Source organism: Thioalkalivibrio sp. HL-Eb18 (assembly GCF_000364985.1).
Lineage (GTDB): Bacteria > Pseudomonadota > Gammaproteobacteria > Ectothiorhodospirales > Ectothiorhodospiraceae > Thioalkalivibrio.
The window spans coordinates 1-113,153 of sequence record NZ_KB822965.1; the positions used below are offsets into that span (position 1 = coordinate 1).

The following is a 113,153-nucleotide window of genomic DNA, read 5'->3' on the forward strand; positions in this document are numbered from 1 at the left end:
TCCCTAGCAGGTCATCCGGCGGCAGGATGGCGGTGCCATGACGACCGCCAGCCCGAATCAAGGCACCCCCTATGTGGGGCGCTTTGCCCCCACCCCCTCCGGCCCGCTGCATGCGGGTTCCCTGTTCGCCGCCGTCATCTCGTGGCTGGATGCCCGCAGCCACCATGGCCGCTGGCATCTGCGTATCGACGACGTCGACAGCCCGCGCGTACAGCCGGGGGCGGAATCCGCGATCCTTTCAGCACTCGAGACCTTCGCCCTGTACTGGGACGGCCCGGTCACCCGCCAGAGCAATCGCACCGCGACATACCAGGCCGCGCTCGAGCATTTGCTGGAGCGGGACCTTGCCTTTGGCTGTTCCTGCACCCGGCGCGACCTTGCCCATAACGGCAAACCGGGCTGGGAAGGCCCAATCTACCCCGGCACCTGCCGCCATGGCCCGCCCGCCGGGCGCCCACCACGCGCCATTCGCGCCCGTGCCTTGCAGCCGCACTGGCTCGTGGAGGATCGTTTCCTGGGCTCCGTCGCCTTCGACCTGGAGGCCCTGGGCAGCGACTTCGTGATCCGCCGCGCCGATGGCCTGTTTGCCTACCAGCTGGCCACGGTCGTGGATGATATCGAACTGGGCGTAACCGACGTCGTGCGCGGGGTCGACCTCCTCGGGTCGACCCCGCGTCAGATGCAGCTCTACCGCTCTCTGGACGCCCACCTGCCGCGCTACGCGCATCACCCCGTGGTGGTCGCCGGACGCGGCCACAAACTTTCGAAGGCAACGGGCGCCAAGGAACTGCACGAGGACAAAGCCCGTGCCCAGGTCGCCTCCGTTCTGGACTGCATCGGACTGCCGCCCAGCGATCGCGACCGTCCCGACCACCCGGCCACACAACTGGCCGAGGCCCTGGATCAACTGGCCGGACACCCTCTGGCCACGCGCCTGCCACTTGCCACGGAAGTGCCCACCCGCGATCACGCAGGGTAGACTGCCGCCATGCTGCCCGCCCCCATTACAGCAACCGCGCCACCCCATGTGACCAGCGGCGCGCGGCTTCACACCCCCCGGAGGCGCTGACAGTGGGTGCCTCACGCGCGATCCTGATCGCCCTGCTTGGGGCACTGCTGTTCCTCAGCCCGCTGGTGATCTGGGTCGCGCACCTGACGCCGGCCTGGTGGTGGCCGTTCGCCGGCTGGGCCGCATTCATCGTCCTGGTCGCCGTCGCCTTTGCCGGAGGCCGCCGTGACCCTTAGCCTGGGCCTGATCTATGCAGTCGGCGTTGCCTACCTGGCCCTGCTTTTCGGGATCGCCTTCCTGGCCGACCGGGTCCCGCGCATCGGGCGTATCGCAGCTAATAGCTGGGTGTTCAGCCTGTCGCTCGGCGTCTATGCGACATCCTGGACCTTCTACGGCAACCTCGGCTTTCTCGCGGACCATGGCTACCTGTACCTGACGATCTACCTGGGTGTGACGCTCGCCTTCGCCGCTACCCCGTGGCTGCTGCGCCCGATCCTGCGCCTGACGCGCGAGCAGCAGCTCACCTCGCTGGCGGACCTGTTTGCGTTTCGCTATCGCAGCCGCTGGACCGGCCCGATCGTCGCGCTGTTCATGCTGGCCGGGGTACTCCCGTACATCGCACTGCAGATCAAGGCGGTCGCCGAATCCGCGGGCGTGCTGACGGCCGAGACGCCGCCGCACCTGCTGGCCCTGACCTTCAGCGCCACCATCGCGTTGTTCGCGATCCTGTTCGGTGCCCGCCATATCGCGCCGCGCGAGAAACACGCCGGACTGGTACTGGCCATCGCGTTCGAGTCCATCGTGAAGCTGCTGGCGATCCTCGGCATCACCGCAGTCGCTCTTTACGCAGTCTTCGGCGGGTTCTCCGGCCTGGACACCTGGCTGACCGAGAATCCAGAGGCCGTGGATGCGCTGTATGCGCCGGTGCGCGAGGGCGGCTGGTTCGCGATGATGGTCCTGGCGTTTGCCGCCGCCTTCCTGCTGCCGCGCCAGTTCCACATGCTCTTTACCGAGAACATCAACCCGGCGGCGCTCAACCGGGCTGCCTGGGCCTTTCCCGCCTTCCTGCTCTTGCTGAACCTGCCGATGCCGGTGCTCTACTGGGCCGGCGAGGCGGCGGGCCTCGGCATCGACACCAACTACTACGCGATCGGTATCGCCGGTATGCTCGACTCGCCGTCGCTGGCCCTGCTGGTGTTCATTGGCGGGCTCTCCGCCGCCAGCGCGATGATGATCGTGACCACGCTGGCCCTGGCCCACATGGGGACCAACTACCTCTCGCCACTGACGCGCCTGCACGACGAGGACAGCGCCGCCGCCAACCTCTATTCCCGGCTCCTGTGGGGGCGCCGCCTGTGGATCGTGTTCATCATCGGTCTGGGTTATGCGTTCTACGGCTTGCTGCAGGTGGTCGAGGGCCTGGCCCAGCTGGGCCTGATTTCGTTCGCGGCCGTGGCCCAGCTGCTGCCGGGGCTGATCGGGCTGATGCTGTGGAAACAGGCCAACCGCGTCGGCTTCCTGCTGGGGCTGGGCGCGGGCATCACCGGCTGGCTGTTGACGCTGGTGCTGCCGCTGATGGCCAAGGCAGGGATCATTGCTGGCTACCCGGACCCACAGGCAATGCTTCGGGCCGAGGCCCTGGACCCATGGACCTTTGCCCTGATGTGCAGCCTTGGCATCAATGCCGTGCTGTTTGTGCTCGGATCACTGCTGACCCGCCCCAACCGCGAGGAGACCGAGGCCGGGCGCGCCTGCTGCCCCAACGAATCGGCCGGGACCGGCGGCGGCCTGCCGCTGGCCGGCGATGTCACCGAGATGGAGACCGCACTGGCCGCCACGCTCGGTGCCAGCGCCGCCCGTCACGAGGTCCAGCGTGCACTAGACGACCTCGGCCTGCCGCGCCACACCCGCTCGCGCGGCGACCTGCGCACACTGCGCGAGCGCATCGAGCGCAACCTGTCAGGCCTGCTGGGCCCGGTGCTCGCCCGCATGATTGTGGACCAGCACCTGCGTCTCGACGCCGCCGGGCGCCACACCCTGAGCGAAAGCCTGCGCCGGGTGGAGGAGCAGCTCGAGACCCGAGCCCTGCCCCTGTCGGGTCTGGCGGCCGAGCTGGACGCCCTGCGCCGCTTCCACCGGCAAATCCTGCACGAACTGCCGCTGGGGGTCGCAAGCCTTGGCACCACCGGCGAGATCACCGGCTGGAACCAGGCCCTGGCCAAACTCACCGCGATCAGCACCGAACAGGCCGTCGGATGCAATCTGCAGCAGCTCGAAAGCCCCTGGGCGGGGCTGCTGACCGCCTTTATCGAAAGCCCGGATCGCCAGTGGTACAAACTCAATGTCGACCTGCCCGATGGCAACCGTCGGCTGAATCTCCACAAATCCGCACTCCAGGACGAACATGGCCGGCTGGAGGGCCGCATCGTCCTGATCGAGGACATCACCGAACGCGCCCAGCTGGAATCCGAGATCGCCCACGGCGACCGCCTCGCCTCGATCGGACGCTTCGCGGCCGGGGTCGCACACGAGATCGGCAACCCCCTGACGGGCATCGCCTCGCTGGCGCAAAACCTCCCACTGGAGCAAGACCCCGAGGAGGTTCGGGGCACCGCCGAGGACATCCTCGCGCAGACACGCCGGATCAACGCCATCGTGCAGTCACTGGTCACCTTCGCCCATGCCGACGAAGGTCCCTCCGCCGGGCATTTCGAGACCATCGCGCTGGATGCCATCGTCCAAGAGGCGATCCGCCTCACCCGCCTCGCCGGACGCAAGGACCTGCGCTTTGATCTGGACGGCCTCGAAGGCCACTACCTGCGCGGCTCGCACGCGACCCTGCTGCAGGTATTCATCAACCTGCTGACCAACGCCGAACAGGCCTCGCCCGAGAATGCGACGGTATCGATCAGCGCGAGCGCTCGCGGTCGCAATATCCACCTGATCATCGACGACCGCGGGCCAGGGATCGAGGAATCCAGCCTGGAGCGGCTGTTCGAGCCGTTCTTTACCACCAAGCCCGCGGGCCACGGCACCGGACTCGGTCTGCCAGTGGCCTACAGCATTGTGCGCGACCACGGTGGTACCCTGATGGCCGCGAACCGCCCGGAGGGCGGGGCGCGCTTTATCCTGATCCTGCCGCGACACAAACCCGATGGCGACCACGCATGACGCGCATCCTTCTGGTTGACGACGAAGCCCCGATCCGCCGTGCCGTGCGCCGGTTCCTGGAGCATCACGGTTTCCAGGTACGTCTGGCCGAAGACCTCGCCAGCGCCCGTGCCGCCCTGCGGGAGGAATTGCCGGATCTGATGCTGGTGGATCTGCGCCTGCCCGACGGCGAGGGCATCGAACTACTGGCCGAGGCCGGTCATACGCCCACCGTGATCATGACCAGTTACGCCTCGGTCCCATCGGCCGTCACCGCGATGAAGGAAGGCGCGGCTGACTATATCGCCAAGCCATTCGATCACGATGCCCTGTTGCTCACTCTTCGCGCCGCACTGCGGGCCGGGACCCCCGCCGCAACAACGGCGGGGAACGACCGCGATCCCGACGCTGATGGCCTGGGCCTGATAGGCGACAGCGTGGCCATGCAGCGCCTGCGCGATCAGATCCACCGGGTCGCGACCACCCAGTCCACCGTACTGCTGCGTGGCGAGTCGGGCACCGGCAAGGAGCTGGCGGCACGGGCCCTGCATCGGCTCAGCTCGCGCGCAACCGGGCCGTTTATTGCGGTCAACTGCGCAACCATCCCCGAAGGTCTGGTCGAGGCCGAGCTGTTCGGCCATGCCCAAGGCGCCTATACCGGCGCCGTCAAGGCGCGCACCGGCCTGATCCAGGCCGCTCACGGCGGCACGCTGTTCCTGGACGAGATCGGCGAACTGGCCCCGGCCGCGCAGGCGCGGCTGCTGCGCGTGCTGCAGGACGGCGAGATCCGCCCGGTGGGCGCCAACGAAAACCTGAAGGTCGATGTCCGCCTGCTGGCGGCCACGCATCGCGACCTGGAGGCGATGATCGGCGAGCAGGCCTTTCGTGCCGACCTGTACTACCGCTTGCGCGTACTGGAGCTGTCGATCCCGCCGCTGCGCGAGCGGCGCGAGGATATCCCGGCACTGGCCCGGCATTTCCTCGCCGATCTGGCAGGGAACGGCGGACCACCCGCCGAACTTACCCCAGCCGCGCAGAAATCCCTCGAGACCCACGACTGGCCAGGCAACGTGCGCGAACTGGCCAATGCCCTGGAACGCGGCTGGGTGCTGAGCCCGGACGGCCGGATCGAGCCCGACCACGGGCAACGGCGACGCGCCCCCTGAAGGATCGAGCCTCAATGACTACTTCCGCCGCTTCGTGCAGCAGAATCAGGATCAGATGACCGAGACCGAGCTTGCCCGCGCCCTGGGCATCAGCCGCAAAACGCTGTGGGAACGGCGGCAGCGCGAGAATCTGCCCCGCCCCTGAGCCGCCTGACCGGTTCGAGGAGAGACGCTTTGAGCAACCGGCGCCGCGTGTTCATTGCGCTTTGGCCTGACGAAGCCACGCGGGAAATGCTGGATGAAGAGGCGAAACGCCTGGGCGGCCCCGGCCGGCCCATACCCAAGGCCCATCTGCATCTGACCCTGGCCTTTGCCGGCACCATCCCCGCCACCCAGGTCGACTGCATCGCCCGGGAGATCGGCATGCTGGAGCAGGAGGCCTTCCCGCTCACGCTGGACCGGCTGGGCATTTCGAGCGGGCGCGCGTCAGCTGGATCGGGCCCTCCGAGACACCGGCCGCGCTCGACACGCTCGCGGCCCGGGCGCGCGACCTCGCCCGGGCCTGTGGCGTCACGCCGGAGGATCACCCGTTCCTGCCGCACGTCACCCTGCGCCGCTTCGCGCGTCCGCCCGAAAGCGACCGGCCCGAACACCCGATCCACTGGAACGCGGCGGAGGTCGCGCTGATCGAATCCGGCCAGGATGGCAACCCCGGCCTCTACCAGGTTCTCGCGCGGGTTCGGTTCAGTTCTTGAGCGTGACCGGAGAGGTGAACATCAACAGGCCATAGTCCGCCTCGTACTGCTCCTTGAACTGTCTGGCAATGCGGTCGCACAGGTCCGGGGAACCGACCACCTCCAGCTTGATGTTCCCGCCCTGGCGCCAGTTGCCCCGGCGCTTGCCATGCTTGCCCCAGCCACGGGTGTCGGACACGGTGTAGCCGGCCGCGCCCTGGCGGCGAACCTCGTCGATCAGGATGTCCTCGAGGATGGCCTCGGCCACCACCGTCAACAGCAACATCTCGTCCGATTGCATTGCCCTAGCCTCCCAACGAGTAGAGCCACTGGGTCATCCAGAAATACAGCGGGACGCCCAGGAAAATATTGAACGGGAAGGTAACCCCCAGCGAGGCCCCGATCGACAGCGCGGGGTTAGCCTTGGGGACCGCGATCCGCATGGCCGCGGGTGCGGCGATGTAGGACGCACTCGCGTACAGGGTGGCCAGCAGCAGCGTACCGCCCAGGCTCATGCCCAGGCCCCAGCCCAGCAGGATCCCGAGGATCGCCGAGACCACCGGCATCACGATCGCGAACACTACCAGGAACAGCCCGTACTGGCGCACCTCGGCGATCCGGCTCGAGGCGACCAGCCCCATCTCCAGCAGGAACAGGGCCAGCACGCCCTTGAACAGATCGAAGAACATCGGCTCCAGTGGGTCCATCAGTTCGGGACCGGCCACGAATCCGATCACCAGCCCACCGGCGAGCAGGAAGATGCTCTTGCCGAAAAAGACCTCGTGCATGGTCTTGCCCCATTGCACCGGTCCCTTCGTGCCCATGCGCGCCAGCAGGATGCCGATCACCAGCGCCGGCATCTCCAGCAGCACCAGGAAGACCACCATGTGGCCCTCGTAGTCGATCCCGCGGGCCGCGAGAAAGGCGACCGCCACCGAGAACGTCACCACACTGACCGACCCGTAGTGCGCGGCGATGGAGGCCGAATCCGCGCGCGGCATATGCCCCAGCCAGCGCAGCACCGGGAACGCCAGCAGCGGGATCAGGGCCCCGACCATCAGCACCGCAAGGCCGGGCAGAATCAGCGGCACCAGCTCGCTTTCCGCCAGCTTCACGCCACCATGCAAGCCGATGGCCAGCAGGAGGTAAATCGACAGTGCCTCGTAGATCGCCATCGGGATCTTGAGGTCCGACTTGGCCAGCCCGGCAATCGCCCCGAGCAGGAAGAACAGAACTACCGGATCAAAAGCCATTTCAACCCGTCTCCGTCACTGCACTGCAGCACCCGAAATATCGTAGGGCAAACTCGAATCGATGTGCACCGATCCGCCGCTGCTACTGCCAGAAAAACCAGACGGCTGCAGTGATGGGCTACGCTCGTATTCAAGTGCTTTGTTCCCGAGCAGTCGGAGGCTGGCCGATGACACGCATCCTGATCCTGCAGGGCCACCCGGACCCGGCCGAAGGCCACTTCGACCATGCGCTGGCCGACGCCTACCGCGAGGGCGCCGAGCGTGCAGGTCTCGCAGTGGACACGTTCCCGATTGCCCAGCGGGACTTCCCATTGCTGCGCAGCCAGGCCGAGTTCCTGGACGAGACCGTACCCCCGGCGATCCTCGAAGCACAGGAGCTGATCGAGGTCGCCAACCACCTGGTGCTGATCTACCCCCTGTGGATGGGCGACATGCCCGCGCTGGTCAAGGGCTTTCTGGAGCAGGTCTTTCGGCCATCCTTTGTGGGCGACGGCGACATGAATCAGTTGCGCCATACCCGCCTCAAGGGCCGCTCGGTACGTATCGTCGTCACCATGGGCATGCCGGCCCCGATCTACCGCTGGTTCTATCGCGCGCACAGTCTGAAGAGCCTGGAACGCAACGTCTTCCGCTTCTGCGGTTTGGGCCCCGTGCGCCACACGCTGATCGGGCAGTCCGGGGGCAATGCCGCTAGCCGCGAACGCTGGCTGGAAACAATGAGGGAGCTGGGAGGTCAGGCGAAGTAGCGCGACCATCGGTACACTCCCCCGGATCCCCAGCCGACGGACGCGTGTGAACCACAACGACCACCCCCTGAGCGAAGTACCGGACCACGCCCGCAAGGGGTTCTGGTCCATGACCGTGGTCCTGTTCGGATTCACCTTTTTCACCTCGACCCTCTGGGCCGGCGGCTCGCTCGGCACCGCCTTCAGCTTCGGTGAGCTGATGCTGGTAATTGCGCTGGGCAATCTCCTGCTCGGAGCCTATGCCGCCACCCTCGCCTACATCGGCTGCCGAAGCGGGCTGCACACGGTGCTGATGGGACGCTTCTGCTTCGGCGAATGGGGCAGCAAGCTCTCCGACGTGATCCTCGCATTCACCCAGATCGGCTGGTACGCCTGGGGTACCGCGACCGTCGCGATCATCCTGGTGGAGACCACGGCCCTGCCGGACGCCATGGAAGTCGGGCTGATGGTGCTGTTCGGCTTTGCCTTCTGCATCACCGCGATGATCGGCTACCGCGGCCTCGACTGGCTCTCCCGCGTTGCCGTTCCGGTGATGCTGCTGTTTATCCTGTTCACGCTGTTCATTGGCGTCGGCGAGGTCGGCGGCCCCGGCGGTCTGCTGGGACAGGACCCGGCAACAGAGATGGGCTTTGGTGCCGCGCTCACCATCGTGATCGGGACGTTTGTGGGCGGTGCGACGCTGGCGACCAACTGGACCCGCTTCGCCCGCACACCGCGCATTGCGGTGATCGCCACCCTGGCGGCCTTCGTCTTGGGAAATGGGTTGATGGTACTGACCGGCGCGCTGGGTGCGCTGATCTATCACGAGGCGGACATCGTCCACGTGATGCTGGCGCAGGGGTTCGTGACCTTCACCCTGCTGATGCTGCTGCTCAACATCTGGAGCACCCAGGACAACACGATCTACAACTTCGGCGTGGCCGGCTGCAATCTGCTGCGCACCCAGCGCAGGCGTCTGGTGACGGTACTCGGGGCCGCTATCGGCACGACACTGGCGGTGGCCGGGATGTATGACTACCTGGTGCCGTTCCTGATCCTGCTCGGGACCTTCATCCCGCCGCTGGGCGGCGTAATCATGGCCGACTACTGGCTGCGCCACCGGGGGCAGTATCCACAACTGGCCGAGACCCGGCTCCCGAGCTTTCACTGGCCGGGGCTGCTGGCCTACGCCGCCGGCTCGGCGTCGGCATACTACTCGCCCGTCGTGCCGCCCCTGGTCGGCGTGGTGGCCGCCACCATGGCCTATGCGGTCTTGATGAACCCGGCCCTGCCCGCCGCGCTACGTGCACGGCGGGCAGGAAGCCGTTAGAGAGACCGATCAGAGATCGGGCGTGGGCGGGGTCGGTGGCTCCGGGAGATCGGACGGGTCCGGCAGCGGGCCATCCCCCGGCTCGGGCGGGCTCGGCGGGCCCGACGTCCGCGGCGGCTCCGGCAGGTCCGGGCTGCTGCCCCCGCGCTGCTGCCCCGGAGGCGTCCCACCATGGCCGGGCGGCGGGTTGCCTCCGGCCGGCGTATCGCCACTGGCCCCGGGCGCACCACCCGGCGGTCCACCGGGTCCTGGTTGTGCCTGAGCGGTCCCCACCGCAAACAACGCGCCCAGTGCCGCCGCCATTACCCAACGTTTCGTCGACATCATGTCACCTACTCCTTGCGTGGGTTCCTGCCCGTGAGTCCGTTTGCCAGGCCGGGGCGTTCCGGTCCACCCGAAAAACTGCCGACCACCTCACGTTTCGACCCGTGTAAAGAGCCCCGAGGATGCAATCCGGGATGATCGCTTACCAAGCGTGCAGGAACCGCTCGGTACGCTGACGACTTCGATATCCTGCAGGGCAGATCATTCGACAGGAGATGCTGACTGATGCAGCGCTTCGAATCCCGCAACGTCTTTGGTCGTCCACTGGAACCCTGTGGCACCGATCCCGTCACCGGTTTCTATCGCGATGGTGACTGCGCCACCGGCCATGACGACCAGGGCATTCACACCGTCTGCGCCGAACTGACCGAGGAATTCCTGGAGTTCTCGCGCGCGAAAGGGAACGACCTCAGCACACCCAACCCGGCATTCGGATTCCCGGGCCTGAAGGCCGGGGACCGCTGGTGCCTTTGTGCCGGGCGCTGGCTGGAGGCCTACAAGGCCGGCTGTGCGCCCGGGGTGTTCCTGCGCGCTACGCACGAAGAGACGCTGGCGATCATCCCACGCGATATCCTGGCCGAACACGCGCGCGACACCGCCGACTAGGCGGTCTGTTTTATCCGACCACCCGCCGCGCGCGGACCTCGCCGATGTAAGCGGCCTTCCAGCCCTCGTAGTCGGCCACCAGTTGTTCGACGTCCGCCGCATCAAACGGCCGCAGCCCGCTCAGCACCAGATGCTTGCTGCCTTCGGCCACCACGGCCTGGTCGATCACCAGCTCGTAGTCGAGGCGGATTTCCCCGCGCTTGCCATGGACGGTCATCACCGCATCCTTGAGCCGCGGCTCGGGAACACCCGCCGTCGCGGCCAGTGGCTCCGGCAAGCGGAACCCCATGCGCTCGTACATCACCAGCGGGCGTTTGGGGTTCACCATCACCCCGTGCTCCTCCATCAGCGGCACGAGCACATGCGGGAAGTTCTGCCCGGAGAAACTGACGTAGCTGCGGATCAGCGACTCGATCACATCCGGATCATTGATCACACGGCCGGAACGCTCGACCTCGATCACGCTCTTGCCGCCGTCCGCCGTAATGGCAAAGGCATCACCCGGGTTGTCCGGGAAGATCAACGGCACATGCCCGCCCACCATGCTGGTGAAACGGAAATGCATGTTCGCGCTCGCGCCGAACGTATCCAGCACCAGGGCAAACAGCAGATCACCCGGCACACAGAAGCGCCGATTGTCGGCGTCATGGATCGGGTTGAAATCGCCCGCCAGCGTCTTGGCGAAGTCGCTGCCCTGTTCGGGAGTGACCACCAACTGGCCATCCCGGAGTTCGTAGAAATCCTTCAGAAAAGGGGTATGGCTCACGCGGTCTCCCCGGCTGTTGTCGTCTTGTTATCGGGCCTTTCCCTGCTTGATGGGACAGACCCCGTCGCGTTTGCACCACTATAGCCCGAAATGCCCCTCGATGGCCCGAATAAAGGCATCCCCGTAGCGCTCGAGCTTGTGCTGCCCCACCCCGGTAATCCCGGACATCTCTTCCGGCGTACGCGGGGCACTGGCGACCATTTCCAGCAAAGTCGCGTCGGAGAAAATCACATAGGGTGGGACCCCCTGTTCACGCGCCAGATCGGTGCGCAGGGCTCGCAGGCGCTCCCAAAGACCCCGGTCCTCCGGGTCCATGGCCGACACACTGCGGGCGGTATCCCGCCGCGCCGGGCGGGCTGTGCGTGGTGGGCGCGCCTGTTCCTCGCGCAGATGGATGGATTCCTCCCCGCGCAATACGCCGCGGCAGGAGGGATCCAGTTTGAGCCCTCCATGGCCCTCGTCGTCCAGCCGTAGCAGGCCTCGGGCCAGCAACTGGCGCACCACCCCACGCCACTGCATCTTGTCCAGTTCCGCGCCGATGCCGTAGGTGCTGAGCCGATCGTGCCCCAGCCGCTGCAGGCGCTCGCTCGACGAACCTCGTAGCACATCGATCACATGCCCGGCCCCGAAACGCTCACCGGTGCGGTAGATGCAGGACAGAAGCTTCTGCACCGGCACACTGGCATCCCAGGTCGCGGGCGGATCCGTGCAGTTGTCGCAGGTCCCGCAGGGTTCCGGCATGTGTTCGTCGAAGTACGCCAGCAGGGCCTGACGGCGGCAGCTCGTGATCTCGCAGAACCCGAGCATCGCGTCCAGTTTCTGCTGCTCGATGCGCTGGCGCTCCGGGCCGGCCTGAGAGCCCTCCAGCATCTGACGAAGCTTCACCACGTCCTGCAGGCCGTAGACCATCCAGGCATTGGCCGGCAGCCCGTCGCGCCCCGCGCGCCCGGTCTCCTGGTAGTAACCCTCCAGGCTCTTGGGCAGGTTCATATGCGCGACAAACCGCACATTGGGCTTGTCGATCCCCATGCCGAACGCGATCGTCGCCACCATGACCACGCCTTCCTCACGCAGGAAGCGGGTCTGGTTCTCCGCGCGCGTGCGGGCGGAGAGGCCCGCGTGATAGGGCAGCGCGGGAACCCCCTGCTCGGCCAGCCACTCGGCTACCGCGTCGACCTTCTTGCGCGACAGGCAATAGACGATCCCCGCCTCGCCCGAATGCTCCTCGCGGATAAAGCGCAGCAGCCGGTCGCGCGGGGCACCCCCGCGCCCGCCATCGGCCTGGGCCACGCGATAGCGGATATTGGGACGGTCAAACGAACTGATGAACGCGCGGGCCTGTTCCAGCCGCAGCCGTTCGCGGATCTCCTGGCGGGTCGGCCCGTCGGCCGTGGCGGTCAGCGCCATGCGCGGGACATCCGGGAAGTGTTCGGCCAGCACCGCGAGCTGGCCGTACTCCGGCCGGAAGTCGTGGCCCCACTGGGAAACGCAGTGCGCCTCGTCGATCGCGAACAGGGCCAGCTCGATCCCCTGCAGACGCTCCAGCATGCCCGAGGCAAACAGCCGTTCCGGGGACAGGTACAGGAGATCCAGCTCGCCCGCATGGAGTGCGGCCAGCACGCCGCGCGCGGTCTCGGCGTTCTGACCAGAATCCAGGCTGGCCGCGGCCACCCCGTTCTGGCGCAAGGCCGCCACCTGGTCCTGCATCAGCGCAATCAGCGGGGAGATCACGACCGCACAGCCCGGCCGTGCAAGCGCCGGAATCTGGTAGCACAGCGACTTGCCGCCGCCGGTGGGCATCAGCACTACGGCATCGCCGCCGGCGGTCACATGCTCGATGACCGCCTGCTGCTGGCCGCGAAAATCGGAATAGCCGAAGGTCTCGCGCAGGATGTCCAGCGGCGCGGTGGCCGGTGCGCTTCCCTGCGCGTGCCCGGCGGCGAGACGTGTCGGTTCCAAGGGTAACTCCAAGGTTCAATGCATAACGCAGCCTGCCGAAACCCCCCGGAGCCTGCAAGCCTGGCACCGGGCAAGCCACACCGAGAAGGACAATTCGCCGAACGCTGGTCACGTTCTCGCACGGGCGTGTAGATTCATTACAATCGTCCACCTCGCAGGATGCCGAGCGTCACCCGCCAATCGCCTCCCCACCGCAGGACCCGAACCCATGCCCGACCCAGCCCACGAGCAGGTGCACGCCGCGGTGCGCGACTACCTCGATACCTGGTTGCGCCGCCGTGATACTGACAGGCTACTGGCGCTCCATTCAGCCGAAGTCTGCGGTTTTGGCACCGGGGTCGACGAGGCCGCATTCTCCCCCGAGGACGTCGTGCGAATCGTCCGGCGCGACATCGAGCAGGCCCCGGAACCATTCGACTATGCGATTCATCGGGAACACATCACTTTTCCGCACCCGGACGTCGCACTCGCGATGATCGCCTTTGACATGAAGACCCGCATTCACGACCAGTCCGTTCACCTCCATCACCTGCGTGGCACGCTGGTCTTTCGGCGGGAAGGCAGCGCCTGGCGCCTGGCTCACCTGCATGGGTCGTTCCCCACCACCATCCACGGTGAAGGCGAGCCCTATCCCATCAAGGAACTGGAGGACCGCGCACAGGTACTGGAACGCATGGTCCGCGACCGCACGCAGGACCTGGAAAACGTCCAGCGACACCTGGAACACCTGGCGACCACGGATCCCCTCACAGGGCTGCACAACCGAATGAAGGGAAACCACGCCCTTGAGGACGAACTTGAACGCGCACGGCGGCAATCGAGCCCGCTGGCCACCATCATGGTGGATCTCGATCACTTCAAGGCCATTAACGACCACCAGGGCCACGCGCAAGGTGATCACGTACTACGGGCTGTTGGACAACTGCTGCATGAACGTCTTCGCGAGACGGATACGGCGGCGCGATGGGGTGGCGAGGAATTTCTGATCCTCTGTCCCCATACCACCGCCGGACAAGCTTCCAGCCTCGCCGAGACCCTGCGCCAGTCGATCGAGCAGCACGATTTCGGGACCGATCCGCCGCTCACCGCGAGCTTCGGCGTCGCCGCCCTCGAACCGGGCGATACGGCCGAGGGCCTGATCGCGCGCGCCGACCGGGCGCTCTACGCGGCCAAACGCGCCAGCCGCAACTGTGTCGAGCACGCCTGAATGCGCGGCCACGCGAGCCATCCGGACGCCCCAACCCCCGGGGCGGTGAACTGGCGCATCCTCAAGAGCCTGCTGCCCTATCTGGCCGAGTTTCGTGGACGGCTGATCCTCGCGCTCGTGCTGATGGGCCTGGCCAAACTGGCCACGGTCGCCATCCCCCTGGCACTGAAATACATCGTTGAGCATTTCGAGGATGCTGGCACCGAGGCGCTGGTGGCCGTACCGGTGGCCTTGGTGATCGGCTACGGGTTACTGCGTTTTGGCAGTACGCTGTTCGGCGAACTGCGCGACGCGGTATTCGTGCGCGTAGCCGAGCGTGCAATGCGCCGCGCCTCGCTGCGCGTCTTCCAGCACCTGCACCGGCTGGAACTGGGTTTTCATCTGGCCCGCGAGACCGGCGGCCTGGCGCGCGACATCGAGCGCGGCACCAGCGGCATGAGCTTCCTGCTGCGCTTTACCGTATTCAACATCCTGCCGACCCTGATCGAGATCGCGCTGGTCGCGGTGATCCTGCTGATCGCCGTGGGGCCGGTGTTCATGGTCACGGTGCTGGTGGCGGTCGCGGTCTACATCGCCTTCTCGATCTGGATCACCGAATGGCGCACGCGCTTCGTGCGCGAGGCCAACCTCCGCGACAACGAGTCCAACACCCGCGCGATCGACAGCCTGCTGAACTACGAAACCGTCAAGTACTTCGGCAACGAGTCCTTCGAGGCCGAACGCTACGACCGCGGGCTCGCGGCCTGGGAACAGGCACGCACCAAGAATGTCCTCACGCTCGTGCTGCTGAACTCCGGACAGGCGCTGATCATCGCCGCCGCGATCACCGTGATCATGCTGCTGGCCACGCGTCAGGTGGCTGCCGGCGAGATGTCACTGGGGGATCTGGTGATGGTCAATGCCTACATGATTCAGCTGTTCATGCCGCTGAACTTCCTCGGCTTCGTCTATCGCGAGATCCGCCAGTCGCTGGCCAACATCGAGCGTTTGTTCGGCCTGCTGGAAAAGCCCGTGCAGGTGGAGGACCGCCCGGATGCCCCCGATCTCGAAGTCCGGGCGGGCACGGTGCGCTTCGAACATGTGGATTTCGGCTACCACGGCAACCGGCGCATCCTCGACGACGTCTCGCTGGAGATCCCGGCCGGGCACAAGCTGGCCGTGGTCGGCCCCAGCGGGGCCGGCAAATCCACTCTGGCGCGGTTGCTGTTTCGGTTCTACGACGTGGACGGCGGGCGCATCACCATTGACGGTCAGGATATACGCGAGGTCACGCAGGCCAGCCTGCGCCGCGCCATCGGCGTGGTGCCGCAGGATACCGTGCTGTTCAACGACAGCATCCGCTACAACGTCGCCTACGGCCAGCCAGGCGCGGACGAGCAAGCCATTCGCCGCGCGGTGCGCCTCGCCCACCTCGACGACTTCATCGCGCAGCTGCCAGACGGGCTGGATACGATTGTGGGGGAACGGGGGCTGAAGGTCTCCGGCGGGGAAAAACAGCGGATCGCGATCGCCCGCATGCTGCTGAAGGATCCACCGATCCTGGTCTTCGACGAGGCGACTTCGTCGCTGGATTCAGGATCGGAGAAGGCGATCCTGCGGGCGCTGAACGAGATCTCGGTGCGCCGGACCACGCTGGTCATTGCCCATCGGCTGTCCACTGTGATGGACGCCGAACAGATCGTGGTGATGGAGCACGGCCGGGTGGTCGAGCGCGGCACGCATCGCGAGCTGCTGGCAAAGGGTGGCGCCTATGCGCGCCTATGGCACCATCAGCAGGAAGAGGCCGAGCACACCCTCGAAGGCGACGGGTAACTCAGTCGTCGACGTCGGCCTCTTCCATCCAGGCGAGCTGGATCGCCTCGAGGATGCGCTCGCCGGAACGGTTCGGGTCATCGTCGAACTCCGGCAGCTCCATGACCCACTGTCGCAGGTCCATGAAGTTGACGTTGCGCGGGTCCACGTCCGGGTGTTCATCCGCCAGCTGGATCGCGATTTCCTGCGTATCGGTCCATTTCATCGTGCTGTCCTCAGTGGTTCTCGGAGACCTGGTTAATCGTATACTTCGGCAGCTCCACCACCAGATCGGCATCGGCCACGATCGCCTGGCAGGAGAGCCGGGAATCCGGTTCCAGCCCCCAGGCCTTGTCGAGCATGTCTTCCTCGTCCTCGGTCGGCTCCTCGAGGCTGTCAAAGCCCTCGCGCACGTAGACGTGGCAGGTCGTGCAAGCGCAGGACTTCTCGCAGGCATGTTCGATCTCAATGCCGTTCTTCAGCGCGAGATCGCAGATGCTGACACCCGGCTCGGCCTCGATGGAGGCCCCCTCCGGGCAGATTTCCTCGTGGGGCAGAAAGATTACCTGGGGCATATGGTCAGTTCCCTGCGTCGTATTCGCTAACGTTGTGTCCGGCGAGCGCGCGCCGGATGCTGTCATTCATGCGCCGCGCGACAAAGGCCTCGGAGGCCTGCTCCACGCGCTTGCGCGCAGCCTCGATGGCGTCGGGATCGGCACCCTTCTCGCGTTCGGCGCGCAGGGCGTCGCGCGCCTGTTCGATGGTCCGGCGCTCCTCGGCCTCGAGGTAACGATCGCCGTCCGTCTCCAGCGCGGCATCCAGTGCCTCCAGCACGCGGTCCGCCTCGACCTGCTCCTCGCGCAGGCGCCGCGCCTCCATGTCCTCGCGCGCGGAGGAGGCGGAATCGCGCAGCATCTGCTCGATCTCGCTGTCGGTCAGGCCGTAGCTCGGCTTGACCTCGATATGCGCCTCCACGCCCTGGGTCTGCTCGCGTGCGGTCACGTTCAGCAGCCCATCGGCATCGACCTGGAAGGTCACGCGGATGCGCGCGGCCCCGGCGACCATCGGCGGGATACCGGACAGGGTGAAACGCGCCAGCGAGCGGTTGGCATCGACCACATCGCGCTCGCCCTGCACCACGTGCAGCGACATCGCGGTCTGGCCGTCCTTGAAGGTGGTGAAGTCCTGCGCGCGGGTGGCCGGGATCGTGGTGTTGCGGGGGATGATGAACTCGACCAGCCCGCCCATCGTCTCCAGACCCAGCGACAGCGGGATCACGTCCAGCAGCAGGAGCTCGGTATCCGGCTTGTTGCCCGCCAGGATGTCCGCCTGCTGGGCCGCCCCGATGGCGACCACGCGATCGGGGTCGATCCCTGCATGCGGCGCACGACCAAAGAACTGCTCCACCGCCTCGCGAACCGCCGGCATGCGCGTGGAGCCCCCGACCAGCACGACCTCGTCGATGGCATCGAGCGCGAGATCGGCATCCTCCAGCACCTGCTGGCAGGCCGTCATAGTGCGCTCCAGCAGGGGCTTGGCCAAGTCCACCAGTGTCGCGCGGTCGAGATCCGCAGTGAAGCTCGAACCATTGGCCCGCACGACCTCGACCCGGGTGCTGTCGGCATCGGTCAAGGCCTCCTTGGCCTTGCGTGCGGACAACAGCACGCGGCGCAGACGCTGCGGGTCGGTTTCGCCGGTCATCCCGGCCTGATTCAGCAGCCAGTCCGCAATTGCACGGTCAATGTCGTCGCCGCCGAGAGCCGAATCGCCCCCGGTCGCCAGCACCTCGAACACCCCGCGGCGCAGCTGCAGGATGGAGATATCGAAGGTCCCGCCACCGAGGTCATAGACCGCAATGGTGCTCTCTTCGGCCTGGTCCAGCCCGTAGGCGACCGCTGCGGCGGTCGGCTCGCTGATCAGGCGCAGGACGTTCAGGCCCGCCAGTTGCGCTGCATCGCGCGTGGCCTGGCGCTGGGGGTCATCGAAGTACGCGGGCACGGTAATGACCACGCCCTCCAGCTCGTCACCGAGTGTCGCTTCGGCACGTTCGCGCAGGGTATTGAGGATGTCGGCCGAGACCTCCACCGCCGTCTTGTCCCCGACGGCCGTCTCGATCCGCGGAACGCTGGAGTCCCCGGTCTTCAGCCGAAATGGCAACTCGCCGGACAGCGTGGCCACATCCGCCGCGCCCCGGCCGATCAGGCGCTTGACCGAGGCAATGGTGTTGTGCGGATCGTCCGCCGCATGCTCGGCCGCCTCGTACCCGACGCTGACCGCATCCGCACCGTAGTGCACGACCGAAGGCAGGATATGGCGGCCCTGCTCGTCCGGCAGGGTGTCGGCCACACCACTGCGCACGGTGGCGACCAGCGAATGCGTGGTGCCCAGGTCGATCCCGGCCGCCAGGTGCCGCCGGTGCGGGGCGGAGTCGGCTCCGGGTTCGGTGATCTGCAGTAACGCCATGGAAAATCGGCTCCTTTGGAGGCCGCGGCTGGTTATGGACTAGCCGCGCGCCAGGTTCTGTCGGGTTCGTTTCAGCTCGGTCAGCAGGCGGTCGAAAAAGCGCAGTTCCAGCACGCGATCCTTGGCTTGTGCCCCGGGCGATGCTGGATCGGCCAGGGCCTCGGCGACCTTCGAGCGCGCTTCATCGCGTGCCTTTTCCAGCTCCATGCCCACCGCGTCCAGTTCCTCGCGGTCGCCGGCGGATTCGGCCTCCTCCAGGCGTTCACGCCACTCGATCTGGGCCTCGATGAACTCGATGTTCTGGCTGGTATCGCGTTCGGGGTCGAACGCAATACCATTGCGCTCCAGCAAGGCCACCGCACGGCGGTAGTCATCGTCGAGGATGGCATAGGCCTCGTTGACATCAGCCGCCATGGCGGCGGCCATGCGCCGCGCCTGGTCGCCCTGGCGGACAAAGCGGTCGGGGTGCAACTCGGCCTGCAGGCGCTTGAAGCGCTCGGCCAGCTGCTGACGGTCGATCTCGAAGGCGACCGGCAAGTCGAACTGCTCGAAGGGATCGGTCATGACGTCCTGCTGTCCTCGCAACGAGAGACTGGCAACGGGGCGGCGGTCACCCAACGCAAAACGGGGTGGGACAGTGGCTGCCAGGCAACCACCATGCACCACCCCGGATGCGAGCATCACTCAGATGCTGAAGCTTTCACCGCAGCCGCACCGGGCCTTCTCGTTCGGATTGTTGAACCTGAAGCCCTCGTTCAGGCCTTCCTTGCCAAAGTCCAGCTCGGTGCCATCCAGATAGACCAGCGATTTCGGGTTGACCACCAGCTTCACGCCACGATCCTCGAACACCGTGTCGGTGTCCTCGATATCGTCCGCGAACTCGACCACATAGGCCATGCCCGAGCAGCCGGTCGTCCTGACCCCGAGGCGCACGCCCAGGCCCTTGCCCCGCTGGGCAAGAAAGCTCTGGATGCGCTCGGCCGCCGGTTCGGTGAGTGTAATCGCCATAGGCACCTCAGGCGGTCTTCTGCTCGGCCTGCTCGCCCTGACCGTGCCGTTCCTGATAGTTGGAGATGGCCGCCTTGATCGCGTCCTCGGCCAGCACGGAGCAGTGGATTTTCACCGGCGGCAGGGCCAGCTCTTCGGCGATCTGGGTGTTCTTGATCTGGCTCGCCTCGTCCAGGGTCTTGCCACGCACCCACTCGGTGAGCAGCGAGCTGGAGGCGATGGCCGAGCCACAGCCGTAGGTCTTGAACTTGGCGTCTTCGATCACGCCGTCGTCGTTGACCTTGATCTGCAGCTTCATCACGTCGCCGCAGGCCGGGGCGCCGACCATGCCGGTGCCGACGGACTCGTCGTTTTTGTCGAAGCTGCCGACGTTGCGCGGATTTTCGTAGTGGTCCAGAACCTTGTCACTGTAAGCCATGACCGTTCTCCTGTTGCGTAGTACGCGTTTGCGTTAATGGAGTCGAGCGGGCCCTTAGTGGGCCGCCCACTCGACGGTGCTCAGATCGATGCCGTCCTGGTACATCTCCCACAGCGGGGAGAGCTCGCGCAGTTTGGCCACCGCGGCGCGCACGATCTCGACCGTGTGATCGACCTCTTCCACCGTCGTGTAGCGACCGATGGAGAAGCGGATCGAGCTGTGTGCCAGCTCGTCGTCACGGCCCAGCGCGCGCAGCACGTAGGACGGCTCGAGGCTCGCCGAGGTACAGGCGGAACCGGAGGACACGGCGATGTCACGCAGCGCCATGATCAGGCTCTCGCCCTCGACGAAGTTGAACGAGACATTCAGGTTGTGCGCGACCCGCTGTTCGGCGTCGCCGTTCAGGTAGACCTCTTCCATACCGTCGAGGCCCGCCCACAGACGGTCGCGCAGCATGCGGATGCGCTCGAGTTCGGTGCCCATTTCCTCTCCGGCGACGCGGAAGGCCTCGCCCATACCGACAATCTGATGGGTCGCCAGGGTACCGGAACGCATGCCGCGCTCGTGGCCACCGCCGTGCATCTGCGCCTCAATGCGCACCCGGGGCTTGCGGCGCACATACAGCGCACCGATACCCTTCGGGCCGTAGACCTTGTGCGCGGAAAAGCTCATCAGGTCGACCGGGAGTTTGGACAGATCGAGCGCAACCTTGCCGGCGGACTGAGCGGCGTCCACGTGGAACACGATTCCGCGCTCGCGGCACAGGTTGCCGATTGCCTCGATGTCCTGGATGACGCCGATCTCGTTGTTCACGTGCATCACGGAGACGACAATCGTGTCATCGCGAATCGCATCCCGCAGCTCATCCATGTCCACCAGGCCGTTGTCCTTCACGCCCAGGTAGGTCACTTCGAAACCTTCGCGCTCCAGCTGGCGTGCGGTATCCAGCACGGCCTTGTGTTCGGTCTTGACCGTGATGATGTGCTTGCCCTTGCGCTGGTAGAAATGCGCGGCACCCTTGATCGCCAGGTTGTCGGACTCGGTGGCGCCGGAGGTCCAGATGATCTCCTTCGGGTCGGCGCCAACCAGCGCGGCAACCTGTTCGCGGGCATTCTCCACAGCCTTTTCCGCACCCCAGCCGAAGCTGTGGCTGCGCGAAGCCGGGTTGCCAAACAGGCCGTCCTTGGTCAGGCAGCCCGTCATCTTCTCGGCCACACGCTCGTCGACCGGCGTGGTCGCGGAGTAGTCCAGGTAGATGGGCAGTTTCAGGTCACTCATTTCGTGTTCACTCCTTTCGCGACCGCCTCAGGCGGTCGCATTGCTCGATTTCGTTGCACCGCCCTTGAGGGCGTCGCCGTGCATGACCACTTTCTTCACGCCGTCCTGTGCCATCTGCGCCTGATGCCGTTCCAGCACGTCCGCCAGCGTCCGACTGCTGAGAAAGTCGTAGAGCTGCTGGCTGAGATCCGTCCACAGGTCGTGCGTCAGACAGCGTGACTCGGAATTGCAGTTAGCCTTGCCGCCGCAGCGCGTGACATCCACGGGCTCGTCCACCGCGACAATGATATCGGCCACCGAGATACCCTCGGGCTCCCGACTCAGCGCATAGCCACCACCCGGGCCGCGACTGCTGTTCACCAGGCCCTGCCGACGCAACCTGGAAAACAGCTGCTCCAGATAGGACAATGACAGTTTCTGGCGTCGCGCCACCTCGGCCAGCGATACCGGGCCGTTCTCGGTGTGCATCGCCACGTCCAGCATGGCGGTGACGGCGTAGCGTCCTTTGGTCGTCAGTTTCATGGCTGTGTTTGTTTCCTGCTCATTTGCCGCGCAGCTTAGAATACCCGACCAAAACGATCAAGTATTCCCCTGCTGTTTACGTTCTTGTTGGCTTTCCGCAGGCCGGGGCACTTCACATTCGTCCGGCTCCAGCCCCTCCAGATCGCAGGGCTCGATCGGCCTCGAGTCCGCATCGCCCACCACCTCACCGGGGTCGATCCCCGCACGCTTCAGGGCCTGGCAGGCCTTGTCCATGCGCTCGTCCAGTTCGTGCACCCGATGCACGATCCGGTGAATCGCGTTGGCCACCGGGTCGGGCATGTCGCGGGCCACGCCATAGGCGTCGAAGCCCATGCGGTCGGCCATCTGCTGAAACCGCGGGTCCGGCTCCGGCCGCGGACCGATGACCCGCGCCGGGATTCCCACCGCGGTCGCATCCGCGGGGACATCCTTCAGCACCACGGCATTCGAACCGATGCGCGCACGGTCACCCACGTGGATCGGGCCGAGCAGTTTGGCCCCCGCACCGATGACCACCTCGTTGCCCAGCGTCGGGTGGCGCTTGCCGCCCTCCCAACTGGTGCCACCCAGGGTCACCTGGTGGTAGATCGTGCAATCGTCGCCGACCTCAGCAGTTTCGCCGATCACCACGCCCATGCCGTGGTCGATAAAGAAGCGCCGCCCGATCTTCGCGCCCGGGTGGATCTCGATCCCGGTTACCCAGCGGCTGAAGTTGGCGATCACCCGCCCCAGCCAGCGCATACGATGGTTCCACAGCCAGTGCGCCAGCCGGTGATACCAGAGCGCATGCAGACCGGGATACGCCGTCAACACTTCGAAGGCGTTGCGGGCGGCGGGGTCGCGTGCGAACACGCAGCGGATATCCTCGCGCATCCTGTCAAACATGGTCCGGCCTCATTCCTGAGTCATTTACTAAGGTATCACTTCCGCGCGCGGCCCGCCTCAGCGGCCACGCTCCGTGTGCGTCAATATGCCGCGCAGCATGCGCACCTCGCTGGCACTGAGCCCCGCGCGCATATAGAGGTGGCGCAGACGCCGCATCAGATGACGCGGGTTCTCGGGATCCAGCACTTCGATGGTCGTCAGCGCCTTTTCAAAATGGCTGAACAGGCCCTCCATCTCCGCCTGGCTCGCCAGCGGGTCGCGCGCATCATCCGGTTCGGCTGCCGTTCTGGCCGACTCTCCGGCCAGGGCGGCCATGCGCAAGGCATAGGTCATCACCTGCACGCTGCCAGCGAGATTCAGGGAGCTGAAATTCGGGACAGTCGGGATCTGTACAAAGGCGTTGCAGTGATCCAGCTCGGCGTTGGTCAGCCCGCTGTGCTCGCGCCCGAACACCAGCGCGACCGGCCCCTCGGCCGCTTGCGTCAGCACCTGTTCGGCCGCGATGTCCGGACCCAGCACGGGCACCGAGTGCGTGCGCAACCGGGCGCTGGTGCCAATGACCCACACACAGTCCGAGACCGCAGCCGCCAGGTCGTCCACTACCCGTGCCCCCGCCAGCAGGTCATCGGCCCCGGAGGCCAGCGCCGTGGCATCCGCATGCGGGAACCGCTCTGGCGCTACCAGCACCAGATCGGTGATCCCCATGGCCTTCATCGCGCGTGCAGCGGAGCCGATGTTGCCCGGATGCGTCGTGCCCACCAGCACGACCCGCACCCGGCCCAGGCATTGCTCCATATGCGGAACCCCCTTCGTTCAAGGCGTCGGATTGTACACACCGGTGCCTGCGACTTCCCAAAAAAGAGCCGCTTGTGTATTGTTCGCGGCCTTTCCGCGGCACGTGCGCGCGCCCGCTGGACACCCCTCAGGACACCAGGAGACACCCCATGCACCCCATGCTGAACACGGCGGTATCGGCGGCTCGCGAGGCCGGACGCATCACCACCCGCGCCTGGGGAAGACCGGATCGTATGAACACGCGCGAGAAGGCCCGCAACGACTGGGTGTCGGATGTCGACCTCTCCGCCGAGCAGGCGATCGTGCAGGCCCTGCGCCGCGCCTACCCCGATCACACCATCATGGCGGAAGAAGGCGGACAGCAGGACGGGGCTGACGGCGAATACGTCTGGATCATCGACCCGCTGGACGGCACCACCAACTACCTGCGCGAGATCCCCCAGTACGGCATTTCCATCGCACTCAAGCACAAGGGACGACTGGAACAGGCAGTGGTCTACGACCCGCTGAAGGAAGAGCTGTTCACCGCGACGCGGGGTGCCGGGGCATTTCTCAACAGCCGTCGCATCCGCGTCTCCGACCGCAAGGACCTCAACGGCGCCCTGCTGGGCACGGGCATCCCCTTCCGCGAAGGCCAGGATCTGGAGCGTTACCTCAGCAGCCTGCGCCACCTGGTGCCGGGTACCGCCGGTGTGCGCCGTCCTGGCTCCGCCGCGCTGGATCTGGCCTGGGTTGCCTGCGGGCGTTTCGATGGCTTCTGGGAAATGGGCCTCCAGCCCTGGGATATCGCGGCGGGCCTGCTGCTGGTGCAGGAGGCGGGTGGCGTGGTCAGTGACTGGGCCGGCAACCCGGATGTGCTGCGCCGCGGTGATGTCGTCGCCGGCAACCCGAAGGTGCTCAAGGCCATGCTCCAGCGCCTGCACCAGGCCGAAAAAGAACGCGCCGCCCAAGCGAGCGACTGAGCCCCCCCCTCGACCGCCCTGCCGGGCTAACACCCAGGTAGCCCCCCCGGCCACCTTCCGCGCCGTTGAGGCTGAGCCTGGTTCATTCTCTGGCGTTTACCGTGGCTTCGTCCGACCGCCTACCTTATTGTGGCTGGTCCCAGGTCATCATCCGGTGTTTACGTGCCTTCGGCCCGCATACTGCCAAGCGCTGTCTCGGCAGCGCACCCCGAGGTACTTTCTTGCTTGCCCAAGAAAGTACCCGTCGAGGCGCACCCGGATTCCGCCCGGGGACCTTGCTCCAGGGCCCTCGGGCCGGCGGCGCTGAAACTCGCTGCGCTACGCTCCGCTCAAACAGTCAGCGCCCCCGTTTCTATTTTGAATCGTCCGTCCCGAGGACCCTTCCGCAAGGGGCTTCATACGGGGGGATAAGGTCAAGACAACGGCGGTTCTGACGTTCGTGCCAATGGATGGAGGCAAGGTGTCCCGACATCCTGGGCACGCTCGGCCTGCGGCCATGGCGTGCCGCGCCCGCCAGCGGGCGCCGGAGCCCACCGTAGGATGCGGATGAGCGTAGCGAATCGCATCAGGGTTGCCCCGACGCTGGGATGGTGCGTTTCGCTGCGCTCAACGGCACCCTACAGCACAGGGCTTACCTCTGATGCTGGAACACCGCCTGTTTTGACCTTCCCTCCCGATATGAGCCCCTTGTGGAGGGCGTGACAGGCCGGCCGATTCAAAATAGAAACGGGGCGCTGACTGTTTGAGCGAAGCGTAGCGCAGCGAGTTTCAGCGCCGCCGGCCTGGCGCGGCCGGAGCAAGGTTCCTGGGCGAATCCCGGGCGTGTTTCTTGGTTACTTCTTTGCACGAGCAAAGAAGCCCGTTCTTGATCAACAACGGGCGGGGCGCGCTGCCGAAACAGCGCATGGCAGGCGGCGGACAGAAGCCACCGTAAACACCAGAGGATGAACCAGACCCAGCCTCCACGGCGCCGGACAGGTGCGCCGCACGCCGGGCGCTGGCGATCAGTCGCGTTCCTGGAACCAGAGGATCAGCCGCGCGTGATGTTTCGGCTGTCCCTCGACGCCGAGCCCCGGGCGCAGGTCATACTCCTCGAACGCGGTCTTGAGCGCGTCGCTCTCCTCCAGCCAGCCCTCGGTCATCCGCAGGATCAGCGTGGTTGGCGACGGCCGATGCACCGCCGGATGGAAGCGCTGCGAGATCATCCCGGGCAGCGGGGGTTCCGGCTCGGAGCGAAAACCGTCGTCGTCGCGGAAACGCTCCCAGGCCGTCTCCAGCAAGGCGATCGCGGCGTCGCGATCACCACTGTCGCGTACCGAATCCCAGTCACGAAGCCCTTGGGCAACATAGGCGTAGTCGTTCAGCGTCGCACCGCCGGCATCGTCGCTCGGCAGGCCCATCAGCGTCGGCAAGTCGTCGGGCGACTCGGCCACCTCCAGCAACCACGAGCGCACGGCCTCTCCGGCCTCCTCGAAGCGCTCGTCGTGGTCGGCTGCAAGCGACAGCGCGGAAAGCAGCAGCCCATGCGCCCCGGTCAGGACCTTTTCGTCGCGCGGCAGACCGCGCTCCTCGCGAGCCTGGATCAGGGCCTCGCGGCCACTGTCCACCTGCTCCCGCACCGCCTCCTCGTCGAGCTCGAAGCGCTCGGCCAATTGCGTGATGGAATCGCCTCCACGTGGCAGGTATCCGAGGTCGAACACCGAGGGCCCTTCCATCCCGAAATAGGCCCGCACCAGTTCCGGGTGCTCGTGCTCCGCCAACGCAGCGTCGAGGTCCTCCTCAGGCCACAGGTACGCACCGCCCTCGCGCCCCTGCTCGTCGATGGCCGAGAGACTGGCCGCGAATCCACGAAAGCCCTCGGGACCGACGTCGGCCTGTTCGCCCAGATCATCCTCGCGCAGGGCCATGTCGCGCTTCACGAAATCGAGGTTCTCCAGGCCGATATCGACCCAGTCATCGCGATCGAAGTGCTTGCCCGCCTTGAGGTAAATCCATGCCAGCTGGGCCTGGTCCTCCAGCATCACTTCGAAATGCGGCTCGTCCCAGTCCGGCGATTCGGAATAACGAAAGAACCCGCCACCCAGGACGTCACGCAGCCCGGACCCGCTCATCTCGTCCAGCGTGATCTCGAGAAATTCCGGGACCCAGTCCGGTGCCTTGCCAGCCTGTTCGGCCTCGAGCATCGCGCGCAGCCACGGCGAATGCGGGAACTTGGTCGAACTCCCGAACCCGCCCTGGAGGTCATCGGCCTCGCGTTCCATTGCGTTCCAGAGGACCTGCGGCAGACGCGCCGCCCGACTGTCCGACATGGGCTCTTCGCCCTTGCGCAGTTGTTCGGAGAGCTCGTCACTGCCGCGGCGAGCGAGCTCCAGAAGCCTGTCGTAGTCTGCCTCGAGGCGATCGGTAATGCCGTCCAGGAACTCCGCGAACTGATCACGCGGGGCATACACCACGCCTGTGAGCGCGTACCCCTCGGGCGTGACCACCACGTTCAGCGGCCAGCCGGTTGCCCCGGCGGTCGCGCGCTGAAACTCGAGCAGATAGGTATCGAGCGCGCCGTTCACCTCGCGATCGACCTTGACCGGGATGAAATGCTCGTTCAGGCGCTCGGCAATGCCATCGTCCTGGAAACTCTCCTCCTGCATGACATGGCAGTAATAGCAGGAGTAGTACCCACTCGAGATCAATAGCGGGCGCTGTTCCTCACGGGCTTTCTCCAGCAGCGCAGGATCCCAGGCACGCCACTGTACCGGGTCGTCGACATGCAACCGGAGGTACGGGGAAATACTCTCTGCCATTTCGGGATTGGCCTGCACCGGCATGGCCACAGCCAAGGACAGGGCTGTAATCACGCCCAGCATGGAACTGGCCCGAATGACCGGATGTCGCGCTCTGTGTCCGTCCTGCGGCATGGTTCGCCTCCATATGGGATCCTTTGCCCTATTAGGGGACTAAAGCTCGGTCGGGTTCATTCCAACGGGGATACACCATGAAAGCCTGGTGACCAATCTCAGGGGGCGTTCGGAACCGGGGTTGACGGCAACCATGCGTACGGCCGATGCTCGGCCTGAACACGCAGTACATGATCCGTACAGAAGCTGTACAATTAACCTATGGCCAGCGCGACACAATTGGGCACGTCCGAACAGGAAGGTCTCTATCCCATCCGCCATGTATGCGCGGAGACCGGGATCAATGACGTCACCCTGCGCGCGTGGGAGCGTCGCTACGGGCTGATCCGCCCGATGCGCACCCCCAAGGGCCATCGGCTGTACAGTGCAGACGACATTGCACGTATCAAGCGCATCCTGGAACTGCTCGACCAGGGGATACCGGTCTCCCAGGTCCATCGAGTTCTGGCCAGCGAGAACGCGATCACCGAAATACCCCCCTCATCGCATACCGAGGCCGAGGCGCCCGCCGACCGCAATCGCACGGGCACCAGCAAACCCGGCATCGCGCCCCACACGCTCGACCCGCTGGCCGAGGCGCTCTACGCCTCCGTTGCGGAACTGGACGTTGGTCAGCTGGAAAGGACCTACGCGCGGCTGGTCATGCGCCACGGCTGGAATGGCGTGCATGAAAGCGCCTTTCTCGAGGTCTATCGGCGCCTGCGGGAAGAATCGCGGCACTCGCCCGAAGGCGAGGTTCGCCTGGCGGTTTTCGCGGCCTGGGCGACCGCGGCCTTTTCCGACCAGCTGCGCGCCGCGATCCGGGCCTGCGAGGGCCCCTCGATCCCGTGCCTGGTACTGGGGGGCGGGCACCAGCAAGTGGGCGGGATGTTACTGCAGCTGGCCTGCGCCCGACGGGGCCTGAAGACCCTTCCGCTGTTCGACGCCACCAGCCCCCAGGCCCTAGAGGCACTGGTGCAGCGTCTGTCGGCCCCTGCGGTGATCATCCATGGATCCTCGCAGCTGATGCGTTCGCCCGAACTGCCGCGCGTCGAGGCCATCCTGAGTCGTCCCGGTCCGCGCTGCTATCTGGCGGGTTCCGCCGCGCTGGAACTCGCCCAGATGGATCATCAGCGCGAGATCGAAGTGCTGCCCGGCGCGCCGCTCGAAGCGGCCGAACTCCTCAGCCGACAGCTGCCTCACTGAGCCGGTCCACCACGGCTCGTGGACTCCGGCCAACCTCCGACCGCAAACGACCACCCGACGAGATTACTGGTGGTCCTAGGTGACCAGCTCGCCCAGCCACACCCCGCTCTGGAGGCCTTGCACCCGTCCCGTGACGCCCTGTGGATGGCCGAGGTGCCGGGCGAATCGCTGCATGTCCCGTCACACACCGCCCGTACGGTGCTGTTCCTCTCGGCGATGCGACACTTCGCCCGGCGCCAGCGCGAGGACGGGTGGACGCTGCACTACCATGCCCTGGGCGAACACAGGCACCACACGCTCGAGTCCGTCCTGGAGGCCGATCTGCGCCGCCTGCGTCCGTGCGAGGTTCAGGTCCTGCAACCTGGCGAAATCCGCGTACAGCGCGGACTGGAGGCGGCCTGCCGCAGCGCCGGGGTCACGCTCACCGTCCTGTCCGACCCGCTGTTCCTGGTATCGCTCGAGGCATTCTCCGAGTGGGCCGGGGCCCGTAAGCAACCGCGGATGGAGCATTTCTACCGCGACCAGCGCCGCCGCCTTGATGTGCTGATGGAGGACGGCGAACCCGCCGGCGGCCAGTGGAACTTCGACGCCGAGAACCGGCGGCATTTCGGCCGCGAAGGCCCCGGCCGGCTGCCAACGCCAAAAGCCTTCCCGCCCGACGCCCTCACGCGCAAGGTGATCCAGACCATCGCCGAGCAGCTGCCCGACCTCCCCGGCCGCTGCGAGGACTTCGACTGGCCGGTCACGCCCGCACAGGCGCGCGAAGCACTGGACGATTTCATTGCCCACCGGCTGCCATACTTCGGTCGGTACCAGGACGCCATGTGGGGCGGCGAGCCCTGGCTGTACCACGCCCGCCTGTCCGCCGCACTGAATCTGCACCTGCTCGGCCCGCGCGAGGTAATCGCTGCGGCGGAAGGCGCCTGGCACAGTGGCCATACCCCGCTGGCCGCTGCGGAAGGCTTTGTCCGTCAGATCCTGGGCTGGCGCGAGTATGTGCGCGGCCTGTATTTCCATTTCGGCGAGCGCTGGCACGAGTGGAACGCGCTCGAAGCCGGGGAGCCCCTGCCGGCGCTGTACTGGGATGCCAACACCGAGATGCACTGCCTGCACGAAGCCATCGGGCAGACCCTGCGTCTTGGCTATGCCCACCACATCCAGCGCCTGATGGTCACCGGCCTGTTCGCGCAGCTGCTGGGGGTACAACCGGCCGCCATTCACGGGTGGTATCTGGGCATCTACGTCGATGCGGTGGAATGGGTGGAGATGCCGAACGTAATCGGCATGTCGCAGCACGCCGATGACGGCCGCATGGCCTCCAAGCCCTATGTCGCCACCGGGCGCTACATCCAGCGCATGAGCAACTACTGCACGCAGTGTCGCTATCACCCGACCGAGGCGCTGGGCGACGACGCCTGTCCATTCACAACCCTCTACTGGGACTTCCTCGATCGCCACCGCGATCGCTTCGCGAATCATCCGCGCACCGCGCTGCAGTGGAAGCACGTCGAGAAGATGGACACCGAACGCCTTCAGGCCATTCGCACACAGGCCGCCGCGATCCGCGAACGGCTGCGCCAGGGGGAGCGACTCTGATGCCCGGACCCACCCTCGTCTGGCTGCGCCAGGACCTGCGCCTGGCCGACCAGCCCGCGCTGCATGCCGCCGTCGAGCGCGGCGGGGCCGTGATCCCGGTTTTCATTCATGCCCCGGACGAGGACCTGCAGTGGCCCCCCGGGGCCGCCTCCAACTGGTGGCTGCACCACAGCCTGCAGTCGCTCAACGAGGCGCTGAACAAGGCCGGCAGCCCTCTGGTCGTGCGCGCCGGCCCGAGCCTCGACACCCTGCGCGAGCTGGTCGCCGAGACCGGGGCCAAGGCCGTGTACTGGAACCGCGTCTACGAACCCGCTCGCGTCCTGCGTGACCAGGGCATCAAGGCCGGGCTGCGCGCCGACGGACTGGAGGTTCGCAGCTTCAACGCGGCCTTGTTGATCGAGCCCTGGGATGTCGAGACCGGCCAGGGCGGCCCGTACAGGGTCTTCACCCCGTTCTGGCGCGCCTGCCTGCAGCGCGGGATCGAACAGAACCCGCTCCCCGCCCCTTCCCGCCTGCCGGCGCCCGGGAAACCACCGCGTTCCTTGATGCTCGACGACCTGGAACTGTTGCCACCAATCGACTGGGCCGGCGGCCTGCGCGCCACCTGGACGCCCGGCGAGCGTGGCGCCCGGGACCGCCTGGAGCGGTTCCTCGAGCAGGCGATCGCAGGCTATGCCGACAGCCGCGACCGTCCCGACCAGGACGGCACCTCGCGGCTGTCACCGCATCTGCATTTTGGCGAGGTCTCGCCGCGCCAGGTGCTGCGCGCACTGCGCGATGCCGGCGTCAGCCTGGATCACAAGGGACCCGAGTCCTTCGTGCGTGAACTCGGCTGGCGCGATTTTGCGCACCATGTGCTCTATCACTTCCCGCACACGACGGAACAGCCCCTGAACCCGCGCTTCGAAGATTTCCCCTGGCGCGAATCGGAGGCCGACCTCGCCGCGTGGCAGCAGGGCCGCACCGGCATCCCGATCGTGGACGCAGCGATGCGCCAGCTGTGGGAAACCGGCTGGATGCACAACCGCCTGCGCATGGTCGTGGGCTCGTTTCTGACCAAGAACCTGCGCCTGCACTGGGGACACGGCGCCCGATGGTTCTGGGACACCCTGGTCGACGCCGATCTCGCCTCCAACACCCTGGGCTGGCAGTGGGCCGGCGGTTGCGGCGCCGACGCGGCACCCTATTTCCGGATCTTCAACCCGCAACGCCAGGGGGAACAATACGACCCGGACGGGCGATTCGTGCGAAGCTTTCTGCCGGTGCTCAAGAAGACCGAAACACGGTATATTCACGCCCCGGGCGCCGGCGGCACCCCGGGCTATCCCGACCCGATCGTCGATCTGAAAGCCAGCCGCCAGGCCGCACTCGAGGCCTTCGAGGCCATCAAGAAGACTTCACCCAATTAAAGAACATCATCCAGCAAGGCCCAGACATGACCTTTTCCGAACGCAACCTGCACTACCCCAAAGGCGTCAGCTACAACTTCAGCCGCCACGACAAGACCACCCCGGTACGCGTGACCCACGAGGGCAAGCGCTACGTAGGGCAGATCCTGAATTCCAAAGCCCCCTACCGCATCCGCGTGACTGAGGAGATCGTCGCACCCGGCTCCGCGCGCTTCATCCCGGTACGCGAGATCCAGGTGCAAAACCTCGATGGTGTCGAGTACCTGCACAACGGCTACCACGGGCACTAGGGAGACGCGAGGGCGGCCATCGCGGCCGCCCCTCGGAGCAGGCAAAGGCATGGCGGCTCATGCACACACGGGTCCCCATGCCCTAAACTTGAGACATAGTCACCCAGAAACCGGCTCCGGGTCGGCAAGGAGTACGCCATGAAATACCGGCTGATCGGCATGATCGGTCCTGTCCTGCTGGCCTTCCTGCTCACGGGTCCGGTGGCGGCAGAAAAGCCCTCAGACGAGCGTGCACTCGCAGGCGCCGAACACGGCCAGATCCTCTGGGACATCACCATTGGCGACCCCGAACGTCTGATTGCCCGGCTGAGCGTCATCGAGGAGACCTACGAGGACATGGTGCGCCAGGGCCTGGAACCGAACATGGTGTTCGCGTTTCGCGGCGGTGCCGCCGCATTGATCGCGCGCGACACCAACCACCTGGAGATCGAGGACGTCTCGGCAGTACGCCACATCCATGACCGCCTGGCCGACATCCAGGAGCTGGATGGCGTCCATATGGAGGCCTGCTACATCGCCACCCGTCGCTTTGATCTGGGCCAGGAGGACCTGATCCCGGGCGTCCATCTGGTGGGCAACACCTTCCTGTCCATCATGGGCTATGAGCGGCAGGGATACACCACCATCCGGATCGACTGACCCGGCCCCTCAAATCCCGTTACAATCCAGGTGATATCGTCTCGCGGCCAGACAGCGCGGGCAAGACACGCAATAACCACCCGGGCACCGGCAACAGCGGCGACGTCGTCTGTTGGCATGCACCCGGCGTTTGTGATAGGGGGGATGGTTGGCTCATCTGGAGATCACGACCTTCGGCACAGTCGGCGTGCGGGTCGAGGGACGAGATGTGCCCGCCCTGTCCGGCACCAAGTTGGGGCTGCTGCTGACCTACCTGGCGGCCGAATGTCCACGGCGCGTTCCACGCCAGGAGCTGGCGCACCTGTTCTGGCCCGAGCTGGACAGCGACAGCGCACGTGTCAACCTGCGCCAGGGCCTCTTTCAGCTGCGGCGCCAACTCCCGGACCTGCCCACCGCCCTGCTTGAAGCCACACCGCGCTACGTCCACTTTCAGCTTCAGCCCGGCACCGAGATCGATTTCCTCGCCCTGCACCGCCTGCGGGCCGACCGCAGCCACCTGAGCTGCAACGAACTGGCCGCACATACCCTCGCGAGCATCCGCCACTACCATGGGCCCTTTCTTGATCCCGTGCGCGCACTCCAGGATCTCCCCGAGCTCGCCGCCTGGGCACAGACACAGCGCGACCACTACTGGTCCCAGCTGCTCCTTCTGATCGAGGAAAATCTCGACGTTCTCTGTCATTCCTCAGACGCCGAGGCCCTGCTCACCGAGCTCCAGCGCCTGGTGGCGATGGAGCCCCACGAAGAGGCTCTGCACCGTCTGGTCATGCTGACCCTGGCCGGCATGGGTAACCGCGAGCGGGCGCTGGAACACTTTGGCCGCCTGGAGCGCCAGGCGGTCGATGGCCCTGGTCAGTTACTGGTGCGAACCCGCGACGAAATCCTGGTCCCAACACCAAAGGCACCGGCCACGGTGTCTCCGACTGCCACACCCGAGACAGCCTCCCTGCGTGCCGAGCGCCGCCGGGTCACCGTCGTGGCCTGCCTTGTCCAGGCGGACTCCGACCTTGACGTAGAGCTGCAGCATGAACGCATGCAACACACGCTGGAGCAACTGGACCTGGTCTTGCTGAACCATCGGGGCCATGTCGTTCGGGCCCCTGGCTGCGGCCTCCTCGCCTATTTTGGCTATCCTGCAGGACGCGAGCAGGCCACTGTCGATGCCGTCCACGCCGCCTGGCAAGTCCTGCAGACAGCACCAAGCGACTGTCAGCTGCGCATAAGCGTCGATACCGACCTCATCGTAACAGGGGTCGACCCGGACACCCCCGACCCCGCTGGCCAGCTCAGCCAGCGCGCGCAGGCTCTGGCGCGTTCGACCGACACGGGAACGCTCGTGGTCTCTCCATCCGTGCACCAGCGCGTCTCGGGATATTTTCTCTTCAGCCCTCACGCGGGCACGGGAGCACCCGAAGGAAGCCAGCGCGTCACGGGCGACCCCGGCCCCCTGGATCGTGTCGATGCCCAGCACGCCCGAGGTGGCCTCACCCCCCTGGCGGGACGCACAGAGGAGCTTGAGCGCCTGCACCAAATCTGGCGCCAGACACTCAAACATCACAAGCCGCACTTTGTACTGATCCAGGGTGAAGCCGGACTGTTCTGGTCAAGTGAGAACGGACACCCATTCTAAGCAACAGCCTTTTCCCACTCCCGGGGGGTAAGTTGGCCCAGGGCCGTGTGGGGTCGGACGCTGTTGTACTGCATTTCGATGTACTCCACGACATCCAGTCGGGCGGCCTCGCGGGTACGGTAGGTCCGGGCGTCGGTCCACTCGCTTTTCAGTGCGCCGAAGAAGCGCTCCATCACCGCGTTGTCCCAGCAGTTGCCCTTGCGGCTCATGGAGGGCACGAAGCCCAACGCATCCAGCCGTTCCTGGTAGCGCGTGGCGGCATACTGGCTACCCTGATCCGAGTGATGGATGAGCCCCGGCGCCGGTCGCCGGTGCCGGACCGCCATCTCCAGCGCCTCCAGGGTCAGCTCCACCGGCATGCCGTCGGCCAGGGCATAACCGATGACCTGGTGGTCATACAGGTCCAGGATCGCCGCCAGATAGACCCAGCCTTCGAAGGTCCACAGCGCCGTGATATCGGCCACCCAGATCTCGTTGGGCCCTTCAGCCCGGAACTGGCGCCGCAGCACGTTCGGGGCCACCGGTAAGCGGTGCTGACTGTCGGTCGTCGAGATCCACCGCCGACGGCGCTGCTGACACTCGAGACCGGCTTCCCGCATCAGGCTCCGAGCCCGGTGCCGTCCCACGGCAAAGTCCCGTTGGCGCAGCTCATATGCCATCCGGCGGCTCCCCGCTCGGTGGCGTAAGTGCTGGTCCACCGAACGCACATGCCACAGCAGCTCGGCATGGATCGGATCAGCCGCATCCTCGCGCTGGCGCCATTGGTAGAATCCACTCCGGGAGACCCGCAGGGTCCGGCACAGCAGGGTCACCGCATGGTTCGCCTTCTCCGCCTCAATGAACCGATATCTCAGTCCGACTCGTTGGCGAAGAAGGCCGCCGCCTTTTTTAAGATGGCCCGCTCTTCCCGCAGCCGCCGATTCTCCTCGCGCAGCCGCCGCAACTCCTGTTCCTGACCGTTCGAGGCCGGCTCAGTAACGGCTTCGCCGGCCGCCTTGCGCCGCGCCTCACGCTGCCAGCGGGACAGCATGCTCCGGTTGATCCCGAGCCGCCGGGCCGCCTCCGTGCAGCCATAGCCCTGGCTCTCGACCATCGCAATCGCGTTGGCCTTGAACTCCCGGCTGTATCGCGCTCGTCTCTGCTTGCTCACATTCACCTCCAGTTACCCATCTAGTGTGGCTTAACTGGGGTGTCCGCTGTCATTGGACCACTTCAGACTGGGCAAGAGCCGCCTCGCACGACACCTCGACGAGCGCATCCGCGGCCAGGCGCGCTCGCGCTTCCTGCTGAAGTGCCGCGAGGACCGCTCGCGGCACTTGTTGGCGCCCGTGCGTCAGGCGTTCGCCACCTGGCTTGGACTCGGCAGCATGAATGCCAGCCGCCAGCGGCGACTGGCACGGGTCCTCGGCACCGCTCGCTCACTCGATGCGGACATCGCCGACGCCCTGGCGCACTGGCTCACACACCCGGACAGCAACGGGCTCGAAGCGCTGGCCGCGCAGGGACTCGACCGGGATCACATCATTGATGTCCTCGTCGAGCTCGCCCGGCGCCGAGCCCGCCGAGGCCCCCTCCTGCTGATCTGTGACGACCTGCACTGGATGGATTCCGGCACGGCCGAATTCCTTCGACGCCTGTATCAGCGCCTGCATGACCGCCCGTTGCTGACCCTGCTCACGGCCCGCATGAGCTTTCGCTCCAACTGGCGCGATGTCCCGCTTGAGCATCTGCGACTGCACGCCCTGCCCGACCAGGCTGCACATGAACTCATCGAGCGTTGCGACACCCGGCATCGCCTGACGAAACACCTGCGCGCGCAACTCATCGAACGCGGCGAGGGCGTCCCGCTTTTTCTCGAGGAGCTGACGCGCTACACCCTCGAAGCCGCGCGCACGGGGACCCTCCCCGACACCTTGCCGCCCGGGCTGGCCAATCTGCTGGTGGCACGCCTGGAACAAACCGGGACCGCGCGGGATTTGGCCCACGCCGCCGCCGTAATCGGACGCGATTTTGATACACGCATCCTGAGTCACCTCCTGGAGCAGCCAGCCGACACGATCCGCCGCCAGCTCAGCCGCCTCACGGGCCGCGGGTTCGTCGAGCCGGTCGGCGTCCTGGACGGTGTGCGCTACCGTTTCCGTCACGCCCTATTCCAGCAGGCTGCCTACGAATCCATGCTGGTGGCCGAACGAACGCGTCTTCACGGCCGCCTGGCGGATCTCCTGCGTGACGATCAAGGCACGAGCAATATCGACTGGGGCCAGGTGGCCAGCCATCTTTATCACGCCGGACGTGTGGACGAGGCCGTGCCCGCCTGGCTCGAGGCGGGAGAGGCGGCGTTCGCCCGGGGCATGCTGCTGGAGGCATCACACTACTTCGAAGATGCCCTCAGCTGTCTCGATCGCGAGCTAGGCGACCGGGAACCCTCGGAAGAACGCGACGCGCAGACGCAGCGAGCTCTGGGCGGACTGGGTGCCTCAAACCTCGCCCTGTTGGGGTACGGCTCCCGCACGGTCCACGCGATCTTCGAACGCACCTTGGGCATCACCGCGCCTCAGCGAGATGCGGTGCAGTACTTCCGTGTGCTCTGGGGCCTTTGGCACGGCGCCGGATCCTGGCACGGCTTTGATGAAGCCCACCGACTGGCCAACGACATGGAACAGGTCGCAGAGCAGTCGAACGACCGCCTGCTACGAATCGCCGCACACTATGTACAAGGCAACACGCACTTCTGGAGTGGCCAGCTACCGCTGGCGCTGGAACACCAGACCCAGGCGGTCGCCTTGTACCGCGAAGACGACCACCCGCACCTGGTCGCGCGCCACACCGAAAACCCCGCGATCAGTGCGCGCGGCTTCATGGCCTGGACGCTCATCTTCTTCGGCAACCACGCCCGCGCGTGGGCTGAAATGGATGCGGCCTGCGCCGAGGCCGCAGCACTGGAGCACCGCCCCACCGAGGCCTTTGTCTACGCCTTTCGGGCGGCGCTTGGCTTCTTCGCCGACGATCCTGACGAGGCCATGACCTCCGCCCGCCGCGCGCTCGCGATTGCCGAGGACTATGACTATCCGCTCTGGCGGGCCTCCGGCCTGGCGCTGCAGCACTGGGCCCTGGCTCGCCAGGGCGAAACCTCGGCCGTGGCACCACTCCGGGAACAGGCAGACGCATTGCGCCACATCATGGATGGCGTCAGCACCATCTTTCAGCTCTTCCTGCTCGATGCACTGCATGCAACGGGCGCCAAACCCTCGGAACGCCTGGAGATCGCCACCGATGCGCTGGCCAACTGCCTGAAACGAGGCGACCACGGCTTCGAGCCCGCAATCCGGCGACTGCGTGCCCATGCGCTGCTGGAACACAGCGACGGCACCGACAACGAGGGTTGGCAGGAGCTGGAGCGGGCACGCCGTCTGGCCCACGACCACGGCAACCCGAATATCGAACGATTAACCCTGCTCGACTATGCCCGCTTTGCTCGCGATGACGTCTGGCGCCAGTGGAGCGAACGCGAACTCCTGCGCATCAACCACTGCATCATCCCCCGACGACACCCATCCGAGCAGGCGCTGCAGCAGAACCCGCGGCTCGCCTGAAGCGATCCCGGGCCAGCACGGGTAGCGTCCTGCACAAAAGAAAAGGCCCGAACCTTTCGGTTCGGGCCTTTTCGGAATAATGGCGTCCCCACGGGGATTCGAACCCCGGTCGCCGCCGTGAAAGGGCGGTGTCCTAGGCCTCTAGACGATGGGGACGTAGAGGCAACGTCTTGTTGCTAGTTTGGCGGGCCCTGGGGCCGGCCGCTTCTGTGACCTCCGGCGGTCTCACGATAAATGATCGTGGTTACAACACCGGTAAACACCAGAAGAAATCCGATCGGAACCGCCGCAATCAGGGGCTTGGACCAGGTTTGCTCCCCGGTGAACATCAGCCCGAAACCGCCGAACAGTCCAACCACTGCGATCACCAGACCCACCCAGATGGATATAACCCCAAAACGATGCATCGGTGAACTCGCTTACACCCGAATTTGGTGGAGCCAGGCGGGATCGAACCGCCGACCTCCTGCATGCCATGCAGGCGCTCTCCCAGCTGAGCTATGGCCCCGTGTCAGGCGAGCGCGTACTGTAGCCAGCACCCCCTGGAGTGTCAACCCGCTTCCGCCGAAATTTTCTTCAACGCCCGCTCGATTCGAGCCAGTGATCGCTCACGCCCAATCAGCACCAGGGTGTCGTCGATCGGCGGCGATACCGTACTGCCGGTCAGGGCCACACGCAGCGGCTGCGCGACCTTGCCCAGCTTGAGATCCAGCCGCTCGCCGGTGTGCACCACGACCTCGTGCAGCGGCTCCTTCTCCCAGGCACCCAGCGCACTGAAACCGTCATGCAGCGTCTGCAGCACCGGGAGGGCCTCGGCGGTGAGCTGCTTGCGCGCGGCCTTCTCGTCGTAGTCCTCGAACTCGCGGTAGAAGTACACGCTGTTCTCGGCCATCTCGCGCAGGGTGCGCGCTCGCTCACGCTGAGCGATCACCACGTCGCGCATCGCCGGGCCATTGGCCGGATCGATGCCCAGCTGACCCAGGTGCCAGCCGAACTCCAGCGCCACATGATCCGGGTCCAGCGTCTTGATGTAATGCTGGTTCAACCACAACAGCTTGTCCGGGTTGATCGCCGAGGCGGACTGATTCACGTCCTCGATATCGAACAGGCGCACCAGTTCGTCCACCGAGAAGATCTCCTGATCGCCATGCGCCCAGCCCAGACGGACGAGATAGTTCAGCAGTGCCTCTGGCAGGTAGCCCTCGTCGCGGTACTGCATCACCGAAACCGCGCCGTGGCGCTTGGACAGCTTGGCCCCGTCCGGGCCCATGATCATCGGCAGGTGGCCGTAGCGTGGCGGCTCGACACCCAGCGCCTTCAGGATATTGATCTGGCGCGGGGTGTTGTTCAGGTGGTCATCGCCGCGGACCACGTGGGTGATCCCCATGTCCATGTCATCGACCACGACCGTCAGGTTGTAGGTCGGCGAGCCGTCGGAGCGCGCGATGATCAGGTCGTCCAGTTCGCGGTTCTGGAAGGCGACCTTGCCGCGCACCATGTCGTCGACAACCGTCACACCCTCGTCCGGGGTGCGAAAACGGATCACCGGCTCCACCCCCTCGCGCGGTTCGGTGCGGGTGCGGCAGCGTCCGTCGTAGCGTGGCTTTTCCTTGCGCGCCTTCTGCTCCTCGCGCATCGCATCCAGCTCTTCCTTGGTGCAGTAGCAGCGATAGGCGTGGCCCGTCGCCATCAACTGGTCGATCACTTCCTTGTACCGGTCGAAGCGTTCCGTCTGGTAGAACGGCCCGTGATCGTAGGTCAGCCCCAACCAGTTCATGCCCTCGAGGATCGCGTTCACCGACTCCGCGGTACTGCGCTCCAGGTCGGTATCCTCGATACGCAGCACGAACTCACCACCGTGGTGACGCGCATACAGCCAGGAGAACAGCGCGGTGCGGGCACCACCGATATGCAGATAGCCGGTTGGACTGGGGGCAAAGCGGGTACGAAAGCTCATGGGTCAGACACTCGATTCCGGTGATCGGGAAAGGCGCACAGGGTAGCAGAAGCGCCATGTCACGAGCGCACGGAGCGCCTGAAATAAAGGCCGGGGACAAGCCCCGGCCTGCAGGGATCCCCGCAAGGGGGGACTGACTCGTCTACGGCAGCGCGGGGATATCGAAGCGCGGCATCTCGCCGGTCAGTGCATGCATGAAGGCCTCGATGTCCGCGACCTCGTCATCGCTGAACTCCATGCCCAGCATCTCCTGCCCCATGATGCGGATCGCTTCGTCCAGCGTGGCGGTCTCGCCGTTGTTCATGTAGGGGTAGGTCAGCGCGACGTTGCGCAGGGTCGGGGTCTTGAAGGCGAACTTGTCGGCCTCATCACCCGTGACCAGATAACGACCCTTGTCTTCCGAGCCCGGCACCTGGATGCGGTGGAAGTTGCTGTCGGTCAGCGCCGGCCCGCTGTGGCAGGCCACGCAGCCGTTATCCGCGAACAGCTTCATCCCGCGCATCTGCTGGTCGCTCATCGCGCCCTCGTCCCCCGCCAGCCAGCGATCCAGCGGCGAGTTCGGGGTGTTCAGCGTGCGCTGGAAGGTCGCCAGCGCCTTCGCCACGTGGTCGGTGTTGATCACGTTGTCGCCGTCATAGTCGGGATAGGCCGCCTCGAACTTCTCCTGGTACTCGTTGAACTCCTCCAGGCGCGCGATCGCCTCCTCCAGCGGCATCGCCATCTCGATCGCGTCCTGGATCGGGCCCAGGGCCTGGCCTTCCAGATCGTCCTCGCGGCCATCCCAGAACTGGGCCGTGAAGAAGCCGGAATTCAGCACGGTCGGGGTATTGCGCTCGCCAACCTGGCCGTCATGGCCCACCGCGCGCGGGATGCGGTCCGCCCAGCCCAGCGCCGGGTTGTGGCAGGTCGCGCAGGAGATCACGCCGGAGCTGGAGATGCGCGGCTCGAAGAACAGCATCTTGCCCAGCTCGATCTTCTCCTTGGTCATCGAGTTGTCCGCCGGGATCGGCGGCAGCGCCGGCAGCGGCTCGAACACGTCGCGGTATTCGGAATAGTCGGTATCGGCCACGGCCGGGGCTGCGGCCCCGAACGCGACGGCTGCACAAGCCGCCAGCGCCGTCATGCGGAATCCGGAAAGCGTTTTCATACAGGTCTCCCTTGAGTAACAGATGAGTAACAGACATCTGAGAAGCGGATATCGGCGCGAACCGAAATAGACTCGGTCCAAACCACTTAAAACCCACCCTACAGACGCGGAAACCTGGTCGCGATCAAAATCCGCCCCGGAGATGATCTGCATCAATTATCAGCCTCCAGGGGAGCCGGGTTCGCCCCCACTACACCGTTTCCCGGGATACCCGGACAAACTTGACCCCCTCTTTTCCCTCCATTACGGTTCGCCCCTCTCTAGGTGCCCCGGCGCTCAGCCGCCGGGGATAATCGGGAAGCCGGTGCGCGAATCGACATTCGCAAGGCCGGCACTGCCCCCGCAACGGTAGGCGGAGACGGGCGGATCCAATGCCACTGCGGCGCATCCCCGGGATGCCCGCGGGAAGGCGATCCGCCCTGGATGCATCGCGCATCCACTTCGCGAGTCCGGAGACCGGCCTGGACGACACCCGACGCCGCGGTGGGCGGCCGAGCGGGCCAGACCGGCGTGCTCGCATCGCCCGGCCTCCCCTGCTCCCTGTCCAGCTTCCGGCGTCGTTTCATCCACGGCGTGCGGGGTCGCGCGTCCAAGGGAGCAACCCAACAATGAACCATACCCATCTCCGACCGGGACAGCATGCCGTCCCGGCCCTGGCCACCCTGTGCCTGATGACGGCCGCGGGCATCGCGCCGGCACAAGCCGGCTTCGAATTCGGCGACGCGGAAGACGGCCTGCAGGTCACCCTGGATCCGCTGATCCAGGGCCGCTACAGCTACGAACGAGACCCGGATGGCTCCAGCAGCGAATTCGACTTCCGTCGTGCCTGGCTGGACACCTCGGGCACCCTGTTCCACCCCGATCTGAGCTTCCGCCTGCAGCCGGATTTCAGCAGCGGCGAGCTGTCCATGCGCGACATCTGGTTGCAGTACGCACTGGGTGAACACCTGGGCCTGCGGGCTGGCCAGTTTACGGTCCCCTTCGGCCTGTCGCGGGATATCGGCGGACCCAACCGCCTGTTCACCGAACTGAGCATCGCCGGCAACCAGTTCGAGGTTCCGGCCGGCCGCGACACCGGTATCGCCCTGCTGGGCGGCGCCGGCGACAACCGGGCATGGGCCATCGGCGTGTTTGACGGTCGCGGGCGTCTGGATCAGCGCGACGATCGCCCCTCCACATCCGGCCACCTGTTCAGCGCGCGCGGCGCGTGGGCCCCGGTCGGCGCAGTCCCACGTGACAACACCACGTTAGGCCAGGCCGTGGAGCGCACCGTCGCCCTGGGCGCCGGCGTACAGGCCGCCAGCCGCAACCACCTGCGCGACTGGAGCCGCGGCATCGAAGACACGGTGGCCAACCAACGCGCCGACTGGATCACCGCCACCGCCGACGCGGTGGTCAAGTTCGCCCATACCTCGCTGTCGCTGGCGGCCTTCCGCCGCGATGTCTCCCCCGACCGCACCGCGAGCTACCACGACCTGGGGGCCGAACTGGAACTGGCGCAGTCGCTGCCGGTGGAGGGACTGGAGTTCGCCGCGCGCCACGCCGTATTGCGCCACGACGCAGGCGACGATCTTGGCACTGACGAGCGCTGGCAGCGTGAATGGGGTGCCGGCCTCAACTGGTATCACCGTGGCCAGCGGCACAAGACCCAACTGATGTGGCTGGACCGCGACACCGACACCTCGGACTGGGAGCTGCACCTGCAGCACCAGTTCCGCTTCTGAGAAATGACCGGGAGAATCGACATGAACTGGATGCAACCGATCCACCACCCGTTGAGAACCACCCTCTTTGCGATCCTGTTGCTGGCTGCCACCGGCAGCCCGGCCACCGCGGAGGTCACTGTCACAATGCCGGGCCCCTGGGGCGACTATGACGAGACCCTGGACGATCCGGCCAAAGTGGATGCGACCGAGGCCTTCCAGCGCTTCCGTCAGCAGAGCATGCAGGGCACCTCGGCCACCTACCGCAGCATCGAGCAGATCCTGCGTTATGACGCACCATTCGCCGAACGTCTGCCCGGTCTGGCCGAGGAACTGGCGCGCCGCGCCGACGACATCGAAACCTGGTTCGCACGCGAGACACCAGCGCGGGACGGCGAACCCGGGGCCCTGCCCGCGGCCTGGGAGGACCCGGAGTTCTCCGAGTACAAGGCAGCCTACCGCGAGGCCGCCGAACGACTGCAGCGCAAGGTGGAGTCGGCCGACGACCTGGAGAACGAAGACTTCCAGCTTCGCGCCACCGAGGCCCTGAACGGCGTGCGCCACCATTGTCTGGCCTGCCACGACAACTACCGCCGCCGCTAAACCGGCCGGGAACCAAGGGGCCGCCGCATGGCGGCCCCTTGCCATGACCCTGATCGGGAAGAAACCGCCTTCGCCTGCAAGCAGACTCCTACAGGTTCCTGGCGATGTGGGAGCCTGCTTGCAGGCGAAAAGCCCCGTGTCCCACAACACCCACCGGCGTTATCCCTGCCTGCGGAAGATCAGGGGCGCCACCGCTTAGTCCCCGTCCATGCCGCGGTAACGGCGCACGTGCGACGGGTCGTACAGCGCACTGTCGCGAAAATCCCCCGGGTCCAGCGCCGGCCCCACCAGGATCAGCGCCGAGCGCCGCGTGGTCAGGGCCTGCGCCCGTTCCGCGATAGTCCCCAGCGAACCGCGCACCACGGTCTCGTCCGGCCAGCTGGCGCGAAACACGATCGCCACCGGGCAATCGCAGCCATAGTGCGGCCGCAGGTCTTCGACCACGGTCTCGATATTGTGCAGCGACAGGTGGATCGCCAGGGTCGCCCCGGTGGCGGCAAAGCTCGCCAGCCGTTCGCGCTCCGGCATGGAGGACGCCCGCCCCGGCGTGCGCGTCAGCACCAACGACTGCGCCACCTCCGGCACCGTCAGTTCCCGCCCCAGGGTCGCCGCGGCGGCAGAGAACGCCGGCACTCCAGGCGTGATGCTGTAGTCGATCCCGGCCGCCTCCAGCCGGCGGATCTGCTCGCCCAGCGCGCTGTAGACCGAAAGATCGCCGGAGTGCAGGCGCGCCACGTCCTGGCCCGCCGCGTGGGCGCGTTCGATCTCCTCCATGATCGCGTCCAGCGTCAGTGGCGCGGTGTTGACCACGCGCGCCCCCTCCGGGGCATGTTCCAGCACCACCTCCGGCACCAGCGAACCGGCATACAGGCATACCGGGCAGGCCGCGATACGATCGCGCCCGCGCAAAGTCAGCAGATCGGCCGCACCGGGCCCCGCTCCGACAAAATGAACCGTCATCAAAACTCCTCGAAATTCCCGTCTGTCCCGTTCACCGTCCGCACGGCCACCGCGCAGCTCGCCCGTGCCGAGAGCCGCCGCGGCAGCAGCAGGCGCGCCCCGTCGCCGGCCACCGCCAGCGCCGCCGCCTCCGCCACCGAACCGACCCCGGCGGCGGCACGCGAGCGCGAGGAGTCCGTGGACAGGGCAGCGTCGCGCGCGGCCAGCGCGGCCGCCGACGCGAACACCGGCTCCAGCTCCAGGTCGCGCGCGGCCGTCCACAGCGCCGGGCTGTCGCCCTTGTGCCCCGGGGCCGCCAGCTGCCGGGTCTCGATCGCCTCGCCGCCCCCCGCCCGCAACACGGCGTGCGCCTCGGCCAGCACCTCGCGGACCAGTGCCTCCAACTCGCCGGCCGTGCAGGCCGAGGCGAAGCCGACGCCGGGGGTCACCCGGACACGCGCCCCGCTCGGCGTTTCCCTCAGCCCCGGCGCAGGGACCACAGGGTCACCGGCCGCAGCGGCTTCCAGCCGGCCATGCCGCCCAGCGGCTCCGAGCGACTGACGTTGATCCGCGTGAGCTCGCCGCCGTGGCGCTCGTGCGCCGCCGCCAGCACCGCATCACCCTCCACCGTCACGCTGCTGGCGACCAGCCGCCCCCCCGGGCGCAAACGCTCCACGCAGTGTTCCACCAGCCCGGGCGTCGTCAGCCCACCACCGATGAAGATCGCGTCGGGTGGCGGCAGGTATTCCAGCGCCTCCGGCGCCCGCCCGTGGATGGGACGCAGCGCCGGCACTCCCAGCGTGCTCGCGTTGCGCGCGATGCGTTCCAGGCGCTCCGCGCGCGGCTCGATGGCCACGGCGGTGTTGGCCGGATCCGCCAGCATCCACTCGATGCCGATGGCACCGGAGCCGGCGCCCACGTCCCACAGCCGCTCGCCGCGACCGGGCGCCAGCAGGGCCAGCGCCACCGCCCGCACCTCGCGCTTGGTGATCTGACCGTCCTGCTCGAACTGCGCCTCCGGCCGGCCGGCACTGGCCGCCAGCACCTGCGCCGCCGGATCGGCCCGGCATTCCAGCGCCACGGTGTTCAGCGCCTCGATCGCGACCTCAGGCCAGGCCCCGGCCCGCGCGCGGACGGCCGCCTCGCGGTCCGCACCCAGGGACTGCAGTACGGTCAGGGTGGAATCGCCGAAGCCGAGCCCGGTCAGCCAGTGCGCCAGTTCCGCCGGGGTATCCCCGTCGCGGCTCAGGACCAGCAGTCGCGCGCCGTCATGCAGCCAGGGCCGCAGCGCCTCCATCGGCCGGCCGTGCACCGACAGGCAGCGGGTCTGCTGCAGCGGCCAGCCCATGCGCGCAGCAGCCAGACTGAACGCCGAGGGCGCCGGCCAGACGCAGGTCTGCGCGACCGGAAAACGCCGCATCAGGGTCGCGCCCACCCCGAACCAGAAGGGGTCGCCGCTGGCGAGTACGCACAGCGGCTGCCCGGCGCGCGCCTCGATCCAGTCCAGCGCAGTCTCCAGCGGCGACGGCCACACCAGGCGCTCCTGCCCCGGCCGCGCCGGCAGCATCTCCAGATGCCGCGCGCCGCCGATCACCGTCGCCGCCGTGTCCAGCGCCATGCGGGCATCGGGGGCCAGCCCGGCGAGCCCCTCCGCGCCCACACCGACGATGTTCAGCCATGGCGCTCGCTCCTCGTTCGTGGCTAGACTGGTCATCCTCATGAGCTCCCGTTCATCCTCCGATACCGGCCCCGGGGCGGCGCGCACACGGCAGATCCTGCTGCTGGGCGGCACCACCGAGGCCGCGGCGCTGGAACCGCTGCTGGACGGCCACCCGCGGCTGCACGCCACCGTGTCGCTGGCCGGACGCACGCGCAGGCCCGCGCCCTCGCGACTGCCTCGGCGCACCGGCGGGTTCGGCGGCGCCGAGGGCCTTGCCGCCTGGCTGCACGAACACGCGGTCGACGCCCTGGTGGACGCGACCCACCCCTTCGCACGGCAGATCTCGGCCAACGCCGTCACGGCCGCACGCAACACCGGCATCCCGCTGGCCCGCCTGACCCGACCGTCGTGGGAGGCCGGACCGGAGGACCGCTGGATCCGCGTGCCCGACCTCGCGGCCGCCGCCCGCGCCCTTCCGGAACTCGGCCGACGCGTGCTGCTGACCACCGGCCGCCAGCACCTGGAGGCCTTCGAGGCCGCGCCCGAACTGGACTACGTGATCCGCACCATCGACCCGCCCGAACCGCCGCCGGCGCTGCCGCGGGTCACCTGGATCCACGCCCGGGGTCCGTTCACGGCCGAAGACGAGGCGCGCCTTTTGCGGGAAAACACGATTGACGTGCTGGTGACCAAGGACAGCGGCGGCGATGCCACAGCCGCCAAGCTGCAGGCGGCCCGCGAACGGGGTATGCCGGTTGTGATGGTGGAGCGCCCGCCGGACGCCCCCGGGGTACCGCGATTCCACGCCCCGCAGGCGGTACTCGGCTGGCTGGAGGATCTCCCGGACGCGCACGGCTAACGCGGCTCCCGCCTCATTCCGCGGACTCGACATAACGCGGGGTGTACACGTGGCGCCGGCCGGAGGGGCGCTCCAGCACCCGGGTGGAGGCGGCGCCCACGATCACCAGCGTGCTCATGTTGGCCGCCGTCGGGTCCACCTCGCCGAGGGTGGAGATCTGCACGTCTTCGCGTTTGCCGCGTCCCACCGCGGTGGCCAGCACGACCAGAGTGTCCGGACCCTGGGCCTCGCGCACGATGCCCAGGGCCTCCCCCAGCTGCCATGGTCGCGCGCGCGAGATCGGGTTATAGAACGCCATGGCGAAGTCGGCCTCGGCCGCCAGCCGCACCCGGCGCTGGATCAGCGACCACGGTTTGAGGTTGTCCGACAGCGAAATCACGCAGAAATCGTTGCCCAGCGGCGCACCCAGCCGCGCGGCGGCGGCCTGCATCGCCGAGATCCCGGGAGTCACGTCCACCTCGACTCCCGCCCAGCGTTGTGCCTGCGCCCCTTCCAGCGCCTCGAAGATCGCCGCCGCCATGGCGAATACACCCGGGTCGCCCCCCGAGACCACGACCACGTCCCGCCCCTCGGCGGCCATGTCCAGGGCGTGCATCGCACGCGCCAGTTCCTCGCGGTTATCCGAGGCGTGAACACGGTGATGAGGGCCCGCAATCCGTTCCAGGTACGGCCCGTACCCCACCAGATCGGTGGCCGCTTCGAGACGGGCAGCGACCTCCGGTGTGATCCATTCCGGCCCCGCCGGACCCACCCCGACCACACTCAACCGACCGACCACCGGACCGCCATCCCCGCTCATCGCCGAACCCCGCGCCCGGGGATCACGATCATCGAGAAATAGGGCACCCGTTCCGGGATCTCGGACAGCGGCTGGACCCGCTCCTCGGCGGTGCTCGCGCGTTCCACGTACCAGGCGCGCTCACTCAGCCCCAGCTCCTGCAGGACACCGACCACCGCATCGCGATGGGTCCCCACTTTCATGATGACCGCTGCATCCGTCCCCTGCAGGGCCTGGCGCAGATCGTCGATCGGCATCGTGCCAGGGATTACCGTCAGCAGGTCATCGCGCATGGTCAGCGGCGTCGACAATTGCGCAGCCGAGGCCATCATCGAGGTCACGCCAGGGACCACGTGGGTGGAAAACCGGTCCTTCAGCCGCAGGTAGACGTGCATGAAGGAGCCGTAGAAGAACGGGTCGCCCTCGTTCAGCACCACGACCGAGCGCCCGGCTTCCAGTTCGGCCGCCAGCTGCTCGGCACAGGCGTCGAAGAACTGTTCGATGCGGCGGCGGTATTCCTCGGAGCCGTGCGGAATCTCGTTGGTCACCGGGTACTCCAGCGGCATCTCGCACTGGCCGGTACCCAGGTGGGCATCCACGATCGCACGCGCCTGACCGCGCCCGCCACGGCGGCAGAAGTAGGCCACTACCGGACTCTGTGCGATCAGACGCGCGGCCTTCAACGTCAGCAGCTCGGGATCGCCAGGCCCGGTGCCGACTCCATACAGGCAGCCCGCCTCCGGGGATCCATTCACAGGGGGAGAAGTCGTCATATCCGGTCACTCGCAAAGGCATTGATGGCCGCCGCGGCCATGGCGCTGCCACCGCGGCGTCCGAAGATGGTCAGGTACTCGAGGTCCAGCGGGCTGGCGGCCAGCGCCTCCTTGCTCTCCACCGCACCGACAAAGCCCACCGGGATACCAAGTACCGCGGCCGGACGTGGCGCGCCCTGGTGCAGCATCTCCAGCAGGTGAAAAAGGGCCGTGGGTGCATTCCCGATCGCCACCACCGCACCCTCCATATGCGGTCGCCACCATTCCAGGGCGGCCGCCGATCGCGTGGTACCCAGACGTTCGGCGGCCGCCGCCACACCCTCCTCCCGCAGGCTGCAGATCACCGGGTTGTCCGCCGGTAGCCGGGTCCGAGTGATCCCGTGCGCCACCATGTTGCTGTCGCACAGGATCGGCGCGCCGGCGGCCAGCGCATCAGTGGCCGCCCGGGCCACGCCGGCCGAAAACCCGACGTCCCGTGGCAGGTCGGTCATGCCGCAGGCGTGGATCATGCGCACCACCGCGGGCACCAGCTCCTGCGGAAAGCGGTCCAGTTCCGCCTCGGATCGGATAATCGCAAACGACTCCCGATAGATGGCCGCCCCGTCGCGGATATAGTCGGGTACGGCCCCGGCCGTATCGCTCTGCGTCATGCTGGATCTCCGTTGTTCATCATCGCGTTCATACGTCTCGTCAGCGCTGTTCCCTCCAACCGTTGCAGGGCCTCGAGCCCCGACTCATGCCGGCCACCCTGTTCGCGGGCGATGGCATCGAGGGCCGCCAGGGCCGGCTCGACCTGCCCCGGCTCCAGCCTCGTCAGGACGGTCTCCCATCGCGCGGGGGCGCGTTGCAGCGACAGCTCATAGCAGCCCTCCCACCCCGTGAGCAGGACCTGCGCATTCGCGGGACGCCCACAGTGCTTGTCGCAGCCACTCACATGCACTTGCCCGTCCCCCGCAAGCAACCCGCAGGCAGCGACCCCGGCCCTCTCGGCATCCGCCCGCGTGGCGGTACTGCCCGCGGAGCAACCCATCTGCCCGATACAGGCACTCACCGCCAGGCGCGGGTCGTCCGGATCGGTCACGCCACCCCACTCGGCGACACGGTCCGGCTCCACAGGAGGTACCCCGGTCAGAAGCAGGCTGCGCCACGGTGTCAGGCGCAGGCGTCCGTCGTGCGCCCGAATATGCTCGGCCAGCCCCTGCAGCGCCTCGGCGCGCAGGGCACCGAACGGAAACGCGATCCCGAAGGCGCGCCCGTTCAGGCACGTCCCCATCCCGGCATCCGCGTATTCGGGGATCCGCGCCGCGACCCAGTCCCCGCCCGGGAGCACCCGCTCCAGCCCGGGCGGCGTCAACGCCTCCGGGCCCCATCGGGCTACGGCACCCGCGAGCCGTCCCGGCGGATCCACATCGCCCTCGCGCAACGCAACGAAGCGTTCGAGCACCGCGAGGGCGACGTCCACCACACTCCCCGCGCGTGTCCAGCCCAGCACCGTGGCCGTGCGACTGGACGCCCCCACGGCCACGCGAAACCACACCCCGCCCAGCGCCGTACAGGCCTCCAGTCGCAAGTCCGCCGGCACCCCATCCAGCGGCAAACCGCCGCCCGCCTCCACCACCACCCCCACTTTCGGGGGCAATGCCCGCAGGCGCGGGTGCTCCCCCAGTGCTCGCACCAGATCCCGCGCGACCGGCTGCACATCCATGGTCGCCTCCGGGTCGATATCCGTCACCGGGGCCGCCAGGACATTGCGCACCGCTTCCGCCGCAGGGTCGCGATCTGCCAACCCCGCCCCCTCCAGCTCGGCGCGCGCCGGCTCCAGCCCCGCCGCGTCCAAACCACGCAGCTGCAGATTGCCGCGGCTGGTCAGCTCGAGGACACCGGACCCAAAGCGCCGCGCCACCTCCGCAATGGTCTCCGCCTGCCCCGCATCCAGCCCCCCGATCGGGTGACGCACCCGCATCAACAGACCGTCCCCGGTGGCCATCGGCGCGGCCACCCCCGGACAGGCCCGGCGCACCCGCGAATGATCGGCACTCATCGCTGCACCCCGCCCCCACTCATGTCCGGATCCGCACGCCGCGGGCCACCAGGGCCCAGGCCAGCACGCCAACGACGAGGGTTGCCCCTGCGAGGACCCAGAAGGTCGCGGCCCAGGCAAAGGAGCCGGTCCCCAGCAGGCCGTAGCGAAAGCCCTCGATCATGTAATAAAGCGGGTTGAGTACGGCCAGGGACTGCCAGGGCTCGGGCATCCGTTCTACCGGGTAGAACAGGCCGCCCAGGTAGATCAGCGGGGTCAGCACGAACGTGGCCACCACGGAGGTATGGTCGAAGCTGCGCGCATACAGGCCGTTCAGGAGCCCGGCCAGGGCGAACAGCAAGGCGCTGATCAGCGCGATCCCCAGCGTGGCCGCCAGGTGGTGCAACTGGAGATTGGTAAACGGAATCGCGACCAGCGCGACCAGCGCCCCGGCCAGCAGGCCCCGGATCACACCACCGGTGGCGAAGCCGGCCACAATCAGCCAGGCGGGCAGCGGCGCGACCAGCAGCTCCTCGATATGTCGCTGCAGCCGCGCCCCGTAGAACGCCAGTGTCACATTGCTGTAGGCATTGGTGGCCACCGCCAGGATGATCAGGCCGGGCAGGATAAAATCAGCGTAATCGACACCCCGCATGGTGCCGAGCTCGCGCCCGATCAGGTGACCGAAGATCACCAGGAACAGGACCGTCGTCACCACCGATGGCAGGAGGTTCTGCACCCAGGCGCGCAGGAAACGCCGCACCTGTTTGACCACCATCCCGCGATAGGCAAATCCGTACGCCGCGAGCCTCATGTCTCCCTCCCCGGCGGGGCGGCAGCGCGTTCCGCGATGCGCTGCAGGAACAGCGACTCGAGCCGGTTGCGCTTGTTGCGGACTCCCGCGACACGCACCCCGCTTGCGCCCAGGCGGTCGAACAGGTCATTCACCTCCATGCCCTGCGGCAGGTCGACCTCCAGGGTCCAGCGATCACTCAAATGAATCGCCAACCCGTCCAGCGCCGGGGCCGCGTCCAGCGGCATGCTCAGTTCCAGCACCAGGGTCTGCACGTTCAGCCCGTGCAGCAGTTCGCCCGTATCACCGCGCGCGACGATCTCGCCTTGATCGAGGATCGCCAGGGTGTCGCACAGGGTCTCTGCCTCCTCCAGGTAGTGGGTGGTCAGCAGGATCGTCACGCCGTCCGCGTTCAAGCCACGCAACAGCTCCCAGGTGGCATGGCGCCCCTCCAGGTCCACCCCCGCCGTCGGCTCGTCCAGGAGCAGGACGCGGGGGCGGTGCACCAGGGCCCGGGCAATCATCAGCCGCCGCTTCATGCCACCCGACAGGCCCCAGGCTGACTGTTCGCGCCGGTCCAGCAACCCCGCCTGTTCCAGCACCTCGCCGGTTCGCTCGCGCGCCCGCCTTGGGGACAGCCCGTAGTAAGCCGCCTGGGCCTCGACGATCTCGCCCACCGGTTCGAAGCTGTTGAAGTTGACCTCCTGCGGTACCACGCCCATGCACGCCTTCGCCGCAACCGCCTGCGTGGCCACGTCGTACCCGCAGACGCGGATCGAGCCCCGATCCGCCCGCACCAGCGTGGTCAACAACCCCACCAGAGTGGTCTTGCCAGCCCCGTTCGGCCCCAGCAGGCCGAAAAAGCTGCCCGCCGGCACCTCCAGATCCACGTTCGCCAGCCCAACCCGGCCACCGGCGTAGCGCTTGGCCACCGACTGCAGGGCAATCGCGGCGGCCGTCATGGCGCGAGCCCCCCGGCACCATCGGCAAACCCGACGATGCGTCCGGCCCGATCCACCGCGCAGACCTCCAGCGCCGTGGTCTCCGGCAGCATCCCGCGCGCCCGCTGCCAGGCGCGCGCACTGATACGGTCGGCCAGCGCCACACCCTGCTCCAGGCAATCCGCAAGCGCCTGGGCGCTGGTATTCGCCGCGCGGATGCGCGCGACTAGTTCCTGGCTGCCTCCCAGATCCGCCGCCTCCTCCGCCAGCGCGTCGAGATCGATGCGCGACTTGCGGCTGTGGGCATCCAGGTGTCCGGCCGCGAATTTGCTGAGCTTGCCGAACCCCGCGGCCAGCACCACCGCAGGCAGAGGATGACGCCCCAGGTACTTCAGTGCCGCCCCGAACAGATCCCCCATCTCGATCAGCGCCATGTCGTCCAGGCCGTACTGTTCGCGCATCGCCGCCTCGCTGGTACCCCCGGTGCAGCAGGCCACACGCGGACAGCCGTTGGCGCGGGCCACGTCTATGGCCTGATGAATGGATGCGATATAGGCGGCGCAGGAAAACGGCCGGACGATGCCGGTGGTGCCCAGGATCGAGAGCCCCCCGAGGATCCCCAGTCGAGCGTTCATGGTCCGCCCGGCAATGCGCTCGCCACCGTCCACGCCGACCGTAACCCTGAAGCCCCCGCTGTACCCGGCGGCTGCAGCGAGTGTCTCCAGATGCCCCTGGATCATGCGTCGTGGGACCGGATTAATGGCGGCCTCGCCCGGCTCCAGCACCAGGCCCGGGCGTGTAACCGTCCCGACCCCGGCACCCGCCACGAACTCGACACCGGGCGCACCGCACAGGTTTATCTCCACCCAGACCCGGGCCCCGTGGGTGGCATCCGGGTCGTCGCCGGCATCCTTGATGACCCCGGCAACCGCACCGCCCGGAGTTGTTTCGAGGTCGTTCATTGTCAGGCTCACGACCTGCCCCTTCGGCAGGATCACCTCCACCGTCTCGAGCCGGCGCTCCTCCAGCAGCCAGCGTGCGGCGGCAACGGCGGCGGCGGTCGCGCACACACCGGTGGTCAGCCCCGTGCGCAGACGCCCGCTCGTCTCGGGCGTCTCCGGGCGCATTCCGCCCGCCGAGCTGTTCTGCTCAGCCGGTTTCATGCGTTCCCGGGACGGACTCGGCACCCTGCGTGGCGATCGTCTCGCGCAGGCGCACGACCTCGCCCGCGATCAGCAGCGCCGGCGACTGGATATCCAGATCCGCCACCCGCGCGGGGAGGTCGGCCAGAACGCCTTCGATGACACGCTGGCCCGGTCGCGTCCCCTGTTCAACCAGCGCGGCCGGCATCGCGCCATCCGCACCCGCCGCCATCATCTCGCCGCAGACCTCGGCCAGGGTATGCAGCCCCATGTAGACAACCAGGGTCTGCTGCGGATGGACCAGCGAGGCCCAGTCCAGATCGGTCTCGCCGGCACGCCGGTGGGCGGTCACGAACTGGCAGCGATAGGCGTGATCGCGATGGGTCAGCGGGATCCCTGCATAGGCTGCACAGCCACCGGCTGCGGTAATCCCCGGCACGATGCGCACTGGCACCCCGGCGGCGGCAATCGCGGCGGCCTCCTCGCCGCCCCGCCCGTAGACAAACGGATCGCCGCCCTTCAGGCGCACCACGTAGTGCCCCTCCCGGGCCAGTGCAACCATGCGATCGTTCAGATCCCCCTGATCGCAGCTGTGCCGTGAGCGGGCCTTGCCCACATACAGGCGTTTCGCCTCCGGGTTGGCCAGATCGAGGATCGCCTCCGGGATCAGGCGGTCGTGCAGCAGGACATCGGCGTGCTGCATCGCGGCTACCGCGTCCAGTGTCAGCAGCCCCGGATCGCCCGGACCCGCGCCGACCAGATCCACGCAGCCGGCCCGCCGCTCGCCGCCCAGCCGGATGCTGGCCCCGGCGCGTGCCCCCGGTCCGAGCCGCGTCACATTATCCCGCTGCGAATCACTCATGGCCGAAACAGCTGCGCCGTGGCCTCGGGGTTGGACGGGAACCAGGCGTGCAGATAGGTCGCGGTCAGGCGGCCGTCGCGATAGATCGCCTCGCCCTGCGACCCCGTCCCGCGCGCGCGCCAGCAATGGCCATAGGGCTCGAGCCCGACCTCGGAGTGGGTGTGATGGAAGGTGTGCCCGCGCAGCTCGCCCTCCGGCAGCGGGGCCGCCTGAAGACCCAGACCCTGCAGGCGGTCCGCCAGCTGGGCCTTGCCCGGCACCAGCCCGGCCATAGCCGCAGCATGGCCCTCGCGGTCGGCCAGTTCGTCCAGCAGGTAGAGAAAGCCCCCGCACTCCGCCAGGATGGGGCCGCCCGCCGCATGATGGACCTCCAGGTCCGACTTCAGGGCAGCATTGGCGGACAGCTGATCCAGATACAACTCGGGGTAGCCGCCCGGGAGCCAGACGGCATCGGCCTCCGGCAGCCCATCCCCGGCAAGCGGGGAAAAGAACCGCAGTTCGGCGCCCATCTTCTCCAGCAGACGCAGATTGGCCGGATACATGAACGCGAACGCCGCATCCCGTGCAATCGCGATGCGCACGCCGGACAGGGCCGCCTCGATCGGCGCGATCGCTTCCGGATGAAAGGTCACGGGCTCCGGGAGGCCCGTCACGCCGGCCTCTTCGATCGCGGCCGCCGCGGCCTCCAGCCGCGCATCCAGGTCGGCGATCTCGCCGGCCTGAACCAGGCCCAGGTGACGATCCGGGACACTCAGCGTCTCGTTGCGCTGCACGGCCCCGAAAAACCGGATCGCGTCCGGGGTGCAATCCTCCAGCATCCGCGCGTGCCCCGGACTGCCCACCCGATTGGCGATCACGCCGGCGAATGACAAGTCCGGGCGGTAGGTCGACAAGCCGTGCACCAGCGCCCCGAAAGTCTGACCCATACCGCTGGCATCCACGATCGCCAGGATCGGCAACCCGAAGGCCTGGGCCAGATCCGCGCCGGAGGGATCCCCGTCGAACAGCCCCATCGAGCCCTCCACCAGGATCAGGTCGGACGTCTGTGCCGCCTCGTACAGCATCGCCCGGCAGGCCTCCTCGCCAACCATCCACAGATGCAGGGCATCCACCGGATGCCCGGAGGCCTGTTCCAGGATCATCGGGTCGAGGAAGTCGGGGCCGGTCTTGAACACGCGCACTCGCCGGCCCTGGTTGCGCTGGTAACGGGCGATGGCGGCGGTGATGGTGGTCTTGCCCTGGCCCGAGGCCGGGGCCGCCACGAACGCGGCGGGGCAGCTCACACTCACAGCTCGATCCCCTTCTGCGCCTTGATGCCGGCCTGGAAGGCGTGCTTGACCACACCGATCTCGCTCACGGTGTCGGCCGCCTCGATCAGGCCCTTGGGCGCGGCGCGACCGGTGGTGATCACGTGCTGCATCGGCGGGCGATTGGCGAGATCTTCCAGCACCTCGTCCACATCCAGGTACTGATATTTCAGCGCGATGTGCAACTCGTCGAGCAGCACCAGGTCGACGTTCGGGTCGCGCAGCATGTCGCGGGCATGCGCCCAGGCCTCGCGGGCCGCCGCCACGTCCTTCTCGCGGTCCTGGGTCTCCCAGGTGTAGCCCTCGCCCATCACGTGGTACTGCACGTTGTCCTGCCCCCGGAAAAAGGCTTCCTCGCCGGTGGCGAACTGACCCTTGATGAACTGCACGATGCCGACCTGCATGCCGTGCCCCAGGGCGCGCGCGACCATGCCGAAGCCGGAGGAGCTCTTGCCCTTGCCATTGCCGGTCAGAATCAGGAACACGCCCTTTTCTTCCTGGGCCTCGGCGATCTTGCGATCCACAATCTCCTTCTTGCGCGCCATGCGCTGGGCGTGGCGTTCGGCGCGTGCCGCTTCGGTGTCGTCGCTCATCTTTCTGTTACTCCTTGATTCGTTGCGTCATACGGGGATTCGGACGGCGCCGGGAGTGGTTATTCCCCAATCAGGATCATCCGCCCGGTATCGGGGTCGCGGTAGACCTGCCCCATGGATTCGAAGCCCGAGCCAGCCTCGCCGGCGCCTTCGGGCGGGTCCGGGATCTCGCGCCCGGGTTCGATCTCGGTGCCGCCACTGGCCGGTTCCAGCCCGCTGCCCGAGGCGGCCATCACCACCATCAGGCCGACGGCGAACACCAGCATGATGTCGGCCAGATTGGCCAGTGGCCCCATTGGCTCTTCGTCGGGCGCGTCGAAACGGCTGGCGCGGTAGTGCGGGACCCTCATGCCGCCGCCTCCATACGCTCCATCGCCGCGTCATACCAGCGCCGGCGCAGCCGCCCGAGCAGGAAGCCAAGGATGCCGACCAGCAGCCCCAGCACCGTGGTGTTGAACGCCACCGTAACGGCCTGGGCGAGGATTTCCAGTTCCCCACGCCCCATCGCCGCCAGCCCCGGCCCCAATGGGATCAGCGTACCCATCAGCCCGAGCATCGGACCGATCCGTGCCAGCAGATCGGCGCGGTCGATACGGCGCCGGGCACGGTAGGCGAGGCGCTCGGCATCACCACTCAGTTCCAGACGGCGTACCCCACCGGAGCGTTCGCCCAGTGCCAGCCCGAGCTCCCAGACGGCCACCGCGACCAGCACCAGCAGGCCGACAATCACCGGCTCCAGCAGCCAGCGCACCACGGTGTCCATCAGTTCCATCGTGATCGAGAACGACATTCGGTTTACCTCGTTACCCTTTGTTCATTCATGACCCCAGCCCCGTAGGAGCCTGCTTGCAGGCGAACGCTTCTGCCCGTGTCCGACTTTGGCAGGGGCTTCGCCTGCAAGCAGGCTCCTACGGGCAAAATATCCAGCGAGCGTTATCGCCGTCGGCCCACGGCAATGCCGCCGAGCAGCAGCAGGAACAGTGCAGCGGCGACCAGCCAGGGGAGCCAGGGCATGCCCGCCGCCTCGTCGCCAGCCTCCTGCCCGCCGTCGGACTCGGCCGGCTCGGGGATCTCCTGCATCTCTGGTGCCGTCGGGTCTTCCAGCGGCTGGATCTCGGTGACACGGCTGGGGTCGGCTTCGGGATCCGTCCGGTCGATCTGCGCGGCCGCCCGCACGGCGTCGAAGGCCTCGCGCAGCTCGGCGTCATCCAGACGCTCCGCCACCTCGTCCAGCATGGGGTGATCCGGGCGCGTGTGGCCGCTGCCGGGCAGCCCGTGCTCGGCGACCAGTTCCGCGAAGCGCTCGGACAAGGCATCCAGCACCTCGGGATCGGCGTCCCAGAACCCGTGGCTGGCCGCCACCAGATGCACAGCCTGCAGGTGGGTCTTCACGTGCACGTTGTGGCCGTCGGCCAGAAACTCCTGCATCCCCAACCCATGGCGATCCTGCAGATACACGTCGTGTACCTCGTCCCAGACCCAGGAGCGAATGATCTCCGGGTTGGTCACCTGCCAGCCCCACAGGTTGTCGACGAAATCCCGGGCCATGGTGCGGGCCCCGGCATAGCCGTGATCCATCAGCGGCTCGATCCATTGCGGGTTCAGGTTCTGCCCCTGCAGCTCGCGCATCAGCGCGCGGCCGAGGGTTTCCACCCGCGGGTCGTCCGGATCGGCGTGCTGCAGCACGCGGTTGTCCGGCACCTCGCCGCGAATACTCTCGACCGCGGTCGAAAGCCCGCCCTGGAAGTCGAACCCGTCATCGTTGTCCAGCAGGCCGTAGAGGTGCGAGGCGCGCCCAAGGTAGGTGCGCCCGACCTGGCCCAGCCGGGCCTCGAAGGCCTCGTGCGCAGAGCCACCCGACTCAGCCACTCCATAGGCATGTCCCATCCGGCGCATATAGGCGGCGCCCAGTTCGGCACGATCCTCCCAGGCCCCGGAACGGTCCGCGAGACGATTGACCCCGGCCCCATAGGCCCCGGGTGCGGTCCCGAACACACGCAGTGCGGCCTGCTGACCCGCCTCGATGCCATTGAGGCCTGCGGCGCGCAGGGCCTGGGTGTCCTCCACCCACTGTGCGGCCACGTCGTTGCGCGCCAGTGGCTCGGCGCCCGGATCGCGCAGGTCCTGCCCCAGCGAGGCCATGGCGGCTTCCAGTGCCTCTTCCAGCTCGGGGTATTCCTCAAGAATGGTCTCGGACGAGCCATCCAGCGCGAGGCGGGCGGCACGGTCCAGCCACACCAGCTGGTCCTCGTAGAGGTCGCGGAACAGACCCGAGGTGGTGAACAGGGCATCGCGACGGCGATCGCGCCCGGCTTCGTCGAGGTCCATGCGCTCCAGGCCCTGGACGATCCCGCGACTGTTCCAGGCCGGGCGAATGCCCAGCATGTCCATGCCGAAGGCGATCATCACGCCCTCGTCGCGCACGGTATCCGATGCCCAGAGGATGATCGCCTCGCTGCCATCCGCCTCGGGATCGCCGTGCTCGCGGGCATCCGCGGCCAGTTCCTGGCCAATGCCCCAGGCGATGCGTGTGGGCACCAGATCCGCCGCCAGCGCATGGAAGTTGCGCCCGGTCGGCAATACCTCCGGCGTACGGATCGGGTCATTGCCCTGCCCTGGCGGCACGAAACGGCCTTCGAGCGCCGCCAGCAGATGCGCACGCTCGCTGGCCGGGGATCCACGCAGCTTCGCATCCCAGTCGTCGTCGACCGCGTCGTCACCCGCCATCGACTCGAGCATCGTGTCCACAGCCTCGTCGCTCCAGTCGCGTCCGAACACATGCAGCCCCAGCGGCATCTGGTCTTCCTGCATGTCGGTCAGGTAATGCCCGATCTCGTGGACCAGCAACTCCTCGTCCATCTCCGCCAGCGCGGTCGGTGTGGGTTCGTCATGACCCTCATCCGCATGCTCGTCCGCGTGGTCATGCTCATGGGCATGCTCGTGCTCTGCATCCCCGTGTTCCCGGTGATGGACCGCGTCGCGATGTTCGTCGCCGTGTTCGGCTCCGTGGTCTTCGCCATGTCCCGCGTGGTCCTCGTCCTGATGCCCCTCGTGATGATCACCGTGACCATCATGGTGATGCCCGTGATCGTGATGGTGACCCCGCGCCAGTTCACGCTCGATGGTTTCGGTCAGGCCGAGCTCATCGATGCGTTCGCGCAGGGTCTGGACTGCCCGCGAGCGCGTCGCGGCATCCGGCTGCGCGGCGGCCTCGTAGGTCTCCACCAGCTGGCGCAGTTCCAGCAGGCTGTCGTAGAGCTCGGTGGCCGCCAGCGGCGGGGTCAGGTGGCTGATCATCACGCCCATGGCGCGGCGCTTGGCCTGGATGCCCTCACCCACGCCATCGACAATGTAGGGATAGATGATCGGCAAAGCCCCGCCAAGGAGCTCGGGGTAATCATCCGGTGCCAGCCCCGCGCGCCGGCGCGGCAGGAATTCGCGGGTCGAGTGGCGGCCGACGTAGACCAGCGCGTCCGCCTCGAAGTGATCGCGGATCCAGTGGTAGAAGCCGACATACTGGTGGGTCGGCGGGAACGTGGTATTCGCGTGCAGCAGGCGCTCGCTGACCTCCCAGCCGCGCGGCGGCTGCGGGCCGATGAACACATTGCCGAACTCGATCCCCGGGAACAACATCTCGCCGTCGCGGGTCATCGCCTCGCCCGGCGGCTCGCCCCAGCCGGTCAGGCCGGGGATGCCCGTGCGCACCAGCGCCTTGCGCAACTGCTCGGTGGTCGCGTGCGCGTCCTCCCCCGCCAGCGTGGCCTCCCAGGCCTCCTCGTACTGGGCCAGCAGGTCCAGTGCCCGCTCCTGCGCCGCGTGCGGATAACTCTCGAGCATGTGGCGCAGATCACCGACACCGCTTTCCAGCCCAGCTTGCGCGATCTCGACCTTGTCGGCGGCCCTGGCGGCCTCCAGGCGTGCCTGCAGATAGCCGATCGGGCCGTCGACCAGCTCCGCCTGCACCGCGGCGGGCAAGCCGTCGAAATACGCCTGGTACTGATCGCGATCCAGCGAGGCGACCCGGCCGGCGATCGCGTCCAGTGCATCGGCCTGTTCCGGCAGATTCACCGCCCGGTCCTGGATCATGTCCAGCAGGGTCTCGGCATCCTCCGGCACCTCGTCCCCGAGGTCATACCCGGCGGCCTCCAGCCGTTGCAGGATCTCCAGCAGCGATTCCGGGACATCCAGCTTGTCGGCGCCGATATTCTGGCGACCGGGCGGATGGTTGTAGTACACGACCGCGACCCGCTTGTCTGCGTTGTCCAGCTGGCGCAGCCGGTCCCACCGCTGCATCCGGTCGGCCAGGGCCTCCACCCGCTCGCCCACCGGCTCGGGCAGGGCCAGTTGCACGCCAGTGCGTTCGTCCCGCGTGGGCTCGCCAGCCGTCGCCAGCACCATCGGCTGGCTGGCGCCCTGCAATTCCGGCATGGCCACATGATAGTGGACCTTGTCCCAGGGGATGCCCTCGTGCGAGAGCCGCCACTCGGTCTCGCTCACGTCCGCCAGGCGAATCCCCTTGACCACCGGGACATCCAGTTCGGCGAAGGCCTCGGCCACCGCCTCGCGGTTGCCACCGCCGCCCACAACGAAGTCCTGCAGGCTGACGATCCCGCTCAGCTCGGCGGGCGCCGCCGATGCGGCGAGCTTCTCGACCGCCTCGCGACTGGCCCCACCCCAGCGCGCGAGTACCGCGAAGCACTGGATATCCCGGGCCTCCAGTGCCTCGCAGGTCGCATCCAGCAGCTCGCGGTCACCAGGACGGTCACCGGTATCCAGGTCCAGCACGGCCACGGCCGGCCTGGCATCCAGGCCAAGATCCTCCGGATCGGCGACCGACTGGCCATCCCGGTAATAGCGGATGGTCTCGCGCGGATCCGGTTCCGGCACCTCGATCGAGTGCCCGCCCCGGGCAGCCAGCCAGCGGATGAGGCCCTCCATGTTCTCCGGTGTGCGGCCCTGATAGAACGCTCGTCCGGTCAGCCAGTCGGCCTGGTTTGAGAAGCGCTCCTGCTGCCGGGCCAGATGCTCGCGCGGATCCTCGCCCGCTTCGGGATTCTCGGCCAGTTCGGTCCGGGCCTCCTCGTCCAGTCCGTCGAGCACGGCCTGGCCGTCGATGCGGGACAGCGCAGTCAGACGCCGTTCGCTATTGATCGCGAGAATCGGCGCTGACTCGGCCGGCGGCTCTTCGCGCAGCAGACGTTCGAGACGACCGGCCTGATCCCCGAACACCGCTGCCACGAGTACCGCGTCGGCATCGCGCCACAGCGCCTGGACGGACGAGTCCGACTTGTCCGCCAGCTGCTCCGGAGTGCGCAGCACCACCTCGGCATCCGGCACGGCCTCCAGGAATCGATGCGCACCGGCGGCCACCTCGGGGGCCGAGCGCTCGGAGACGATGCCGACGATTTTGGGATCCGCCCAGGCGGGCGCGCTCCACAGCACAATCACCAGCAAAACCACGCTGCGTTTCCAGAAGGACATGCGATAAACCCCGAAGAAAATCCGATGGGGCGACGCCACCGGTACCGTGGTGGCGCCGCCAGTCCGTTATGCCCAGGAAGGTGCCGTGGAAACGGCACCCGAAAACCGGCAAAGGCAGATGAAGTCAGCCGCGCTTGTTGGCCGGCTGCCAGAGGACTTCCGCGCCATTCTCGTGGCGTGCAAGCACACGGCAGAGCACAAACAGAAGATCCGACAGGCGGTTGATGTAGGCCAGCGAACTGGGCCGCAGCGCCTCGTGGTGATTCACCGCCACCAGACGACGTTCCGCGCGCCGACAGACCGTACGGGCGATGTGGCAGTCGGCCGTGGCCGGGCCACCGCCCGGCAGGATGAACTCCTCGAGCGGCGGCAGTTCGGCATTGAAGCTTTCCAGCTCCACATCGAGCCGCTCCACAGAGGCATCCGGCAGTGCCTGATGCCCCGGCACTGCCAGCTCCGCCCCCAGGTCAAACAGCTCGTGCTGAACCAGGGCCAGCACGCGCCGGACCTCTTCCGGGAGATCGTGGATCAGGACCCGGCCCACGACACTGTTCAGCTCGTCCACATCACCAAACGCCTCGACACGGTGGCTGTCCTTGTCCACCCGCGAGCCATCCCCCAGGCCCGTCCGGCCCTCGTCACCCGTGCGGGTCACAATCTTCGACAGTCGATTACCCATGCATCACCTCTGCTGGTAGCGCAGCTTGACGAAGGCGGCCCGCCCCGGCTGGTTGTACCCTCCGGCGGTCTCGTAGTCCTTGTCGAACACGTTGTTGACCGTCGCCTGAAGCTGCCATTCGGGCGCAATCTGATAGCTCGCACGCAGGTTAACCAAGCCATAGCCGGATAGCCGATCGACATTATCGACTCGATTGTAAGAGCGGCTTTTTGCGATTACCGACCCACCGAGAGAAAAATCTTGGAACTTTCGATCCAAATCATAACGAGCCGTGATCGGCGAACGGCGGGGAAGCTCGTTTCCAGTCTCTCGATCTTCTGCATCCAGCAACGTTAGCGAGGCACGCGAAACCCACTGTCCATGCGCATAACCGCCTTCCAGTTCCAAACCACGAATTCGCGCTTCATCCACATTTTGCGGCTGGAGAACATCAGTGCGGGAGTCACCGTCGTCACAATTCGCGATACAAACGTTGCTGATTAGGTCATCAACGCCTGTTTCAAAGACCGCCGCGTCCAAGTAATACGGTCCGCTGGTATAGCGAGCACCGAGCTCGAAGGTCCGTGAGTTCTCGGCCGCCAGCTCCGGGTTCCCAAAGCCCGGGAAATACAGATCATTGAAAGTCGGCGCCTTGAACGCAGTGCCGTAGGACGCCCGCAGACGCAGCGGGTCGGTCATCTGAAAGCCCCAGGCCACCTGTCCGGTGACCTTGTCACCAAACTGTTCGTTGTCGTCGTAGCGCAGGCTGCCTTCCAGGTCGTGGCGACCCATGTCGACCTGAACAACGGAATACGCTCCTAGGTTGTAGCGCGATTCCTCGTCGTAAACGGTATCGCTCGCCACACGATCCTCGTAGGCATCGATACCGGTGATGACGAGGACATTGTCCGCAACCTCAATGTCGTTGCGCCAGTCGACCATATCGCGACGGGTATCGAACTGGGAAAAGAATTCCCCCCCAAGAAAATTGTCCGATTCGTCGCGACTGTGCCCTGCAGAGAGCTCGGTGTCCCAGCGCTGAGTGACGGGAATTCTCACGCCGGCGCGAAGCGCGGCATGGACGAAGTCGGATTCATCCGGAGCGAAGATCGAGCCACTGTCGAATTCGGTCGTGCCCTCCGAATAAAGGACATTCCCGAAGAACTCGACGCCATTATCCAGACGGTGCGAGACCTTGGTTGCCAACGAGGTGTTGTCGTAGCCATCCCGGTCGTCGTCACCGACATCGTCCTGCACGTTAATGCCGTCGGTCGCGAAGTGGCTGAGCGAGAAACTGTAGTTCGTGCTCTCGGTACCACCCGCGACACCGACGCCGGCCTCGCGGGTATTGAAACTGCCACCGCCGACGAAGGCGTTGACCTTGGGCGGACCCTTGCGGCCCTCACGGGTAAAGACTTGAACAACGCCGCCGATCGCGTCCGAACCATAGATGCTGGTGCGCGGACCGCGCACGATCTCCACGCGCTCGATCTCCTCCGGAGGCAGGAACTGCCAACTTGCGCCACCCGTGGTCGCAGAGCCCATGCGCACGCCGTCGATCAACAGCAGCGTATGGTCAGAGCTCGTGCCACGCGTATACACCGAAGTGGACTTGCCGAAGGCGCTGTTCTGAGAGGTTTCGATCCCGGCGCGGCCCTCCAGCAGATCGGTGAACTGTTGCGGCTGCAGGCGCTCGATCTCTTCGCGGTCGATGACGGTAACCGAGGACAGGGTCTCGTCGACGGTCTGCGCGATACGCGCGGCCGTGACCTGAACCACATCGAGGGTGTGCGCTTCGGCATTGGAGTCTGGCGTGTCGGCCAGAAGCGGGGTCGTGGCCAGCAGGATGGCCGTGGAAAGTGCTGTGCGTTTCATGTCGTCCGTGTCTCCCGGCGAGCCGCCCGCACGCCGTTGATTCATCGGGATCACGCAGACGAGGGAAGATAGACACGAGGGGGACCCAGCACAGCCGCTATGCGACCAGGCCTGATCATCCGCCTCGCATGCCCGCCGCATGCCGCGCGATCATTCCCTGGCCGGTCTCCGGGCTGACGAGCGTTCCGGTGCGGCGCCTTCCCGAACGATTCCGTTCAGTGGCATGTGCCGCGACCATCAGAGGCCATCATGGCCTCTCGCTCGATCACCGTTGCGGGGGCAGCGTCGGATTCGTCCGCAGGCATCCAGATACCTTTGGCGGGCTCACCGAACTTCCCGTTTAACCCGCCGGCGAGACACGCCGACGGGCACCAGAAAACGCACGAAAGCCTACACCATTGGTCAAGAAATTACCAGACCCGGGAAACGCGCAACGTCAGGATCGCTGGGCCTCTGCCTGCACATAGCGCACACCGCGCTTGAGCAACCGGCCCCAGGACTTGTCCTGCAGCATGGCGTCGAACTCCGGCGAACGCTCGGCACGCAACGCCACCGGCGGCATCTGTGCGCCCTCGTCCACCGGGTGCGCGGCCAGCATCTCCAAGCGCTCCTGATTGGCACCATATTGCTGTACCAGGAAATCACGCATGGAGTCGGACAGGGGCAGGTGGTAGATGCGTGTCAGGCGCAGCGCCAGCCACTCCGCCATACGTCCGAGATCCTGGCGCACCATGCGCACCATGGCCGAGCCCAGGCCCGCCTTGGCATCCGCATTCATGCCGACGTACAGCCCCCCGAGATAGGCGGCCGGATTTGCATAGATCGCACGCTGGATACTCGGGTTGGTCAGGTCGACCAGAGGCTCGAGAATCAGTGCGAGCTGGATGCCGATGCGCTTGGCGGTGTCCGCATCCAGCAGGTGTCCGCCAAAGTAGAACAGGTCGCCCTCGCGCCGGATGCCGAGCTCGGACAGGTATTCACAAAACCGGTCGGCCAGGCGCAGTTTCTGGTCATCCGTCAGTTCGATCACCTCCTCGCTCACCCGAATACCGCGCGCACTGCGCTTGAACCAGCTTTGCTGCCCCTTCTTCTCGACCTCCCGGCGTCGCAGCGCCTCCCAGCGCTCGACCGCAGCGGTATAGCGACTCTGCGCCTGCATCAGCTGGTCCCGTGCCGCGCGCAGGTCCTCAACCTGACGCAGCGCCCGCCCAAGCAATCGGCCCTCCGGCGAGTTCACGGGCGGGCGGGCCTGCTCCAGCTTCGCGAGTGCATCCAGCACATCGCGCCCGAGGTCGAGGGTCGACGCACGCAGGACCTGCGGATCCAGCCCACTGGCCGGGCTTTGTGCCAGCAACATCGCCAGCGAACGCAGGCGGCTGACCACGCCCGCCTGCGCAACACGGAAACGGTTGCCCTGGTACTCGAGCCGGTCCAGCGCATGCCCCAGCCGCCAGCCACCTGACCACTCGAAACTCAACCGCCGGATCTGCCGCCCGTTGACCATCTCGAAGGCCAGCACAAACATGGCCTGCGCATCATCCAGTGTGCAGCGCGACAGGTCGTCCGAGTCCGCCGCGGAGAACAGGCGGTCCAGAAACTGATCGATCCGCCGGACGCCATCCTCGCGCGTCGGCGCGACGCCCTGCAGCCGGTCGCGCAGCGGGTCCGCCAGCTCGGAGGCATCGTGGTGCAGTTTTTCCAGCGCGGCCAGACGCGCATCCGCCGTGGCGTCCACCAAGTCCGCCACGCGCGAGCGCAGCCCCAGTCGGCGGTAGATCTCGATCTGCTCGGCCGCCGCCGCGAGGCTGGTATCGCCCGTCATTTCGCGCACCGCGACCGCGACGCCTTCCGGAGAGATATCCACCTCGTGCAGCAGCACCTCGGCGGCCTTGCGCCGTCGCATGTCCGGTGCCATCTCGGCCATCGCCAGATCGCGCGTCACGAACAGCAGATCCGGCAACAGGTCGATCGTATTACGCAGCTGATCGCGCGAGCGCTCCTGCCGCTTGCCCCGCGTGGCATCGGCAATGAATCGCGCCAGCAGGCCAATCACCCCGAACAGCAGCGTGTAGACCGCAAAGAAGATGAAATTCTGGGCCGGGGCGGCGTGACCAAAGCCCAGGAAGTAGCCCCCCTGCATTGCGAGGAAGGTCACCGGGCCGGCCGCCCACAACAGCTGCAGCATGTTCAGCGACCAGGGCACCTTGCGCGCAGTCGCCGCGACCTCGGTGATCCGGCTGCGTCCGGCGGCCTCGATCAGCACATGGTCCTGGCTCGGACTGGCGGCCTGGGGGGCCTCCTGCCGCTGTTGCCGCTTGCGAAACCTGCCAAACACCCGTCGTCCCTGCCCCTTCAGCGTTTCCGTGAAGTGTAGGGAAAACAGAGAGGTTGCGGGTGTCCGGTCAGGAAAAAATACTCAGAGAACCAGGAAGTAGTCCGCGATCCCTACGCGGCACTGCGGCCCTGGGCGGCCGCCTCCCCCGGCGGCGTCGAAACCACCTCGGGCACCTCGTCGGCATACAGATAGTCGCGGGTCAGCGGCACGGCATCCTGCTGCTTGGCCACCTGGATATGGAAGACCACCTGACGCCACCAGCGGAAGGTCGCCTCGCAACTGGCCAGATAGAACTCCCACATGCGGCAGAAGCGCTCATCGAAATGTTCCACCGCCTCGGCGCGAATGTTCTGGAATCGCCGATACCACTCGGCGAGCGTCTCCGCATAGTGCAGCCGCCAGAACTCGATATCGGTGGTATGCAGCGGAGTCGGTTCCAGTGCCTCCATCACCTCGGACAGTGCCGGGGTGTAACCGCCAGGGAAGATGTACTTGCTCAACCAGGGGTTGGTGGTGCCCGGAGGGCCCTGGCGGCCAATCGTGTGCAGGACCGCCACACCATCGTCCTTAAGCAGATCGTTCACGCGCTGGAAGAAGGTGCCGTAATTGGGCACGCCGACATGCTCGAACATGCCGACACTGACGACCCGGTCGTACTGGTCGTCGTGTTCGCGGTAGTCCTGATAGAAAAAGCGCACGCGATCGTCCAGGCCGCGGCGCTTCGCCTCCGCCTGGGCCACTCGCAGTTGCTCCCGCGACAGAGTAATTCCGTCCACCTGGACATCGGCGTTCTCGGCCAGGTGAAAGGCCAGCCCGCCCCAGCCGCAGCCGATATCCAGCACCCGCTGACCGGGCTCCAGCACCAGCTTCTTGCGCAACATCGCGCACTTGGCCTGCTGGGCCTCCTCCAGGCTCATGTCCGGTCGCTCGAAATAGGCGCAGCTATAGAACATGCCCTCGTCAAGGAAACGGCGGAACAACCACTCGTCCACGTCGTAATGATGCGAGATGTTCTGGTAGCTGCGCGCGATACGGTTGCCCTGCTCGAGGATCGCACGAAACATGCACACCAGCGGATGCACTCGACGCTGGAACCTGGGCGCAAAATTGCGCATCACCACATCCAGAAACACCCGGATGCCCTCGGGTCCCGGCGACCAGAGCCCGTCCATGTAGGTCTCGCCCAGCTGGAACCCGGGATCGCGCGCGATGCGCTTCAGAGCCGCCCGATCATGGACCTGCAGTGTTATCTCGGGTGCCCCCTGCCCGAAACGGCGCTCACTCCCGTTCGGCTCGCGCAGGATCAGCGTGCCGTGGCGCATGTATTCGTTCAGCATCCGTTCGATCATTGCGTCCCTTCCCCTGCGAATCCTCTGCTATATTAAACAGAGTCTAAATATCGCACTCGCTTCGTCGCAAGCCTCTGAATTGGCTGATCCCTGCTACCCCAAAAGGTTCCACACTCACAATAACGGAATTCCTCATACGAGCAACCTCCATCCAGGGCCAACAGACGCCTTCCCTCTCTGACGCCAAAACCGCTAACCTGAGCACATGACACTGCGTCCGACCCAAGCCTGCGAACACTGCACCCTGCGCCAGCTCTGCCTGCCGATGGGCCTACCACAGAACGAACTCTGGCAACTCGACGAGATTGTTCAACAGCGCCGTCCGATCGAGAAGGGGGCACTGCTGTTCAATATGGGCGAACGCTTCGAAACCCTGTTCGCCGTCCGAACAGGCGCACTGAAAGCGGTGCTGATCAGCGACGACGGCACCGAACAGATCACTGGATTCGCCTTCGCTGGCGATCTCCTGGGGCTAGACGCAATCCATTCCGGCAAGCATCCAGTCAGTGCAGTGGCGCTGGAATCCACCAGTGTCTGCGCCGTCCCCTACGCCCATGTGGACGACCTCGCCGACCGACTCCCGACCTTTCGCCAGCACATGATGAAGGTGATGAGCAAGGAGCTGGCCCAGGACGAAAGCCTGCACACCCTGCTGGGACAGCGCACGGCGGAGCAGCGTCTGGCCACTTTCCTGGTGACGCTGTCCGAACGGCACCGTGCGCGTGGTCTGTCCCCCGAACGCTTCTATCTGCCGATGTCGCGCGCCGACATCGCCAATCACCTCGGGCTGACCCAGGAGACCATCAGCCGCCTGTTCACGCAATTGCGCAAACAGGGCGTGATCAGCCTCCGCACCCGGGATCTCGAGATCCTCGAACCCAACAGCCTGCGCAATACCGCCGGCGTGACCTTTACGCCTGCCGCCAGCAGTGCCTGAACCCACTCACGGGTTCGACACCTTCTGGAAATTCGCCCTGGGCCGCTGGGACTATGCGCCGGCCCGCAACCGCCTGCTGCACTGGCAGGATGCACATGCGGTGAATGTCATTCTCGCGCTGTTCGCGCTGTGGTACCCCGGCGGCATGCCAGCAAGCGACTGGAAGCGGCTTGCGCGCGATGCAGCGGCCTGGCAAGTGCAGGCCACCGAGCGCGTCCGCCGACTGCGTCGTCGACTCAAGCCCATTGCATCAGAGCCACATCGCCAAGCGTTGTATGGCGCCGCAAAGGAACTCGAGATCGCATGCGAGCGGACCAGTGCACTTCGCCTCTGCCAACAAGCGCAACATCTCGGGCACCCGGGCAGCAACCCCGACGTTCCCCGGCGCATACACCTGCTGTTTCCAGCCCTCCCCGAGGCCGAGATTCGCGACGGACTACCCGATCTCACCGCGGGCCACGAACCGGGCGGCTGCACATAGACCGCGTTCGGGCTATCCTCCCGGCACATTTTCTACAGGCAAGCGGCATGTCGGACGATCTGCGCAACCAGCTCCTGAAGGCCGGGCTGGTGGACGAAAAACAGGTGCGCAAGGCCAAGAGCCAGAAGCACAAGGCCCAGAAGACACAACCGAAAAAGAAAAAGGGCAAGCCCGCCGACGCCGAGGCCAGTGCCGCCGCAGCCCGCCAGGCCGAGCAGGCCCGGCGCTCGCGGGAGAAGAACCAGGAACGACAGGAAAGGGCCGAACGCCGCGCGCGCCGGGCGCAGATTCGCGAGCTGGTGAACCAGCACCTGGCCCCGATCCCCACCGGCGACGCCGCCATCGACTATCACTTCCAGTTCGACGGGCAGGTCCGTCACCTGCCGGTGACCGAGGACACCCGCAAGCGCCTGGTCGACGGCCGCGCGGCGCTGGCCGGCCTGGAGCTCCACCCGAGCAAGGGTTTCCGTGTAATCCCGCGCGAGATCGCGGACAAGATCCGCGAGCGTGATGGCGAATGGCCGCTGGTCATCCCGGCCGAGGAAAGCGGAGACCCCGAGCCCGATCCCGACGACCCGTACAAGGACTACGTCGTCCCCGACGACCTCATGTGGTAACGCCTTGCCCGGGGCTCAGGCCTTGCCGGCATCGCCCCCGGCCTGGGCGGTGGGGAGTTCGGCGAAATGCTCGCGCGCGCGGGCAACCAGCTGGGGCGGCAGCCCGTTCTTCTCGGCAATCGTAAGGCCGAACGACACACCCGGCTCGCCGATCAGCAGCCGGTAGGTCGGGGACAGCGTCTCGGCGTCGAACTGCATCGAGGCGTTCACGATGCCCGCGTGCTGGGCGGCGTAGTCCTTCAGGGGCGCCAGATGGGTATTCACGATCCCGCGCGTACCACGCGCGCGCAGCTCGTCCAGCATCGCCATCGCCAGCGCCGCACCCTCGTCCGGGTCGGTGCCCGTACCCAACTCGTCCAGCAGGATCAGGCTCTCCGGCCCGGCGTGGTCGAGGATACGTTTCAGGACCTCCACATGCCCGGCGAAGGTCGAGAGGTGGTGGAACAGGCTCTGGTGGTCGCCGACATCGACCATCACCCGATCGAAACGCCCGATGCGACAGTCCTGCTCGGCCGGGATATGCAGCCCGCACCAGGCCATGGTGACCAGCAGCCCGAGCGTCTTCAGCGCGACCGTCTTGCCGCCGGTGTTCGGTCCGGTAATCAGCAGCAGCGGCTGCTCGCCATCCAGCCGGATGGACAGCGGCACCGGCTGCGGCCCGTTGCCCTCGGCGAACTGCAACAGCAGGAGCGGGTGATAGGCCTCGATCAGTTCCACCCCGGCCTCCGCCTCCAGCCGCGGGGCATGGGCATTCATCTGTGCCGAGAGCTGCGCGGCGGCGGACGCCAGGTCGATCCAGGTCAACGCGGTCAGCATCAGTTCCAGCGGCTCGCCATACTGGCGCACCACGTCGGTCAGCTCGCGCAGCAGGCGCTGCTGTTCGGTGTTGATCTGGCCGTTGACCGTATCCAGCTGGTTGTTCAGCGGCACCGCCTCGATCGGCTCGACGATCTGGTCACGCCCGCCCATCGCGGTGCCACGACGCACGCCCTTGACCGCATTCGCCGCCTCGCCACGCAGCACCATCACCGCGCGCTCCTGGTGCCACTGCACCTTCAAGGCATCCTCGCCCTTTTGCGCGACATCGGAGGCCGCCAGGCGCTTTTTCACCACCGCCTCGACCTCCTCGCGCAGGCGTCCGCGCTGCTCGAAGGCCTCGATCAGCGAGGGGCTCGCGTCCTCGCGCAGCGACCCGCCGGGGTTCAGGCATGCCGACAGTCGTTCTTCCAGCCCCTCGGGTGGGTACAGCTTGTTCAGGTCCGCCGGATAGATCTCGGGCGTATCCGCCAGCTGATCCGCCAGCTCGCGGGCTTGGCGCATGATGGTCTGCAGGTTGTGCAGGGCCTGCACCGGCAGCGCCGAGCCCGGATTGGAGGCCTGACGCAGGGCCGCGCGCACATCCGGCAGCTGCCCCAGCCGCGGCAGGGTGCCGGCATCCAGACGTCGGCGCGCGACCGTCACCGCGGTCTGCAGTGCGCGGGCCGCATCCAGATTCGGTGCCGGTTCCAGCCCGCGCGCGGCATCCGCGCCGTAGGGCGTCGCGGTCAGGCGCTCCAGCAGACGCTGGATCGCGGGGAATTCGAGGGCCTTCAGATCAACCTGCATGTCATACCCTTGTGCATGAAATCTCCACCACCGCAGAGGCTCCGGAAACCTTGTAGGAGCCGGCTTGCCGGCGAAGCCCCTGCCAGAATCGGACGCGAGCAGGGCTCCGCGTGCAAGCACGCTCCTACACGGCGTTATTCCTCCTCGGCCTTCTTGAACATCCCGAGGTAGGCCTTCTTTTCCAGCAGCGGTTCGCGCATCACCGCCAGCATGTCGTCCAGGTGCTCCGGCGTGCTCATGCCGACCAGGGACGTGCCCAACCCCGGCGTGGAACGGTTGAACTGCATCGCGCGCTGCGCCGGGTTGGGCAGGGTCGCCAGCTGCTGCTCGACCACCTCCACCGACTGCTGGGCGAGGTGTCCCTTCAGCATGGAGTGGGAGGCGAACATATACACCTCCAGCTGGTGCGCGGCCTGCAGCGGGCTGGCCACATTGCCCTGCCCGGTCGCGGTGTTGAAGCGGGTAAAGCCTTCCAGCATCACCTGGTTGAACGGGAGCATCCCGATCTTGAAGTGGTGCCGGGCGTGGTCGTCGCCGGTCACGGTCTGGGCCGCGCGTTCGGCCAGCCCCTGCATGGAGGTCAGCGACTGGAACACGGCGGCGTCGGTCTCCTCGCGGAAGCCCTCGAACGTGGAGATCCCGTAGGCGCGAATCTTCTTCTCCCGCGCCGCGCGCTCCAGCACCTCGAATACCGGCTCCAGCCTGCGGTTGGTCGCCTCCTTGCCGATCTCGTGGATGTGGACCTCGGGCTGATCGATGATGAAGGCATCCAGCGTCTCCACCCCCATCAGCGAGCGCGACAGCTCCATCTGATAGTGGATGTACTCCGGCGTCAGCAGGTGCGCGCCCTTGGCCAGATCATCCCGCGTACCCATGCCCTGGGACTCGATCTCGCGCTGGAACCAGGCATCCATGTCGTCCGGCGGGCCGCCGCGCAGCGTCAGAAACCCGCCCTTGGAGATCAGGAACATCGCCTCGCGCGGAACTCCGGCCTCCAGGGCCGTGCGCACGCCTGCCCCAACGGCCGCCAGCGAACGGCCGTAGCGGTAGTGGGCACCGGTGTCGACGACATTGATACCCTCGGTCAGCCCGCGGGCGACGATGGCGGAGATCGCAGCATCCACCTCGGCCGTAGCGGCGCCGCCAAAGGTGCCAATGCCCAAGCTGGACAGGCGCATCTTGGCACGCGAGAAGTCGCTGTAGTGCCCCTCGGCGGCCTTGCCCTCGGCGATGTAGTGTTCCGCATACCGGCGCGTCGCCTTGGCGTTGGCGTATCCGGGGATCAATTTCTGCGGCGATTCCATAAAGCTCCTCTGCACAATCGGAAACGGGCAGCATCCATCCGCGCACCGCCCGCTCGCATCCATCCGGAAAACGCGAATCCTACGTCACCCGGGCGTGATTGCTAAAACCCATCCAAACCGGCGAGTCTCCCGCACGGCCGGATTTCAACAAGGATGGATAGTGCAACCATTCTGCGATCATGGTTGCGCACACCCCCGGGGGATTGGTTCATAATGGTGCCGGACGCGTCGCTGCGGCGTGCGAAAGTGGCCTGGTGGTACCCTTGAGCCTTAATTCTTCACCACGGGACCGAGCACTTCCGTTTCGTTGCGCATGTCCGTCTTCGAGCGGAAAGCCTTAAGATTCGGAGGCTTCTCCCACCTGAACCGTTGGTTCAAGGTCGATGGTCACTCCGGCGCCCGCGGGGCGCGTCCACCTCATTATTTTTGCGGATCGTATGTCCAGGGACGAGACCTCCTTCACGCCTGACGAACTGCGCCAGCTACGGCTGCGCCTGCGCCGCGAGCGCGCCGCGCTGTCCGACGAGCGACTGGAGATTCATTCCGCCCTGATCTGCGACCACCTGCTGCGCTGGTTCCAGCGCTGGCAGCCGTATTGCATCGGCGCTTACCGGGGCCTGCGCGGCGAGGTGGATCTGACCCCCCTGACCGTGGCCCTGGCCCGACGCGGCACCCGCATTGCCCTGCCGGTGATGGATGCCAAACGCCCCGGACGCATGCACTTCCACGCCTGGGAGCCGGACGCGCCGCTTTGTCACAACGGGTTCGGCATCGCCGAGCCCTGCCCCGATGCCCCGCGTATCTGGCGCCGCGAGATGCAGGTGGTACTGCTGCCGCTGGTCGCGTTCGACCACGCCGGCAACCGCATGGGGATGGGTGCGGGCTACTACGACCGCTACTTCGCCCGCCGCCGCTTCGGTATCCGCCGCCCCAAGCTGATCGGCGTGGCCCATGCCCTGCAGGGAGTCGAGGCCCTCCCCAGCCAGCCATGGGACGTGCCGCTGGACGGCGTGGTCACGGAGGACGGCTGGCATGCACTGACCCGCCGCGCGCGGCACAATACGCACACCTGACCCACACGCCCGAGCCGGCACAAGGAAACCGCATGGCCTACTGGCTGATGAAATCCGAGCCCGACGAGTTCAGCATCGCCGACCTGGAACGCGTGGGCGTGGAGCCCTGGGACGGCATCCGCAACTACCAGGTGCGCAACATGATGCGCGACGAGATGAAGAAGGGGGATCTGGCCTTCTTCTACCACTCCAACGCCAAGCCGCCGGGCATTGTCGGCATCCTGCGCATCGAGAAGGAGGCCTACCCGGACTCCTGCGCCTTCGACCCCGAGGACCCGCACTACGATCCGAAGAGCGACCCGGATAACCCGCGCTGGCTGCGGGTGGACGTCGCGTTCGAGGAAAAATTCGGCGACATCATCACCCTCGACTGGCTGAAACAGCAGCCGCAGCTCGAGGACTGCCCGCTGGTGCGCCGCGGCAACCGCCTGTCGGTCATGCCGATCACCCAGGAGCAGTGGGACTTCATCCTGAGTCACGCCCAGCGCGGGAAGTAGCTGCGTGGCCACCCTCTACCACTTTCCGCACGACGCGAAGGCCGGCCGCCTGCGCCTGGCCTGCGGCTACAAGGGTGTAGAGCTCGAAACCGTCGCGCTGGACTGGTTCGACGACGAGACCTTCTTCGAACTGGGTGTGGCCCGCCAGTCGCCGATCCTGCAGACCGATGACGGCACCCTGGTCACCGACACGCTCACGGCGCTGCGCGATATCGACCGCCTGTTCCCGACCGGCGAACCCCTGTCGGAAGGCGTGATCCCCGAGGATGCCTGGCAGGCCCTGATGGAATGGCGCGGCAAGGTCGATGTGGTGCTCGATCGACTGTATGCCCCGCTGGCGCCGGGCTTTCACGGAATCGGCGAAAGCGCCGAGGCCCTGGCCGACTACAAGGCCCAGGTGCAGCACCGCTTCGGCCTGTCGCTGGAAGAACTCGCCAACGACCGGTACGACGGCTACAACCAGCTGGCAAAGCTGAGCCGCCTGCCGGAACTGGCCAAGCACCTGGCGGCCAGTCGCTTCTATCTCGGCCACCCGTCCATCGCCGACTGCGTGATCGCCGCCGACCTCTACCCGCTGCAAATGCACGACGGCATCAACCTGCCCGTCGACATGCTCTACTACCTGCGCCGCGTCGAGGAGACCTTCAACACCCCCCTCGACACCCAGTGGCTCGCCCGGTAAGGAAACTCAGCCGAAGCGGTAGTGCTTGCGGATGTCGCGGTGGATCTCCCAGGTGCAGCCCATGCCCTCGGGGAAGGTCACCAGGTCGCCCTCGCCTACGGTGACCGGCTCGCCACCGTCGTCCGGGGTGACCGTCACCTGTCCCTCCAGGATGTAGCAGACCTCACGTTCGTCGTAGTGCCAGGGGAAGGTGGAGACCTCCTTTTCCCAGACCGGCCAGTCGAATACGCCGAGGCGCTCCAGATGGTCCTGCTCCGGCCGATGGATTACTTCGATGGACATGACGGTCTCCTCTGTCTGAGAAAATGGCAAGCCTAACGGGACCGCGACCGGACGCCAAAAGCGCACTATCCGTCGAAGCGGAACAACTGTCTCTCGCTCGAGTGAAACCGCCGAACCAGCAGCAGTACGAAAGCGATCACGCCCAGCGCGGCCGGTAAATATTCCAGCCAGACGCCCAGTTCCCAGGCGATGTAGGCGGTCACCAGAGCCCAGAGGAAGGGAATGATCGTCAAGATCAGTGACGGGCGCGGCTGCGCCAGCAGCAGGATGCCGAGGGTGAACAGCATGGTGGGTCCCGGCGTCACGCCCACGTACTGCGCCTGGGTCCAGGACACCCCCAGGAGCAGGACCTCCAGCAGGGCATGACCGACCATGGCATAGGCTATCACCACGATCGCGACAAGGCCGGCCACACCGCCCGGCCAGCCAAAGCCATGACGTCCCAGCAGCGTGAGGGCGAACAGGAGCATCAGGCCCTGTGCGACGAACACGCCTGCCAGACGACTCGCCCAGAAGTGGAATTCGGCCAGCGCGCCCCCGATGAACACGACCCCGATCCAGATCCACAGCACGCCGAGCAAAAGGCCCACAACACGCCCGCCCCCCCGGCCGCCCATCAGGGCCAGTGCCAGTGTAACGAGCACCATTAGCACCGCGACCGCGTGCAACGGCCAGATGGCGCGATTGTATTGCCCGAAGATCGACAGCAGGGTTTCAGCGGCGAATGGCAGCATCCGGGCTCCCGGAGACGGTGGAGGGTTAAAGCGCTTCGACGTAGTCGATCATACGCCGGCGCATATCGTCATCCGGCATCGGGCCGTACAGGGCGCCCATGTTCTCGCGCATGTGTTCCACGACCGAGGTCGCCGGGATCGCGCAGGTGATATCCGGGTGCGAAACGATGAACTTGAGCAGGAATTGCGGCCAGTTCTCGCAGTCGATCTCCCCCGCCCAATCGGGCAGTGGTTCGCTCTCGAAGCGGTCGATCAACGCCTTGCGGCGGAACGGGCGATTGGCGATCACCGCGACCTCGCGCTCGCGAGCCAGCGGCAACAGGCGGTCTTCCGCCTCGCGGTCGAGGATATTGTAGGTGAGCTGCACGAAGTCCAGATCCTCGCGTTCGAGGATGCGCGCCAGTTGGTCGTGGCGGCGCCCGTGCGAGGTCGTCACCCCGATATAGCGGATCTCGCCCGCCTCACGCTTCTCGCGCATCGTCTCCAGATGCGCCTCCCAGTTCTGCAGGTTGTGCACCTGCTGCACATCCAGGGTATCCACGCCCCACAGGTCCAGCGACTTCGCATGCTGGTTGCGCCCGGTGCCGGTGCTACCCGTCCAGATCTTGGTCGCCGAGATCAGGCCTTCGGGGTGGCCCAGCTCCTGCAGGCAGTGCCCCACTACCGCCTCCGCGCGCCCGTACATCGGCGAGGAATCGATCATGCCGCCACCGTGGCGGAAGAAGGTATCGACAATCTCGGTGCGCAGAGCGAGGGCGTCGGGGTCATCTGCCACGTTGAAGGTAATCCAGGTGCCCATACCGATCACAGGGATCTCCTCGCCCGAGGAGGGAATCGCCTTGCTGTTCGGTTCGCGTTCCTCGGCGGTTGCGCCCAGCGGCCAGCCGCTGCCGGCGGCGATGGCCGAGCCCGCCATCCACTGGAGGAATGAACGGCGCGAACACTGATTCGGGGTTTTCGACATGCGGTGGCTACGCTTGGAACCTATTCACGTGGTCCCCTTGGAGCCACTGGAAGTTCCAGCCCGGCAGGATTTCGGCCCGCCAGAACGAAAACGGCCCCGGGCATGCACCTCGGGGCCGTAACGGGCGGACGAGCCACCCAGGGCGTCTACCAGACTAGATGAACAGGCAGATGTCGGATTCACCCGCGAACTCGAAGAACGCGGCGGCCCCGGCATACTCGATGCCATCAATGAACTCGCTGGTATCCATATCGAACAGGTCCACGGTCATCTGGCAGGCGATCATGCGCACCTCGGCCTCCTGGCAAAGCTCGCGCAGTTCCGCGAGATCGGAGACACCCTTCGCCTTCATCTTGTTCTTCATCATCATGGTCATCATCTTCTGCATGCCCGGAAGGGCCTGCAGCATGACCGGCATGGGCATGGGCATCGGCATGCCCGGATTGCCCAGCGACGTGACCTGCAGATCCATCTTCTTGCGCAGCAGCTGCAGTCCGTAAAAGGTGAAGAACACTTCGACTTCATAGCCGAGCGCGGCCGCGGTCGACGCCAGGATGAACGGGGGATAGCCCCAGTCCAGACTGCCCTTGGTCGCAATAATGGCCAACTTCTTGGTATCGCTCATTCACTCCTCCTTGGTGGTGGAGGATGGGTTCGCCACAGCCCCCTGCGCGTAACCCACCCCCCTGTGGACCGAGGTCACCCCGTGCGACCTCGATACTTGGATCTCGCTAAAGTGTCGGCGATCCAGGCCGTCTATTTGGACGCCAGACGCGCCTTGCGACAGTCCCGGATCAATGCACACCCCGCACATACCCCAAGCGCCGCCAGGCTGGCCCAGACCGAGATCGGGACCAGAATCATGGCCAGCGCAAAGAGTATCCAGGCGACAACCGTCATGGTGATACCTCGTCATGGCCCTCGCCCCCCGACGAGGAAACCATGCATCGCGGATTAACCAGGGGAACGCCGCTCGGCGTTTCCCCTAACGCGCTTCGGGGCGCTCCGCGGTTGCATCCCCTGGCGTCTCGGCGGCCGGTGACTGCTGTACGGCATCACCGGTCGACTCCGACACAGTACCCGATTGTGCCTGTTCTGCCGAGCGATGCACATCGGCGGCCGAGGCCCGACCACCGGTACGCGACACGGGCCGGGCATCCACAAACTGGTTATTCAGACGCTGGATATACGCCTCGGCGCGGTCACGCAGCGCATGCAGGCGGCCAACCTTGCGCCGTCCCAGGCCCAGCGGGGCACGTCCCAGCATCAACCGCCACGGGCGCGTGTTTTTTTCAAATGCGGCCCGCCAGTTACCGGCGGCAGATTCGGTCGGCAGCGTGCGCGCGATACGCCGCGCGATCCAGCGGCGGTTGAAGAAGTGGAGCCCCGCCAGTACGAGGGCCAAACCGATGATGCCGGCGGACGTCCAGATCGGGTGATCCCCCATGGACGACCAGGCCGAGCCATCAAACCACGGGCCAAACCCGCCCGCCGTGTTGTAGCCGATCACGCCCAGGATCACGGCAATCACCGCGAACATCGCCGCATCGACTTGCAAGACCCGGCGGCGCCATCGTTCCAGGGCCCGACGCAGGGCGGGCAGCGCATCCATTTCGATGGATTCGGCGATCGCCTGCAGCGACCCGAGGATGCGGTACGAGCGTGACGAGCTGATCTCCTGGATCTTCTCGTGGATCTCCGCGCGGTCGCGCTGCGACTTTTCCTCGTAGCGTTCGCGCACCTGCTCGTCGCCGATCTCGACCCCTGCGCTCTCGTTGAACATGCAGTAGAAACGGCCGGTGGCATTCCCCTGACGCACGACCGCGCGTTGCCAGGCGGAGACAACCTCCTCCAGGTTGTCCTCGCGCCAGGTGGTATCGATCTGGTTGAGCACGAACACCAGTTTGTTGAAGTCGTTGCGCTCGGCGACGCGATTGACCAGGTGCTCCAGCGTGTCGCGCATCGCGCCCGGTTCCGGGTGCCGCGCATCGAAGAAGACGACCACCAGGTCGGACAGATCAATGATGTGGTCGGTCAACTGCAGGATCGTGGCACGCTGCTCGTCGGCATCGAACCCGGGCGAGTCGATCAGGATACGCCCGCGCAGACGCTCGGAGTTGGCGGTCTTCATCGCCAGAAAATGGTCCACCGTACGACCACCGCCATCGGTGATGCGCTCGATCTCGTCGGACACGCGGTAGAACGGGAAGCGCGGATCGCCGTCCAGCGCCAGCCCCGGCAACTCCTGCACCCGCTCGCTGCCACCGTAGCTGATGACCGTGAACTTGTCGTCCACCGCCTGCGAACCACTGCGCTGAACGGTGGTGCCGACGTATTCGTTGATAAACGTGGACTTGCCCGAGGAGAACGTCCCCAGCACCGCGATCATCGGCCACCAGGAGATGGTGAAGGCGTAGGAGTCGTCCTGCGGATTCAGCAGCCCGGAGGCATAGCCGACCCGGTCCAGTTCGCGGAAGGGATCGACAACCCCCTTGAGGACCGGATTTTCTTCGGCGAGGCGATCGCTCAGCAGCTTGAGCTGCTTGCGCACGCGGCGACCAGGACGATTAAACATGCGGACTCCGTTGCGGCGGTGGCCATCCGGAAGACACAGCTTCTCGGTGCCCGGATGCCTCCGCGATGTGAATTGGCTCCATTCATCATACCCACTGCGCCCACGCCTGTGTGGCCCGCAATATGGGTACGACCCCGGCAAACGCTGGCGATCCAGCGTTTGCCTCATAAAGGCTCGAAAACGTCAAAGAAACGCGTACTGGTTCGCGTTCTTCTATCGATACTCATCGAGGTGCGCCGCACCCTCCTCATGATGACGGTCGTAAACCGGGGCGAGGCGCTCGATCATGCGCAGACGCTCGCTCTCGGGCAGCACCTTGAGGGCACTTTCCCAGGCATCCATTGCAGCCTCGAAATCGCGCATGGCAAACAACGCGTTGCCGAGCTCGCCATACAGATCCGCACGTTGCACCGAATCCCTCGGCAGCGCCTCCAGGCCTTCACGCAGGACCCCTGCCGCCGCGCGCGGTCCCGCACGCCAGTAGGCATCACGCCCAGCCTGCAAAGCCGCCTGGGCAAACTGCGCGGCGCGCTCCGCGTCCGCCTCGACCGCTGCATCACCTTCGAACGCGGGCTCGCGCTCGGCAGCGAGATCAGCAGCCGCCTCATCCTCCGCGTCCTCCTGAACGTAGGGCTGCTCATGCGCGGCCCCGGTCATGGGGTCGGGGTCCCCCTCGTCATCCAGGTCACGGGCCGGCCCAGGGCGGACATCGTCTTCCGCGGCTTCATCCTTCGCGGCGGCCTCGTCCTGCGCATCGGCATCGTCGGCCGGTACTGCGTCGGCCTGCTCGGCCGCCTCGTCCTCGGGGACCGCCTCGGCACTCGGGGCCAGCACGTCACGTGCCGACCAGGCGATGAACCAGAGCACGATCACAATCACGATGAAGTAGCGGTTGATAAAACTGCGCGGCTTGTCTGCGTTATCCATGCGTCACCTTTCGGTTTACCTTCCAGTTCAATCCTACATCCTCTGTAGCAGCCGGTCCGCACCGCGCGTTATTCGCCCGGAACGGTCAATCGTTCATCTCCGGGGTCAGGTCGGTGTCGTCGTCAAAGGACGGTTCGTCACCCATACCACCCTCGGTCGGGGGAGGATCGCCGGGGCCATCCCCGCTGGTCCCACCCGGGGGTTCGGCATCACGAGGGGGCATATCCTGACCACCCGGCGGCTGACCCTGGGGCGGTTGGCCCTGGGGCGGTTGGCCTTGGGGCGGCTGACCCTGAGGTGGCTGGCCCTGAGGTGGCTGACCCTGGGGCGGTTGCCCTTGCGGCGGCTGACCCTGCGGCCCTTGTCCCGGCGGAGCGCCCTGCGGGTCGCGACCTTGGGGATCACGCGCGCCCGGGGGCTCGCCCGGCTCTACATCGCGTTGTTGCGGGTCTCGTTGCTGCGGGGGTTCGCCCTGCCCAGGCGGCGGTGCACCGCCCGGGGTACCGCCCGGAGGCGCTCCGCCTGGGGGACCCCCCGGCGCGCCACCCGGAGGGGCACCGCCAGCCGGGCCACCCGGGTCGCCACCCGGACCACCACCTGGTGCCTGGACTTGATCCAGACCGTGGCCGCGTTCGCTCTCAAAGGCGGGGCGTTCACCCAGACCGGAAGGCCCGGAATAAGGCGCAAGACCGGAATTGTCGCCAGGTGCGTACTGCGCGGAAACGGTAAAGGGGACGGCCATCAGGGCACCCAAGACCCCGGCCTTGAGAAGACTGCGTGACTGGCTCATGACGAAACCTCCGTCGGAGCTGACTGCGTGAATTCGGAGCCGGACGAACATCCGACCCCCGTAGGTCGCGCCAGGATTCAGGATCCGTTGGCGTCGTCTTGCTGCTCTTGCATGGCCTCGCGGTGACGGCGCATTTCCTCGCGATAGACCTCGCGCGCGCGCTCCGCGGCCTGGCGGTGTGCCTCGCGCATTTTTTCGTGCTCGGCCTGGCGTTCGCGCATGTGCTCGCGCATCGCCTCGCGGTCCTCGGGATCGAAGTCCGGGTCAAAGTCGCGCATGCGCTCCTTCCCGCCGGGGCCGTACGGCATGCCGTACTGCATCGGCCCGCCGTGATAGAGACCGTGATAAGGCCGCTGGCCGTAACCGGAACCATAGCCATAGCCATGCCCGTGTCCGTGTCCGTGTCCGTGTCCGTGTCCGTGTCCGTGTCCGTGTCCGTGTCCGTAGCCATAGCCGTAACCAGGCCCATAACCATGCCCGGGCCCATGGGGGCCCGGCCCCATGGGCCCGTACATCATGCCTCTATGGCCAGCCCCCCGGGGGCCTGGGCCATATGGCCCCGGGACCGCTTCTCGGTGCATCATGCCCGGCCCGCCAGGATGTCCACCCTGACCGTGCATTCCCGGGTAGCCATAAGGACCGGGGATGGTGGGCGCGTGCATGGCGCCCGGCTTGTCAGACGCGGAATCTGCATCCTGGGCCAGCGCGGGCCCCGCCAGTAGCAGGCCAGCAACGCATGCAACACCCCTAAAAAAGTGTTGTGGTCGTTTCATGTTCGGGCTCCTTCTCCAGGCGCCGCCAGATTCAACCGCAATGCGGGTTTCTGGCGAACTGCACGTTCTCCTCAAGGCGTGTGACAACACAATCGCCGCAGTTACTCCCGCCAATTACGCGAGGGAAACACTAATCAGCGTCTCCCTAACACCAGCATATCGCAGTGCCCAACGCTCAGATGCACCCGCCCGTCCGCGATGTCCCTGACTCGGGAACGCGCCCAATCCTGGAACAATGGACGACCCTGCGGCTCCATCTCGGCGGCCGCCTCCGCCCAGCCTCCGATCAACGCGGCCGCCAGCGCTGCCTGACCCTTTCCCAGCCGCCAGTCACTGGTCTCGGTGATCACACGAAGGCCGTTGGTGGTCAAGGCTCGGGCACAATAAGCCGCGGCATCGGGCCCCAGGGCTGGGCCAAAACCCTTGTCCGTACGCTGATGGCGATTCACTGCCGTACGCACGCGCTCGTCGGCCGCATGCGGGTGGCTCCACTCGATGCGCCCATCGTAGCTGAGCGCGAACAGCGCCGGGACCAGCGATTCGATCAGCGTCATCACCAAGCGGTCGAGCCAGTTCGCCGCGACCAGATCCAGCAGGGCAGAGGCCGTCACCAGACCTGCATCCGGCGGGATCGGGGGTGGCCCACCCGAGAAATCGAGCACCTGCGGGGTGATGGTTACGGCCTCGTGCGGCGCCGCGATGGTCGCCAGAAGATCGGCGTCATGATCCACCAGGGTCCAGTGCTGCGGCCCCGTCAGGCGCGGCGCCAGGTAACGCAGGTTGGAACCGGCCCCGCTGCCCAGATCCATCACGTGCAAAGGCCGCTCGCATAGAGCAAGCGCGTCGTTCAAGGGACCGAGCAGGGAGTCCGGGCGGGCCGCATGATCCGCAGGTTCGCGCAGGGCCAGCCAGTCCCCGGCAAAGCGTTCGGGCATCTCAGGCCGCCTCCAGGGAAACACTGATCCATGTACACGCTCGCTGCTTCGTCGCTTTTGCCTGCGAACAAGGCGCGGTGACTGCCGTGCAGTCATTCTGCACAAGGGCGCCGCAACGCCGTTCCCACGCCCGTTTTTGATCACAACGGGCGGCCGAGCCCCTTCGGGGTTGGCACCCCAGGTTCCCCGATACGGCGTTGCGCCGCTTGCAGGTAGAGCCACTACCCGCTGCGCACCGCGCCTTGTCCCGGAAAACCTGGGGTACCAACGCGAGCGTGTACATGGATCAGTGGTTCCTTAGCCACTGGGCCAGACGACGGGCACCTTCCGTCCAGCCCGGCAACGACTCGGCATGCGCGCGCCCCGCGCAGCCCATGCCCCGACGCTGCTCGGAGTCGCACAGCAGGCTCTCCAGCGCCCGGCGCAAGGCGTCCACGTCGCCGGGCGGCACCAGCAGGCCCGCGGTCTCCGGCACAGTCCGGGGGATGGCCCCACCGGTGGTCCCGATCACTGGGAGCCCGCGCATCATCGCCTCGGTAAAGGCCATGCCAAAACCCTCGTAGGCGCTCGGCAGCACGAAGATCGAGGCCTGGTCATATCGCTCCGCCAAGCCCTCGCGTGTCAGCACGCCCGGGGCCGAGATCCGCGAACCCAGACCACTCTCGGCAATGGTCGCACGCACAGCGGACGTGTAGTCCAGATCGCGATCCATGGCACCGGCCAGCTCGGCCCGCCAGGACCAACCGCGCAGGCCAGACAGCGCGCGCACCAGCTCGAGCTGTCCCTTGCGGGGCACCCAGGCGGCCACGCACAACAGCACCGGCACCCCGTCTTCCGGGCCACGGGCCAGCGGCGCCTGTTCCACGCCAGGCGGGATGCTGCAAAGGCGTTCGGACGGCACACCCCAGTCGGCCACCTGCGCCCGCGTATAGTCACTGGTCACGACCACCCGCGAGGCGAGGGCCACGGCCGCACGCTCGGACACGAGCAGTTCGCGCGAGCGCGTGGGCGCAAGCCCCGCCTCCAGGCCCAGCGGGTGATGCATCAGGTAGACGAGCCGCAGGCGCGCTACGTGACGCTTCAAGGTGGCGGGATACGCGCCCGCGGCCAATCCATCGAGCAGCACCCGCATGCCATCGGGAAAGCCCGCCAGGGCCGCATCCAGCGCCTGTTCCGCGCGCGCATCGGGACCGGGAAACTGGCCCTCCAGCTCGCACAGCTCGATCCGCCAGCCCTGCTCGCGCAGCCCGGCGATCATGCGCGCGTCGTAGCGGTACCCGCCGGTGGGCTGGTCCAGTGCTCCCGGGACCACAAAACCAAGCTCGGGCATATCTCAGGGAGCGCCCTCGTAGCTCGCCCAGGCCACATGGGATTCGTGCAGGGTCACCGCGACGGCATCCAGCCCCCGGGCCGATTCGCCAAGCTCACCCCTGGCGATGGCCTGCGCCACGCGCTGGTGGATCGCGTGGGCCAGAAATTCAGTGGTCGTGTTCTGCCCGCGAAAGTCTTCGCGCTCGTCGAGATTCTGGTAATTGAGCTCGCCCAGGATGGCCCGCACGACCTCGCTTGCCCGACCGATATCCACCACCAGGCCATCGGCATCCAGTGCCGCGCGTCGAAAGGTCACGTCCACCACATAGGTAGCGCCGTGCAGGTTCTGCGCCGGGCCGAACGTCTCGCCGGAGAAGCTGTGGGCGATCATGAAGTGGTCACGGACATTCAGGCTGTACATGCGGTTTCCTTGCGTGATTGTGCGGGCGGGCTCAGTAGCGAATGCGGTGGCACAGCGTACGGTCCGCCTCCGGCCCTGTCACCCGCTGCATCACGGCCGGGAGATCGACAAACGCATCCTCGCCGGTAATGAGACCGTCCAGGGCCGGGTCGTCGAGCAGTGCGAGTGCGAGCGCCAGCCGTCGCCGGTAATCCCAGCGCGGCGTCCGCTCGGGCGGGATACGCCCGACCTGCGAGCTGCGCAGGGCCAGGCGGCGTGCGTGGAAGCCTTCCCCCAGCGGCAGATCCACCGGCTGGTCACCGTACCAGCTCATCTCCACCACCCGCGCCTCGACGCCCGCCAGACTCAGTGCCTGGCGCAGACCGGCCGGATTGCCGCTGGCATGCACCACGAGGTCCAGGTCCTGCAAGGAGGCGTCCTGGGCGGCGTGATTCGGGGTCAGAAGGGTCAGGTCAAGTGCGGCACAGATGTCTTCGCGCGCAGGGTTGGGGTCGACCACGGATACCTCGGTTCCGGGAATCCTTCGCAACAACCAGGCGGCGAGCAGGCCCACCACGCCCGCGCCGATCACGGCGATACGATCCCCGGGACCGGCAGCGCTGTCCCAGACCGCGTTGATCGCCGTCTCCATGTTGGCCGCCAGCACGGCACGTTCGGCGGGCACACCCTCGGGAATGGACATCACCGCACTGGCAGGCACGACATACTCCGACTGGTGCGGGTGCAGGCAGAACACCGTCTGCCCCGCCCCGGGGCCCTCGACGACGTTGCCCACACTGATATAGCCGTACTTGACCGGCGCCGGGAAGTCGCCCGTCTGAAAGGGCGCGCGCATCGCGGCGTGCTGGCTGGGGGGAACGCGACCATGAAACACCAGAGACTCGGTCCCGCGGCTGATCGCGGAATAGCGGCTGCGCACCCGCACCTCGTCGGCACCGGGCGCCTCCAGCGGCTCGTCACGCAACTCGCCCCGGCCGGGTCCGGTGACCCAGAAGGCGGTGGCACGGGGAGCGCTCATGGAGCGGTTCGATTATCGTCCGGCATGGGGCCAGTGTGGTCGATGGTCGTGATTCCAGGCAACTCGCGGGCGATTACACGGTCGTTATCTCAGTAACGACTACACTCGAGCCATGGATTCCACGCTGACCTCCAACCGCTGGCCGGAACGCGCGCGCACGGGCCTGCGCACCTGGGCGCGGGACTGGGCGCTGGCCGGCGCGGGCGGCCTCGCACTGTCCGCGCTGCTGGGCTGGCAGATCGGCGCTGTCACCCCGCTGCTGATCGCGCACGTCGGGATCTGGCTCCTGCTAGGTCTGATACTGGTCCTGAACACACCCCAGACCGGGCTTACAGTACAGCAGCGCGGACCCGGGCCCGCCAACCGCGTAACCCTGGCCCGCGCCGCGATCGCGACCCCGCTCGGGGCACTCGTTCTGGCGGCGGTTGCCGCCCCCGAGACGGTCGTACTGCTGTGGGTCCTGGGACTCGCTGCAGCGGCCCTGATCCTGGACGGCGTGGACGGTGCCGTTGCCCGCCGCACCGGTAGCCGCACGGCCTTCGGCGCCCGCTTCGACATGGAGCTGGATGCGGCCATCATCCTCGCCCTCTCGATTCTGGTCTGGTGGATGACCGCGGTCGGGGCCTGGGTCGTGCTGATCGGCGCCATGCGCTATCTGTTCCTGGGTGCGCAGCACATCTGGCCCTGGCTGGCCGAGGACCTGCCCCCGAGCCGTCGCCGCCAGGCGGTCTGCGTGCTGCAGACCGGCGTACTCCTGGTCGCCCTGCTCCCGGGCCTGCCCCCGGTGGCAGCGATCGGCGTCGCCCTGACGGGGCTTGCAGCCCTGACCGGCTCGTTCGCCACCGACATCCACTGGTTACACCGTCATCGTCCCGGAGGTTCGACATGATCCACGCCCGCGCCCCACGCTCGCTGCTCCTGGCCGTTCTTCTTGCCCTGGCCCTCCCCGTCTCCGCGCTGGCCCAGGCCGATCGCTGGGAAATCGACCCGGAACACTTTGCGGTCGGCTTCCTGGTGGATCATGCCGGCTTCGCCAAGGTCCTGGGCATGTTCCTGGAGGCCGAGGGCGAGTTCACCTTCGACCCGCAGACCCGGGAACTGCGCGAAGGGTATTTCGTTGTACAGACCGACAGCGTGTTCACCAACCACGAGGAGCGCGACGACCACCTGCGCAGCGATGACTTCCTGAATGTCGCGGAATACCCGGAGATGCGCTTCACCGCGACGCAGTACGAGCCCACCGGCGACGACACCGGACGCCTGACGGGCGACCTGGAGCTACTGGGCGAGACCCGCCCGGTCACTCTCGACGTCACGATCAACAAGGTCGGTCGCTATCCGTTTCCGCTCGGCGGGATGTTCGGACGACCCTACGTGCTGGGCGCCTCGATGCGCGGCAGCTTCGACCGCTCGGACTTCGGCATGACCTATGGCCTGACGCGCGACATCGTGGGTGACGAGGTCGAACTGATCATCGAGTTCGAGGCCCAGCGCCAGTAACCCCGGCCGTCGGGACTCAGGTGGCCGCCGTGGCCGCCGCGGCCCCCTCGCTCCTCAACAGGTCGCGCAGCGTCCGCCCGTCCAGGCGGTCACGGCGTGCGGCCTCCAGTTCCTCCAGCGTGGCCTCGACCGCCGGATCGCCCTGCAGGCGGCGCAGGGCGCGGGCATCCGCGTCCTGGCGCAGGGCCTCCAGGATCTCGTCCACCCGAATCCGATCCAGATCGCGCCCCGGCACATAACAGGTGGCATCGGTGCCAGCACGCACCAGCAGACCCGCCGATTCGAGCGCCTGCGCGACCTCGCCCAGGGCATTGCCCGGCACCGACAGATCATGCGCCACATGATCCAGTGTTGGCGGCGAGCGGCCGTCGAGGAAACGCTGACCCACCTGCTGCATCAGGTGCAGGCCCATGCGCTCGCGCGCCGCGCCGGACAGGCGCAGGCGCAGGCCGCGCACTGTCATGTACTCGGGGTGCTGCACGTAGAAGGCTACATTGGCCCCGATCAGCAGGATCAGCCAGGCCAGATAGATCCAGATCAGCAACAGGATCATGATCGCGAAACCCGAATAGATCGCGTCATAGCGCGTAGACCCGGCCACCATGGTCGCAAAGCCCCAGCCCACGCTCTGCCACAGCAACCCGGCCACGACGGCCCCGACCAGGGCCGGGAACAACCGTACCCGAGTGTTTGGCACAAACACGTAGATGAAGGTGAACGCGGCCATGATCAGCAGGTACGGAACCATGCGCGACGCGCCGGTGATCAACGTGCCGAACGGCTCGATCCCGGCCAGGGTCTGCATGGCCGTGGTGGACATTACCGTCGCGGTGATCCCCAGGGCGGAGACCACCAGGAGCGGACCAATCAGGATCACCGACAGGTAGTTGGAGAAGCGCTGGGCGAAACTGCGACTGTTCTCGACCCGCCAGATAGTGTTGAACGCCAGCTCGATCTTCTGCACCAGCGCGATCACGGTGTAGACGAGAAACAGCAGACCAACAAAGCCCAGTACGCCGACGCGCATGTTGTCGACGAATTCGATCACGTTGTTCGCGATCTCGACCCCCTGCTCCCCCAGGGGCTCGAGAAACCCCAGTACGACCGGCTCCACCGCGTTATGCGCGCCGAAGGCCTTGAGCACGGAGAACGACAGGGCGATCAGCGGGACGATCGACAGCAGCGTGGTGTAGACCAGACTCATCGCGCGTAGCGTGAGCTGGCCCTCCTTGGCCTCGTGCACGATCGCACCCGCACCCCGCACGACCCCCAGCCCCACGGCCTTCCAGCGCGGCAGCCGCGTCAGGTCGGTATCCTGCACCAGCGATACCAGACGCTGACGCTGGGCCTCGATTCGCTCGGCCAGTGTCAGCGCCGGCACGGATCGCTCCCTGTGCCTGCCAGGTTCATGGGCAGGCTATTTCTGCTGCCACTGGCCGTTGCGGTCCTGGTACCAGTACCCGGAGGGTGCCTCCTCCACCCAGACCCGCGCGAAGGTCTCGCGAATCCGGTCCTCCCAGTCCGGGCGGTCGTTCGCGCGCGCGATCTCGCGGTAGAGCGAGTCGCGGTCCGAGTTTTCCTCGCTCACCAGCCGCTGCACGGTACTGCGATCGCGCAGCGGGACCTCGGACAAGTCACGGATCACCACATCGGCATTACGCCCGAAGCCGATCGCCCCGCTACGAAAATGCGGCGACAGCTGCGGTGCCCGCTCGCGCATGGAGGCGCGGATACGGTTGATCGCCGGGGTCTGGATCTGCAGGTCGGGGCTCTGAGCGGCAGCCGGGCTCACCAGTCGATCCAGCACCCAGGCCAGCACCGGCAGGTTGCCATTCGCCGGGGTATTGCGCGGCATCAGCATCGCACCGGGCTCGGCCTCAGGTGACGCTTCCGACTCCGGGGTGCCTTCCTCGACCTGCAACGCGTCGCGGACGATGGCGCGCGCCGCCTCCTCGGCCGCGGCCGTCGGGAAATAGATATTGATGGTCACGCAGCCCGCCATCAGGGCGAACACCAGCGCCAGTCCCGGAATACTCCATAAAGCCTTCATGCCGTATTTCCCTTGTCGAGGCGGTTCAACCCGCATGCTGTCCAATCTACACCAACACCCTGAACGGCAACCAAACGCGTAACGAAGCTCATTGCACCACCGGCCCGTCACCCGCCTGGATGGTCGCCAGACGATGGACCAATTCGGGCCAGTCGACCCGGCGGTTGTAGCCAATCACCTGAATCTGCGGGATGCCACCGCCCTGCACCAGCACGAAGCCGCCATCCGGGCGATCGGCCACGCCGGAGGCGGTGCAGACCTCGCCACGCAGCTCGCAGCGAAAACCAAGGCGACGATAGCTGAAGTTCTCGAAGAATTGCAGGAAGACCGACGAGGCCGCGGCCTGAAGTCCCCCACCCAGCTCGGTGATGTTCTCCACCGCCCGCTGGCTGATCCGTCGGCGCCCACGATCACGCTCCGGCGTCATCAACTCCAGATCCATGTGGACCGGCGACCAGTCCACCATCACCAGATCGCGCACGTGCCCGGAGATCCGGCCCTGCACACGCCCGAAATCGAAGGCCTGGGTCAGGGGATCCAGGTCCAGCCGCTGGATCTCGGCCGACAGGCCCAACTCGGGGGCGTAACCCAGCAGATTGTGGATATACACATCACGCAGCACGACCTCGCCGTTGAACACCTGGACCAGCAACCGCCCATCCACGTTCAGGTCACCCTGTTCGTAGCGTACCCGAGGAATCATGCCGGCCAGCCGCCCGGAGAATCGCGGCCAGCCCAGTACCTCGGTCAGCGGCTCCAGGCTGATCGCGCGAATACCGCCCTCGAACCGTACATCCGGCCCCGTATCGGTCTGGCGCAACTCAAAGACCCCGATACGCAACCCGCCATCGAAGATCGGGATCTCGGTTTCAGCCAGCAGCTCCATTCCGGCCGGCAGGGCCCGGATCTGCGCCTCGAACGCATCGAATGGCAGCCCGTACAGGTGCGCGGCATCCAGCGCGAAGGTCCCGGGGCTGCCCGCCTCGTCTGCCGACCAGTCGAGTGCCCCGCGCGCACCGGCCAGGCCGAAACGCCCCCGCCGGTCGCTGGCATCCAGTTCCGACCACTTGAGATTCGCACGCCGGGGCTGCGAACCCGCCAGTTCCACATGCCCTGCGATCCACCCCCCGGTGGCCAGATCCCCGAGTACCGTCCCGGCCAGCCAGGGCGCCAGCAAGGAATCATAGACCGGGGCGAGCGCATGGACCCGCCCGTGAAAGACCCCATCCAGCCCGGCCTCCGGGTCGTAGGCCACCGCCTCTCCCCTTGCCTCCAGCGCATCGCCGTAACGCAGATCCAGGGCATCCACTCGGAACGCCTTGGCCCCGGGATCCCCCTCCAACCCGTTCAGGGAGAGCTCCATCGGCCCCTCGTCGTCCAGGTCCACGAACCACGGATCGATGTAGACCACGCCGCCCTCCAGGGCGAGATCCAGGTCCCAGCGCATGCCATCCCCGGACAACTGCGCCTGGCCGCGCAGTTCCTCGCCGGCCTGCAGGCCCAGCGGATCGCTGAACGCGACCTCTTCCAGCCCCAGGCGCGCGGTGACCCGACCATCCGGGCGCAGCCGCAGATCGAGATCGGCCCGCCCCCCGTCGACGGCGACGGGGAGTTCCAGAGGCAAGCGGTCGAATGCGGCCAGCGCCTGGAGATCCAGCCCTCGCAACCGGGCATCGATATCCCAGCCGCGTTCGGGGGCAAAATCCGCGCGCAGGCTCCCACGCCCGCCGAACCACCGGGGCCAGTCCCCGGCCAGTCGGAGATAGCCGCTGTCGCGGCCCCAGGCCAGCGACAGGCGATGGCCGTCCAGCCGCAGATCGCCCGAGCGCCCCCACAGACGCGCGTCGTCACAGGCCACCTCGCGCCGGGTCAGGCGCAACTCGGTACATTCCACCCGCGCGGCCGTCAGCGTGCCCACCGGCTCCGGCAGCTCGATACGCTCGGCACGCAACTCCAGGCTCAGGCGCCCGTCGCGCCAGCCGATACGAGACGTCAGCCCCTTGGCACTCAGGGCCTCGTGCACCAGCGACTCGATATTCAGCTCGGCCCCGAGGGAGACGTCGGGCTCGGCCAGCGCCGAGGCCGATGTGGCCGCGAGGCCTGACGCGCAAATCCCCGCCAGCATCCAGCGCACCGGGCGGGGCACGGGCATCAGTCTCCCGTACTGCCGCGCAGGCGCTCGCGCAGGGGCAACGCCACCCGCGCCAGCCACTCGCGCAGAGCAAAGCGCGAGGTCTCGATGGCCTCGGCCGTGGGCAGGAAGTCCTGCAGACCGCGCGGTTCACCAGTGGTGCCGCGGAAACCGGCGGGCGCCGGATAGGCGTCGAACCCGGCGCGCTCGAAGCACTCCAACGCACGCGGCAGATGCATCGCCTGGGTCACCACCAGCACGGCCTCCACGCCCTGCCCCTGCAGACGCTGGCGTGTATGTGTGGCGTTCTCGCAGGTGTTGCGCGAGGTGTTCTCGAGCCAGCGAGCCGAGACACCGAGATCCTGTTGCAGGGTCGCGGCCATTAGTTCGGCCTCCGAACGCCGCCCGGGCAGCGCCCTCGGTGTCCCGCCCGAGACCACAATGGGGAGATCGGTTGCACGATGCAGCCGCGCGCCCGCGCGCACACGCTCGTGGGTGCGAGGGTTCAGGGCATCGTGTCCGGCGTCCTCCGCACGGCCCACCCAGCGGCCGCCGCCCAGGATGACGATCGCATCCGCCCGCCCGGTCGCCAGTACGCTGTCGCGCACCTCGCGCTCGAGGGTGTCCGCCAGGGGCTGTGCCACGACCTGCAGGCTGGGCAGCACCAGCGCCAGCAGCCCCAGCGCCAGGAGCGGCCGACCACCGCGCCAGTCGGCCCGCCACAGCAGCCCGCCCAGGATCGTCAGGGCCATACCCAGCCCCGGCGGCAACAGCAGGTGTTCCGCGATGGTTTGCAGGGACGCGAGCATGGGCGGTCCCGGGGGGCTTACTTCTTGCCCGGGGAGTAGAGGTAGTGGGCGTAGGTCGCCACGTCCTCCGAGACACGGCGAATCAGGTGATCCAGGCTGATGATCGCGAACTCCAGCAGGTTCACCGCGATATACGGGTTTTCCACGCGCAGGCGGTCGTACATCGAGCGCGACAGCCGCAACAGCCGCGTCTTGTCGCTCAGAGCCCGCATGCGCACGCCGCGCGGCACGCGGTCAAAGAACGACATCGACCCGGCCAGCTCGCCGGTCTGCATACGCCCCACCTCGATCTCCTGGCTGCCATCGTCGTGATACAGCGCGGCCGTCCCGCTCACCACGAAAAACAGCGACTCGCCCACCTCGCCGATGTCCGCGATCACCTGCTTGTGGTGGGTTTCCACCACCTCCAGGTATTCGAGCAGGACTTCGACCTCCGCAGGCGTCAGGGACGCGGAGATCGGGTGCTTGGAGAGGAATTCGGTCAGCAGTTCCTTGGACATGAGGGGGCTTCCTTCTGACGGGTCCGCAGTAGCAGTGGAGGTGATTTAGAGTATAACGAACGCACCCTCGACACGGGGGACGGGATACACCGAGGAGACGTGGATTGATCGACATTGATGCCCTGCGCCGACATCTGCCGCGCCGCCTGCGCGAAGGTCGGGCCCTTCTGCTCGCGGCCGGGGCCAAGCCGCCGGACAGCCCACCGGGGCTGGAACAGATCACCGTGGAGGACTTTCTCGAACACCCACCCGAATCCCGCGTGCCACTGGTACTGCTGCTGGACACCCTCAGCGCCCTGGATATCCCGACCGGCCAGCAACTGCTCGGCGGACTACGGGATCGCTGGGCGGACGAGGTGCTGATCCTCCATCGGCTGGACGATGAACGCTGGGGACTGAATGAGTTGCTGGCACTGGGTTTTCGGCGCGACCCGGACGCCGAATCGGCCGCACCGGACCATGCGGTCTACCGCACCAGCCTGTACGACTACAAGCTGACGCCCGACTGGCTGAATGCCCGCTTCTGGGCCAACCCGGAGATGTGGAACAAGGCGCGCTGGTAGGCGCGCGGGGGCCTAATCCTTCTCGGGATTGAGTCGCGGGTGGGTCTCCTCCCCCCACAGCAGTACCAGCGCACCGGACAGGAACATGGCGATGGCCACGAACCAGAAGCCCCAGGTCACCGAACCGCCGATGTGGGCGACGACCCCCAGGGCCAGTGCACCGATGCCGTAGCCCAGGTCCCGCCAGAAGCGGTAGGTCCCGATCGCCGAACCGCGCCAGTTTGGATGGGCAATATCGGCCACCGCCGCGCTCAGATTGGGATACAGCAGGGCCATGCCAAAGCCGGTTACGGCCGCCGCGAACGACCACCAGATGACCCCCTCGCCGAGCAGCGTCAGGGCCACGCCCGCGCCACAGATCCACATGCCCCAGACGATGGGCTGCAACCGCCCCACATGGTCGGAGAGCTTGCCGGTGGCGAACTGCGAGCCACCCCAGACAAAGCCGTAGATCCCCACGACCCAGCCGATCGCGGCCAGGCTCAGCCCCTGCTGATACAGGAATACCGGATAGAACACCCAGACCAGGGCATCGACGAACTTCTCCACCAGGCCCGCCTGACTGAACGCGGCCATGCGCCGGTCCCGCCAGGACATCAGCGTGAACACCTCCCAGGTGGTCGGCGTATCGGCGATCGATTTGGGATAACGCGGTTGTGGCCCGGTGGATTGCCCGGCGGCATGCCGTGCCCCCTCGGCCCTGGCCCAGTCCAGGGTCTCGCGCACCCACAGCGCGGTCATCAGGATCGCGATCGCGATGACGACGACGCCGAACACGAACACCCCCATGCGCGGCCCAAGGGCAGCGGCCATATAGCCGGTCACGATCCCGGCAACGGCCACCCCGACATAGCCGGAGAACTCGTTCATGCCCATGGTGAAGCCGCGCTCGTCGCCCCGGGTGATGTCCATCTTCGCGGTCTGCGTCATCGACCAGGCCAGACCCTGATTCACGCCCAGCAGGATGGTCGCGGCCACGATCCAGCTCCAGGACGGGGCGTAGAGGATCATGAACGGGATCGGGATGGCCGCCATCCAGCCGAGCATCAGCACGGTCTTGCGCCCCATGCGTTCGGACAGTCGCCCGGCCACGAAATTGAGCACGCCCTTGACCACGCCGAACGCGACGACGAACGCGGTCAGCAGCATGAACGAGCCCTCGGCCACGCCGAACTCGTCCTCGGCCAGCGCCGGGATGACGGTGCGCATCATCCCGATCGTCAGGCCGACAAAGAAGACCTGGATCAGCTGCTGCCCAAACTGACCCAGGTTTTCGCGAATCCCGTGGGTCAGGTGTTCATAGGCCTTTGCGGCCCTGGATGGATCGCTCATCAAAGCTCCCTGTCTTGCACCATTCAGGCCGCGATATTGGCGGCTACATAGGCATCCATGCCCGCCGGTCGCGGGGGGATGTCACTCGTCAGGAAGTCGACGAACGCATCGCGATCACTGAACGCAAGCCCCGGGTTGAAGCGTTTCTCGAAACCCAGGGTGGAGGACGGCTTGCCCGACAAACCTGCCCCGCAGGCGCTTCCGGCGTAATGGCCGGGATAGATCTCGAGTTCATCCGGCAGGCCCAGCAGCCGCTGATGCAGGCTGTCGTACAACCGCCCCGCCATCTCGCGTTCCTGCCCGGCCAGATCGGGGCGCCCGACGCTCCCAATAAACAGCGTGTCACCCGTCAGCACGAACCACGGCTGCTCACCGCGACGCGTGTCGGTCACCAGCAGACACACGCTGTCTTCCGTATGTCCCGGCGTGTGGATGACCTCCGCTTCGACGTTACCGGCCTCGATCCGGTCGCCGTCGCGCAGGGGATGAAAATCGAACTCGACCACCTCGCGATCCGATTCATGGAGGCAATACTTCGCGCCAGCCCGCTCCGCCAGATCGCGCCCACCGGAATAGTGATCGGCGTGGACATGGGTATCGATCACGTGCGTGATCTCGACACCGGTCTGGCGTGCCTGCTCCAGGAACCACTCCTGATCGCCCTCGACCACGTCCACAGCGATCGCCTTGCCGAGCGACCCGCATCCGAACAGATAGGACAATGACGATTCTGTAGTCGGTAACTGACGGAAAAACATGACCTACCTCCTGGATCATCCATAATGACGACAAGGATCGGGCGAGAACGGCGAATCCGGTTGTTCGATTCCGGGGAAATCCCCGCAATCGAACGGAACCCATCTGGCACAATCTTTATTCTAACATTCGTTAGAACGTAACCTAGTGCGCGGCCAAAAGAATGTCAAATACGTTCTGGGGAATGCGGATGGGGCTCCAGCGCAGAAGGCAGACGACCGTCCGCCTGTACTCTCAGCTTACACGCCCCCGCTGGGGCGTTGACGCGGAGTGAGCGAACCGGCGCCGGCCAAGGCGGCTTCAGCGCTCGGAGGGACCTTGCACCAGGGGCAGCCCCTGGTGGCGCCATTCCGCCACGCCTTCATCGAGACGGATCGCGCGGAAACCATGCTCGCCCAGGATGGCCACGGCGTCGCGCGCCATCAGGCAGTACGGTCCCCGGCAGTAGGCAACAACCGGGACATCCGGGGCCAGTTCGTCCAGACGCTGCTTCAGCTCGCGCAACGGGATGGATCGGGCATGTGGCAGATGCGCAGTGGCATACTCGGTGTCCGGGCGAACATCGAGGACAATGACCTCGCCCCTGCGTGCCTGCTCCAGTAGCTCCTGACCACTCAGCGGGACCATGTCACCGGCACTGGCTGCCATGTCGCGGACGGCGCCCTGCAACTCCAGCAACCGGCTCTCCGCCAGCTCCCGCAACACCACCCAGAAATCCGCGACGCGCGGGTCCGCCAGACGGTAGAAGATGCGGCGTCCCTCGCGCCGGGACTCCACCAGATTCGCCTGACGCAGCTCTTTCAGGTGGGCACTGGCCAGTTTGACACTGATCTGGGCGTCCGTTGCGAGCTGGTCAACGCTCTTCTCCCCTTGCACCAGGATCTCGATCAGCTCCAGCCGCTTCGGGCTGGATGCCGCCTTGCCAATCCGGGCGACCTGGTCATAAAGCAAATCCTTGAGTTCGCGATCGGACATGAACGCATTCCAAATAATGGGGAAGCCGGCAAGGTAGACCGCCCTGCCCTGTCGTGCAAGGCCCAAGGGAGAACGAGGGTTTGTTGCGCCGAATTTATTCTTGACTAAATTAGTCAGGAACTATTCATCAGCAGTTAGTAACTAACTAACAAGCCGTGCCCCGATGATCGACAGGGGCACCCGTTCCCGAAAGGAGGACAACCATGAGCCAGCTGATCCACAACTTCCCGGCCGACGGCGTCGTCACCATCAACCGCGTGATCCTGAAGCCGGAATACAGCATCGACGACCTGCAGGAACGTGTCGCCATGCTGTGCGAAAACGTGAAGACCTACCACTCGGACACCGGCTTCGTTGGCGGCTTTGTCGCACTGAACTCCGGCGCCGTCTCCAACGAGGGCTCGACCATCGGTCAGGCCGTGGAGAGCCCGATGAAGGACAAGGAAGCGTTGATCATCACCTTCTGGCGCAGCTTCGAGGAACACGAGGCCTCGCACCGCAGCGAGACCTTCCAGCCGCTGTTCCAGGAGGTCCTGGAGCTGTGCGAGAACGGTAACGAAGAGATCGCCTACGAGATGCTCTGGTCTGGCGCGGCCTATTCGCCGGAAGAGGCCAAGGCCGCCCGCGAGGCGAAGGAAACCCATCAGGCGGCCTGAATCCGCATTGATGACTGCTGAGTGACCTCCAGTCGTATTTCTCTCCTGCGACTGTGCCCATTGCCGGGACCTTGCGTCCCGGCTTTTTTTGGGTGGACGGCCGGGATACCGGCCAGGTCGAATTCAGCGCCGGGGCTCGTCGTCCGACGAGGACTCGTTCATCTCCGGGGGCGAGGCCAGCGTGTGGGTCTTGTCGTCATAGCGGCCCTTCAACTCGTCCGCGCGCGTGTGCTCCCACAATGGCACCCCCACGAAGTAGCCGGCGCGGCCAATCGCATGCGCGGCCACCGGGGCCGTCAGCAGCAGAAAGCCGATCACCGCCACGGCTCGGGTAGTCACGCCTCCGTCACCGAAATAGACGGCGACCCCCACCATCATCAGACCAGCCCCGAGCACACCTGCCTTGGTCGTCGCGTGCAGGCGCATCGGCAGGTCCGGCATGCGGACGAGCCCCAACGCGGCTACCACCATGAACGCGGCACCGGATACCAGGAACAACGCCGTCAGTAGCTCAATCATCTTCGCGATGCCCCCCTTTCTCGAGATAGCGGGCAAATCCGACCGCGGCGAGGAAGGCGGTCAGGGCCAGCACCATCGCCACGTCGATAAACGGGGTCCGGCCACTGGCGATCACGTACACCGCGATAAAGCCGATGGTAAGGGATGCGATCAGCTCCAGCGCCACCACGCGATCGGGCAGCGTCGGCCCGAGATAGAGACGCCAGAACCCCAGCACCAGGGAGATGCTGAGCAGGACATTGGCCACAATGATGGCGATTTCAAACATCTGCATCCCCTGCGCTAGCGCAGGACCTCCAAGGCCCGGTGTTCCAGATACTTGATCGAGCGGATCACCGCGTCGCGGTCTTCCAGATACATCACGTGGATGTAGAGCACCTTCCGGTCGGTCGAGACGTCCAGGCTCAGGGTGCCCGGCGTCAGCGAGATCAGGTTCGCGACGATCGTGATCTCGCCATCGGTCTGCGCATCCAGCGGAAAGGCGATCACGCCCGGCACCATGTGGTGCGTCGGCGTCATCACATCGTAGGCGACCTTCAGGTTCGACAGGAACAGTTCCCACAGGAAGAACCCAATGAAGGCGATGAACTTGGGCACCCGTCGCGCGTAGCTCGCAAACGCCGGCTTGTCACGCAACGCGAACGCCAGCAGGACATAGCCGAGGAAGAACCCGATCAGCAGGTTGCCCCCGGTGAAGTTTCCGGTCAGAAACACCCAGATCAGGGCCAGCGCGATATTCCAGGTCAGCGCGATCATTGCCGTGAATCTCCCAGCACGGCCTCAATATACTGCGACGGATCCAGGAGCTGCTCGGCGGACATCGCCGCCATCTGGTAGATCGGCTCGCCGTACAGGCCGATGGCCACGGTCATCAGCGCCAGCATGATCACCGGCACCCACATCCAGATCATCGGGCCCGAGCTGACATCCCGGAGCTCGCCCTCGACCCCTTCCGGCTGTGCCTTCCAGAACACCTCGGCCCAGATCTTGATCATCGAATAGAGCGTCAGCAGGCCCACCACCAGTGCCACGGCCACGACCCAGTAGGCCTCGGCCTCAATACCGGCGCGGATGATGATGAACTTGGCGAAGAACCCGGACAATGGCGGCAGCCCCGCCAGCGACAGCGCCGGGATCAGGAACAGCACGCCCAGCATCGGGTTCGTGCGGTAGATGCCACCCATGTGCTTGAGCTCGTGGGTGCCTTTCATCACGAAGGTGATCCCGCTGATCAGGAACAGATTCGCCTTCACGATGATGTGGTGCATGATGTAAAACACCCCACCGACCAGTGCCAACGGTGTAAACAACGCCAGCCCCATGATCATGTAGCCGATCTGACTGATAATGTGGAACGACAGGATGCGCCGGAATTCGTAGTGGGCGGCCGCCCCGAGCACGCCGGTCAGCATCGTGGCCGCGGCCACCCACAGGAGGATCTCGTGGGTGTAGTCCACATCCTGGTTGAAAATCAGCGTGAACACGCGGAACAGCGCGTATACCCCGACCTTGGTCAGCAGGCCCGCGAACAGCGCGGAGACCGCGACCTTGGGCGTGTGATAGGAGGCCGGCAGCCAGAAGAAGAACGGGAAGGCCGCCGCCTTCACCCCGAACGCGACCAGATACAGCATCGCGATCACGGTGATCAGCCCGGTGTCTTCTACCGTGGAGAGCTTGTCGCCGATGTCCGCCATGTTCAGCGTGCCGGTCAGACCGTAGGTCAGGCCGATCGCGGTCAGGAAGATCATCGACGACAGCAGGTTCAGGGTGACGTACTTGATCGCCCCCTCCATCTGCGAGCGCTCGCCCCCCAGGATCAGCAGCGCAAACGACGCGACCAGCATCACCTCGAACCAGACATAGAGGTTGAAGATGTCGCCGGTCAGGAACGCGCCGTTCACCCCCGCCAGCAGCAGGTGCAGCAGCGGGTAGTAGCCGAACTTCTCCGACATCTTGCCGATGCCCGAGAGCGAATAGAGCGCGGTCGCGAAGCCGATGATGCCGGTCAGCACCACCATGATCGCCGCCAGCATGTCGGAGACCAGCACGATCCCGAACGGTGCCGGCCAGGAGCCCATCTCCATCACGACATGGCCGTGCTCCCAGGTCTCCATCAGCAGCCAGACGGTGGCCGCCAGCATGGCGCCGGTGCCGAGCACGCCCAGCGCGCGCTGCGCGAAATGCGAGCGCCAGAACATCACCGACAGCGCGCCGGCGAGCAGCGGGATAATGACCGGAAGGGCAACGGACATATTCATCGATCCGTGTCCTTCATCTGGTCCATGTCATCGGCCTTCACGACCTCGTAGGCGCGATGGATCAGCACCACGGCGAAGGCCAGCACGCCGAAGCCGATCACGATCGCGGTCAGCACCACGGCCTGCGCCAGCGGATCGGCCGACAGCCCGTCGGGAACCGCGGCACCCGGCGGGATCAGCGGGGGCGCGCCCGGCAGCATGCCGGCCAGCGTAAAGATCAGCAGGTTGGCCGCGTTCGACAGCAGCACCAGGCCGATCACCAGCTTGACGATCGAACGCCGGAGCATCATGTAGATGGCCGCGGCGTACATACCGCCGACCACGAAGGCCATGACGACTTCCATCAGTCTTCCGCCTCCGCCAGGTTGAGCATGATCGTCAGCACCGACCCGATCACGACGAGATAAACGCCGATGTCGAAGATCAGCACGGTGGAAAGCTTGATCTCGCCGAACACCGGCGCGGTGAATTCCCACCACTGGGCCGTAAAGAACGCCTGTCCCAGAAAGGCCGCGGGTAGTGCGCTCACGACCGCCAGCACCATTCCGGCACCCAGGAGGTCGCGCGGGTCCACGCGTAGCACCTTGCGCGCGGAACGGATGTCCATGGAAAACAGGTACAGCACGATCGCCGCCGCCGCGACCAGACCACCGATAAAGCCGCCACCCGGCTCGTCGTGGCCGCGCAGCAGCAGGAACACGGAGAACAGCAGCAGCAGCGGCAGCAGGAAGTGCCCGGCCGTGCGCAGGATCAGCGAATGCATGTTCATCGGCGGTGGTCCTCCGCGCGGAAGCGAATCATCGCGTACACCCCGATCGCCGCCAGGGCCAGCACGAAGATCTCGCCCAGCGTATCCAGGGCCCGGAAGTCGACCAGCACCACGTTCACGATATTACGGCCATAGCCCGAGGGCTCCGACTCCTCGATGAAGTACTGCGAGATCGAGTCGAACAGGCGCGCATCCAGGGTGCTCAGCATCAGCAGCGTGATCATGCCGCCGGTGACCAGCGCAATACCGGCGTCGCGCAGCCGCAGCGCGGTAGACGACAGATTCAGGAAACCCGGCAGACGGAACAGCACCAGCACCAGCAGGATCACCGTCAGGGTCTCCACCAGCACCTGGGTGATCCCCACATCGGCCGCGCTGTACAGCACGTACACCAGGGCGACCGTAAAGCCCAGAGAGCCCAGCGCTGCCACGGCCCCCAGACGCGAGCGTGTCAGCACCGCGAACAGCATCGACGCCACCAGGATCGCGATGATGGCCATTTCGTGGATCTGCAGGCGCTCGAAGTGCACCGTGCCGACACTCACGTCGAACAGCTGGGCGGTCACGCCGACCAGCCCCGCCGTCATCGCCACGATCACGATCACGTAATAGCGCAGATAGCCGTTCTGCAGGACCCGGGTCTGCCATTCGGAGATCCAGACCAGACCATCCATCATCTTGAAGTAGCCCTTCTCCGGGCCGTACTCGGCGGCTCGATCGACCCAGGCCAGGGCCCGACGTGCCTGCTCCCAGCGCCAGTAGAGCAGACCACCCGCGACCAGGCTGAACGCGGAGATCGCCAGCGGCCAGTTAATGCCGTGCCACAGCGCCAGGTAGCCATCCACCGGCGCGCCCTGCACGCTGGCCGCCGCGGCGTTGACCAGCCCTTCGTCCGCCAGCCCCGGCCCAAGGCCAAAGATCAGGCCCAGGCTGGCCAGCACGACCGGACCGGCCAGCATCGCCGGCGGTGCCTCGTGGTGCGGGGTCTTGGGTGTTTCCGCCCGAGCCCCGAACCACGGCCGGATACCGACGATCGCAGCCACTGCCACGCCGAGAATCGCGGTCAGTACCGCCAGCAGCGTCAGGATACCCACCAGACCCGGGGCCTCGAGCACCGACTCCAGCATCAGTTCCTTGGCAACGAATCCGAACAGCGGGATCACCCCACCCAGCGACAACGCGGCAAGAATCGCAAAGGCGGCCGTGATCGGCAGCGCGGTGCGCAGACCTCCGGTCTGCAGGAAGTCCTTGGCCCCGGCCTCGTGGTCGAGGATGCCGGCGACCATGAACAGCGCGCCCTTGTACAGCGAATGCGCCAGCAGGAAGGCCATCGCGGCCATCAGCGCGGTCTCGGTCCCGATGCCGATCAGCATCGTCAGGGTACCCAGCGCCATCACCGTGGAATAGGCCAGAACCTGCTTCACGCCCGTACTGCGGAACGCCAGGAACACGCCGGTGAACATCGTGATCGCACCGAACAGCGCCAGGGTGGTGAACCAGATATCGGTACCGCCCAGCGACGGATTCAGGCGCGCCAGCAGGTAGACCCCGGCCTTGACCATGGTGGCCGAGTGCAGATATGCGGAGACCGGCGTCGGCGCGGCCATCGCCCGCGGCAGCCAGAAGTGGAACGGCACCTGGGCCGACTTGGTAAAGGCCCCGAGCAGTATCAGGATCAGCAAGGGCAGATACAGCGCATGCTCGCGCACCACTTCGCCGCTGGCCAGGATCTCGGAGAGTTCGTACGAGCCGCCGGCCATCGCCAGCATGATGATCCCGGCCAGCAGTGCGAGGCCGCCACCGACGGTCACGAACAGGCCCTGAAGCGCGTACTTGCGGGCGTCCGCGTTCTCGTGGTTGTAGCCGATCAGCAGATAGGACGTGATGCTGGTCAGCTCCCAGAACACGAACATCGCGATCAGGTTGTCCGCCAGCACCAGCCCCAGCATCGAGCCCATGAAGGCGAGGATGATCACGTAGAAGCGCCCGAGGTCACGGTGCCCCTCGAGATAGCGCCCGGCGTAGGTGACGATGAAGAACCCGATGCCCGAGATCAGCAGCGCGAACAGCAGCGACAGGCCGTCCACCAGGAAGGACAGGTGGATATCGAGCCCCGGCAGCCAGGGCCAACTGAGCACGATGGCCTCGCCCGCGGAAACCGCAGGGAGGAAGCTCAGGAAATACAGGAACAGCGCCGCCGGGAGGAGCCCCAGCACCCAGCCACTGGCGCGACCGGTGACGCGATGGACCGCGGGTGCGATCGCGGCCACCAGGAATGTTGACAGAATTGCGTAAAGCATCCGGCCAGTCGAGTCCTTGTATGTCGGGCGTTATCCGCGTGATCCGGACGATGGATCCGAAAGCACGCTACTGGAGTTGCGTCCGCCACCAAGAACCACCGGCGACGGCTTCAAAACAGCTGCGAAAGCCTAAAGGCTCGACCGCCGCCACGCAAGAAACGGGAAGCGGGGCACGTTTCTTGCGTCCCCGCCCCCATCGAGGGTATCGAGGAATCAATACCAGTCGCGGCGGCGACGGCGTAGCGGGATGCGCGTCAGGATGATGCCGAGAATCAGGCTGCCGACGGTCACCGCCGCACCCGTCATGAACCAGCGCCGCTGGCTGTCGGCCTGCATCACCTCCACCTGGCGGCGATACTCGTCCGCGGAATCACGGGCCTCTACAAGCTCGCTTTCCAGGCGCCGGTTTTCGCGCTGGATCTCCTGTGGGCGCGCCGCGACGTCGCGCAGCTCCTCAAGCTCGGATTCCATGTCCGCCACCTGCGTCTCCAGGCCGTCGCGCTCGGCTTCGAGTTCGCGGCGGGTATCCAGCAGTTCGGCAATTCGGCCCTCCTGGTCATCCGCGCCCGAACGGATCTCGGCCAGCTCGGCCTCGACCTCCTCCAGGCGCTCACGGGAATGCGGCTCGTCCTGCAGGTAACGGGTCAGGATCCAGGCCTCGGTGCCGCTGGGCAGGCGAATACGGGTGTGACCATCGCCGCTCTCCTCGAGCACCGCGACCTCCTGACCCGAGCGCACCGAACTGATAATGCGGCTGTTCGGCCCGGTGCCATTCCGCACCCCGACCTCCAGCTCGTCGCTGACGAAACGCGTGGTCTCGGCCATCGCCGCCGTGGCGGTCAAGCCGCCCAGGATCAGAATCCCGGATACCGTGAGTCCGCGCATCACCCGCTGCATCTGCATGCCCATGTCCTGCCTCTCGCCTGGTTGCCTGATCCAGCCATGGAGTCAACGTCCCCTGCATGACCGGGGGCGCATTCTACAGCGGCATTCGTGGCTCGCGGCAACGCACCGCCTGCGGGGTGATCCGCATCACATTCCGGCGTCCGCCTCGCGGGCCGACGTCGCGCGACCCGCGAGGCGTTCGCGCACCGCACGCGCCGGGAATGTGACCAGCTCGAACAGAGCCGGCAGCAGCCGGCGCAGCTGCAATGCAATCACGGCAAGCACGTGCAGCACACCCGTCAGCAGTGCCAATAGAATACCGAGCAGCCCCCCGATCAGCACCCGTATCGCCTGAAGCAGGGAGACCAGCCACAGCGGCGCCAGCGCTACCACCAGCGGCACCACCAGCCCGACGGCCGCACCGACCATCTGCTCGGTCCAGTACAACGTGGGCGGTGGTGCCACCTCCCCGGCCATCAGGGTCTCCAGCAGATCGTTGCGATAGCGGACCCACTCCAGGTGATAACCAGCCAGGCCCGACAGCACCACCACGGCAGCCAGCACCAGCAATGCCGTAACCACCAGCCCCATGCGGGCCCAGTTGTCGCGCTCCATCACCGCCTGCGGCAGCAACCGGACCGCCCCGCGGCTCTCGGCCAGCAGCCACCCGCTTACCAGCGCGATCCCCAGCAGCAGTGCAATGATCCGGTCCGAGAGCGTCCCGGGGCCCGCGTCTTCCACCCCCGGAAACTGCCCGTCAAACGGCGGCCCGAAGAGCTGGTGGTACACGGCGACCGCCAGGACCGTCAGTGCAAGCCCCAGCAGCCCGAGCAAGCCCTGGCTGACGGCCTGGAAATACGAAGGCATCTGATGGCGGATCGAAGGTTCGGTCTGCTCGCAGCGCGTCAGGGCGCGGTCCAGGCGATCCCCCTGACGCTGCAGGTCACCCAGACGCCTTTGCAGGCCCTCCAGGCGGTCGACCAGCTGATCCACCGGGCTCTCCAGTCGCCACCGGGCGGCCAGCATGCCCTGCGCCAGTTGCCGGTGCTCCTCCATGCCCAACCGCGCGATACGCAGGATCGTCTCCTGGAGATCCTGTGCGAGACGCTGGCTCTGCGGCGTATTGCTGACCGGGGTGCTGGCCAGCGCCTCGAGACGACTCACCCAGGCGGGTTCCTCGAGCAGGCGGGTCTCGTCCCGTTCGTAGGCCTCGCGCAGGGCGCGCAAGGTCTCGGTGGACTCCTGGCGAAGCTGCGGCATCTGCGCCAGGTCATGCCCCACCAGGTGGGCATAACGGCGTTCCAGGGCCTCCACCGCCCCGTGGATGCGATCGGCCTCCAGCCGTGCCAGATATCGGCGATGCCAACCGGTCACGGCATCCCGCACATGCACGAGGTGTCGGCGCAGCGCGCATAACAGGCGAACCAGCCCGCCCGTGATCGCAAGCAGCACCGTTCGCACCGGATTCCGCGCCCAGTCCAGCAGCACGATGGCGACAATGATCGCCAGAGTCACCATCATGATTGTGATCGCCACGCCACCCCCTCGTCGGTCCTGCCTATCGCCCGGACGCACCGGGCCCCACACCTACCCTGTTTGCAACCGGCACCCACCTGTCGCCGGTTCTCCCCGCCGCGATTATGGCCGATCCAGCCATCCGGTGCGCGCGCCCCCCTGGCTCAAGTTTGCGGTGGACGGGCCGATAGGGAGGGTAAATCTCCGGAGAATCCCAATGCTGCAGACCGACCTGCTTCCAATCGCCGGCCCTGAACGCATGGAACAACCCGGCTGGCTGGACGCCGGTTTCACCGCCGGCTGGCTGCCTGCGTTTCGCAATCGCAATACGGGAGAGGTGCATGCCAGCCATCTGGAGGACGGTCGCCTGGCCTGCACGCATATCCTCGACACCCTGCCTGCGGCCTGGATCGCCGAGCGCGACGCCGAGGGCCGCCCCGGCGCCCTGGTGGCCGACATCCAGGCCGGCTACCTGCGCGGGTCGCGCTTCTACACCCTGGCCGAGCTGCTGCGCTACCCGTCCGACGCCTGATTCGTGTTTCCCTGGCGCGGCCCGTCGGGCCGCGCCCTCGACCGGCACAATTGCTTTTAGGCGCGGGTTTCGGTCCAATACCGGGCTTTTCCCCGAGCGGCGCCCCCATGCAGAAAAATCAATACGATCGCGACGAACTCCTGGCCTGCGGCTACGGCGACATGTTTGGCCCGGGCAACGCCCAGTTGCCGGTCCCCAACATGCTGATGATGGATCGCATCCTGGAGATCAACAGCGACGGCGGCGAGCATGGCAAGGGCCAGATGATCGCCGAGCTGGATATCAACCCGGACCTGTGGTTTTTCGCCTGCCACTTCCCCGGTGATCCCGTGATGCCCGGCTGCCTGGGGCTGGACGCGATGTGGCAACTGGTGGGCTTCTATCTGGCCTGGCTGGGTAACCCCGGCCGCGGCCGCGCCCTGGGTGTCGGCGAAGTGAAGTTCACCGGTCAGGTCCTGCCCACCGCGAAGAAGGTCACCTATCGCATCGACATGAAGCGGGTGATCTCGCGCAAGCTGGTGCTGGGCATTGGCGACGGGATCGTCGAGGTCGACGGCCGGCCGATCTACGAGGCCCACGACCTGCGTGTGGGCCTGTTCACTTCCACCGAGAATTTCTGACCTGAACGGCGAGCCTGCTCCGGCAGGACGCTAGTCCGTCACCAGCGGCGCGGGCGTAGCGTCCGGGCGAAAGCGGTGGCCCTGGCGCAGGCAGTAGCGCAGCCACTTGAACAGAAATCGGTTGTGCCGCCAGCGGCAGCCCAGTCCCGGGTGCCCCGCGATCGTATCGATCACCAGGTCCTCGCCACTGCGACGGCAATGACGCCCCAGCACCTCGGCCTGCCGCGCATCGTGGAACAGGCGCACCCGGGCATCCGGCTGCAGGCGCGGCTCGTCACGCCCGGCAAAGGCATAGGTCAGTCGCAGCGTGGTCGTGTACCGCGTGCGCTCCAGTACCTCCAGATGCAGATCCAGCGCCCCCTCGACCCGAGACACCGCGTGCACCGGCTGGCGGTGCAACTCGGGGCACAGGCGCCGTACGGACAGGTAGTTCTCCTCGTACATCTCCATCAGCGCCGCGAAGGTCACCGGGCGCGGTTCGAGATGGGCGGGGGTGCGGGTATCCAGCAACATGCCGCGCAGTCTAACAGCCCCCGGACAGACACTGGCCAATGCACCCGCTACCATTATGTCCCGCTATCCCCGTTCCGCCGCTCGTGCCATCGTCTGGCCAGCGCGGCCAACGCCGAACCGGGCAGCGCACAGCAGCTGCCGAAAACTATACGCAAACCCTCCACCCGGCACGGGACACCCCCGGCCCTTTTTGGTACCGTCAAACGAGACGGGAACTTCCGGCGTGCAATCGAAAAAGGACTCACGACTTCATGGATATCAGTGTCGTCACGACCCGGCCATTCACCGACCAGAAGCCGGGCACCTCGGGCCTGCGCAAGCGGGTACGGCAGTTTCGGCAACCGCACTACCTGGAAAACTTCATCCAGAGCATCTTCGAGGCACACCCGAGCCTGTGCGAAGGCGAGCTGATCCTCGGCGGCGACGGACGCTTCCACAATCGGGAGGCGATCCAGACCATCCTGCGCATGGCCGCGGCCAACGACGTCAAGAAAGTCGCGATCGGCCATGCCGGGCTGCTGTCGACCCCCGCCGCCAGCCACCTGATCCGCTCGCGCGGTGCCACCGGCGCCATCATCCTCTCGGCCTCCCATAACGCCGGAGGTCCGGAGGGAGACTTCGGCATCAAGGTGAACACGGCCAATGGCGGGCCCGCGCCGGCCAGCGTCACCGATGCCATCTACGAGCATAGCAAGTCGCTCACCCATTACCGCATCGCCAGCGGCACGCCGCACATCGACATCGACCACCTGCACACCACCCATCTCGGCGAGATGTCGATCGAGGTCGTCGACCCCGTTGGCGCCTACGCCGACCACATGGCGACACTGTTCGACCTCGAGCGCATCGGCGAGCTCCTGCGCTCGGACTTCTTCCGTATGCGCTTCGATGCGATGCATGCCGTCACCGGGCCCTACGCCGAGGAGATCCTGATCAACCGCCTGGGTGCACCCGCCGAGACCCTGCTGCGCGCGGAGCCACTGGCCGATTTCGGCGGCCGCCACCCGGACCCGAACCTGGCCCACACCCGCGAGCTGTGCGAGGCCCTGTACGGGCGCAACCCGCCGGATTTTGGCGCAGCCTCTGACGGCGACGGCGACCGCAACCTGATCCTGGGCCCGCATTTCTTCGTCACGCCGTCCGACAGCCTGGCCATCATGGCGGCCAATGCCCACCTGATCCCCGCGTTCTCCGAGGGCCTGAAGGGTGTGGCGCGCAGCATGCCGACCAGCCAGGCGGTGGACGTGGTCGCCGAGGCACTCGGCATTCCCTGCTTCGAGACGCCCACCGGCTGGAAATTCTTCGGCAACCTGCTGGACGATGGCCGCATCCGCCTGTGCGGCGAGGAAAGCTTTGGCACCAGTGCTGATCATGTGCGCGAGAAGGACGGCCTCTGGGCCGTCCTGTTCTGGCTGAATCTGCTGGCGGCCCGGCGCCAGTCAGTCGAAGAGATCGTACGCGATCACTGGCGCGACTACGGCCGCCATTACTACACGCGGCATGACTACGAGGGGCTGGACACTGCCCGTGCCGAACAGGTGATGGCGCGCATCGGCGAACAGCTCTCGAGCCTCCCGGGGCAGTCGCTTGCCGGCATGCGTGTTGCGGGGGCGGACGACTTCGCCTACCGCGACCCGGTGGATGGCAGCATCACCGAGCACCAGGGCCTGCGGGTCCTGTTCGAGGGCGGCGCCCGCATCGTGTTCCGCCTCTCCGGGACTGGCACCGAGGGCGCGACCCTGCGCATCTACATCGAGCAGTACGAGACCCACCCGGAGCACCTGGACCGCGAGCCGCAAGAGCTGCTGCGCCCGCTGATCGAGGCCGCCGTGCGGCTGGGTGACTTGCCAGGCCTGACCGGGCGCGACAAACCCGATGTGATTACCTGACCCGACCCTCGGTCCACCGCTGATGGACATCATCGCCACCCGGCAGCGCTGGACGCATGGCTATGCGTTCGTGCTGGCCGCCACCGCCTCGGCGGTCGGGCTCGGCAACATCTGGAAATTCCCCTACATCCTCGGCCAGAACGGGGGCGGCGCCTTTCTGGCTGTGTACCTGCTGACGATTGCGCTGATCGGCATCCCGATCATGATGGCCGAGGTGATGATCGGACGGCGGGGGCGCCGTTCTCCGGGGTACGCGGCACTGGCCGTCGCCCGCGAGGCCCGTGTCCGCGACGCCTGGCAGATGGTCGGCTGGATCGGGATCATCGCCCTGTTCGTGATCATGACCTTCTACGCCGTGGTCACCGGCTGGGTCTTCTCTTATGTGCCACGGGCCGCCAGCGGGGCCTTCGCGGGCGTCGACGCGCCCGAGGTTACCGCGATCTTCCAAAGCATCCAGACATCGCTTTCGGGGATGCTGCTGTGGACCACGCTGGGCCTTGCGGCGACCTTCGCAATCGTGGCCCTGGGGCTGCGCAACGGGCTGGAACGTGGTGTGGGGCTGGTCATGCCACTGCTATTCGCCCTGCTGCTGGCCGCGATGGCCGGCGGTCTCTGGGTCGGCGATATCGAAGCCGCCCTGGACTTCATGTTCCGTCCGGACTTCTCCGCCCTCGACCGGCACAGCCTGCTGATCGCGGTCGGGCACGCGTTCTTTACCATGACCCTGGCTGCCGGCGTGCTGATGATGTTCGGCGCCTATCTTCCCAGAAAAACCTCCATCGCCGGCACCGCGATCGGGGTGGCGATCGCCGACACCGTGATCGCACTGATCGCAGGGGTCGCGATCTTCCCGGTGGTCTTCGGCTATGGCCTGGACCCGGCCGCCGGGCCCGGCCTGATGTTCGAGGCCCTGCCGCTGGCTCTGTCCGCAATCCCGGCAGGGATCCTGCTCACGACGCTGTTTTTCGCGGCACTAAGCCTCGCGGCGTTCAGCACCATGATCGCGAACGTCCAGGTATTCGTGCACCTGCTGCACGAACACTTCGGGATCTCGAACCTGCAGGCCGCCCTGGGGAGCGCGCTGGCCATCTGGGGTTTCAGTCTGATCACCATATTCTCGTTCACGGGGGCTGGCTGGGCCCAGATCGACCTGGTCGTGCTGGGGCGCGAACTGCCGACGCTCTACCACCTGCTGGAACACACGGCCATCAACATCCTGTTGCCGGTCAGCGGCCTGCTGATCGCACTGTTTGCCGGCTGGGTCCTGCCGGTGGCGATCACCCGCGACGAGCTGGGACGACCCACGGCCGCCTTCCATATCTGGCGCCTGATCCTGCGCTATATCGCACCGATCGCCCTGCTGGCCCTGTTCTGGCAACTGTCCACCTTCAGCAACCACTTGCCTTTGACCTAGGTTGTGCCCCAAGGGCACCCTTCGCGACAACCCCGCTTCTGAGACACCCATGGAACCCGCCGCCACCGAACAACGCTGGGGTCACCGCTACGCCTTTCTCCTCGCGGCCACGGCCTCGGCGGTCGGGCTCGGCAACATCTGGAAGTTCCCCTATGTCCTCGGGGAGAACGGGGGTGGGGCGTTCCTGCTCGTCTACCTGGCTGCGATCGCCGCCATCGGCGTCCCGGTGATGATGGCCGAGGTCATGATCGGACGACGGGGACGCCACTCGCCCGGCTATGCAGCGCGCAGGGTCGCGCGCGAAACCGGTGCGCGCGAGGCCTGGCAGGTCGTGGGCTGGCTGGGTCTCGCCTCCGCTTTTCTGATCATGAGCTTCTACGTGGTCATCGCCGGCTGGTCACTGGCCTATATCGGAAAGGCGGCGAGTGGCCAGTTCGCCGGGGCAGACGCCGAGCAGGTCGGGGCCATTTTCGCGTCCATGACCGCCAACCCCGGAGAGATGATCCTGTGGACAAGCGTCGCCGTCATTGGGGCCTTTGTGATTGTCGGGTTCGGCCTGCGCCGGGGACTGGAGCGAGGCGTTCGTATCCTGATGCCGCTGCTGCTGCTCCTGCTGGTGGTCACCACGCTGATCTCGCTGGCCGTCGGCGATCCGTCCACGGCGTTCGCCTTCATGTTCCGGCCGGACTTTTCGGCACTGGATATGGGCGCCGTGCTGATCGCCATTGGCCAGGCCTTCTTCACCCTGACGCTCGCCGCCGGTGTGCTGATGATGTTCGGCGCCTACCTGCCAAGTGACAGTTCGATTGCACGCACTGCGGTCGGCGTGGCCCTGGCCGACACCCTGATCGCGATCATCGCCGGGATCGCGATCTTCCCGGTCGTGTTCGGCTTCGGGCTGGATCCGGCCGAGGGTCCGGGCCTGATGTTCCAGACCCTGCCCCTGTCACTGTCCGCAGTCCCGGCCGGCGTGGTACTGGCCACGCTGTTCTTCGTGATGCTGAGCGTCGCCGGCTTCAGCACCATGATCACGAACGTGCAGGCGTTCGTACACCTGCTGGAGGAACGGCTGCACCTGAATCGCTGGGTCGCGGCGAGCGGGTGTGGTGCCGCCATCTGGCTGCTCAGCCTGGCGACCGTGTTCTCGTTCACCGGTGCTGGCTGGGCGCAGCTGGAATGGTCGATTCTCGGGCGCGAGGTCACGACTGTCTTCGAGCTTGTCGAACACCTGTCCATCAACGTCCTGCTGCCACTGGGCGGACTGCTGATCGCGGTATTCGTCGGCTGGGTCATCAAGCCGGACATCTCCCGCGAAGAGATCGCCACGGGCCCCGTTGCCTACCACGTCTGGCGCCTCTTCCTGCGCTATGTTGCGCCGCTGGCCATCGCCCTCGTTTTCCTGCAGCTTACGGGTCTGCTTCCGGGCGCGTGAGTCACGGGTACGCACCTCCGGCACTCCTCGTCACGGCCACCTCACGTCGATGGGCGCGCCCGGGGAAAGGCCCCGTTAGAATGCGCGCATGAATGGCGAGTGGATGATCACCTTCGAGATCGCGGCGACGCTGTTTGCCGGGCTCGGGCTGTTCTTCGTCGGCATTCGCCTGATCAGCGAGCACCTGCGCCAGCTCGCGGACCAGCGGCTGCGTGCACTGGTGGGGCGCGCCACGGGCTCCAACCGGGCGGCCGCCTTCCTCGGCCTGGTCGGCGGGGCGATCACCCAGAGCATCCACGCGGTCATCTTTGTGCTGATCTCGCTGGTCACCGCCGGCGTACTCGACGCCCGCCGTGCCCAGCCCGTGATCAACTACGCCAACCTCGGGACCTCAATGCTGGTCCTGATCGCCGCACTCGACCTGACCCTGATGGTCTTCATCCTGGTTGGGGTCACCGGGCTGCTGTTCTACTTCGACCGCGACCAGTCCGCCCGCCTGCGCCACCTGATTCGCGCCATGCTCGGCATCGGGCTGCTGTTCCTCGGCCTCATGTTTATCAAGGAAGGCGCCAAGCCGCTCAGCGAGCTGACCTGGATGACCGGCCTGATGTCGCTGTCGGCGCAGTCCCTGCTGATCGCGTTCGCCACCGGGCTGGTATTTGCGGTGATCGCACATTCGGCCTCCAGCATCACCATCGTGACGATGGCCCTGGCTGCCAGCGGCGTGATCGATCTCGAATACGGCCTGATGGTGGTCTACGGGGCGAGCTTCGGCACCGGTGTGTCGACCCTGATACTCGCCGCCTCGCATAAGGGCCTGGGCCGCCAGCTGGCGCTTTATCAGTTCATCCTCAAGGGCCTGGGGCTAATCCTGCTGCTGCCGCTGTTCTGGATCGAGTTCTACGGCGGCGTCCCGCTGATCGCCTCGGGCCTGGAAGCGCTCGCGATCGGCATCAGTCTGCAGATCGCGCTTGCCTACATCCTCTATCAGGTCGTCTGTGACCTGGCGATGCACCCGGTCCACGGCCCCGTCGCCCGTTTCCTGGAGCGCACTGCACCGCCGACCGAGGAAGAGGCCCTGGGCAAGCCGCATTTCATCTACGCCGGGGCGCAGAACGACGCCGGGTCCGCACTTGTGCTGGTGGAAAAGGAGCAGCTGCGTCTGCTCAAGCGACTGCCCGACTACCTCGACAGCGTGCGCGATGACAGCGACGGCGCCCGTCACGAGCGCCTGGCGCTGCATCGCGGCAACCTGCAAGTCACCGAGACCGTCGAACAGTTTCTCGACGAGATCCTCTCCGGCGCGCTCAGTGGCGCAACCCTCGATCATGCGATCGTGCTGAAGAACCGCAATCAGCTGCTGCTGCAACTGGAAGACACGCTGAACGACCTCGCCACGGAGATCGAGCGTTCCCTCAATGCGGACGCGTCCGCCGAGGCCCGTGCCCTGACCCACAACCTGGTCGAGACCCTGCACATGATGCTGCTGACGCTGACCGACGCCGCGCGCAGCGGAGATGCCGACGAGATCGCCCTCCTGCAGTCCCTGACCCACGACCGCTCGGAGCTGATGGACTCCATCCGCCGCCGTCTGCTCGCCTCCAGCGACCTCGACGGCAGCGTACGCGATGCCGTCTTCGGCGCGACCAGCCTGTTCGAGCGGGGCATCTGGGTACTGAGGCGCTATGCGCTGCTGTTGACGCCGCCGGAGGGGGCCTCCTACGAGGCCGCCCCCGCCACCGCCCCCACCAAGTCTTGACGCTATATTCCTGATCACACGGCGAAGCTCGTAGCCACGGTGTGGCTGGGCCTGGTTCGGCATCCGGTGTTTACGGTGGCTTCGTCTTGCCGCCTGCCAGGCGCTGTTTCGGCAGCGCAGGCAGGCGGCCAGCTGAAGGCACGTAAACTCCAGATGCCGAACCAGGCCCAGCCTCGAAACGGAATCACGCGAGGACCGACGCGAGGCGGTCCAGTGCTTCGCGCAGGCGT

Annotated in this window: 105 protein-coding genes, 2 tRNA genes, 1 other RNA gene, 5 pseudogenes and 2 riboswitches (1 of these 115 running past the window's edge); of the genes and pseudogenes, 39 read left to right on the forward strand and 74 right to left on the reverse strand. The window is 66.5% G+C overall.

Going from position 1 to position 113,153, the window contains the following annotated elements:
* Positions 1-37: 37 nt before the first annotated feature.
* The 5 genes and pseudogenes from gluQRS (at position 38) to thpR (ending at position 6,020) form a co-directional block, all read left to right on the forward strand.
* A complete protein-coding gene (gene gluQRS / locus F813_RS0105765) occupies positions 38-979 on the forward strand; it encodes a tRNA glutamyl-Q(34) synthetase GluQRS (RefSeq protein ID WP_017925885.1) in 942 nt (313 codons plus the stop codon).
* Positions 980-1,071: 92 nt separating this feature from the next.
* Positions 1,072-1,245: a hypothetical protein gene (locus F813_RS14425; protein WP_012982261.1), complete on the forward strand. Its 174-nt coding sequence runs from the start codon at positions 1,072-1,074 to the stop codon at positions 1,243-1,245.
* Complete coding sequence (locus F813_RS0105775) at positions 1,235-4,180, forward strand: ATP-binding protein (protein WP_017925886.1); 2,946 nt, start codon at positions 1,235-1,237, stop codon at positions 4,178-4,180. Before F813_RS14425 ends, F813_RS0105775 begins: the two co-directional genes overlap by 11 nt.
* A pseudogene (locus tag F813_RS13540) lies at positions 4,177-5,470 on the forward strand (sigma-54-dependent transcriptional regulator). Before F813_RS0105775 ends, F813_RS13540 begins: the two are co-directional and overlap by 4 nt.
* Before the next feature lie 29 nt (positions 5,471-5,499).
* A pseudogene (gene thpR, locus F813_RS13990) lies at positions 5,500-6,020 on the forward strand (RNA 2',3'-cyclic phosphodiesterase).
* Here the strand turns inward: thpR and F813_RS0105790 are convergent.
* Together F813_RS0105790 and F813_RS0105795 are read right to left on the reverse strand one after the other, a co-directional pair.
* Complete coding sequence (locus F813_RS0105790; RefSeq protein WP_012982257.1) at positions 6,010-6,300, reverse strand: hypothetical protein; 291 nt, start codon at positions 6,298-6,300, stop codon at positions 6,010-6,012. The pseudogene thpR and the gene F813_RS0105790 sit on opposite strands and share 11 nt — an antisense overlap.
* A gap of 4 nt (positions 6,301-6,304) precedes the next feature.
* Positions 6,305-7,252 carry a sodium-dependent bicarbonate transport family permease gene (locus F813_RS0105795; RefSeq protein ID WP_012982256.1) on the reverse strand — a complete coding sequence of 316 codons (948 nt, stop codon included), beginning with the start codon at positions 7,250-7,252 and terminating at the stop codon, positions 6,305-6,307.
* A 167-nt stretch (positions 7,253-7,419) separates the two neighbouring features.
* On the opposite strand from F813_RS0105795, the gene F813_RS0105800 reads away from it, so the two are divergent.
* Together F813_RS0105800 and codB are read left to right on the forward strand one after the other, a co-directional pair.
* Entirely contained in the window at positions 7,420-7,998 is a 579-nt protein-coding gene (locus F813_RS0105800) for an NAD(P)H-dependent oxidoreductase (protein WP_017925887.1), read from the forward strand.
* A 46-nt stretch (positions 7,999-8,044) separates the two neighbouring features.
* Positions 8,045-9,307 (forward strand): cytosine permease, encoded by a 1,263-nt coding sequence (gene codB, locus F813_RS0105805; RefSeq protein ID WP_017925888.1) that lies wholly within the window; start codon positions 8,045-8,047, stop codon positions 9,305-9,307.
* Between the two features lie 9 nt (positions 9,308-9,316).
* On the opposite strand, the gene F813_RS13995 is transcribed toward codB, so the two are convergent.
* Positions 9,317-9,631: a hypothetical protein gene (locus F813_RS13995; protein ID WP_231289538.1), complete on the reverse strand. Its 315-nt coding sequence runs from the start codon at positions 9,629-9,631 to the stop codon at positions 9,317-9,319.
* Between the two features lie 225 nt (positions 9,632-9,856).
* Here F813_RS13995 and F813_RS0105810 point away from each other — a divergent pair, with 225 nt between their 5' ends.
* Complete coding sequence (locus F813_RS0105810; RefSeq protein WP_012982252.1) at positions 9,857-10,237, forward strand: DUF2237 family protein; 381 nt, start codon at positions 9,857-9,859, stop codon at positions 10,235-10,237.
* Positions 10,238-10,247: 10 nt separating this feature from the next.
* On the opposite strand, the gene F813_RS0105815 is transcribed toward F813_RS0105810, so the two are convergent.
* Together F813_RS0105815 and recQ are read right to left on the reverse strand one after the other, a co-directional pair.
* Positions 10,248-11,003 carry a DUF3581 family protein gene (locus F813_RS0105815; RefSeq protein WP_012982251.1) on the reverse strand — a complete coding sequence of 252 codons (756 nt, stop codon included), beginning with the start codon at positions 11,001-11,003 and terminating at the stop codon, positions 10,248-10,250.
* A 78-nt stretch (positions 11,004-11,081) separates the two neighbouring features.
* Positions 11,082-12,962 (reverse strand): DNA helicase RecQ, encoded by a 1,881-nt coding sequence (gene recQ, locus F813_RS0105820; RefSeq protein ID WP_017925889.1) that lies wholly within the window; start codon positions 12,960-12,962, stop codon positions 11,082-11,084.
* Positions 12,963-13,170: 208 nt separating this feature from the next.
* On the opposite strand from recQ, the gene F813_RS0105825 reads away from it, so the two are divergent.
* Together F813_RS0105825 and F813_RS0105830 are read left to right on the forward strand one after the other, a co-directional pair.
* Positions 13,171-14,169 carry a diguanylate cyclase gene (locus tag F813_RS0105825; RefSeq protein ID WP_012982249.1) on the forward strand — a complete coding sequence of 333 codons (999 nt, stop codon included), beginning with the start codon at positions 13,171-13,173 and terminating at the stop codon, positions 14,167-14,169.
* Positions 14,170-15,981, forward strand: coding sequence for an ABC transporter ATP-binding protein/permease (locus F813_RS0105830; protein WP_012982248.1), 1,812 nt, complete (start codon positions 14,170-14,172; stop codon positions 15,979-15,981).
* A 1-nt stretch (position 15,982) separates the two neighbouring features.
* On the opposite strand, the gene iscX is transcribed toward F813_RS0105830, so the two are convergent.
* From iscX to F813_RS0105880, 10 genes are all read right to left on the reverse strand, one after another.
* Positions 15,983-16,186: a Fe-S cluster assembly protein IscX gene (gene iscX, locus F813_RS0105835; RefSeq protein ID WP_012982247.1), complete on the reverse strand. Its 204-nt coding sequence runs from the start codon at positions 16,184-16,186 to the stop codon at positions 15,983-15,985.
* A 10-nt stretch (positions 16,187-16,196) separates the two neighbouring features.
* On the reverse strand, positions 16,197-16,535 hold the full coding sequence (gene fdx, locus F813_RS0105840) for an ISC system 2Fe-2S type ferredoxin (protein ID WP_017925890.1): 339 nt from the start codon (positions 16,533-16,535) through the stop codon (positions 16,197-16,199).
* 4 nt (positions 16,536-16,539) lie between these two features.
* Positions 16,540-18,423, reverse strand: a complete 1,884-nt coding sequence (gene hscA, locus F813_RS0105845) for a Fe-S protein assembly chaperone HscA (RefSeq protein WP_017925891.1) — start codon at positions 18,421-18,423, stop codon at positions 16,540-16,542.
* A gap of 39 nt (positions 18,424-18,462) precedes the next feature.
* A complete protein-coding gene (gene hscB / locus F813_RS0105850; RefSeq protein WP_017925892.1) occupies positions 18,463-18,987 on the reverse strand; it encodes a Fe-S protein assembly co-chaperone HscB in 525 nt (174 codons plus the stop codon).
* 120 nt (positions 18,988-19,107) lie between these two features.
* Positions 19,108-19,431: an iron-sulfur cluster assembly protein IscA gene (iscA, locus tag F813_RS0105855; RefSeq protein ID WP_017925893.1), complete on the reverse strand. Its 324-nt coding sequence runs from the start codon at positions 19,429-19,431 to the stop codon at positions 19,108-19,110.
* Between the two features lie 7 nt (positions 19,432-19,438).
* Positions 19,439-19,849, reverse strand: a complete 411-nt coding sequence (iscU, locus tag F813_RS0105860) for a Fe-S cluster assembly scaffold IscU (RefSeq protein WP_017925894.1) — start codon at positions 19,847-19,849, stop codon at positions 19,439-19,441.
* Positions 19,850-19,903: 54 nt separating this feature from the next.
* Positions 19,904-21,127 carry an IscS subfamily cysteine desulfurase gene (locus F813_RS0105865; RefSeq protein WP_012982241.1) on the reverse strand — a complete coding sequence of 408 codons (1,224 nt, stop codon included), beginning with the start codon at positions 21,125-21,127 and terminating at the stop codon, positions 19,904-19,906.
* Between the two features lie 27 nt (positions 21,128-21,154).
* A complete protein-coding gene (locus F813_RS0105870) occupies positions 21,155-21,649 on the reverse strand; it encodes an Rrf2 family transcriptional regulator (protein ID WP_017925895.1) in 495 nt (164 codons plus the stop codon).
* Between the two features lie 57 nt (positions 21,650-21,706).
* The gene (gene cysE / locus F813_RS0105875) at positions 21,707-22,534 is read right to left on the reverse strand and encodes a serine O-acetyltransferase (protein WP_196793819.1); all 828 of its coding nucleotides are present in this window, start codon (positions 22,532-22,534) and stop codon (positions 21,707-21,709) included.
* Positions 22,535-22,591: 57 nt separating this feature from the next.
* Entirely contained in the window at positions 22,592-23,329 is a 738-nt protein-coding gene (locus F813_RS0105880; RefSeq protein WP_017925897.1) for an RNA methyltransferase, read from the reverse strand.
* A gap of 149 nt (positions 23,330-23,478) precedes the next feature.
* Between F813_RS0105880 and F813_RS0105885 the strand changes: the two genes are divergently transcribed.
* Positions 23,479-24,291, forward strand: coding sequence for an inositol monophosphatase family protein (locus tag F813_RS0105885; RefSeq protein WP_017925898.1), 813 nt, complete (start codon positions 23,479-23,481; stop codon positions 24,289-24,291).
* Between the two features lie 1,004 nt (positions 24,292-25,295).
* Here the strand turns inward: F813_RS0105885 and F813_RS0105890 are convergent.
* Complete coding sequence (locus F813_RS0105890) at positions 25,296-27,152, reverse strand: thioredoxin domain-containing protein (RefSeq protein WP_026148159.1); 1,857 nt, start codon at positions 27,150-27,152, stop codon at positions 25,296-25,298.
* 252 nt (positions 27,153-27,404) lie between these two features.
* On the opposite strand from F813_RS0105890, the gene F813_RS0105895 reads away from it, so the two are divergent.
* From F813_RS0105895 to F813_RS0105920, 6 genes and pseudogenes are all read left to right on the forward strand, one after another.
* Positions 27,405-28,388: a MerR family transcriptional regulator gene (locus F813_RS0105895; protein ID WP_017925900.1), complete on the forward strand. Its 984-nt coding sequence runs from the start codon at positions 27,405-27,407 to the stop codon at positions 28,386-28,388.
* 69 nt (positions 28,389-28,457) lie between these two features.
* Positions 28,458-29,984 (forward strand): cryptochrome/photolyase family protein, encoded by a 1,527-nt coding sequence (locus F813_RS0105900; protein WP_026148161.1) that lies wholly within the window; start codon positions 28,458-28,460, stop codon positions 29,982-29,984.
* Positions 29,984-31,393, forward strand: coding sequence for a deoxyribodipyrimidine photo-lyase (locus F813_RS0105905; RefSeq protein ID WP_017925902.1), 1,410 nt, complete (start codon positions 29,984-29,986; stop codon positions 31,391-31,393). The genes F813_RS0105900 and F813_RS0105905 overlap by 1 nt, the downstream gene beginning before the upstream one ends.
* 26 nt (positions 31,394-31,419) lie before the next feature.
* Positions 31,420-31,683 carry a hypothetical protein gene (locus F813_RS0105910; RefSeq protein WP_012982231.1) on the forward strand — a complete coding sequence of 88 codons (264 nt, stop codon included), beginning with the start codon at positions 31,420-31,422 and terminating at the stop codon, positions 31,681-31,683.
* Between the two features lie 138 nt (positions 31,684-31,821).
* Entirely contained in the window at positions 31,822-32,322 is a 501-nt protein-coding gene (locus tag F813_RS0105915) for a hypothetical protein (RefSeq protein WP_012982230.1), read from the forward strand.
* A gap of 148 nt (positions 32,323-32,470) precedes the next feature.
* Positions 32,471-33,919: pseudogene (locus F813_RS0105920) on the forward strand (BTAD domain-containing putative transcriptional regulator); the annotation flags it as partial.
* Positions 33,920-33,948: 29 nt separating this feature from the next.
* Here F813_RS0105920 and F813_RS13545 read toward each other — a convergent pair.
* Positions 33,949-35,102: pseudogene (locus F813_RS13545) on the reverse strand (IS3 family transposase).
* Positions 35,103-35,169: 67 nt separating this feature from the next.
* Between F813_RS13545 and F813_RS13555 the strand changes: the two are divergent.
* A pseudogene (locus F813_RS13555) lies at positions 35,170-37,545 on the forward strand (AAA family ATPase); the annotation flags it as partial.
* Positions 37,546-37,625: 80 nt separating this feature from the next.
* Here F813_RS13555 and F813_RS0105930 read toward each other — a convergent pair.
* From F813_RS0105930 to F813_RS0105950, 5 genes are all read right to left on the reverse strand, one after another.
* Positions 37,626-37,701: transfer RNA gene (locus F813_RS0105930), tRNA-Glu, on the reverse strand.
* A 20-nt stretch (positions 37,702-37,721) separates the two neighbouring features.
* The gene (locus F813_RS0105935; RefSeq protein ID WP_012982227.1) at positions 37,722-37,952 is read right to left on the reverse strand and encodes a hypothetical protein; all 231 of its coding nucleotides are present in this window, start codon (positions 37,950-37,952) and stop codon (positions 37,722-37,724) included.
* A 25-nt stretch (positions 37,953-37,977) separates the two neighbouring features.
* Positions 37,978-38,053, reverse strand: a tRNA-Ala gene (locus F813_RS0105940).
* A 42-nt stretch (positions 38,054-38,095) separates the two neighbouring features.
* The gene (gene gltX, locus F813_RS0105945; RefSeq protein ID WP_017925905.1) at positions 38,096-39,502 is read right to left on the reverse strand and encodes a glutamate--tRNA ligase; all 1,407 of its coding nucleotides are present in this window, start codon (positions 39,500-39,502) and stop codon (positions 38,096-38,098) included.
* A 142-nt stretch (positions 39,503-39,644) separates the two neighbouring features.
* Complete coding sequence (locus F813_RS0105950; protein ID WP_017925906.1) at positions 39,645-40,625, reverse strand: cytochrome-c peroxidase; 981 nt, start codon at positions 40,623-40,625, stop codon at positions 39,645-39,647.
* 269 nt (positions 40,626-40,894) lie between these two features.
* Positions 40,895-41,129: riboswitch (cobalamin riboswitch) on the forward strand.
* A gap of 128 nt (positions 41,130-41,257) precedes the next feature.
* Here F813_RS0105950 and F813_RS0105955 point away from each other — a divergent pair.
* On the forward strand, positions 41,258-42,373 hold the full coding sequence (locus F813_RS0105955; RefSeq protein ID WP_012982223.1) for a porin: 1,116 nt from the start codon (positions 41,258-41,260) through the stop codon (positions 42,371-42,373).
* A gap of 21 nt (positions 42,374-42,394) precedes the next feature.
* Positions 42,395-42,955, forward strand: coding sequence for a cytochrome c (locus F813_RS0105960; protein WP_012982222.1), 561 nt, complete (start codon positions 42,395-42,397; stop codon positions 42,953-42,955).
* A 195-nt stretch (positions 42,956-43,150) separates the two neighbouring features.
* On the opposite strand, the gene cobM is transcribed toward F813_RS0105960, so the two are convergent.
* Genes cobM through F813_RS0105975 form a run of 3 tightly spaced genes read right to left on the reverse strand, consistent with a single transcriptional unit; the run spans position 43,151 to position 45,608 of the window.
* Entirely contained in the window at positions 43,151-43,915 is a 765-nt protein-coding gene (gene cobM / locus F813_RS0105965; protein WP_012982221.1) for a precorrin-4 C(11)-methyltransferase, read from the reverse strand.
* Entirely contained in the window at positions 43,915-44,343 is a 429-nt protein-coding gene (locus F813_RS0105970; protein WP_012982220.1) for a cobalamin biosynthesis protein, read from the reverse strand. The genes cobM and F813_RS0105970 overlap by 1 nt, the downstream gene beginning before the upstream one ends.
* A 29-nt stretch (positions 44,344-44,372) precedes the next feature.
* Positions 44,373-45,608: a bifunctional cobalt-precorrin-7 (C(5))-methyltransferase/cobalt-precorrin-6B (C(15))-methyltransferase gene (locus F813_RS0105975; RefSeq protein ID WP_012982219.1), complete on the reverse strand. Its 1,236-nt coding sequence runs from the start codon at positions 45,606-45,608 to the stop codon at positions 44,373-44,375.
* A 4-nt stretch (positions 45,609-45,612) separates the two neighbouring features.
* Here F813_RS0105975 and F813_RS0105980 point away from each other — a divergent pair, with 4 nt between their 5' ends.
* Positions 45,613-46,413 (forward strand): cobalt-precorrin-6A reductase, encoded by an 801-nt coding sequence (locus tag F813_RS0105980; RefSeq protein WP_012982218.1) that lies wholly within the window; start codon positions 45,613-45,615, stop codon positions 46,411-46,413.
* 13 nt (positions 46,414-46,426) lie between these two features.
* On the opposite strand, the gene cobJ is transcribed toward F813_RS0105980, so the two are convergent.
* From cobJ to F813_RS0106065, 17 genes are all read right to left on the reverse strand, one after another.
* Positions 46,427-47,212, reverse strand: a complete 786-nt coding sequence (cobJ, locus tag F813_RS0105985; protein WP_017925908.1) for a precorrin-3B C(17)-methyltransferase — start codon at positions 47,210-47,212, stop codon at positions 46,427-46,429.
* Positions 47,209-47,964 (reverse strand): precorrin-2 C(20)-methyltransferase, encoded by a 756-nt coding sequence (locus tag F813_RS0105990; RefSeq protein ID WP_038060005.1) that lies wholly within the window; start codon positions 47,962-47,964, stop codon positions 47,209-47,211. Before F813_RS0105990 ends, cobJ begins: the two co-directional genes overlap by 4 nt.
* Positions 47,961-48,614 carry a precorrin-8X methylmutase gene (locus F813_RS0105995; RefSeq protein ID WP_017925910.1) on the reverse strand — a complete coding sequence of 218 codons (654 nt, stop codon included), beginning with the start codon at positions 48,612-48,614 and terminating at the stop codon, positions 47,961-47,963. Before F813_RS0105995 ends, F813_RS0105990 begins: the two co-directional genes overlap by 4 nt.
* On the reverse strand, positions 48,611-50,005 hold the full coding sequence (gene cobG, locus F813_RS0106000) for a precorrin-3B synthase (protein ID WP_017925911.1): 1,395 nt from the start codon (positions 50,003-50,005) through the stop codon (positions 48,611-48,613). The genes F813_RS0105995 and cobG overlap by 4 nt, the downstream gene beginning before the upstream one ends.
* A 19-nt stretch (positions 50,006-50,024) precedes the next feature.
* Entirely contained in the window at positions 50,025-50,798 is a 774-nt protein-coding gene (locus F813_RS0106005; RefSeq protein WP_018993136.1) for an ABC transporter permease, read from the reverse strand.
* Positions 50,795-51,739 (reverse strand): ABC transporter ATP-binding protein, encoded by a 945-nt coding sequence (locus F813_RS0106010; RefSeq protein ID WP_017925913.1) that lies wholly within the window; start codon positions 51,737-51,739, stop codon positions 50,795-50,797. The genes F813_RS0106005 and F813_RS0106010 overlap by 4 nt, the downstream gene beginning before the upstream one ends.
* A complete protein-coding gene (locus tag F813_RS0106015; RefSeq protein WP_017925914.1) occupies positions 51,736-52,845 on the reverse strand; it encodes a cobalt-precorrin-5B (C(1))-methyltransferase in 1,110 nt (369 codons plus the stop codon). Before F813_RS0106015 ends, F813_RS0106010 begins: the two co-directional genes overlap by 4 nt.
* Before the next feature lie 22 nt (positions 52,846-52,867).
* On the reverse strand, positions 52,868-53,722 hold the full coding sequence (gene cobA / locus F813_RS0106020; RefSeq protein ID WP_017925915.1) for a uroporphyrinogen-III C-methyltransferase: 855 nt from the start codon (positions 53,720-53,722) through the stop codon (positions 52,868-52,870).
* Positions 53,719-55,011, reverse strand: a complete 1,293-nt coding sequence (locus F813_RS0106025; protein ID WP_017925916.1) for a cobyrinate a,c-diamide synthase — start codon at positions 55,009-55,011, stop codon at positions 53,719-53,721. Before F813_RS0106025 ends, cobA begins: the two co-directional genes overlap by 4 nt.
* Positions 55,008-55,622, reverse strand: coding sequence for a cob(I)yrinic acid a,c-diamide adenosyltransferase (gene cobO / locus F813_RS0106030; protein ID WP_017925917.1), 615 nt, complete (start codon positions 55,620-55,622; stop codon positions 55,008-55,010). The genes F813_RS0106025 and cobO overlap by 4 nt, the downstream gene beginning before the upstream one ends.
* Positions 55,623-55,681: 59 nt before the next feature.
* Positions 55,682-55,972 (reverse strand): DUF2149 domain-containing protein, encoded by a 291-nt coding sequence (locus F813_RS0106035; RefSeq protein ID WP_012982207.1) that lies wholly within the window; start codon positions 55,970-55,972, stop codon positions 55,682-55,684.
* Positions 55,969-56,412 (reverse strand): MotA/TolQ/ExbB proton channel family protein, encoded by a 444-nt coding sequence (locus tag F813_RS0106040; protein WP_012982206.1) that lies wholly within the window; start codon positions 56,410-56,412, stop codon positions 55,969-55,971. Before F813_RS0106040 ends, F813_RS0106035 begins: the two co-directional genes overlap by 4 nt.
* 143 nt (positions 56,413-56,555) lie before the next feature.
* Positions 56,556-61,103 carry a cobaltochelatase subunit CobN gene (locus F813_RS0106045; protein WP_017925918.1) on the reverse strand — a complete coding sequence of 1,516 codons (4,548 nt, stop codon included), beginning with the start codon at positions 61,101-61,103 and terminating at the stop codon, positions 56,556-56,558.
* Positions 61,104-61,227: 124 nt separating this feature from the next.
* Complete coding sequence (locus F813_RS0106050) at positions 61,228-61,782, reverse strand: cob(I)yrinic acid a,c-diamide adenosyltransferase (protein WP_017925919.1); 555 nt, start codon at positions 61,780-61,782, stop codon at positions 61,228-61,230.
* A gap of 3 nt (positions 61,783-61,785) precedes the next feature.
* Positions 61,786-63,636: a TonB-dependent receptor domain-containing protein gene (locus F813_RS0106055; protein WP_017925920.1), complete on the reverse strand. Its 1,851-nt coding sequence runs from the start codon at positions 63,634-63,636 to the stop codon at positions 61,786-61,788.
* Between the two features lie 141 nt (positions 63,637-63,777).
* Positions 63,778-64,027: riboswitch (cobalamin riboswitch) on the reverse strand.
* 45 nt (positions 64,028-64,072) lie between these two features.
* Positions 64,073-65,971: a hypothetical protein gene (locus tag F813_RS0106060; RefSeq protein ID WP_012982202.1), complete on the reverse strand. Its 1,899-nt coding sequence runs from the start codon at positions 65,969-65,971 to the stop codon at positions 64,073-64,075.
* A 110-nt stretch (positions 65,972-66,081) separates the two neighbouring features.
* Positions 66,082-67,320, reverse strand: a complete 1,239-nt coding sequence (locus tag F813_RS0106065) for a cyclopropane-fatty-acyl-phospholipid synthase family protein (RefSeq protein ID WP_012982201.1) — start codon at positions 67,318-67,320, stop codon at positions 66,082-66,084.
* A 205-nt stretch (positions 67,321-67,525) separates the two neighbouring features.
* Here F813_RS0106065 and fnr point away from each other — a divergent pair, with 205 nt between their 5' ends.
* Genes fnr through F813_RS0106080 form a run of 3 tightly spaced genes read left to right on the forward strand, consistent with a single transcriptional unit; the run spans position 67,526 to position 69,355 of the window.
* Entirely contained in the window at positions 67,526-68,257 is a 732-nt protein-coding gene (gene fnr / locus F813_RS0106070) for a fumarate/nitrate reduction transcriptional regulator Fnr (protein ID WP_012982200.1), read from the forward strand.
* Positions 68,250-68,738: a DUF2390 domain-containing protein gene (locus F813_RS0106075; RefSeq protein ID WP_012982199.1), complete on the forward strand. Its 489-nt coding sequence runs from the start codon at positions 68,250-68,252 to the stop codon at positions 68,736-68,738. The genes fnr and F813_RS0106075 overlap by 8 nt, the downstream gene beginning before the upstream one ends.
* 47 nt (positions 68,739-68,785) lie before the next feature.
* Positions 68,786-69,355: a DUF2058 family protein gene (locus F813_RS0106080; RefSeq protein ID WP_012982198.1), complete on the forward strand. Its 570-nt coding sequence runs from the start codon at positions 68,786-68,788 to the stop codon at positions 69,353-69,355.
* 15 nt (positions 69,356-69,370) lie between these two features.
* Here the strand turns inward: F813_RS0106080 and F813_RS0106085 are convergent, their stop codons facing one another.
* Positions 69,371-70,960 carry a DNA mismatch repair protein MutS gene (locus F813_RS0106085; RefSeq protein ID WP_012982197.1) on the reverse strand — a complete coding sequence of 530 codons (1,590 nt, stop codon included), beginning with the start codon at positions 70,958-70,960 and terminating at the stop codon, positions 69,371-69,373.
* Positions 70,961-71,094: 134 nt separating this feature from the next.
* Entirely contained in the window at positions 71,095-72,264 is a 1,170-nt protein-coding gene (locus tag F813_RS0106090) for an aldo/keto reductase (protein WP_017925921.1), read from the reverse strand.
* Between the two features lie 225 nt (positions 72,265-72,489).
* On the opposite strand from F813_RS0106090, the gene ssrS reads away from it, so the two are divergent.
* The 4 genes from ssrS to F813_RS0106105 all read left to right on the forward strand — a co-directional run bounded on the left by ssrS (position 72,490) and on the right by F813_RS0106105 (position 74,516).
* Positions 72,490-72,675, forward strand: a non-coding RNA gene (ssrS, locus tag F813_RS14000) — 6S RNA.
* Between the two features lie 26 nt (positions 72,676-72,701).
* Positions 72,702-73,337, forward strand: coding sequence for a 5-formyltetrahydrofolate cyclo-ligase (locus F813_RS0106095; RefSeq protein ID WP_026148162.1), 636 nt, complete (start codon positions 72,702-72,704; stop codon positions 73,335-73,337).
* Between the two features lie 32 nt (positions 73,338-73,369).
* Entirely contained in the window at positions 73,370-73,834 is a 465-nt protein-coding gene (locus F813_RS0106100; RefSeq protein ID WP_012982194.1) for an EVE domain-containing protein, read from the forward strand.
* Between the two features lie 4 nt (positions 73,835-73,838).
* On the forward strand, positions 73,839-74,516 hold the full coding sequence (locus F813_RS0106105) for a glutathione S-transferase family protein (RefSeq protein WP_017925922.1): 678 nt from the start codon (positions 73,839-73,841) through the stop codon (positions 74,514-74,516).
* Between the two features lie 6 nt (positions 74,517-74,522).
* Here F813_RS0106105 and F813_RS0106110 read toward each other — a convergent pair whose 3' ends face one another.
* The 6 genes from F813_RS0106110 to F813_RS0106140 all read right to left on the reverse strand — a co-directional run bounded on the left by F813_RS0106110 (position 74,523) and on the right by F813_RS0106140 (position 79,998).
* Positions 74,523-74,798 (reverse strand): cupin domain-containing protein, encoded by a 276-nt coding sequence (locus F813_RS0106110; protein ID WP_012982192.1) that lies wholly within the window; start codon positions 74,796-74,798, stop codon positions 74,523-74,525.
* A gap of 65 nt (positions 74,799-74,863) precedes the next feature.
* A complete protein-coding gene (locus F813_RS0106115) occupies positions 74,864-75,532 on the reverse strand; it encodes a DUF6064 family protein (RefSeq protein ID WP_012982191.1) in 669 nt (222 codons plus the stop codon).
* Positions 75,533-75,557: 25 nt separating this feature from the next.
* Positions 75,558-76,448: an aldo/keto reductase gene (locus tag F813_RS0106120; RefSeq protein WP_017925923.1), complete on the reverse strand. Its 891-nt coding sequence runs from the start codon at positions 76,446-76,448 to the stop codon at positions 75,558-75,560.
* Between the two features lie 202 nt (positions 76,449-76,650).
* Positions 76,651-77,121: a DsrE/DsrF/DrsH-like family protein gene (locus F813_RS0106125; protein WP_012982189.1), complete on the reverse strand. Its 471-nt coding sequence runs from the start codon at positions 77,119-77,121 to the stop codon at positions 76,651-76,653.
* A gap of 360 nt (positions 77,122-77,481) precedes the next feature.
* Entirely contained in the window at positions 77,482-79,071 is a 1,590-nt protein-coding gene (locus tag F813_RS0106135) for a dynamin family protein (protein ID WP_012982187.1), read from the reverse strand.
* A 213-nt stretch (positions 79,072-79,284) separates the two neighbouring features.
* Positions 79,285-79,998, reverse strand: coding sequence for a tetratricopeptide repeat protein (locus F813_RS0106140; RefSeq protein ID WP_017925925.1), 714 nt, complete (start codon positions 79,996-79,998; stop codon positions 79,285-79,287).
* On the opposite strand from F813_RS0106140, the gene F813_RS14620 reads away from it, so the two are divergent.
* Complete coding sequence (locus tag F813_RS14620) at positions 79,997-80,779, forward strand: hypothetical protein (RefSeq protein WP_017925926.1); 783 nt, start codon at positions 79,997-79,999, stop codon at positions 80,777-80,779. The two genes, F813_RS0106140 and F813_RS14620, sit on opposite strands and share 2 nt — an antisense overlap.
* Before the next feature lie 86 nt (positions 80,780-80,865).
* Here F813_RS14620 and F813_RS14505 read toward each other — a convergent pair whose 3' ends face one another.
* The 5 genes from F813_RS14505 to F813_RS0106170 all read right to left on the reverse strand — a co-directional run bounded on the left by F813_RS14505 (position 80,866) and on the right by F813_RS0106170 (position 85,246).
* Positions 80,866-81,291, reverse strand: a complete 426-nt coding sequence (locus F813_RS14505; RefSeq protein ID WP_231289539.1) for a hypothetical protein — start codon at positions 81,289-81,291, stop codon at positions 80,866-80,868.
* Between the two features lie 404 nt (positions 81,292-81,695).
* Positions 81,696-82,496 carry a hypothetical protein gene (locus F813_RS0106155; protein ID WP_017925928.1) on the reverse strand — a complete coding sequence of 267 codons (801 nt, stop codon included), beginning with the start codon at positions 82,494-82,496 and terminating at the stop codon, positions 81,696-81,698.
* A 286-nt stretch (positions 82,497-82,782) separates the two neighbouring features.
* Positions 82,783-83,826 carry a glycosyltransferase family 4 protein gene (locus tag F813_RS0106160; protein ID WP_017925929.1) on the reverse strand — a complete coding sequence of 348 codons (1,044 nt, stop codon included), beginning with the start codon at positions 83,824-83,826 and terminating at the stop codon, positions 82,783-82,785.
* Between the two features lie 3 nt (positions 83,827-83,829).
* Positions 83,830-84,228, reverse strand: coding sequence for a 6-carboxytetrahydropterin synthase (locus tag F813_RS0106165; protein ID WP_012982181.1), 399 nt, complete (start codon positions 84,226-84,228; stop codon positions 83,830-83,832).
* A gap of 31 nt (positions 84,229-84,259) precedes the next feature.
* Complete coding sequence (locus F813_RS0106170) at positions 84,260-85,246, reverse strand: zinc-binding alcohol dehydrogenase (protein ID WP_017925930.1); 987 nt, start codon at positions 85,244-85,246, stop codon at positions 84,260-84,262.
* Positions 85,247-85,358: 112 nt separating this feature from the next.
* Here F813_RS0106170 and F813_RS0106175 point away from each other — a divergent pair, with 112 nt between their 5' ends.
* A complete protein-coding gene (locus F813_RS0106175) occupies positions 85,359-86,135 on the forward strand; it encodes a CDP-alcohol phosphatidyltransferase family protein (RefSeq protein ID WP_017925931.1) in 777 nt (258 codons plus the stop codon).
* On the forward strand, positions 86,132-86,746 hold the full coding sequence (locus F813_RS0106180; protein WP_017925932.1) for a YceI family protein: 615 nt from the start codon (positions 86,132-86,134) through the stop codon (positions 86,744-86,746). The genes F813_RS0106175 and F813_RS0106180 overlap by 4 nt, the downstream gene beginning before the upstream one ends.
* Before the next feature lie 16 nt (positions 86,747-86,762).
* Here F813_RS0106180 and F813_RS0106185 read toward each other — a convergent pair whose 3' ends face one another.
* The 5 genes from F813_RS0106185 to F813_RS0106205 all read right to left on the reverse strand — a co-directional run bounded on the left by F813_RS0106185 (position 86,763) and on the right by F813_RS0106205 (position 92,236).
* Positions 86,763-88,127, reverse strand: a complete 1,365-nt coding sequence (locus tag F813_RS0106185) for a YhjD/YihY/BrkB family envelope integrity protein (protein ID WP_017925933.1) — start codon at positions 88,125-88,127, stop codon at positions 86,763-86,765.
* A gap of 36 nt (positions 88,128-88,163) precedes the next feature.
* A complete protein-coding gene (locus F813_RS0106190) occupies positions 88,164-88,796 on the reverse strand; it encodes a YdbL family protein (protein ID WP_017925934.1) in 633 nt (210 codons plus the stop codon).
* 88 nt (positions 88,797-88,884) lie between these two features.
* Positions 88,885-90,921: a hypothetical protein gene (locus F813_RS0106195; RefSeq protein WP_026148164.1), complete on the reverse strand. Its 2,037-nt coding sequence runs from the start codon at positions 90,919-90,921 to the stop codon at positions 88,885-88,887.
* A 26-nt stretch (positions 90,922-90,947) separates the two neighbouring features.
* Positions 90,948-91,736, reverse strand: a complete 789-nt coding sequence (locus F813_RS0106200; protein ID WP_012982174.1) for a YdcF family protein — start codon at positions 91,734-91,736, stop codon at positions 90,948-90,950.
* A gap of 17 nt (positions 91,737-91,753) precedes the next feature.
* Positions 91,754-92,236 carry a Crp/Fnr family transcriptional regulator gene (locus F813_RS0106205; protein ID WP_012982173.1) on the reverse strand — a complete coding sequence of 161 codons (483 nt, stop codon included), beginning with the start codon at positions 92,234-92,236 and terminating at the stop codon, positions 91,754-91,756.
* 104 nt (positions 92,237-92,340) lie between these two features.
* Between F813_RS0106205 and F813_RS0106210 the strand changes: the two genes are divergently transcribed.
* Positions 92,341-92,799 (forward strand): DUF6231 family protein, encoded by a 459-nt coding sequence (locus F813_RS0106210; RefSeq protein WP_012982172.1) that lies wholly within the window; start codon positions 92,341-92,343, stop codon positions 92,797-92,799.
* A 12-nt stretch (positions 92,800-92,811) separates the two neighbouring features.
* Here F813_RS0106210 and F813_RS0106215 read toward each other — a convergent pair whose 3' ends face one another.
* From F813_RS0106215 to F813_RS0106225, 3 genes are all read right to left on the reverse strand, one after another.
* The gene (locus F813_RS0106215; RefSeq protein ID WP_017925936.1) at positions 92,812-94,131 is read right to left on the reverse strand and encodes an MFS transporter; all 1,320 of its coding nucleotides are present in this window, start codon (positions 94,129-94,131) and stop codon (positions 92,812-92,814) included.
* A gap of 23 nt (positions 94,132-94,154) precedes the next feature.
* Positions 94,155-94,889, reverse strand: coding sequence for an MBL fold metallo-hydrolase (locus F813_RS0106220; RefSeq protein ID WP_017925937.1), 735 nt, complete (start codon positions 94,887-94,889; stop codon positions 94,155-94,157).
* A gap of 298 nt (positions 94,890-95,187) precedes the next feature.
* Entirely contained in the window at positions 95,188-95,862 is a 675-nt protein-coding gene (locus tag F813_RS0106225; protein ID WP_017925938.1) for a metalloregulator ArsR/SmtB family transcription factor, read from the reverse strand.
* Between the two features lie 203 nt (positions 95,863-96,065).
* On the opposite strand from F813_RS0106225, the gene F813_RS0106230 reads away from it, so the two are divergent.
* Complete coding sequence (locus F813_RS0106230) at positions 96,066-96,518, forward strand: hypothetical protein (protein ID WP_017925939.1); 453 nt, start codon at positions 96,066-96,068, stop codon at positions 96,516-96,518.
* A 123-nt stretch (positions 96,519-96,641) separates the two neighbouring features.
* On the opposite strand, the gene mnhG is transcribed toward F813_RS0106230, so the two are convergent.
* The 9 genes from mnhG to F813_RS0106275 form a co-directional block, all read right to left on the reverse strand.
* The gene (gene mnhG, locus F813_RS0106235) at positions 96,642-97,037 is read right to left on the reverse strand and encodes a monovalent cation/H(+) antiporter subunit G (protein ID WP_012982167.1); all 396 of its coding nucleotides are present in this window, start codon (positions 97,035-97,037) and stop codon (positions 96,642-96,644) included.
* On the reverse strand, positions 97,030-97,305 hold the full coding sequence (locus tag F813_RS0106240) for a cation:proton antiporter (protein WP_012982166.1): 276 nt from the start codon (positions 97,303-97,305) through the stop codon (positions 97,030-97,032). The genes mnhG and F813_RS0106240 overlap by 8 nt, the downstream gene beginning before the upstream one ends.
* 14 nt (positions 97,306-97,319) lie before the next feature.
* Positions 97,320-97,793, reverse strand: coding sequence for a Na+/H+ antiporter subunit E (locus F813_RS0106245; RefSeq protein WP_012982165.1), 474 nt, complete (start codon positions 97,791-97,793; stop codon positions 97,320-97,322).
* Positions 97,790-99,295, reverse strand: a complete 1,506-nt coding sequence (locus tag F813_RS0106250) for a Na+/H+ antiporter subunit D (protein WP_017925941.1) — start codon at positions 99,293-99,295, stop codon at positions 97,790-97,792. The genes F813_RS0106245 and F813_RS0106250 overlap by 4 nt, the downstream gene beginning before the upstream one ends.
* On the reverse strand, positions 99,292-99,639 hold the full coding sequence (locus F813_RS0106255) for a Na+/H+ antiporter subunit C (RefSeq protein ID WP_026148165.1): 348 nt from the start codon (positions 99,637-99,639) through the stop codon (positions 99,292-99,294). Before F813_RS0106255 ends, F813_RS0106250 begins: the two co-directional genes overlap by 4 nt.
* Entirely contained in the window at positions 99,639-100,064 is a 426-nt protein-coding gene (locus F813_RS0106260) for a Na+/H+ antiporter subunit B (protein ID WP_012982162.1), read from the reverse strand. The genes F813_RS0106255 and F813_RS0106260 overlap by 1 nt, the downstream gene beginning before the upstream one ends.
* Positions 100,061-102,364: a putative monovalent cation/H+ antiporter subunit A gene (locus tag F813_RS0106265; RefSeq protein WP_017925943.1), complete on the reverse strand. Its 2,304-nt coding sequence runs from the start codon at positions 102,362-102,364 to the stop codon at positions 100,061-100,063. The genes F813_RS0106260 and F813_RS0106265 overlap by 4 nt, the downstream gene beginning before the upstream one ends.
* A 213-nt stretch (positions 102,365-102,577) precedes the next feature.
* The gene (locus F813_RS0106270) at positions 102,578-103,267 is read right to left on the reverse strand and encodes a TIGR04211 family SH3 domain-containing protein (protein ID WP_017925944.1); all 690 of its coding nucleotides are present in this window, start codon (positions 103,265-103,267) and stop codon (positions 102,578-102,580) included.
* Between the two features lie 129 nt (positions 103,268-103,396).
* Entirely contained in the window at positions 103,397-104,785 is a 1,389-nt protein-coding gene (locus F813_RS0106275; protein ID WP_026148166.1) for a hypothetical protein, read from the reverse strand.
* Between the two features lie 196 nt (positions 104,786-104,981).
* Between F813_RS0106275 and F813_RS0106280 the strand changes: the two genes are divergently transcribed.
* Complete coding sequence (locus F813_RS0106280) at positions 104,982-105,296, forward strand: hypothetical protein (protein ID WP_017925946.1); 315 nt, start codon at positions 104,982-104,984, stop codon at positions 105,294-105,296.
* Positions 105,297-105,403: 107 nt separating this feature from the next.
* Positions 105,404-105,916, forward strand: a complete 513-nt coding sequence (fabA, locus tag F813_RS0106285; protein ID WP_017925947.1) for a 3-hydroxyacyl-[acyl-carrier-protein] dehydratase FabA — start codon at positions 105,404-105,406, stop codon at positions 105,914-105,916.
* A 30-nt stretch (positions 105,917-105,946) separates the two neighbouring features.
* On the opposite strand, the gene F813_RS0106290 is transcribed toward fabA, so the two are convergent.
* Positions 105,947-106,429, reverse strand: coding sequence for a DUF1249 domain-containing protein (locus F813_RS0106290; RefSeq protein ID WP_017925948.1), 483 nt, complete (start codon positions 106,427-106,429; stop codon positions 105,947-105,949).
* 251 nt (positions 106,430-106,680) lie between these two features.
* On the opposite strand from F813_RS0106290, the gene F813_RS0106295 reads away from it, so the two are divergent.
* The 4 genes from F813_RS0106295 to F813_RS0106310 all read left to right on the forward strand — a co-directional run bounded on the left by F813_RS0106295 (position 106,681) and on the right by F813_RS0106310 (position 112,923).
* The gene (locus F813_RS0106295; protein ID WP_017925949.1) at positions 106,681-108,318 is read left to right on the forward strand and encodes an alpha-D-glucose phosphate-specific phosphoglucomutase; all 1,638 of its coding nucleotides are present in this window, start codon (positions 106,681-106,683) and stop codon (positions 108,316-108,318) included.
* Positions 108,319-108,340: 22 nt separating this feature from the next.
* Positions 108,341-109,732: a sodium-dependent transporter gene (locus tag F813_RS0106300; protein WP_017925950.1), complete on the forward strand. Its 1,392-nt coding sequence runs from the start codon at positions 108,341-108,343 to the stop codon at positions 109,730-109,732.
* 49 nt (positions 109,733-109,781) lie between these two features.
* Positions 109,782-111,164, forward strand: a complete 1,383-nt coding sequence (locus F813_RS0106305) for a sodium-dependent transporter (RefSeq protein ID WP_017925951.1) — start codon at positions 109,782-109,784, stop codon at positions 111,162-111,164.
* An 88-nt stretch (positions 111,165-111,252) separates the two neighbouring features.
* Positions 111,253-112,923, forward strand: coding sequence for a Na/Pi symporter (locus F813_RS0106310; protein ID WP_017925952.1), 1,671 nt, complete (start codon positions 111,253-111,255; stop codon positions 112,921-112,923).
* Positions 112,924-113,107: 184 nt separating this feature from the next.
* Here the strand turns inward: F813_RS0106310 and F813_RS0106315 are convergent, their stop codons facing one another.
* On the reverse strand, positions 113,108-113,153 hold the 3' end of the coding sequence (locus tag F813_RS0106315) for an aminotransferase class I/II-fold pyridoxal phosphate-dependent enzyme (protein WP_017925953.1). It continues 1,157 nt past the right edge of the window; 46 of the gene's 1,203 nt are visible here — the last part of the coding sequence; its start codon lies beyond the right edge, outside the window; it ends in the stop codon at positions 113,108-113,110.

Coding starts and splice junctions, on each gene's coding strand:
- gluQRS (WP_017925885.1), top strand. CDS start 38: ATGACGACCGCCAGCCCGAATCAAGGCACCCCCTATGTGGGGCGCTTT.
- F813_RS0105790 (WP_012982257.1), bottom strand. CDS start 6,300: ATGCAATCGGACGAGATGTTGCTGTTGACGGTGGTGGCCGAGGCCATC.
- F813_RS0105795 (WP_012982256.1), bottom strand. CDS start 7,252: ATGGCTTTTGATCCGGTAGTTCTGTTCTTCCTGCTCGGGGCGATTGCC.
- F813_RS0105800 (WP_017925887.1), top strand. CDS start 7,420: ATGACACGCATCCTGATCCTGCAGGGCCACCCGGACCCGGCCGAAGGC.
- F813_RS13995 (WP_231289538.1), bottom strand. CDS start 9,631: ATGTCGACGAAACGTTGGGTAATGGCGGCGGCACTGGGCGCGTTGTTT.
- F813_RS0105810 (WP_012982252.1), top strand. CDS start 9,857: ATGCAGCGCTTCGAATCCCGCAACGTCTTTGGTCGTCCACTGGAACCC.
- F813_RS0105825 (WP_012982249.1), top strand. CDS start 13,171: ATGCCCGACCCAGCCCACGAGCAGGTGCACGCCGCGGTGCGCGACTAC.
- F813_RS0105830 (WP_012982248.1), top strand. CDS start 14,170: ATGCGCGGCCACGCGAGCCATCCGGACGCCCCAACCCCCGGGGCGGTG.
- iscX (WP_012982247.1), bottom strand. CDS start 16,186: ATGAAATGGACCGATACGCAGGAAATCGCGATCCAGCTGGCGGATGAA.
- fdx (WP_017925890.1), bottom strand. CDS start 16,535: ATGCCCCAGGTAATCTTTCTGCCCCACGAGGAAATCTGCCCGGAGGGG.
- hscA (WP_017925891.1), bottom strand. CDS start 18,423: ATGGCGTTACTGCAGATCACCGAACCCGGAGCCGACTCCGCCCCGCAC.
- hscB (WP_017925892.1), bottom strand. CDS start 18,987: ATGACCGATCCCTTCGAGCAGTTCGACTTGCCGGTCGCCTTCGAGATC.
- iscA (WP_017925893.1), bottom strand. CDS start 19,431: ATGGCGATTACACTCACCGAACCGGCGGCCGAGCGCATCCAGAGCTTT.
- iscU (WP_017925894.1), bottom strand. CDS start 19,849: ATGGCTTACAGTGACAAGGTTCTGGACCACTACGAAAATCCGCGCAAC.
- F813_RS0105865 (WP_012982241.1), bottom strand. CDS start 21,127: ATGAGTGACCTGAAACTGCCCATCTACCTGGACTACTCCGCGACCACG.
- F813_RS0105870 (WP_017925895.1), bottom strand. CDS start 21,649: ATGAAACTGACGACCAAAGGACGCTACGCCGTCACCGCCATGCTGGAC.
- cysE (WP_196793819.1), bottom strand. CDS start 22,534: ATGTTTGACAGGATGCGCGAGGATATCCGCTGCGTGTTCGCACGCGAC.
- F813_RS0105880 (WP_017925897.1), bottom strand. CDS start 23,329: ATGGAGCAATGCCTGGGCCGGGTGCGGGTCGTGCTGGTGGGCACGACG.
- F813_RS0105885 (WP_017925898.1), top strand. CDS start 23,479: ATGCACCCCATGCTGAACACGGCGGTATCGGCGGCTCGCGAGGCCGGA.
- F813_RS0105890 (WP_026148159.1), bottom strand. CDS start 27,152: ATGCTGGGCGTGATTACAGCCCTGTCCTTGGCTGTGGCCATGCCGGTG.
- F813_RS0105895 (WP_017925900.1), top strand. CDS start 27,405: ATGGCCAGCGCGACACAATTGGGCACGTCCGAACAGGAAGGTCTCTAT.
- F813_RS0105905 (WP_017925902.1), top strand. CDS start 29,984: ATGCCCGGACCCACCCTCGTCTGGCTGCGCCAGGACCTGCGCCTGGCC.
- F813_RS0105910 (WP_012982231.1), top strand. CDS start 31,420: ATGACCTTTTCCGAACGCAACCTGCACTACCCCAAAGGCGTCAGCTAC.
- F813_RS0105915 (WP_012982230.1), top strand. CDS start 31,822: ATGAAATACCGGCTGATCGGCATGATCGGTCCTGTCCTGCTGGCCTTC.
- F813_RS0105935 (WP_012982227.1), bottom strand. CDS start 37,952: ATGCATCGTTTTGGGGTTATATCCATCTGGGTGGGTCTGGTGATCGCA.
- gltX (WP_017925905.1), bottom strand. CDS start 39,502: ATGAGCTTTCGTACCCGCTTTGCCCCCAGTCCAACCGGCTATCTGCAT.
- F813_RS0105950 (WP_017925906.1), bottom strand. CDS start 40,625: ATGACGGCGCTGGCGGCTTGTGCAGCCGTCGCGTTCGGGGCCGCAGCC.
- F813_RS0105955 (WP_012982223.1), top strand. CDS start 41,258: ATGAACCATACCCATCTCCGACCGGGACAGCATGCCGTCCCGGCCCTG.
- F813_RS0105960 (WP_012982222.1), top strand. CDS start 42,395: ATGAACTGGATGCAACCGATCCACCACCCGTTGAGAACCACCCTCTTT.
- cobM (WP_012982221.1), bottom strand. CDS start 43,915: ATGACGGTTCATTTTGTCGGAGCGGGGCCCGGTGCGGCCGATCTGCTG.
- F813_RS0105975 (WP_012982219.1), bottom strand. CDS start 45,608: ATGACCAGTCTAGCCACGAACGAGGAGCGAGCGCCATGGCTGAACATC.
- F813_RS0105980 (WP_012982218.1), top strand. CDS start 45,613: ATGAGCTCCCGTTCATCCTCCGATACCGGCCCCGGGGCGGCGCGCACA.
- cobJ (WP_017925908.1), bottom strand. CDS start 47,212: ATGAGCGGGGATGGCGGTCCGGTGGTCGGTCGGTTGAGTGTGGTCGGG.
- F813_RS0105990 (WP_038060005.1), bottom strand. CDS start 47,964: ATGACGACTTCTCCCCCTGTGAATGGATCCCCGGAGGCGGGCTGCCTG.
- F813_RS0105995 (WP_017925910.1), bottom strand. CDS start 48,614: ATGACGCAGAGCGATACGGCCGGGGCCGTACCCGACTATATCCGCGAC.
- cobG (WP_017925911.1), bottom strand. CDS start 50,005: ATGAGTGCCGATCATTCGCGGGTGCGCCGGGCCTGTCCGGGGGTGGCC.
- F813_RS0106005 (WP_018993136.1), bottom strand. CDS start 50,798: ATGAGGCTCGCGGCGTACGGATTTGCCTATCGCGGGATGGTGGTCAAA.
- F813_RS0106010 (WP_017925913.1), bottom strand. CDS start 51,739: ATGACGGCCGCCGCGATTGCCCTGCAGTCGGTGGCCAAGCGCTACGCC.
- F813_RS0106015 (WP_017925914.1), bottom strand. CDS start 52,845: ATGCGCCCGGAGACGCCCGAGACGAGCGGGCGTCTGCGCACGGGGCTG.
- cobA (WP_017925915.1), bottom strand. CDS start 53,722: ATGAGTGATTCGCAGCGGGATAATGTGACGCGGCTCGGACCGGGGGCA.
- cobO (WP_017925917.1), bottom strand. CDS start 55,622: ATGAGCGACGACACCGAAGCGGCACGCGCCGAACGCCACGCCCAGCGC.
- F813_RS0106035 (WP_012982207.1), bottom strand. CDS start 55,972: ATGAGGGTCCCGCACTACCGCGCCAGCCGTTTCGACGCGCCCGACGAA.
- F813_RS0106040 (WP_012982206.1), bottom strand. CDS start 56,412: ATGTCGTTCTCGATCACGATGGAACTGATGGACACCGTGGTGCGCTGG.
- F813_RS0106045 (WP_017925918.1), bottom strand. CDS start 61,103: ATGTCCTTCTGGAAACGCAGCGTGGTTTTGCTGGTGATTGTGCTGTGG.
- F813_RS0106050 (WP_017925919.1), bottom strand. CDS start 61,782: ATGGGTAATCGACTGTCGAAGATTGTGACCCGCACGGGTGACGAGGGC.
- F813_RS0106055 (WP_017925920.1), bottom strand. CDS start 63,636: ATGAAACGCACAGCACTTTCCACGGCCATCCTGCTGGCCACGACCCCG.
- F813_RS0106065 (WP_012982201.1), bottom strand. CDS start 67,320: ATGATCGAACGGATGCTGAACGAATACATGCGCCACGGCACGCTGATC.
- fnr (WP_012982200.1), top strand. CDS start 67,526: ATGACACTGCGTCCGACCCAAGCCTGCGAACACTGCACCCTGCGCCAG.
- F813_RS0106080 (WP_012982198.1), top strand. CDS start 68,786: ATGTCGGACGATCTGCGCAACCAGCTCCTGAAGGCCGGGCTGGTGGAC.
- F813_RS0106085 (WP_012982197.1), bottom strand. CDS start 70,960: ATGCAGGTTGATCTGAAGGCCCTCGAATTCCCCGCGATCCAGCGTCTG.
- F813_RS0106090 (WP_017925921.1), bottom strand. CDS start 72,264: ATGGAATCGCCGCAGAAATTGATCCCCGGATACGCCAACGCCAAGGCG.
- F813_RS0106095 (WP_026148162.1), top strand. CDS start 72,702: ATGTCCAGGGACGAGACCTCCTTCACGCCTGACGAACTGCGCCAGCTA.
- F813_RS0106100 (WP_012982194.1), top strand. CDS start 73,370: ATGGCCTACTGGCTGATGAAATCCGAGCCCGACGAGTTCAGCATCGCC.
- F813_RS0106110 (WP_012982192.1), bottom strand. CDS start 74,798: ATGTCCATCGAAGTAATCCATCGGCCGGAGCAGGACCATCTGGAGCGC.
- F813_RS0106115 (WP_012982191.1), bottom strand. CDS start 75,532: ATGCTGCCATTCGCCGCTGAAACCCTGCTGTCGATCTTCGGGCAATAC.
- F813_RS0106120 (WP_017925923.1), bottom strand. CDS start 76,448: ATGGCGGGCTCGGCCATCGCCGCCGGCAGCGGCTGGCCGCTGGGCGCA.
- F813_RS0106125 (WP_012982189.1), bottom strand. CDS start 77,121: ATGAGCGATACCAAGAAGTTGGCCATTATTGCGACCAAGGGCAGTCTG.
- F813_RS0106135 (WP_012982187.1), bottom strand. CDS start 79,071: ATGTTTAATCGTCCTGGTCGCCGCGTGCGCAAGCAGCTCAAGCTGCTG.
- F813_RS14620 (WP_017925926.1), top strand. CDS start 79,997: ATGCGTCACCTTTCGGTTTACCTTCCAGTTCAATCCTACATCCTCTGT.
- F813_RS0106140 (WP_017925925.1), bottom strand. CDS start 79,998: ATGGATAACGCAGACAAGCCGCGCAGTTTTATCAACCGCTACTTCATC.
- F813_RS14505 (WP_231289539.1), bottom strand. CDS start 81,291: ATGGGGCCGGGCCCCCATGGGCCCGGGCATGGTTATGGGCCTGGTTAC.
- F813_RS0106155 (WP_017925928.1), bottom strand. CDS start 82,496: ATGCCCGAACGCTTTGCCGGGGACTGGCTGGCCCTGCGCGAACCTGCG.
- F813_RS0106160 (WP_017925929.1), bottom strand. CDS start 83,826: ATGCCCGAGCTTGGTTTTGTGGTCCCGGGAGCACTGGACCAGCCCACC.
- F813_RS0106165 (WP_012982181.1), bottom strand. CDS start 84,228: ATGTACAGCCTGAATGTCCGTGACCACTTCATGATCGCCCACAGCTTC.
- F813_RS0106170 (WP_017925930.1), bottom strand. CDS start 85,246: ATGAGCGCTCCCCGTGCCACCGCCTTCTGGGTCACCGGACCCGGCCGG.
- F813_RS0106175 (WP_017925931.1), top strand. CDS start 85,359: ATGGATTCCACGCTGACCTCCAACCGCTGGCCGGAACGCGCGCGCACG.
- F813_RS0106180 (WP_017925932.1), top strand. CDS start 86,132: ATGATCCACGCCCGCGCCCCACGCTCGCTGCTCCTGGCCGTTCTTCTT.
- F813_RS0106190 (WP_017925934.1), bottom strand. CDS start 88,796: ATGAAGGCTTTATGGAGTATTCCGGGACTGGCGCTGGTGTTCGCCCTG.
- F813_RS0106195 (WP_026148164.1), bottom strand. CDS start 90,921: ATGCTGGCGGGGATTTGCGCGTCAGGCCTCGCGGCCACATCGGCCTCG.
- F813_RS0106200 (WP_012982174.1), bottom strand. CDS start 91,736: ATGCTCGCGTCCCTGCAAACCATCGCGGAACACCTGCTGTTGCCGCCG.
- F813_RS0106205 (WP_012982173.1), bottom strand. CDS start 92,236: ATGTCCAAGGAACTGCTGACCGAATTCCTCTCCAAGCACCCGATCTCC.
- F813_RS0106215 (WP_017925936.1), bottom strand. CDS start 94,131: ATGAGCGATCCATCCAGGGCCGCAAAGGCCTATGAACACCTGACCCAC.
- F813_RS0106220 (WP_017925937.1), bottom strand. CDS start 94,889: ATGTTTTTCCGTCAGTTACCGACTACAGAATCGTCATTGTCCTATCTG.
- F813_RS0106225 (WP_017925938.1), bottom strand. CDS start 95,862: ATGTCCGATCGCGAACTCAAGGATTTGCTTTATGACCAGGTCGCCCGG.
- F813_RS0106230 (WP_017925939.1), top strand. CDS start 96,066: ATGAGCCAGCTGATCCACAACTTCCCGGCCGACGGCGTCGTCACCATC.
- mnhG (WP_012982167.1), bottom strand. CDS start 97,037: ATGATTGAGCTACTGACGGCGTTGTTCCTGGTATCCGGTGCCGCGTTC.
- F813_RS0106240 (WP_012982166.1), bottom strand. CDS start 97,305: ATGTTTGAAATCGCCATCATTGTGGCCAATGTCCTGCTCAGCATCTCC.
- F813_RS0106245 (WP_012982165.1), bottom strand. CDS start 97,793: ATGATCGCGCTGACCTGGAATATCGCGCTGGCCCTGATCTGGGTGTTT.
- F813_RS0106250 (WP_017925941.1), bottom strand. CDS start 99,295: ATGAATATGTCCGTTGCCCTTCCGGTCATTATCCCGCTGCTCGCCGGC.
- F813_RS0106255 (WP_026148165.1), bottom strand. CDS start 99,639: ATGGAAGTCGTCATGGCCTTCGTGGTCGGCGGTATGTACGCCGCGGCC.
- F813_RS0106260 (WP_012982162.1), bottom strand. CDS start 100,064: ATGAACATGCATTCGCTGATCCTGCGCACGGCCGGGCACTTCCTGCTG.
- F813_RS0106265 (WP_017925943.1), bottom strand. CDS start 102,364: ATGCTTTACGCAATTCTGTCAACATTCCTGGTGGCCGCGATCGCACCC.
- F813_RS0106270 (WP_017925944.1), bottom strand. CDS start 103,267: ATGCAGATGCAGCGGGTGATGCGCGGACTCACGGTATCCGGGATTCTG.
- F813_RS0106280 (WP_017925946.1), top strand. CDS start 104,982: ATGCTGCAGACCGACCTGCTTCCAATCGCCGGCCCTGAACGCATGGAA.
- fabA (WP_017925947.1), top strand. CDS start 105,404: ATGCAGAAAAATCAATACGATCGCGACGAACTCCTGGCCTGCGGCTAC.
- F813_RS0106290 (WP_017925948.1), bottom strand. CDS start 106,429: ATGTTGCTGGATACCCGCACCCCCGCCCATCTCGAACCGCGCCCGGTG.
- F813_RS0106295 (WP_017925949.1), top strand. CDS start 106,681: ATGGATATCAGTGTCGTCACGACCCGGCCATTCACCGACCAGAAGCCG.
- F813_RS0106300 (WP_017925950.1), top strand. CDS start 108,341: ATGGACATCATCGCCACCCGGCAGCGCTGGACGCATGGCTATGCGTTC.
- F813_RS0106305 (WP_017925951.1), top strand. CDS start 109,782: ATGGAACCCGCCGCCACCGAACAACGCTGGGGTCACCGCTACGCCTTT.
- F813_RS0106310 (WP_017925952.1), top strand. CDS start 111,253: ATGAATGGCGAGTGGATGATCACCTTCGAGATCGCGGCGACGCTGTTT.